The 87,054-nt window shown below is 63.4% G+C and carries 91 protein-coding genes (1 of these 91 cut by a window edge); 53 read left to right on the top strand and 38 right to left on the bottom strand.

The window, feature by feature from the left end; genetic code table 11:
• Positions 1 to 113: 113 nt before the first annotated feature.
• The 5 genes from RA24_RS09850 to trxB all read right to left on the bottom strand — a co-directional run bounded on the left by RA24_RS09850 (position 114) and on the right by trxB (position 5,923).
• Entirely contained in the window at positions 114 to 2,189 is a 2,076-nt protein-coding gene (locus RA24_RS09850; RefSeq protein ID WP_039152443.1) for a bifunctional sulfate adenylyltransferase/adenylylsulfate kinase, read from the bottom strand.
• A gap of 236 nt (positions 2,190 to 2,425) precedes the next feature.
• Positions 2,426 to 4,105 carry an adenylate/guanylate cyclase domain-containing protein gene (locus RA24_RS09845; protein ID WP_039191234.1) on the bottom strand — a complete coding sequence of 560 codons (1,680 nt, stop codon included), beginning with the start codon at positions 4,103 to 4,105 and terminating at the stop codon, positions 2,426 to 2,428.
• Positions 4,106 to 4,161: 56 nt separating this feature from the next.
• The gene (locus tag RA24_RS09840; protein ID WP_082009022.1) at positions 4,162 to 4,599 is read right to left on the bottom strand and encodes an RES family NAD+ phosphorylase; all 438 of its coding nucleotides are present in this window, start codon (positions 4,597 to 4,599) and stop codon (positions 4,162 to 4,164) included.
• 44 nt (positions 4,600 to 4,643) lie between these two features.
• Positions 4,644 to 4,976: a ribonuclease E inhibitor RraB gene (locus RA24_RS09835; protein ID WP_039191232.1), complete on the bottom strand. Its 333-nt coding sequence runs from the start codon at positions 4,974 to 4,976 to the stop codon at positions 4,644 to 4,646.
• Positions 4,977 to 4,981: 5 nt separating this feature from the next.
• Positions 4,982 to 5,923: a thioredoxin-disulfide reductase gene (gene trxB, locus RA24_RS09830; protein ID WP_039152411.1), complete on the bottom strand. Its 942-nt coding sequence runs from the start codon at positions 5,921 to 5,923 to the stop codon at positions 4,982 to 4,984.
• 243 nt (positions 5,924 to 6,166) lie between these two features.
• Between trxB and RA24_RS09825 the strand changes: the two genes are divergently transcribed.
• Positions 6,167 to 6,667, top strand: coding sequence for an Lrp/AsnC family transcriptional regulator (locus tag RA24_RS09825; protein WP_019296031.1), 501 nt, complete (start codon positions 6,167 to 6,169; stop codon positions 6,665 to 6,667).
• Between the two features lie 56 nt (positions 6,668 to 6,723).
• On the opposite strand, the gene RA24_RS09820 is transcribed toward RA24_RS09825, so the two are convergent.
• From RA24_RS09820 to lgt, 5 genes are all read right to left on the bottom strand, one after another.
• Complete coding sequence (locus tag RA24_RS09820) at positions 6,724 to 7,500, bottom strand: Hint domain-containing protein (RefSeq protein ID WP_019296032.1); 777 nt, start codon at positions 7,498 to 7,500, stop codon at positions 6,724 to 6,726.
• 266 nt (positions 7,501 to 7,766) lie between these two features.
• Positions 7,767 to 7,901, bottom strand: a complete 135-nt coding sequence (locus RA24_RS22905; RefSeq protein ID WP_019296033.1) for a hypothetical protein — start codon at positions 7,899 to 7,901, stop codon at positions 7,767 to 7,769.
• Positions 7,902 to 8,199: 298 nt separating this feature from the next.
• Complete coding sequence (gene pgeF / locus RA24_RS09815; RefSeq protein ID WP_039191230.1) at positions 8,200 to 8,955, bottom strand: peptidoglycan editing factor PgeF; 756 nt, start codon at positions 8,953 to 8,955, stop codon at positions 8,200 to 8,202.
• Positions 8,952 to 10,019 (bottom strand): class I SAM-dependent methyltransferase, encoded by a 1,068-nt coding sequence (locus RA24_RS09810; RefSeq protein ID WP_039191228.1) that lies wholly within the window; start codon positions 10,017 to 10,019, stop codon positions 8,952 to 8,954. The genes pgeF and RA24_RS09810 overlap by 4 nt, the downstream gene beginning before the upstream one ends.
• On the bottom strand, positions 10,016 to 10,915 hold the full coding sequence (lgt, locus tag RA24_RS09805) for a prolipoprotein diacylglyceryl transferase (RefSeq protein ID WP_039191226.1): 900 nt from the start codon (positions 10,913 to 10,915) through the stop codon (positions 10,016 to 10,018). The genes RA24_RS09810 and lgt overlap by 4 nt, the downstream gene beginning before the upstream one ends.
• Positions 10,916 to 11,027: 112 nt before the next feature.
• Here lgt and RA24_RS09800 point away from each other — a divergent pair, with 112 nt between their 5' ends.
• The 8 genes from RA24_RS09800 (at position 11,028) to RA24_RS09765 (ending at position 16,577) form a co-directional block, all read left to right on the top strand.
• Complete coding sequence (locus RA24_RS09800; RefSeq protein WP_019296037.1) at positions 11,028 to 11,273, top strand: accessory factor UbiK family protein; 246 nt, start codon at positions 11,028 to 11,030, stop codon at positions 11,271 to 11,273.
• A gap of 130 nt (positions 11,274 to 11,403) precedes the next feature.
• The gene (locus RA24_RS09795) at positions 11,404 to 11,757 is read left to right on the top strand and encodes a hypothetical protein (protein ID WP_019296038.1); all 354 of its coding nucleotides are present in this window, start codon (positions 11,404 to 11,406) and stop codon (positions 11,755 to 11,757) included.
• 118 nt (positions 11,758 to 11,875) lie between these two features.
• Positions 11,876 to 12,427, top strand: coding sequence for a 2OG-Fe(II) oxygenase (locus tag RA24_RS09790; protein ID WP_019296039.1), 552 nt, complete (start codon positions 11,876 to 11,878; stop codon positions 12,425 to 12,427).
• 135 nt (positions 12,428 to 12,562) lie between these two features.
• Positions 12,563 to 13,639, top strand: a complete 1,077-nt coding sequence (locus RA24_RS09785; protein ID WP_039169267.1) for a DUF2652 domain-containing protein — start codon at positions 12,563 to 12,565, stop codon at positions 13,637 to 13,639.
• A 295-nt stretch (positions 13,640 to 13,934) separates the two neighbouring features.
• On the top strand, positions 13,935 to 14,435 hold the full coding sequence (locus tag RA24_RS09780; RefSeq protein WP_019296041.1) for a YbjN domain-containing protein: 501 nt from the start codon (positions 13,935 to 13,937) through the stop codon (positions 14,433 to 14,435).
• Positions 14,436 to 14,475: 40 nt separating this feature from the next.
• Positions 14,476 to 15,291: a pyrroline-5-carboxylate reductase gene (proC, locus tag RA24_RS09775; RefSeq protein WP_039191224.1), complete on the top strand. Its 816-nt coding sequence runs from the start codon at positions 14,476 to 14,478 to the stop codon at positions 15,289 to 15,291.
• Positions 15,284 to 15,622 carry a tRNA-binding protein gene (locus RA24_RS09770; protein ID WP_039191222.1) on the top strand — a complete coding sequence of 113 codons (339 nt, stop codon included), beginning with the start codon at positions 15,284 to 15,286 and terminating at the stop codon, positions 15,620 to 15,622. Before proC ends, RA24_RS09770 begins: the two co-directional genes overlap by 8 nt.
• Position 15,623: 1 nt before the next feature.
• Positions 15,624 to 16,577, top strand: a complete 954-nt coding sequence (locus RA24_RS09765) for a 2-hydroxyacid dehydrogenase (RefSeq protein ID WP_039191220.1) — start codon at positions 15,624 to 15,626, stop codon at positions 16,575 to 16,577.
• Between the two features lie 72 nt (positions 16,578 to 16,649).
• On the opposite strand, the gene RA24_RS09760 is transcribed toward RA24_RS09765, so the two are convergent.
• Positions 16,650 to 17,255, bottom strand: a complete 606-nt coding sequence (locus RA24_RS09760; RefSeq protein WP_039191218.1) for a thymidine kinase — start codon at positions 17,253 to 17,255, stop codon at positions 16,650 to 16,652.
• Between the two features lie 369 nt (positions 17,256 to 17,624).
• Here RA24_RS09760 and RA24_RS09755 point away from each other — a divergent pair, with 369 nt between their 5' ends.
• The 3 genes from RA24_RS09755 (at position 17,625) to RA24_RS09745 (ending at position 20,161) form a co-directional block, all read left to right on the top strand.
• Entirely contained in the window at positions 17,625 to 18,089 is a 465-nt protein-coding gene (locus RA24_RS09755; RefSeq protein ID WP_019296046.1) for a hypothetical protein, read from the top strand.
• Positions 18,082 to 18,810, top strand: a complete 729-nt coding sequence (gene arsH / locus RA24_RS09750; protein WP_039191216.1) for an arsenical resistance protein ArsH — start codon at positions 18,082 to 18,084, stop codon at positions 18,808 to 18,810. Before RA24_RS09755 ends, arsH begins: the two co-directional genes overlap by 8 nt.
• Positions 18,811 to 19,441: 631 nt before the next feature.
• A complete protein-coding gene (locus tag RA24_RS09745) occupies positions 19,442 to 20,161 on the top strand; it encodes a trypsin-like serine peptidase (protein WP_039152432.1) in 720 nt (239 codons plus the stop codon).
• A 187-nt stretch (positions 20,162 to 20,348) separates the two neighbouring features.
• On the opposite strand, the gene carB is transcribed toward RA24_RS09745, so the two are convergent.
• Complete coding sequence (gene carB / locus RA24_RS09740) at positions 20,349 to 23,705, bottom strand: carbamoyl-phosphate synthase large subunit (RefSeq protein ID WP_039191214.1); 3,357 nt, start codon at positions 23,703 to 23,705, stop codon at positions 20,349 to 20,351.
• A 201-nt stretch (positions 23,706 to 23,906) separates the two neighbouring features.
• On the opposite strand from carB, the gene RA24_RS09735 reads away from it, so the two are divergent.
• The 5 genes from RA24_RS09735 (at position 23,907) to RA24_RS09715 (ending at position 30,675) form a co-directional block, all read left to right on the top strand.
• On the top strand, positions 23,907 to 25,058 hold the full coding sequence (locus tag RA24_RS09735) for an aminodeoxychorismate synthase component I (RefSeq protein WP_039191212.1): 1,152 nt from the start codon (positions 23,907 to 23,909) through the stop codon (positions 25,056 to 25,058).
• Positions 25,001 to 25,654 (top strand): aminotransferase class IV family protein, encoded by a 654-nt coding sequence (locus tag RA24_RS09730; RefSeq protein ID WP_039191211.1) that lies wholly within the window; start codon positions 25,001 to 25,003, stop codon positions 25,652 to 25,654. The genes RA24_RS09735 and RA24_RS09730 overlap by 58 nt, the downstream gene beginning before the upstream one ends.
• Positions 25,655 to 26,004: 350 nt before the next feature.
• Positions 26,005 to 27,789: an aspartate--tRNA ligase gene (gene aspS, locus RA24_RS09725; protein WP_039169282.1), complete on the top strand. Its 1,785-nt coding sequence runs from the start codon at positions 26,005 to 26,007 to the stop codon at positions 27,787 to 27,789.
• A 258-nt stretch (positions 27,790 to 28,047) separates the two neighbouring features.
• Positions 28,048 to 29,433: a DUF1800 domain-containing protein gene (locus tag RA24_RS09720; RefSeq protein ID WP_039191209.1), complete on the top strand. Its 1,386-nt coding sequence runs from the start codon at positions 28,048 to 28,050 to the stop codon at positions 29,431 to 29,433.
• Positions 29,434 to 29,448: 15 nt separating this feature from the next.
• Positions 29,449 to 30,675: a DUF1501 domain-containing protein gene (locus RA24_RS09715; RefSeq protein ID WP_039191207.1), complete on the top strand. Its 1,227-nt coding sequence runs from the start codon at positions 29,449 to 29,451 to the stop codon at positions 30,673 to 30,675.
• Between the two features lie 259 nt (positions 30,676 to 30,934).
• Here the strand turns inward: RA24_RS09715 and RA24_RS22490 are convergent, their stop codons facing one another.
• On the bottom strand, positions 30,935 to 31,078 hold the full coding sequence (locus RA24_RS22490) for a hypothetical protein (protein ID WP_019296056.1): 144 nt from the start codon (positions 31,076 to 31,078) through the stop codon (positions 30,935 to 30,937).
• A gap of 1 nt (position 31,079) precedes the next feature.
• Complete coding sequence (locus RA24_RS09710; RefSeq protein ID WP_039191205.1) at positions 31,080 to 31,799, bottom strand: response regulator; 720 nt, start codon at positions 31,797 to 31,799, stop codon at positions 31,080 to 31,082.
• 177 nt (positions 31,800 to 31,976) lie between these two features.
• Here RA24_RS09710 and mce point away from each other — a divergent pair, with 177 nt between their 5' ends.
• The 3 genes from mce to RA24_RS09695 all read left to right on the top strand — a co-directional run bounded on the left by mce (position 31,977) and on the right by RA24_RS09695 (position 33,180).
• Positions 31,977 to 32,381, top strand: a complete 405-nt coding sequence (gene mce, locus RA24_RS09705; RefSeq protein WP_019296058.1) for a methylmalonyl-CoA epimerase — start codon at positions 31,977 to 31,979, stop codon at positions 32,379 to 32,381.
• 56 nt (positions 32,382 to 32,437) lie between these two features.
• Positions 32,438 to 32,713, top strand: a complete 276-nt coding sequence (locus tag RA24_RS09700; RefSeq protein WP_019296059.1) for a DUF1467 family protein — start codon at positions 32,438 to 32,440, stop codon at positions 32,711 to 32,713.
• 272 nt (positions 32,714 to 32,985) lie between these two features.
• Positions 32,986 to 33,180: a hypothetical protein gene (locus tag RA24_RS09695; protein WP_039191204.1), complete on the top strand. Its 195-nt coding sequence runs from the start codon at positions 32,986 to 32,988 to the stop codon at positions 33,178 to 33,180.
• Between the two features lie 220 nt (positions 33,181 to 33,400).
• Here RA24_RS09695 and RA24_RS09690 read toward each other — a convergent pair whose 3' ends face one another.
• Positions 33,401 to 34,090, bottom strand: coding sequence for an EI24 domain-containing protein (locus RA24_RS09690; protein WP_039151469.1), 690 nt, complete (start codon positions 34,088 to 34,090; stop codon positions 33,401 to 33,403).
• Entirely contained in the window at positions 34,087 to 34,665 is a 579-nt protein-coding gene (locus tag RA24_RS09685; RefSeq protein WP_039191203.1) for a nitroreductase family protein, read from the bottom strand. Before RA24_RS09685 ends, RA24_RS09690 begins: the two co-directional genes overlap by 4 nt.
• Positions 34,666 to 34,862: 197 nt before the next feature.
• Here RA24_RS09685 and RA24_RS09680 point away from each other — a divergent pair, with 197 nt between their 5' ends.
• Positions 34,863 to 35,144, top strand: a complete 282-nt coding sequence (locus tag RA24_RS09680; RefSeq protein WP_039191202.1) for a DUF167 domain-containing protein — start codon at positions 34,863 to 34,865, stop codon at positions 35,142 to 35,144.
• Positions 35,145 to 35,161: 17 nt separating this feature from the next.
• On the opposite strand, the gene RA24_RS09675 is transcribed toward RA24_RS09680, so the two are convergent.
• Positions 35,162 to 35,398: a hypothetical protein gene (locus RA24_RS09675; RefSeq protein WP_019296063.1), complete on the bottom strand. Its 237-nt coding sequence runs from the start codon at positions 35,396 to 35,398 to the stop codon at positions 35,162 to 35,164.
• 149 nt (positions 35,399 to 35,547) lie between these two features.
• Between RA24_RS09675 and RA24_RS09670 the strand changes: the two genes are divergently transcribed.
• The 5 genes from RA24_RS09670 (at position 35,548) to RA24_RS09650 (ending at position 37,561) form a co-directional block, all read left to right on the top strand.
• A complete protein-coding gene (locus RA24_RS09670; RefSeq protein ID WP_019296064.1) occupies positions 35,548 to 36,261 on the top strand; it encodes a M48 family metalloprotease in 714 nt (237 codons plus the stop codon).
• 2 nt (positions 36,262 to 36,263) lie between these two features.
• Positions 36,264 to 36,656, top strand: coding sequence for a YigZ family protein (locus RA24_RS09665; RefSeq protein ID WP_193747122.1), 393 nt, complete (start codon positions 36,264 to 36,266; stop codon positions 36,654 to 36,656).
• Between the two features lie 88 nt (positions 36,657 to 36,744).
• Positions 36,745 to 37,008, top strand: a complete 264-nt coding sequence (locus tag RA24_RS09660) for a DUF6455 family protein (RefSeq protein ID WP_019296066.1) — start codon at positions 36,745 to 36,747, stop codon at positions 37,006 to 37,008.
• A 14-nt stretch (positions 37,009 to 37,022) separates the two neighbouring features.
• Entirely contained in the window at positions 37,023 to 37,283 is a 261-nt protein-coding gene (locus RA24_RS09655) for a DUF6455 family protein (RefSeq protein ID WP_039191201.1), read from the top strand.
• Positions 37,280 to 37,561 (top strand): DUF6455 family protein, encoded by a 282-nt coding sequence (locus RA24_RS09650; RefSeq protein WP_039191200.1) that lies wholly within the window; start codon positions 37,280 to 37,282, stop codon positions 37,559 to 37,561. Before RA24_RS09655 ends, RA24_RS09650 begins: the two co-directional genes overlap by 4 nt.
• A gap of 2 nt (positions 37,562 to 37,563) precedes the next feature.
• On the opposite strand, the gene RA24_RS09645 is transcribed toward RA24_RS09650, so the two are convergent.
• The 3 genes from RA24_RS09645 to rimO all read right to left on the bottom strand — a co-directional run bounded on the left by RA24_RS09645 (position 37,564) and on the right by rimO (position 40,351).
• The gene (locus RA24_RS09645) at positions 37,564 to 37,806 is read right to left on the bottom strand and encodes a CDGSH iron-sulfur domain-containing protein (protein WP_039191199.1); all 243 of its coding nucleotides are present in this window, start codon (positions 37,804 to 37,806) and stop codon (positions 37,564 to 37,566) included.
• 125 nt (positions 37,807 to 37,931) lie between these two features.
• The gene (locus tag RA24_RS09640) at positions 37,932 to 38,954 is read right to left on the bottom strand and encodes a hypothetical protein (RefSeq protein ID WP_152612828.1); all 1,023 of its coding nucleotides are present in this window, start codon (positions 38,952 to 38,954) and stop codon (positions 37,932 to 37,934) included.
• Entirely contained in the window at positions 38,936 to 40,351 is a 1,416-nt protein-coding gene (gene rimO / locus RA24_RS09635; RefSeq protein ID WP_039191197.1) for a 30S ribosomal protein S12 methylthiotransferase RimO, read from the bottom strand. The genes RA24_RS09640 and rimO overlap by 19 nt, the downstream gene beginning before the upstream one ends.
• Positions 40,352 to 40,539: 188 nt before the next feature.
• Between rimO and RA24_RS22775 the strand changes: the two genes are divergently transcribed.
• Both RA24_RS22775 and RA24_RS09625 read left to right on the top strand, forming a co-directional pair.
• Positions 40,540 to 42,186 (top strand): hypothetical protein, encoded by a 1,647-nt coding sequence (locus tag RA24_RS22775; protein ID WP_241480928.1) that lies wholly within the window; start codon positions 40,540 to 40,542, stop codon positions 42,184 to 42,186.
• A 128-nt stretch (positions 42,187 to 42,314) separates the two neighbouring features.
• The gene (locus RA24_RS09625) at positions 42,315 to 44,231 is read left to right on the top strand and encodes an AsmA family protein (protein ID WP_039191255.1); all 1,917 of its coding nucleotides are present in this window, start codon (positions 42,315 to 42,317) and stop codon (positions 44,229 to 44,231) included.
• Between the two features lie 214 nt (positions 44,232 to 44,445).
• Here RA24_RS09625 and RA24_RS09620 read toward each other — a convergent pair whose 3' ends face one another.
• Genes RA24_RS09620 through RA24_RS09605 form a run of 4 tightly spaced genes read right to left on the bottom strand, consistent with a single transcriptional unit; the run spans position 44,446 to position 49,107 of the window.
• On the bottom strand, positions 44,446 to 45,942 hold the full coding sequence (locus tag RA24_RS09620; protein ID WP_039191195.1) for a phosphomannomutase/phosphoglucomutase: 1,497 nt from the start codon (positions 45,940 to 45,942) through the stop codon (positions 44,446 to 44,448).
• 20 nt (positions 45,943 to 45,962) lie between these two features.
• Positions 45,963 to 46,796: a 3-deoxy-8-phosphooctulonate synthase gene (gene kdsA, locus RA24_RS09615; protein ID WP_019296075.1), complete on the bottom strand. Its 834-nt coding sequence runs from the start codon at positions 46,794 to 46,796 to the stop codon at positions 45,963 to 45,965.
• A gap of 15 nt (positions 46,797 to 46,811) precedes the next feature.
• The gene (locus RA24_RS09610; RefSeq protein ID WP_039191194.1) at positions 46,812 to 48,470 is read right to left on the bottom strand and encodes a capsule biosynthesis protein; all 1,659 of its coding nucleotides are present in this window, start codon (positions 48,468 to 48,470) and stop codon (positions 46,812 to 46,814) included.
• Positions 48,448 to 49,107, bottom strand: a complete 660-nt coding sequence (locus RA24_RS09605) for an ABC transporter ATP-binding protein (protein ID WP_019296077.1) — start codon at positions 49,105 to 49,107, stop codon at positions 48,448 to 48,450. The genes RA24_RS09610 and RA24_RS09605 overlap by 23 nt, the downstream gene beginning before the upstream one ends.
• A gap of 241 nt (positions 49,108 to 49,348) precedes the next feature.
• Between RA24_RS09605 and RA24_RS09600 the strand changes: the two genes are divergently transcribed.
• The 3 genes from RA24_RS09600 to RA24_RS09590 all read left to right on the top strand — a co-directional run bounded on the left by RA24_RS09600 (position 49,349) and on the right by RA24_RS09590 (position 51,272).
• Positions 49,349 to 49,966, top strand: coding sequence for a uracil-DNA glycosylase family protein (locus RA24_RS09600; RefSeq protein WP_446720211.1), 618 nt, complete (start codon positions 49,349 to 49,351; stop codon positions 49,964 to 49,966).
• A complete protein-coding gene (locus RA24_RS09595) occupies positions 49,963 to 50,766 on the top strand; it encodes an SseB family protein (protein ID WP_039191193.1) in 804 nt (267 codons plus the stop codon). The genes RA24_RS09600 and RA24_RS09595 overlap by 4 nt, the downstream gene beginning before the upstream one ends.
• A gap of 92 nt (positions 50,767 to 50,858) precedes the next feature.
• Positions 50,859 to 51,272, top strand: coding sequence for an ester cyclase (locus tag RA24_RS09590; protein WP_039191192.1), 414 nt, complete (start codon positions 50,859 to 50,861; stop codon positions 51,270 to 51,272).
• A gap of 69 nt (positions 51,273 to 51,341) precedes the next feature.
• Here the strand turns inward: RA24_RS09590 and yghU are convergent, their stop codons facing one another.
• The gene (yghU, locus tag RA24_RS09585) at positions 51,342 to 52,217 is read right to left on the bottom strand and encodes a glutathione-dependent disulfide-bond oxidoreductase (protein ID WP_039151414.1); all 876 of its coding nucleotides are present in this window, start codon (positions 52,215 to 52,217) and stop codon (positions 51,342 to 51,344) included.
• A gap of 273 nt (positions 52,218 to 52,490) precedes the next feature.
• On the opposite strand from yghU, the gene RA24_RS09580 reads away from it, so the two are divergent.
• The gene (locus tag RA24_RS09580) at positions 52,491 to 53,009 is read left to right on the top strand and encodes a YHS domain-containing (seleno)protein (RefSeq protein WP_039151496.1); all 519 of its coding nucleotides are present in this window, start codon (positions 52,491 to 52,493) and stop codon (positions 53,007 to 53,009) included.
• Between the two features lie 397 nt (positions 53,010 to 53,406).
• Here the strand turns inward: RA24_RS09580 and RA24_RS09575 are convergent, their stop codons facing one another.
• Entirely contained in the window at positions 53,407 to 53,973 is a 567-nt protein-coding gene (locus tag RA24_RS09575) for a cupin domain-containing protein (protein ID WP_052254122.1), read from the bottom strand.
• A gap of 144 nt (positions 53,974 to 54,117) precedes the next feature.
• Here RA24_RS09575 and RA24_RS09570 point away from each other — a divergent pair, with 144 nt between their 5' ends.
• From RA24_RS09570 to RA24_RS09540, 7 genes are all read left to right on the top strand, one after another.
• Positions 54,118 to 55,440 carry an aspartate aminotransferase family protein gene (locus tag RA24_RS09570; RefSeq protein ID WP_019296084.1) on the top strand — a complete coding sequence of 441 codons (1,323 nt, stop codon included), beginning with the start codon at positions 54,118 to 54,120 and terminating at the stop codon, positions 55,438 to 55,440.
• Between the two features lie 32 nt (positions 55,441 to 55,472).
• Positions 55,473 to 56,984, top strand: a complete 1,512-nt coding sequence (locus tag RA24_RS09565) for a CoA-acylating methylmalonate-semialdehyde dehydrogenase (protein ID WP_039191191.1) — start codon at positions 55,473 to 55,475, stop codon at positions 56,982 to 56,984.
• 25 nt (positions 56,985 to 57,009) lie between these two features.
• Positions 57,010 to 58,125, top strand: a complete 1,116-nt coding sequence (gene ald / locus RA24_RS09560; protein ID WP_039191190.1) for an alanine dehydrogenase — start codon at positions 57,010 to 57,012, stop codon at positions 58,123 to 58,125.
• Positions 58,126 to 58,194: 69 nt separating this feature from the next.
• Complete coding sequence (gene dctP / locus RA24_RS09555; protein ID WP_039191189.1) at positions 58,195 to 59,202, top strand: TRAP transporter substrate-binding protein DctP; 1,008 nt, start codon at positions 58,195 to 58,197, stop codon at positions 59,200 to 59,202.
• 68 nt (positions 59,203 to 59,270) lie between these two features.
• Entirely contained in the window at positions 59,271 to 59,885 is a 615-nt protein-coding gene (locus RA24_RS09550) for a TRAP transporter small permease (protein ID WP_193747121.1), read from the top strand.
• Positions 59,882 to 61,174 (top strand): TRAP transporter large permease, encoded by a 1,293-nt coding sequence (locus RA24_RS09545; protein WP_019296089.1) that lies wholly within the window; start codon positions 59,882 to 59,884, stop codon positions 61,172 to 61,174. Before RA24_RS09550 ends, RA24_RS09545 begins: the two co-directional genes overlap by 4 nt.
• A 114-nt stretch (positions 61,175 to 61,288) precedes the next feature.
• A complete protein-coding gene (locus RA24_RS09540) occupies positions 61,289 to 61,699 on the top strand; it encodes a universal stress protein (RefSeq protein ID WP_019296090.1) in 411 nt (136 codons plus the stop codon).
• Positions 61,700 to 62,206: 507 nt separating this feature from the next.
• Here RA24_RS09540 and RA24_RS09535 read toward each other — a convergent pair.
• Positions 62,207 to 62,803 (bottom strand): GcrA family cell cycle regulator, encoded by a 597-nt coding sequence (locus RA24_RS09535; RefSeq protein WP_019296091.1) that lies wholly within the window; start codon positions 62,801 to 62,803, stop codon positions 62,207 to 62,209.
• A 160-nt stretch (positions 62,804 to 62,963) separates the two neighbouring features.
• Between RA24_RS09535 and RA24_RS09530 the strand changes: the two genes are divergently transcribed.
• Positions 62,964 to 63,776: an ABC transporter permease gene (locus RA24_RS09530; RefSeq protein WP_019296092.1), complete on the top strand. Its 813-nt coding sequence runs from the start codon at positions 62,964 to 62,966 to the stop codon at positions 63,774 to 63,776.
• Positions 63,777 to 63,781: 5 nt separating this feature from the next.
• On the opposite strand, the gene RA24_RS09525 is transcribed toward RA24_RS09530, so the two are convergent.
• Together RA24_RS09525 and RA24_RS09520 are read right to left on the bottom strand one after the other, a co-directional pair.
• On the bottom strand, positions 63,782 to 65,020 hold the full coding sequence (locus RA24_RS09525; protein ID WP_039191188.1) for an MFS transporter: 1,239 nt from the start codon (positions 65,018 to 65,020) through the stop codon (positions 63,782 to 63,784).
• 131 nt (positions 65,021 to 65,151) lie between these two features.
• A complete protein-coding gene (locus tag RA24_RS09520; protein WP_039191187.1) occupies positions 65,152 to 66,063 on the bottom strand; it encodes a DMT family transporter in 912 nt (303 codons plus the stop codon).
• 429 nt (positions 66,064 to 66,492) lie between these two features.
• Here RA24_RS09520 and RA24_RS09515 point away from each other — a divergent pair, with 429 nt between their 5' ends.
• The 4 genes from RA24_RS09515 (at position 66,493) to RA24_RS09500 (ending at position 70,224) form a co-directional block, all read left to right on the top strand.
• The gene (locus RA24_RS09515; protein ID WP_039191252.1) at positions 66,493 to 67,668 is read left to right on the top strand and encodes an aspartate aminotransferase family protein; all 1,176 of its coding nucleotides are present in this window, start codon (positions 66,493 to 66,495) and stop codon (positions 67,666 to 67,668) included.
• Between the two features lie 79 nt (positions 67,669 to 67,747).
• A complete protein-coding gene (gene argF / locus RA24_RS09510) occupies positions 67,748 to 68,674 on the top strand; it encodes an ornithine carbamoyltransferase (RefSeq protein ID WP_019296096.1) in 927 nt (308 codons plus the stop codon).
• 163 nt (positions 68,675 to 68,837) lie between these two features.
• Positions 68,838 to 69,413, top strand: a complete 576-nt coding sequence (locus RA24_RS09505) for an isochorismatase family protein (RefSeq protein ID WP_039191186.1) — start codon at positions 68,838 to 68,840, stop codon at positions 69,411 to 69,413.
• A gap of 91 nt (positions 69,414 to 69,504) precedes the next feature.
• Positions 69,505 to 70,224: an SDR family NAD(P)-dependent oxidoreductase gene (locus RA24_RS09500; protein ID WP_039191185.1), complete on the top strand. Its 720-nt coding sequence runs from the start codon at positions 69,505 to 69,507 to the stop codon at positions 70,222 to 70,224.
• A 73-nt stretch (positions 70,225 to 70,297) separates the two neighbouring features.
• Here RA24_RS09500 and RA24_RS09495 read toward each other — a convergent pair whose 3' ends face one another.
• The 3 genes from RA24_RS09495 to hrpB form a co-directional block, all read right to left on the bottom strand.
• On the bottom strand, positions 70,298 to 71,779 hold the full coding sequence (locus RA24_RS09495; protein WP_039191184.1) for an inorganic phosphate transporter: 1,482 nt from the start codon (positions 71,777 to 71,779) through the stop codon (positions 70,298 to 70,300).
• Positions 71,780 to 71,869: 90 nt separating this feature from the next.
• Positions 71,870 to 72,328 (bottom strand): NUDIX hydrolase, encoded by a 459-nt coding sequence (locus tag RA24_RS09490; RefSeq protein WP_039191183.1) that lies wholly within the window; start codon positions 72,326 to 72,328, stop codon positions 71,870 to 71,872.
• Between the two features lie 214 nt (positions 72,329 to 72,542).
• The gene (hrpB, locus tag RA24_RS09485; RefSeq protein WP_039191182.1) at positions 72,543 to 74,990 is read right to left on the bottom strand and encodes an ATP-dependent helicase HrpB; all 2,448 of its coding nucleotides are present in this window, start codon (positions 74,988 to 74,990) and stop codon (positions 72,543 to 72,545) included.
• A 197-nt stretch (positions 74,991 to 75,187) separates the two neighbouring features.
• Between hrpB and meaB the strand changes: the two genes are divergently transcribed.
• The 5 genes from meaB (at position 75,188) to RA24_RS09460 (ending at position 78,448) form a co-directional block, all read left to right on the top strand.
• Positions 75,188 to 76,165, top strand: coding sequence for a methylmalonyl Co-A mutase-associated GTPase MeaB (gene meaB / locus RA24_RS09480; RefSeq protein WP_052269572.1), 978 nt, complete (start codon positions 75,188 to 75,190; stop codon positions 76,163 to 76,165).
• A gap of 9 nt (positions 76,166 to 76,174) precedes the next feature.
• Complete coding sequence (locus RA24_RS09475) at positions 76,175 to 76,978, top strand: hypothetical protein (RefSeq protein ID WP_039191181.1); 804 nt, start codon at positions 76,175 to 76,177, stop codon at positions 76,976 to 76,978.
• A 149-nt stretch (positions 76,979 to 77,127) separates the two neighbouring features.
• Complete coding sequence (gene rpmB / locus RA24_RS09470; protein ID WP_019296104.1) at positions 77,128 to 77,418, top strand: 50S ribosomal protein L28; 291 nt, start codon at positions 77,128 to 77,130, stop codon at positions 77,416 to 77,418.
• Positions 77,419 to 77,569: 151 nt separating this feature from the next.
• Entirely contained in the window at positions 77,570 to 77,905 is a 336-nt protein-coding gene (locus RA24_RS09465; RefSeq protein ID WP_241480926.1) for a DUF2946 family protein, read from the top strand.
• Positions 77,906 to 77,959: 54 nt separating this feature from the next.
• Positions 77,960 to 78,448, top strand: a complete 489-nt coding sequence (locus RA24_RS09460) for a copper chaperone PCu(A)C (protein WP_039151371.1) — start codon at positions 77,960 to 77,962, stop codon at positions 78,446 to 78,448.
• Between the two features lie 95 nt (positions 78,449 to 78,543).
• On the opposite strand, the gene RA24_RS09455 is transcribed toward RA24_RS09460, so the two are convergent.
• A complete protein-coding gene (locus RA24_RS09455) occupies positions 78,544 to 79,242 on the bottom strand; it encodes an NAD-dependent deacylase (RefSeq protein ID WP_019296107.1) in 699 nt (232 codons plus the stop codon).
• A gap of 49 nt (positions 79,243 to 79,291) precedes the next feature.
• Here RA24_RS09455 and RA24_RS09450 point away from each other — a divergent pair, with 49 nt between their 5' ends.
• On the top strand, positions 79,292 to 79,729 hold the full coding sequence (locus RA24_RS09450; protein ID WP_019296108.1) for a low molecular weight protein-tyrosine-phosphatase: 438 nt from the start codon (positions 79,292 to 79,294) through the stop codon (positions 79,727 to 79,729).
• 1 nt (position 79,730) lies between these two features.
• Here the strand turns inward: RA24_RS09450 and RA24_RS09445 are convergent, their stop codons facing one another.
• The 4 genes from RA24_RS09445 to RA24_RS22240 form a co-directional block, all read right to left on the bottom strand.
• On the bottom strand, positions 79,731 to 80,696 hold the full coding sequence (locus RA24_RS09445; protein ID WP_019296109.1) for a LysR family transcriptional regulator: 966 nt from the start codon (positions 80,694 to 80,696) through the stop codon (positions 79,731 to 79,733).
• Between the two features lie 166 nt (positions 80,697 to 80,862).
• The gene (locus RA24_RS09440) at positions 80,863 to 81,174 is read right to left on the bottom strand and encodes a hypothetical protein (RefSeq protein ID WP_019296110.1); all 312 of its coding nucleotides are present in this window, start codon (positions 81,172 to 81,174) and stop codon (positions 80,863 to 80,865) included.
• 148 nt (positions 81,175 to 81,322) lie between these two features.
• Complete coding sequence (locus tag RA24_RS09435; RefSeq protein ID WP_039169377.1) at positions 81,323 to 81,505, bottom strand: hypothetical protein; 183 nt, start codon at positions 81,503 to 81,505, stop codon at positions 81,323 to 81,325.
• A gap of 359 nt (positions 81,506 to 81,864) precedes the next feature.
• On the bottom strand, positions 81,865 to 83,022 hold the full coding sequence (locus RA24_RS22240) for a hypothetical protein (protein ID WP_152612827.1): 1,158 nt from the start codon (positions 83,020 to 83,022) through the stop codon (positions 81,865 to 81,867).
• 86 nt (positions 83,023 to 83,108) lie between these two features.
• Between RA24_RS22240 and lepA the strand changes: the two genes are divergently transcribed.
• The 3 genes from lepA (at position 83,109) to RA24_RS09415 (ending at position 86,939) form a co-directional block, all read left to right on the top strand.
• Complete coding sequence (lepA, locus tag RA24_RS09425) at positions 83,109 to 84,923, top strand: translation elongation factor 4 (protein ID WP_039151358.1); 1,815 nt, start codon at positions 83,109 to 83,111, stop codon at positions 84,921 to 84,923.
• Between the two features lie 58 nt (positions 84,924 to 84,981).
• Positions 84,982 to 86,304 (top strand): DUF6161 domain-containing protein, encoded by a 1,323-nt coding sequence (locus RA24_RS09420; protein ID WP_152612826.1) that lies wholly within the window; start codon positions 84,982 to 84,984, stop codon positions 86,302 to 86,304.
• A gap of 395 nt (positions 86,305 to 86,699) precedes the next feature.
• Positions 86,700 to 86,939: a hypothetical protein gene (locus RA24_RS09415; protein ID WP_039191178.1), complete on the top strand. Its 240-nt coding sequence runs from the start codon at positions 86,700 to 86,702 to the stop codon at positions 86,937 to 86,939.
• 73 nt (positions 86,940 to 87,012) lie between these two features.
• On the opposite strand, the gene RA24_RS21965 is transcribed toward RA24_RS09415, so the two are convergent.
• Positions 87,013 to 87,054 carry the 3' end of an entericidin A/B family lipoprotein gene (locus RA24_RS21965; protein ID WP_019296116.1) on the bottom strand. It continues 96 nt past the right edge of the window, so the window shows 42 of its 138 coding nt (coding positions 97-138); its start codon lies off the right edge, out of view; the stop codon is at positions 87,013 to 87,015.

Below are 87,054 nucleotides of genomic sequence, written 5' to 3'. Positions count from 1 at the left end.
GGCGCTGCCGCCGCCCCAGTAAACACGTGTGTTCCGGGCCGTTTCCTGCGCCGGGAAACGGAAGCGGCCCGCCAATTGGCGGGCCGCTCTCATGTCTCGCTGTGCCGTCAGGCTCAGGCCTTGATCAGGCCCATGCTTTCCAGCTTCAGCAGAACCTGGTGAGCGCAGTTGTCGACGTCGACGTTTTCGGTCTCAACCGACAGTTCCGGGTTGGCCGGCACGTCGTAGGGGTCGGAGATGCCGGTGAATTCCTTGATCTTGCCTTCACGGGCCAGTTTGTAGAGGCCCTTGCGGTCGCGGCGCTCGCATTCCTCGATCGAGGTGGCAACGTGCACTTCGACAAAGGCGCCGAACTGCTCCACGTCCTCGCGCACGGCGCGGCGGGTGGTGGCGTAGGGTGCGATCGGGGCGCAGATGGCGATGCCGCCGTTCTTGGTGATCTCGGAGGCCACATAGCCGATGCGGCGGATGTTGAGGTCGCGGTGCTCTTTCGAGAAGCCCAGTTCGCTCGACAGGTTCTTACGCACGATGTCGCCATCGAGCAGGGTCACCGGGCGGCCGCCCATTTCCATCAGCTTGACCATCAGAGCGTTGGCAATGGTGGATTTGCCGGAACCGGAGAAGCCGGTGAAGAACACGGTGAAGCCCTGCTTGGAGCGCGGCGGCTTGGTCTTGCGCAGTTCCTTGACCACCTCGGGGAAGGAGAACCACTCGGGGATTTCCAGGCCCTCAGCCAGGCGGCGGCGCAGTTCGGTGCCGGAGATGTTCAGGATGGTGACGTTGTCGCGGTCGGCGATCTCGTCGTTCGGCTCGTACTGGGCGCGCTCCTGCACATAGACCATGTGTTTGAAGTCGACCATTTCGATGCCCATTTCGCCCTGGAACTCGCGGAACAGGTCCTGCGCGTCATAGGGGCCATAGAAATCGTCGCCGGCGGAGTTCTTGCCGGGGCCTGCGTGGTCGCGGCCGACGATGAAATGGGTGCAGCCGTGGTTCTTGCGGATCAGGCCGTGCCAGACCGCCTCGCGCGGGCCGGCCATGCGCATTGCCAGGTTCAGCAGCGACATGGAGGTGGTGGCGGCCGGGTATTTGTCCAGCACCGCCTCGTAGCAGCGCACGCGGGTGAAGTGGTCGACGTCGCCCGGTTTGGTCATGCCGACCACCGGGTGGATCAGCAGGTTGGCCTGGGCTTCGCGCGCGGCGCGGAAGGTCAGCTCCTGGTGGGCGCGGTGCAGCGGGTTGCGGGTCTGGAAGGCAACAACCTTGGTCCAGCCCAGCTTGCGGAAGTAGGCGCGCAGCTCGTTCGGGGTGTCGCGGCGGCCGCGGAAGTCATAGTGCACGGGCTGCTGGATGCCGGTGACCGGACCGCCCAGGTAGACCTTGCCGGCCTGGTTGTGCAGGTAGTTCACCGCCGGATGCGCGTCGTCATCGGCGCCAAAGACCTTCTCGGCCTCTTTTGCCTTGTTCGGCACCCAGTTGTCGGTGACGGTCATGGTGGCGAGGATCACGCCTTCCTGGTCGCGCAGGGCAATGTCCTGGCCCGCTTCCAGCTTGGCCGCGAAATCTTCGGACACATCCAGGGTGATCGGCATCGGCCACAGCGAGCCGTCGGTCAGGCGCATGGTGTCGACGACGCTGTTGTAGTCGGCTTCGGACAGGAAGCCCTTGAGCGGGTTGAAGCCGCCGTTCATCAGCAGTTCCAGGTCGCAGATCTGGCGCGGGGTCAGATCCCAGCTGACCAGGTCGGCTGCTTCGACTTTCAGTTTCTGGGCGCTTTCGTAGGAAACATAAAGCTCAGGGATGGGAGCCAGATTGCTTTGCATCGGATGGGTCCTGTGTTTGAGAGGGGGGAGGCCGCTAGCGGAGCCGGTGAGTTCCGCATGCAGCGCGTTGTATTCTGCGAGCTTGCGGGCAAGGAATTGATCGGTGAGCCGCACTTTTTCCGCAGCACCCCGGGTGGTCAGCGAATAGGCAAACCGCTGCCGCTTGTCGGGACCGGGGCGGGCGCTGATGGTGATCAGGCCACTTTCGGCCGCAGCGCGCAGCAGGGTGTTGAGCCGCCCCAGCGAGATCCCCACCGCCGCGGCGGTGGCGCGCTGCGAGGCGTCCGGCGCCGTATCGAGCTGGCGCAGGAGGCGGAACAGCAGGTCTTCGCCTTCCGGTGTGGATATGGATGCGGTTTCGGTCACGAGCGACAGCAGTACGGTCAACGGGTTAAAAGTGTGTTCACGCGTGAACGCATTACATGGTTTGCTGCGGAAGCAAAGGGGGAATTGGCCGCAGCTGGCGAAAATCTGCTGCGTTGCAGGGCTGCAACGGGCGCGGGTAGCAGGTCTGCTTGTTCTCCCCCGGCGTGCTGGGATGGATAGCTGGCGCGGGCTGGACCGGCAGGGCAAACACCCGTTTTGCGGTTTGGACGCCGGGCCTAACGCTGTTCTCCGGCCAGGGTGCGGGGCAGGGCGGCGGCGTGGGGCACGGGCAGGGCGTCCAGCGGCCTGGAAACGCCGCGCAGCTGGAAGGTTTCCAGCGGCAGATGGTCCGAATCATAGCCTGCGGCCTCCAGCACCCGGGCGGAGATCAGCAGCTCGACACCGAGTTCCTTGGTCTTGGCCTCGAGCCGGCTGGCAGTGTTGACGCTGCCGCCGATGATGGTGCGCGGGGCATGGGCGGCGCTGCCTATCTCGCCGAGCACCAGTTCGCCCAGATGCACTCCGATCCCGATGCGGACTTCCGGTTCGCCGTCGGCGGCCAGCTGGGCGTTGAAGTCCTGCAGCGCGGTGCCGATGGCGGCGGCGGCCTCCAGCGCGGCGCGGGCCGAGCGGGCAGGGGAGCGCTCCTCGAACAGCGCCAGCAGCCCGTCACCGAGGTATTTGTCCACCGTCCCGCCGGCATTGGTAATGGCGGGGGCGATGGCGTCGAAGAAGCGGTTCAGCAGGAACACCACGTCATAGGGCAGCTGTCCCGCTGTGCGGGCGGTGAAGCCGCGCATGTCGAGGAACAGCACCGCAAGCTGCTGCTCGCTGCCCTGGCTGGCATGGGCGCGGCCCTTGCGGCCGTCAGGGCGGAACAAGCGGGTGACCGTCAGCGGCGTCTGCGGGCGGATCTGGCAGGCCAGCCGCATGTTGGCAGGCGCTTTGACCCGTTCGAGGCTACGGGCCTCGGGCGGTTCCGGGGGCGGCAGATGCTCGCCGCCCTCGTCCACCACCACGCGGCAGGTGGTGCAGCGCCCCTTGCCGCCGCAAAGGGAGGTGTGCTGGACGCCGCCCGCGCGTGACATTTCCAGCAGGGTCATGCCGCGCTCGGCGCGGATCTCCGGACCGAAGGCGTAGCGGATGGTGACCGCCCGGCGGCGGCGCAGCAGCTTGCGCAGGAGATAGGCGGCGGCGGTGACGCCAAGCAGTGCAAAGAAGATCGAAAGCCAGAGCGTCTCTGTCTCGAACATCTGTGCAAAGGCCTGCTGGCTGGGCCAGTTGAAATCCGCCATCAGCGCGGCGCGCTCAGTGCCTTCAACAAACAGATCATAGATGCGGCGGCCCTCTGTCAGCAGGCCGGCAAAGGCGAAGGCGGGGATGAACACGGCCACGCCTGCCATCCAGGGGATCAGCGGGCGCCACCAGCGGGTGAGGCGCAGCCAGTAGTGCAATCCCATGCAGCCGTGGATCCAGACTGCCAGCAGCAGCAGGCTTTGCTGCCAGATCTCGGGCGAGGCCCACATCAGGATGATCTGATAGGGCATCTCGTCATTGGTGCCGTAGACCTCGTGCGAGTAGCGGGTAAAGACGATGTGGGCGATCAGCTGCAGCGGGATCAGGAGGCCAAGCACAGTCTGCAGCGCCTCGCCCCAGCGCATCCGAAGGGTGCGGCGGCGGGCCAGGTTCCACAGCGCGAGGCCTGCGTGCAGGATCAGCGACGCATAGAGGATCAGGCTGCCAATCAGGCTGCGGGTGATCACTTGGCGGGCGTCCTGAAACTCGTCCATCCATTCGGGTGAGATCAGGCCGAGGCCGATGTTGAGGAAGTGAAAGAAGGCATAGGTCAGCAGCACCAGCCCGGTGACGATCCGGGTGCGGGTGATCCAGTTGCCTTGCCAGAGCGCGCTTGCCACCCGGGTCCTCCTGTTCGCGGTTTCCGGGTGCAGACTGCGGGCGCGCGGGGGCGGGGTCAATGCCCGGTTGCAGGCGGTGAGAGCCACGGGGCGGGCGGACCGGCAAGGGAAAGCACGGGCAGGCCGCTGCCGAACAAGACCAAATGGGTTAAGTCCGGGCGAGAGCGGGATGAGTAGAGCAGCCCCTGCGCCCCCTCCGTCCGGGCGGTATCAGAAAAGACCCAGGTCGGTGAAGGAGTGCCTCTGGCACGGATGTCCTGCCAGACCGCGGAGACCTCTGGCCGGCCGCGCAGATCCGCCAGTCGGATGTCTTTCACCTGCAGGGGCAGGATGATGCGCGGCGGGTCATCGGAAGAGACATAGCGGCGGATGGCAATGCCCGCTCCCTCTGCGCTGAGCGAAGTATAAAGCGCCAACTGGCCGCTGTGGTGAAAACGGCCCTCAGGAGCGCGGGCCGGAGCCAAGGGCCGATCCGCCTGAGAGCGGAAAAGAATGCGCCAGACGGTGCCGGAGAAGTTGAGAAGACCAGCTGCCGGGGTCAGCCCTCCAGCCCCCAGCCGTCCGGTGCAAACCCGTGGGAGAGGGCCGCGCGGGTGGCCAGTTCCTCGCCGATCCAGATGCCGGTGGCAGAGATGATCTGGTCCTGCAGGGTGGCGGACAGATAGGCGGGATCCTCGCCGTCAGCCTCGAAGAACTCGCAAGCATAGCCTTCGCGGCTCAGTTCCTCGGCCAGCGGGCGCCAGTCGGCGCCGGTGCGGGCGGGGACGAAGAAATAATCCACGTCCGCCACCTCCGGCAGGCCGTGTTCGGCCTGCAGATCGTTGAATGCCGCAACGGTTTCAGCCCGTTGCGCGGTGAAATCATGCGGCATCCCTGTTACTCCTGCTCGGCCAGGAAGCGTTCAGCGTCGAGCGCCGCCATGCAGCCCATGCCGGCCGAAGTGACCGCCTGGCGGTACTTGTGGTCGGTCAGGTCGCCGGCGGCGTAGATGCCGGGGATCGAGGTCTCGGTGGAGCCGGGCTTCACCTTTACATAGCCGCCGTTGTGCAGCTCCAGCACGTCCTTGACCAGCTCGTTGGCCGGCGCGTGGCCGATGGCGACAAAGACGCCCTTGCAGGGGATTTCCTTGACTTCGCCGGTCTGCACGTTCTTGACCACGACGCCCTCAACCCCCAGCGGATTGTCGGTGCCGACAACCTCTTCGAGGGTGTGGAACCACAGAGTCTCGATCTTTTCGTTCTTGAACAGGCGGTCCTGCAGGATCTTTTCGGCGCGCAGCTCGTCGCGGCGGTGGATCAGGGTCACCTTGGAGGCGAAGTTGGTGAGGAACAGCGCCTCTTCCACGGCGGTGTTGCCGCCGCCGATCACCACGATCTCCTGGCCGCGGTAGAAGAAGCCGTCGCAGGTGGCGCAAGCGGAAACGCCGAAGCCCTTGAACTTCTCTTCGCTCTCCAGGCCGAGCCATTTGGCGCGGGCGCCGGTCGCCAGGATCACCGCGTCGGCGGTGAAGGTGGTGCCGCTGTCAGCCTTGGCCACAAACGGGCGCTTGGTGGTGTCGAGCGAGGTGATGTAGTCGCCAATCACTTCGCATCCCATCGCCTGGGCGTGCTCCTGCATCTTGATCATCAGGTCGGGGCCCTGCACCTCGGTGAAGCCGGGGTAGTTCTCGACCTCGGTAGTGGTGGTCAGCTGGCCGCCGGGTTCAATCCCCTGGACCAGGACCGGTTCCAGCATGGCGCGGGCAGCATAGACCCCCGCAGTATAGCCGGCAGGCCCGGAGCCGATGATCAGAACCTTGGTGTGGCGCGTCTCGCTCATGTGTTGTGTCCCCAACTAATGCAGCCTGGCGGGCGTGCCGCCGTCAGGCAATGCATATAGCGGCAGGGCGGGCAGGCTTAAACCCCCAAGGGGCTGTATGCGGCGGGATGCGGAAATGCGGGGAACGGGAAGATTTCAGTCTTGCGCCCTTGCGCCGCAAAGAATATTGCGCGGCGATGAAACAATATTGCGCAGCCCGGCGGCGGTGCTATAAGAAACGCAAATCTCACAGGAGTTTCCAGCATGGTCACAACCCGTCTTGATCCGATTGATCGCAAGATTTTGTCGGAGCTTCAGGCCGATGGGCGGATGACCAACGTGGAACTGGCCAAGCGGGTCGGGATTTCGGCGCCGCCGTGTCTGCGCCGGGTGCGGGCGCTGGAGGAGGCCGGGCTGATTCACGGCTACCACGCAGATGTGAACTCCCGCGAGCTGGGGTTCGAGGTGCAGGTGTTTGCCATGGTGGGGCTGGAGAGCCAGGCCGAGGCGGAGCTGAGCGCCTTTGAAGAGAAATGCCGCAGCTGGCCGTTGGTGCGCGAGTGCCACATGCTGAACGGCGAGGTGGATTTCATCCTGAAATGCGTGTCGCCGGACCTGAGCACGTTCCAGAGCTTCCTGACCGGCGATCTGCTGACCACGCCGAATGTGGCCAGCGTGAAAACCTCGCTGGTGATCCGCGGCGCCAAGGATGAGCCGGGCGTGCCGTTTGAGGTGCTGGAAGAACGTCTGGCACGCGAGGCCTGAGGCAGTTCTTCAGGTGAGGGCGGCAATGGCGGGCGAGCCCGCCCGCCGCTCCCGGTTCATAGAATGGCAGGCCCCGGCTGGCTGATGCTGTCAGCCCTTGGGTGCGCCAGCGGGCCGAATCCCTGGATGCTGTCGGCATGGGCAAACAGGTTCAAGAACAGCGTCTTGATTGCATAGCTTGCCAGTTTCAGCGCGTCGGGGCCCGGGTGGTAGCTTTCAAATGCGAGGCCGCCGACGGTGATCACCGCATGGCGGGGCAGGCACAGGTGGTAAAGGTCGACCGGCGCCGGCGGCGCGGTTTCAAAGATGCTCATGCCGTCCTGGAATTCCGAGGCCAGGGTCAAGAGCTGGCCGTCGCCTGATCCTTGCATGTGCGGCGGCGTGCGCAGCAGGCGCGCCGCGGGGCCTGCCACCAGGCTGGCAGAGGGTTTCTGCAGGCCCAGGCTGTCGGCCATGAAGCTGGTCAGGGTGCAGCTGCGGCTGCCGGAGCGGCCGGGCAGCACGCTGGTGCGGCCGATCCACAGCAGCGGCTGGCTGCCGCCGTCGCGGGTCAGGAGTTCATCGCCGGGCAGCAGATCCTCGACCGCGATCGGGCCTTGCGCCGTTTCCACCAGCGAACCGCGGGAGAAGGCGCTGAAGGCGTCCTCGAACAGCGGCAGGGCCGGGGCGATATGGCGGGTTTCCGAGATGCCGCCGCCGGGCAGCAGGCAGCTGACCTCATAGCGGCGCAGCTGCGGCTTGTTCGCGCTGCGCAGCGCAGCGGGGTCCTGCAGGATTGCAGTGGCTTCGACGGCATTGGCTGCAGCCCTGTGCAGCGAGTGCGGGATGGTCATGACAGCAGACCTCTCCTTTCAAACTGCCCGCTTGCATCGGCCCCCACCGGCAACGCAGACGTGCTTGAACGATATGATGCGCCCAAATTGGCAGCAATTAATTCGAATTGTCAAAAAATCTGAATCAAACTGGTTAACGGCGGGCGGCGGGGCTGCGGCAGTTTCAGCGGGCCGCGCCTTCAGGCCGGTTGGATGCCCCGTTGGCGGCTGGCCGGGCTGGCGCAGCTGCACCAGGGGTGCCGCTGCCGGGGCATCCGTCCCCGGCGTTAACCCAGTTTCCGTGCTGCAGGCTGAAGCTGCGCCTGGCCGCGGCGGCGGCGGGCGGCAACCCAGGGCAGGGTCACGGTTTCGCTCTTGGCGGAGCGGGTGATCGAGGCAATGAAACGCTTGTTCATCTTCATGGTCAGTCTGTCCTTCGCCCTGCAGCTGCACCCGTGTCGCCGGGCGGCTGCGGTTTTGTTTGTTCTGACCTGTTTATGGGTAATCTTTGCGCCCGGATTATGACCCGCCGGGGGCATTTTCGGCCAAGCCGCAGGCCGGGGGGCGGCTGGCGTGCGGCTTTACCTGCGATTGCAGGAGGCTGATTTCAAAGGGAAATGCCAGCGCGGCATGGCGGGTTTCCGTAGCGGAAACAGTGAATGCGGCGGAATTTAATAAAATCCGCCACAATTGCGCAGATCCGCATTGGTTAACGCGGGCTTAAAGCCGGATGCAGGAGATCAGACGGCCGTAGTCGGCCTCTTTCGCGTGGGTGGCGCGGCGGAAGGAGAAAAACTTCTCCGCATCCGAATAGGTGCAGTGGCGGCTCCACTCAGCCGCGCCGATCCCCGCCTGGCGCAGTTTGTGCAACCCAAGGCCGGGCAGATCGAACAGGTAGCGGTCGCCTTCGCCATTGGCAAAGAAGCGGGCGTAGGCGTCGTCCTGCATCATGAAGTCGTCAAAGAACTCCGGTCCGACCTCATAAGCGCGCTGGGAAATGGTCGGGCCGATCACCGCCGCGGTGTTTTCGCGCCGCGCGCCGAGGCCTTCCATCGCTTCCAAAGTGGCTTCCAGCACCCCGTCCAGGGTGCCGCGCCAGCCCGCATGGGCGGCTCCGATGACGCTGGCCTTCGGGTCGGAGAACAGTACCGGCTGGCAGTCGGCGGTCAGGATCGACAGGGCAAGACCCGGCACATTGGTGACCATCGCGTCTGCCTGCGGCCGGTCCTGCGAGGGTTCCGTCACCACCTGGACATCGGCGCTGTGGACCTGATGCACGGCGCTGAGGTGTTCCGGCGGCACATCCATCGCGGCGGCGACGCGGTTGCGGTTGATCTGCACCGCCTCGCGCTGGTCGGTGGAGCCGAGGCCGCAGTTCAGGCCGCGGTAGATACCGGATGACGCGCCGCCCCTGCGGGTGAAAAACCCGTGCCGCACCGGGCCAAGCAGATCGGACGTGAGAATTTCAAGCGTCATGGGTTCAATCCTGGCAATGGGGCGGCCTGGGGCGGGTAGAGGCCGAGCACTTTGAACAGGTTTCCCATTTCCTCCGGGTGCGTCAACCGCCGATGTGCGGCGATCAGGGAGTCCAGCGCCGCACCCTGCAGCGGCGCGGCCAGGGCACGGGCGCGGTCTGTGATGCCAAGCCGTTCCAGGAACACGCCCTGCGGGGTGAGGGGGGTAAAGGCGCAACCTGCGGTTTTTGCAGCCATTGCCAGCGCCTCAAAATCCACATGCGCTGTTAGATCGGCCTCTCCCGGCGTCTGCAGCGGATCGGCGGGTTCATGCGCGCGCAGGGCCTGCAGGGTATCCCCCAGAGCGCGCCAGTCGCCGTAGTCCACGATCAGCGCCGCACCGCCGTGGGCAGCGATTCGGGCCGCGATGGACTGGGTGATGGGGGCGGCGGCCTCGCAAAGTTCGACAAGATCGCCGTTCTTTGTGTCTTCCAGCCGGTGCGCCAGCACGGGCTGTGGCGCGGCGGGGCTGAGGCCGAAGGCAAGCGCGCCGTCCTGCAGGCCGATACGCTTTTCGCTCCAGCCGTCGCCTGCGCGGATGAACTGGCGGATGGGCAGGGCGTCGAAAAACTCGTTTGCCACCAGGAACAGCGGCTGATCGGGCAGGGCACCCACGCTGTCCTGCCACCGGGGCGCGTGGTCCTCCAGCGCCTTGGCTTGCACGCCGCGCAAGGCGGGCGAGGCCTCGACCAGGTGGATCTGCATGGCGGCGTGAAAACCCGGCACGCCGCGGGTGGCGCGCAGGAGGTCGGCCATCAGGGTGCCGCGGCCGGGGCCGAGTTCGGCGAGAGTGAAGGGCGCAGGCGCGCCTTGATCCAGCCAGGCCTGGGCTAGGGAGAGGCCGAGGAGTTCGCCGAACATCTGGCTGATCTCAGGCGCGGTGGTGAAATCGCCCTGGGCGCCCAGCGGGTCGCGGGTGGTGTAATAGCCGAACTGCGGGTGCAGCAGGCAGTCGGCCATGTAATCCGCCACCGACATCGGGCCATCGGCGCGGATGCGGGCGGCAAGGTGGTCCCCCAGGCTCATGCGGTGCTCCGGGCCGCGCGGCGGGCGCGGATCAGGAACCAGAGGCCGATGGCGATCATCGGCAGCGACAGCGCCTGGCCCTGGGTGAGGCCGATGCCGTCAATGTGCCAGGCCAGACCCAGCGGGTTGCCGGGGGTGACGAACTGGGCGTCCGGCTGGCGGAAGAACTCGACAATGAAGCGGGCAAGGCCATAGCCGGCGAGAAACACGCCCATGAGGCGGCCCGGGGTGTGGAAGGCGCCGCGGCGCCAGGCAAGGTACAAGAGCAGGGCGCCAAGGATCAGCCCCTCCATCAGCGCCTCATATAGCTGCGAAGGGTGGCGGGCGCAGAGCTCTCCCAGCGCCTGGCCGCAGTCCTGTGCCGCCTGCCCGGGGAAGGCAACACCCCAGGGCAGATCGGTCGGGCGGCCCCAGAGTTCCGCGTTGATGAAGTTTGCCAGCCGCCCCAGCAGCAGGCCCGGCGCGACGGTATGGGCGACCAGATCGGCGATCTGCAGTTTCGGGATGTTGTGGCGTGCAGCATAGATCAGGGTTGCCACGATCACGCCGATGAGGCCGCCGTGAAAGGCCATGCCGCCCTGCCAAATCTTCAGGATCTCCGCAGGGTTCGCCAGGTAATAAGCCGGCTGGTAGAACAGCACGAAACCGAGCCGCCCGCCCGCAATCACGCCGAGGATGATCCAGGTCAGCAGATCCTCGACCTGCTGCGGTTTCATCGGCGGCTGGTTTGCGGGCCAGAGGCCGGGGCGGCGCAGGGCGGCCACGGCGAGGCGCCAGGCGATGACGATGCCCGCGATATAGGCCAGCGCATACCAGCGCAGGGCAAACTCGAGCGAGCCGAGGGAGATCGAGAAAATCTCGGGCGAGAGGTCGGGGAAATGGATCATGGCCTGCATGGGCGTCTGAATGCCTTTGGTCCTTGGGGGAAGTCAACGGGGGGAAAGTCAACGGCTTGCAGCCGCGCGCGTGCTTCCCCATATAGGGATCAACCCCGAGACGGAGAAGAACATGCAGACCCGCAACAAGATCCTGGACGATATTTCGCAGCTGATGACCAACGCGATGGGCGTGGCCCAGGGCGCCAAGGATGAGGCGGACACCGCGCTGAAAAGCATGATCGACCGCTGGCTGGCCGACCGCGATTTCGTCACCCGCGAGGAATTCGACGCAGTGCGCGCAATGGCCCAGAAAGCACGCGAGGAAAATGAGGCGCTGAAGGCCCGTCTGGACGCGCTGGAAGCCGCACAGAAGTAAGTCAGGGCGCGGGCAGATTGCCCGCCGTATGGTGTTATAAGGCTTGCTGCAGGGAAACCTGTGGCGGGCTTTTTTGTTTTCGCATTAAGCTTTAGCGTGCGGGAGGACACGGAGGCTAAAAGTAAGCAAAATGCGCATCACCGTTGCAATCGAAGAGCTTAGCGGAAACGAGTTGCCGCCATGCGGCGAAGCGTTCTGGCTAGCCGACCTTCCAGCTCACCGAGCCTTTGCCAAAAGCCTCTGGAAGCGGAATGCAGCGGTGCCGAATAGCGCATTGTTTGCCATAAAGCCGCACGAGGCGCTTTCTGACAGGCTTTTGGATCAGTTCGAGCAGGTAGAGCTTCACTTCTCCGAGTGGAGCGAAGTTATGTTTGTAAGAACTGAACTCGCACGCGAGCTGTCCGCGTATTTCGCAGCCCGCGGCTTTGCCACCGAAATCGTCAAAAACGGGTTTGTGGTGCGGCGGTCTGTCTCCCGCGCATAGCTGCCCTGCGGGCCTGTGGATAAAAACTGGTCGCTTTCCGCCTGCGGGGTCGAAAACTGCGCAGCGGTTTGCAGGCCGGGCGGTACATGCTGCCTCAGTTTCATCAGAGGATCACAGCATGGTTTCTGTCTATACGGTGCCGGGGGCGTTCAGCACGCAGGAATGCGCCGAAATCATCCGCAAATCAGAGGAGGCGCCGGACAGCGAAGCGCTGCTGGTCGGCCAGACCCGCGATCACAACCTGCGCCGCGGCAGCGTGGTGTGGCTGGACGATGTGCCGGGCACCGGCTGGGTGATGGACCGGCTGATCTCTGTGGTGCGCCGCGCCAACAAGGAGCGCTTCGGCTTTGATCTTCGCGAGTTTGCCGAAAGCCCGCAGGCGGCCAGTTACAAGGCTGACGATGCGGGCCATTTCGCCTGGCATTCCGACATCGGCGACGGGCCGGTGGCGGGCAAGCGCAAGCTGAGCCTGGTGGTGCAACTGAGCAAGCCCGGATCTTATGACGGCGGCGATCTGGAAATCATGCCGGGCGCCCATGTGGTGGCCGCCAGCCGGGTGCAGGGCAGCGCCACGGTGTTCCCGAGTTTCCTGCTGCATCAGGTGACGCCGGTCACCCGCGGCACCCGCAAGTCGCTGACCGTCTGGGCGCATGGCCCGGCCTTCCGCTGAAGGGCTGACAGACCTGTCGCGCGGCCTATGGCACGCGCGGACCGTCATTCATGCGCAAATTGCGATGTGTTCTGCTATACTGGTCCCGGGCTGCCCTGGCGGCGCCCGGGGTTTGTTCAGCGGGGGACTGGTACAATGACGGCACAAAACGGCTATATGCTGATTGCGGATATTTCCGGCTACACGCAATTTCTGACCTCATCGGAGCTGGACCACGCCAATCCGATCCTGCAGTCGCTGCTGCAGGCGGTGGCGGAGCAGGTCGGGGAGCCGCTGCACTTCTGGAAGCTGGAAGGCGACGCGGTGCTTGCCTATTCATCCCGAGCAGAGCTGGTCTCCGGCGATCTGATGCTCACGTTTTGCGAGAACCTCTATAACGCCTTTGCCGCCCGGCGGCAGGATATCGTGGCCAATACCACATGCCCCTGCCGCGCCTGCGCCAATGCCGGCGGGCTGGATCTGAAGGTGATCGTCCACTACGGCGCCTTTGACGAGATGCAGGTGGGTCCGGTCAAGGATCTGTCCGGCGCCGACGTGATCCTGGTGCACCGGATGACCAAGACCGAGGCCGCGGCGGAAACCGGCGTGCGCAGCTATGCGCTGTTCAGCGATGCGGCGGTAGAGGCGATGCAGCTGCAGGCAGCGATGCAGCCCTATTCGCAAGCCATCGAGCATTTCGGCGATGTCTCCATGCAGGTCTATGACCTGGCCCGCGCCTGGGAGCACTTCCGGGCCGGGCAGGCGCGGGATTTCCTGGAAGAGTCAGACGGGGTCTGGACCTACCGGCGCCGGTTCGACGCCTCGCCGCAGCTGGTCTGGGAGGCGCTGACCGCGCCGGAGTTCAAGCTGCGGTGGATGGATCAGGTCAGCGCCATGCGGATGGAGAACCCGCAAGGCCGCCTGGGGCCGGGATCGGTCTATCACTGCGCCCATTCGCTGGCGGAGTTTGTGTACAGGATCACGGACTGGCAGCCCTTCGACTATTTCTCGACCCGGATCAAGGACCCGGCCCGGGACGGCGTTGAGCTGCCCGAGACCTACCAGCTGACGCCGGACGGGGACGGGACTGCGCTGCGCTATACGATGGGCCGGGCCTATGACCGCGCGGGCAACCGCTCTGAGGCCTCTGAGCAGGAGGCCGCCGGGTTCCTTTCGGAATTCTGGCCGGTATCCTTTGACGCGATGGACCCGCAGGTGTCGCGGCTGTCCTGAACCGGCAATTCACAAGGGGTAGATCAAGGCACAAAATACAGGGCCCGGGCGGCTGTCCGGGCTTTACCTTTGCAGCCGCCCGTTTCATAGTCGCGTAGCCGGCATTTAGGGGGCTGTGGATAGTTCATCCACAAGTTATTGCAGATATCCCCAAAATAAAGGGTTGCCAGATCACCTTTTCGGCTCCACCATATCTAGTATGGGAGCGGGGATGCCTCCCCGGCCCATAGCACAAAAACCTAGCTATAGGGTGCCTATGTGCCCTGATGTGCTAGGCAAAAAGAGAGGTGGCATCATGGCACTATCCGAGCTTCACCTGGAAGAAGACGTCCATCCGATCGACATTGTTGAGCATCTGGCGTCGCACCACGACTGGGACTTTGACCGGGTCGGGGACGATCAGATTGCGATGTCGGTGGAAGGGCAGTGGCGCACCTATTCGCTGACGCTGGCCTGGTCGGGCTATGAAGAATGCCTGCGGCTGGTCTGCAGCTTTGAGATGGAGCCGCCGGAGGCAGAACTGCCGCGGCTTTATGAGCTGATCAACTGCATGAACGACCAGTGCTGGGAAGGCTCCTTTACCTATTGGGCAGACCACAAGCTGATGCTGTTCCGTTACGGGCTGATGCTGTCCGGCGGCCAGATGGCCAGCCCGCAGCAGATCGACGCGATGCTGAATGCAGCCGTCGCCAATGCGGAGCGCTACTATCCGGCGATCCAGCTAGCGGTCTGGGGCCAGCGCAGCCCGCAGGAGGCGATGCAGGTCGCCATTGCAGAGGCCTACGGCCGGGCGTAAACCTGTGCCCTGAACCTGACACCAAGGGGAGGGGCTTAAGATGGATATGCAGGATATTGCTGCACGCGGCCTGGTGCTGCTGGGCTGCGGCAAGATGGGATCGGCGATGCTGGCCGGATGGCTGGAGGGCGGATTGCCCGCATCCTCGGTCTGGGTGATCGACCCGCACCCGTCGGACTGGCTGAAGGGCACCGGGGTTCACATCAACGCAGAACTGCCCGCGGCGCCGGGCATCGTGCTGATCGCGGTGAAGCCGCAGATGATGGGCGAGGCGCTGCCCACGCTGCAGAGCTACGGCAACGGCACCACCCTGTTTATCTCGGTGGCGGCAGGCACCTCGATCGCAACCTTCGAGGATGTGCTGGGTGCGCAGTCGCCGATCGTGCGGGCGATGCCGAACACGCCGGCCGCCGTCGGGCGCGGCATTACCGCGATTATCGGCAACAGCCACACCAGCGACGCCGACCTCGACCGGGCCGAAGGGCTGCTGAAGGCCGTGGGTCAGGTTGTACGGCTGGACAACGAGGGCCAGATGGATGCCGTCACCGGCGTCAGCGGCTCCGGTCCCGCCTATGTGTTCCACCTGATCGAAACCCTGGCAGTTGCGGGCGAGGCGCAGGGGCTGCCGGCGGAGCTGGCGATGCAGCTGGCCAAGGCAACCGTCGCAGGCGCCGGCGTGCTGGCAGAGGCGGCAGAGGAAAGCCCCAGCCAGCTGCGCGTCAATGTGACCAGCCCCAATGGCACCACCCAGGCGGCGCTGGAAGTTCTGATGGATGATGACGACGGTTTCCCGGCGCTGCTGAACCGTGCGGTGGCGGCGGCCACCAACCGCTCCAAGGAGCTTTCTCGTGGCTGAGATCAACTTTGATGACTTCCTGAAGGTCGACATCCGCGTGGGCGAAGTGGTCCGTGCGGAGCCGTATCCCGAGGCGCGCAAGCCGGCAATCAAGCTCTGGGTCGATTTCGGGGAAGAAATCGGCGTAAAAAAGAGCTCAGCGCAGATTACGGCGCATTACATGCCGGAAACGCTGGTGGGCAAGCAGGTTCTGGCCGTCGTAAACTTCCCGCCGCGGCAGATCGGCACGTTCATGTCAGAGATCCTGGTTCTGGGCCTGCCGGATGAAAACGGAGAGATATTCCTGGCCGGGCCTGATGGACAGGTCCCGCTGGGCGGGAGGATGCACTGAGATGAAAATCTGGATTGCGCGGCCGATGACGGCAGCGGTCACGGCACGGGCGCGGGAGGCGTTTGCTGATCTGGAAATCCGTGAGACCAACGCGGTGATGAGCGAGGCGGAGATGCTGCGCGCGCTTAGCGAGTTCGACATCGTGGTGCCGACGCTGGGCGACAAGTTCACCGCGGAGATCTTTGCCAAGGCGGGCACGCCCCGCTGCAAGCTGCTGGCAAACTTCGGCGTCGGCTACAACCACATCGACGTGGAGGCCGCGCGGGCGGCGGGTGTCGAGGTGACCAACACGCCGGGCGCGGTCACTGATGCCACCGCCGATATCGCGATGACGCTGATCCTGATGTCGGCGCGCCGCGCTTCCGAGGGCGAGCGGATGCTGCGCAAGGGCGATTGGGAGGGCTGGCACCCGACCCAGATGCTGGGCCTGCACGCCACCGGCAAACGCGTCGGCATCGCCGGCATGGGCCGGATCGGCCAGGCGATTGCGCGGCGCTGCCATTTCGGCTTTGGCATGGATGTGTCCTATGTGGCGCGCTCCCCCAAGGAACTGGACTTCCCGGCCGACCGCGCCGAGAGCCTGATTGCCATGGCGGGCGAGGTGGATTTCCTGGTGGTGGCGGTGCCGGGCGGGGCCGAGACCACGCATCTGATCAACGCGGAGGTGCTGAACGCGATGCAGGGCCATGCGCATCTGATCAACATCGCCCGCGGCGAAGTGGTGGAAGAGGCGGCGCTGATCGAGGCGCTGCAGAACCGCAGTATCGGCGGTGCGGGTCTGGATGTTTATGAGTTCGAACCCAAAGTGCCGCAAGCTCTGATTGATCTCGACAACGCCACCCTGCTGCCGCATCTGGGCACCGCGACGGAGGAAGTGCGCAGCAACATGGGCCATATGGCGCTGGACAATGTTGCGGCCTATCTGGCTGGCGAGGCCCTGCCGAACCGGGTCTGAGGCCGGTTTTTGGAACCGGGGCTCCGCCCCGGACCCCGGGAGTATTTTGAACCAGAAAGAAGCGGCAGCGGGTTATTCCGCTGCTGTTTTTCTTTTAGGCAGGTCTCCCACCGCCTCGCGCCAGTGGCGGCGGCAGAGCGAGACATAGGTCTCATTGCCGCCGATCTGCACCTGGTCACCTTCGGTCATCACCCGGCCCTGATCGTCCTGACGGACCACCATGGTGGCCTTCTTGCCGCAATGGCAGATGGTGCGCACCTCGCGCATTTCATCTGCCAGCGCCAAAAGGGTGGCGGAGCCGGGAAAAAGGTTGCCCTGGAAATCCACCCGCAATCCGTAGGCCAGCACCGGCACCCGCAGATCATCGACCACGCGGGCCAGCTGCCAGACCTGCGCAGGCTCCAGGAACTGGGCTTCATCCACGAAAATCGCGGCCAGCGGACCGCGGGCCAGGCGCGCCTTGATGCGGGCAAAAAGGTCGTCACCGGCGGCGAACATGTCCGCCTCCTCGCCGATGCCGATGCGGGAGGCGATTCTGCCCATACCTGCGCGGTCGTCCAGGCGGGCGGTGAGCAAGTAGGTCTCCATATGGTTTTCGCGGTAATTGTGCGACGCCTGCAACAGTACCGTCGACTTGCCCGCGTTCATGGTGGAGTAGTTGAAATAGAGCTTGGCCATGGCGGCGGGTTTACCCGCATGGCGGCGCCGGGGAAACCGGTTTCTTGGCGGAAACAGTGCAGGACTTGCGGCCTGAGAAGGCTCACCGGGGCAGACGCGGCCGGGGTGGAACAAAACCCCTGTTAGCGGCCAACGCCATTTGCCCCGGAGAGCGCAAGTTCCGGGCAGACCAATTACCCTGAAGGCAGGCCGTCACTCACTCCGTCCTGCTTTGCACTGGACAACAGATGCCAATTGCACCATGTCACTTGCTAAATCCCTGAAAACCTGAGGGATGGATAAGGTATCGCAATTCCTCTACAACTCAGAAATGGGAAAACAATCAGTTCGTTCCCCTAAGGGGCGGCGGGCAAGCCAGGTAGGACGTATATGGCTGAAATCGGGACGTATCTGAAGAAGCACACAGAAGCGCTGGTGAAGGATGTCGGCATCGAAGCCGCCTGCCAGATCACCGGCAAGTCGAAGGCGACGCTGGGGCGCTATTATTCGGACAATGCAGAGCACGCCGACCGGTTTATGCCAGTGGATGCGGTGGCCAAGCTGGAAAGTGCGGCGTCCTTTCCGCATGTGACCTCGGCGCTGGCGGATCTGAAGAACATCACGCTGTCCTACAACGGCAACGGCAGTGCTGAGGAAACCGGCCGCAGCGGCGGTGTGAACTCGGACGTGATTGCCCTCAGCCAGCGGTTTGCCCAGCTGATGTGCGAATACCAGGCTGCAATGGAAGACGGCATCATCACCGTGAACGAGGCCAAGCGCCTGCTGCGCGAGACGGTGCTGCTGCAGCAGGTGCTGCTGGACATGAAGCTGCATCTGGAAGAAGAAAGTGCCTGACACACCGGATCTGAGCGACCTGCCCGGCATTGCGGAAGGGCAGCTGCATGGAATCGACGTGGAGACGCTGGCAGCACCGGATGATCCGCGCCATCCGCCGCGCATCCTGCTGCTGTATGGTTCCCTGCGCGAGGTGAGCTATTCCCGCAAGGCGGCAGAGGAGGCGGCACGGGTGCTGCGTGCGCTTGGCTGCGAGACGCGGATCTTCGACCCCTCAGGCCTGCCTTTGCCCGATGATGCGGGCGCGGCGGAGCATCCCAAGGTGGCGGAGCTGCGCGAGCTGGCGGTCTGGTCCGAGGGCATGGTCTGGTCCAGCCCGGAGCGCCACGGCGCGATGACCGGCATCATGAAGCTGCAGATCGACTGGCTGCCCCTGTCCCTGCAGGGCGGCATCCGCACCACTCAAGGCAAGACGCTGGCGGTGATGCAGGTGTCGGGCGGCTCGCAAAGCTTCAATGCGGTCAACCAGATGCGCATCCTGGGCCGCTGGATGCGGATGCTGACAATCCCGAACCAAAGCTCGATCCCCAAGGCCTGGCTGGAGTTCGAGGAGGGCGAGCGCCTGCCCGACGGCCCGTTCTACCGCCGCCTGGTGGATGTGATGGAAGAACTGGTCAAATTCACCTGGCTGGTGCGCGGCCGCAAGGCGTACCTGGTGGACCGCTACTCTGAGCGGGTCGAAAGCGCCGAAGAGGTGCACAAGCGGGTGTCGCAGAAATAACCCGGGGCAGGGTGCCCGCGGCCAGATGAACAAAGCCCCGGCAGCGCCGGGGCTTTGTTGTTCAGATCAGCGGGATCAGCGGCACATCGCAGGCGGCCAAGGCCAGGAGGGCGGACAGCAGCAGGGTCAGGCGCATTCGGGGGCTCCTTTGAAAGGTGGATTTCCCATCCTTGCCGCAGGCAAACCCGCGGCGCAAGCGCGGCGGCGGTGAAGTGCCGGGCGATAGGCTGCGGGCCGGTTCCCCTTATGGGTGTGCCTTGCGGTTAAGTAATTGGGCGCTGCTGTTTCCGGCCATTAGCCGGTTGTTAAGGCTCATTTGCGCCGCAATTGGGCCGCGAAGTTACCAGCGGCGCCGGAACTTGCGTAAAACCAGCGAAAACCGCAGATTTTCCTCCTAACGAAACGGATAGGATTTTCCTGTGTTTTTAAGGGAATTTTCCAAAATTTGACGGCGCCCGTTAAGTAAATAAGGAGTTTACAGGCGCAAGTTCCGGCAAAACGAGCACCTGTTAAGATCCTGTTAACCTTGTCATATTCTGCGCATCTTTCTGCCAGCGCGGCACCGCAGCAGGCCCCATTCCAGCCTCACAGCTCACCGACATTGGAGATGTGGGAACATGGAGTGAAAGTCATGAAACGACTACTGGGAATAGCCGCCGCCTTAGCCATCGCAACCGTTTGCAGCGCCGGCAGCGCGGCCGCAGGAGGGAAGGGGACCGCAGTGCAGACGGTGCCGGGGTGGCAGGCGGTGGGCCGTCTGAACATCGGCGGCCGAGCGATGTGCACGGCGACGCTGATTGCGCCGGATCTGGTGGTGACAGCGGCCCATTGCATGTTTGATGTCCGCCATGGCCGCCAGGTTAACCCGCGCAGCATCCGGTTCGAGGCTGGCCTTAACGGCCGCCAGTCCAAGGCCGCCCGCAAGGTGGCCAAGGCAGTGATCCACCCCGGCTACCGCCACGGCCAGACCAGCCAGTTCCAGACCGGCACCGATATTGCCGTGCTGCGCCTGGACCGTGCGATCAGCGGCGATGTTGTCCGCCCGCTGTCGCTGGCGGCTGCACCGCAGAAGGGCGCGCATGTGGACGTAATGTCCTATTCGCACAGCCACGCCACGTCTCCCCGGCTGCAAAGCGCCTGCCAGGTGCTGTCGGCGCGCCAGAGCTCGGTCATTACCTCCTGCCGGGTGGATTACGGCGCGTCCGGCTCTCCGGTGCTGCAGACGCGGCCCGGGCGGCTGCCGCAGCTGGTATCGGTGATTTCCTCCAAGGCCCGGATGAGCGGCCGCGGTGTGTCGCTGGCGGCGCCGCTGGGGCATGAGCTGCAGGCGCTGATCCGCCAGGCGGGCTGAGGCAGGCCCGCGCACAGATACTGTTGCTGCCGGAGCGCGGCATCAGAATGCGAAACAGCCCCGCTTGGTTCCCCCGGGGCTGTTTCCATGTCCGGCGGCAAGGCCGCACCGCAAAGCAAAAAGCCCCGGGAAATCCCGGGGCCTTTCTGTTTAAATCCGTGACGGCAGGGCGTCTGCGGAAGCGTGTTCACCCCTGCAGCGACTTCACCTCGACATCCCCTTCGGCCTGCGCCTTGATCGCACGCGCAGCGGCGTTGGAACCGGCCGCGGTGGTGAAGTAAGGGATCTTGTCGTAAAGCGCGACGGAGCGCATTTCCTTGCTGTCTTCAACGGCTTGCGCGCCCTCGGTGGTGTTCATCAGCAGCTGGACGTCGCCGTCCTTCAGCATGTCGATGACGTGCGGGCGGCCCTCATAGACCTTGTTGACCAGATCACAGGCGACACCCTGGCTGTCCAGCCAGGACTGGGTGCCGCGGGTGGCGACCAGGGTGAAGCCCTGCTCGACCAGGATCTGCGCGGCTTCCAGCATCAGCTTGCCCTTGTCGGCGTCCTTGATCGAGATGAAGGCGCGGCCCTTGGACGGCAGCACCATGCCGGCGCCCATCTGCGCCTTCAGGAAGGCGCGGGCAAAGGAGCGGTCCCAGCCCATCACTTCGCCGGTGGAGCGCATTTCCGGGCCGAGGATGGTGTCGACGCCCGGGAAGCGGGCAAAGGGCAGCACCGCTTCCTTGACCGAGAACCAGGGCATGTCCGGGTCCGCAAGCGTCATCGGGTCGGCGATCGGGGTGTTGACGTCATAGCCTGCGTCCGGGCCGTAGGGCGGGCGCATCGGGAAGTTCGACAGCGGCTCCCCGGCCATCACCCGGGCGGCGATGGAGGCGATGGCGCTGTCGGTGGCCTTGGCGACAAACGGCACGGTGCGCGAGGCGCGCGGGTTCACCTCGATCAGGTAGATCTCATCGTCCTTGATCGCGAACTGCACGTTCATCAGGCCGACCACGTTCAGCGCCAGCGCCAGGGCGTTGGTCTGGACCTTGATCTGCTCGATCATGTCCTTTTCAAGCGAGTAGGGCGGCAGCGAGCAGGCACTGTCGCCGGAGTGCACGCCGGCCTCCTCGATGTGCTGCATGATGCCGGTGACGTGCACGTCCTTGCCGTCGCACAGCGCATCGACGTCCAGTTCGACCGCGCCGGCCAGGTAGCTGTCCAAGAGCACCGGGCTGTCGCCGGAGACCACGACGGCCTCGGCGATGTAGCGTTTCAGCTGGTCCATGTCGCGAACGATTTCCATCGCCCGGCCGCCCAGAACATAGGACGGTCGGATCACCAGCGGGAAGCCGATTTCGCCTGCGATTTCCAGTGCTTGCTCGTCGGTGGAGGCGATGCCGTTCTTCGGCTGCTTCAGGCCCAGCTGGTTGACCAGCGCCTGGAAGCGCTCGCGGTCTTCGGCCAGGTCGATGGCGTCGGGGGAGGTGCCCAGGATCGGGATGCCTTCCTCTTCCAGCGCGTTTGCCAGTTTCAGCGGGGTCTGGCCACCGAACTGCACGATAACGCCGTGCAGGGTGCCGTTGTCCTGCTCGACCCGCAGGATTTCCATCACATGCTCAAACGTCAGCGGTTCAAAATACAGCCGGTCTGAGGTGTCATAGTCGGTCGACACCGTTTCCGGGTTGCAGTTGATCATGATGGTCTCATAGCCCGCATCGGTCAGCGCAAAGCAGGCGTGGCAGCAGCAGTAGTCGAACTCGATGCCCTGGCCGATCCGGTTGGGGCCGCCGCCGAGGATGACAACTTTCTTCTTGTCCGAGGGGCGCGCCTCGCATTCGACGTCGCCGAATGCCGGTGCCTCGTAGGTCGAATACATGTAGGGCGTCTGCGCCTCGAACTCGGCGGCGCAGGTGTCGATCCGCTTGAACACGGCGTTGACGCCCGCGGCGCGGCGGGCCTTGCGGACGTCGGTTTCTTTCTGGCCGGTCAGCTTGGCGAGGCGGGCGTCGGTGAAGCCAAGCATCTTGAGCGCGCGCAGGCCGGCTTCGTCAGACGGCAGGCCGTTGGTGCGGATTTCCGCTTCGGCCTCGACGATCTCGCGGATGCGGGCCAGGAACCAGGGGTCGAATTTGGTGACCGCCTGGATTTCGTCATCAGACAACCCGTGGCGCATCGCCTGGGCGATGGTGCGCATACGGTCGGGGGTCTGCTGGCCGATCGCCTTGATCACCGCGGCGGTGTCGCCTGCCGGTTCCCACGGGCCTGCGCCGACGCCGTCTATAGCGACTTCATCAAAGCCGGTGAGGCCCGATTCCATCGAGGCCAGCGCCTTTTGCAGCGATTCATGGATGGTGCGGCCGATGGCCATCGCCTCACCCACGGATTTCATCGCAGTGGTGAGGTAGGGCTCGGAGCCCGGGAACTTCTCGAAGGCGAATTTCGGGATTTTGGTGACGACATAGTCGATGGTCGGCTCAAACGAGGCAGGCGTCACCTTGGTGATGTCGTTGTCCAGCTCATCCAGGGTGTAGCCCACCGCCAGCTTGGCTGCGATCTTGGCAATCGGGAAGCCGGTCGCCTTGGAGGCCAGCGCGGACGAACGCGAGACCCGCGGGTTCATCTCGATCACCACCATGCGGCCGTCGGCCGGGTTCACCGCCCACTGCACGTTGGAGCCGCCGGTTTCCACACCAATCTCGCGCAGCACGTTGATCGAGTGGGTGCGCATGATCTGGTATTCTTTGTCGGTCAGCGTCAGCGCCGGAGCGACGGTGATCGAGTCGCCGGTGTGCACGCCCATCGGGTCGACGTTTTCGATGGAGCAGACGATGATCGCGTTGTCCGCCTTGTCGCGGACCACTTCCATCTCATACTCTTTCCAGCCCAGGAGGCTTTCGTCGACCAGGATCTGGTTCACCGGCGAGGCATCCATGCCGGAGCGGCAGAAGTGGATGTAATCGTCGCGGTTGTAGGCGACGCCGCCGCCGGTGCCGCCGAGGGTGAAGGCCGGGCGGATGATCGCGGGCAGGCCGATTTCATCGAGGGCTTCCAGCGCGATGCGGACGCCTTCGTCCAGGTCGGCGGTGCCGTTTTCACGCTTGGGCGCGGTGACGATGGTGGCCTTGGGGTTCTCAATACCGAGCCGGTCCATCGCTTCGCGGAACAGCTTGCGGTCTTCGGCCATCTCGATGGCGTCGCGCTTGGCGCCGATCATCTCAACGCCGAATTTCTCCAGCACGCCCATCTCTTCCAGCGCCAGCGAGGTGTTGAGGCCGGTCTGACCGCCCATGGTTGGCAGCAGCGCGTCGGGGCGCTCTTTCTCGATGATTTTGGCGACAACCTCAGGCGTGATCGGCTCGATATAGGTGGCGTCAGCCAGGCCCGGGTCGGTCATGATGGTGGCCGGGTTGGAGTTCACCAGGATGACCCGGTAGCCTTCTTCGCGCAGCGCTTTACAGGCCTGGGCGCCGGAGTAGTCAAACTCGCAGGCCTGCCCGATGACAATGGGGCCTGCCCCGATGATCATGATCGACTGGATGTCGGTTCTTTTGGGCATGGCAGGCTTCCTCTGGTTTTTCGCGCGGGCAGGCTTTGAATCACGGGCGCTGGCGTGCGCCCAAATTGTCCTGCGTTATAGGGACCGCGCCGAAAGGTTCAAGGGGTATCGGAAACGGAATTGGAAATGCCGCATCCACCCCTTTTGTTCGCATAGCGAACAGATATATGTGGGGGCAAGAAACTCGCGGAGATTTTTTCAGTGCGGATTCGCTTTGACCGGGGCCCCAAGGGGGCTGGCACATGCTTTGACCAGCCGCTGCGCATGATCCGCGCGGACGGGCCGGAAGAGGTGCCTGCCGCACTGGCTGCGCTGGATGCGGCGCGGGACGCCGGGCTCTGGCTGGCGGGCTATGCGTCCTATGAGCTGGGTTATGCGCTGGAGCCGAAACTGGCTGTGCGGATGCCAAAGGAGCGGCGGCTGCCGCTGATCTGCTTTGGGGTTTATAATGAGCCGCTGCCGCAAAACACCGAGAGCAACGCCCGGCCGCGGGGGAGCGATGCGGGTCTCGAGGGTATTACCCCTCGTTGGGGCCAGGAGCGTTACACCGAGGCCTTCGCCGAAGTGAAGCGCAATATCGGCAAGGGTGACATCTACCAGGCCAACCTGACCTTCCCGATTGATGCAGAGGCCTATGGCTCTTCCGAGGAGCTCTATGCGGCCTTGCAGGCGAAACAGGCAGTTGGCCACGGCGTTCTAGTCGAACAGGACGGGCTGCCGGACCTGTTGTCGCGCTCGCCGGAGCTGTTCTTCCGCACCGATGCGGAGGGCGTGATTGAGACCCGCCCGATGAAAGGCACTCAGCCGCGTAGCGACGATCCCGTCGAGGACGCCCGCCGCCGCGACTTCCTGCGCCAGGACGAGAAGAACCGCGCCGAGAACCTGATGATTGTCGACCTCTTGCGCAATGACATCAGCCGCGTGGCGCAGACCGGGTCCGTGCATGTGCCGGAGCTGTTTGCGGTGGAAAGCTACGCCACCGTGCATCAGATGGTGTCGCTGGTGCGGGCAAAATTGCGGCGTGATGCCGGGCTGGCAGAGATCTTTGCCGCTCTGTTCCCCTGCGGGTCCATCACCGGCGCGCCCAAGATCCGGTCGATGGAGATCCTGGCGGAGCTGGAGCCCTGGGCGCGCGACATCTATTGCGGCACCATTGGCTGGGCAGCGCCAGACGGGTCGTCCGAGTTCAACGTGGCGATCCGCACCCTGATGCTGGAGGACGGCCGCGCGACGCTCAATGTGGGTGGCGGCGTGGTTTGGGACAGCACCGCGGAATCGGAATATGAGGAAGCGCTATGGAAAGCCCGGTTCGCCCGCGTGACGCCGTCCAGAACGATCCCGCTTTCCGCCTGATCGAGACGCTGGGCTGGCATCCGGGCGAGGGGTTCCGGCACCTGCAGCCGCATCTGGCCCGGATAGGGCGCAGCGCGGCGGCGTTTGGCATTGCCTTTGATCCTGATGAGGCGCGGGCGGTTCTGGCCGGGGCCGCCGGAGATGCATCGCTGCGCTGCCGGCTGACGCTGGATGCGTCTGGCCAATTGGAACTGACCTCAGCGCCGCTGGGAAGCAGCCCCTCTGAATGGTGCTTCGGCATCGCGGACACCCGGCTGGACGCGGACGACATGTGGCTGCAGCACAAGACGACCCGGCGCGCGCTCTATGATACTGCACGCGCTGCGCTGCCAACGGGCGTGGATGAACTGCTGTTCCTGAACCAGCGCGGCGAGCTCTGCGAGGGGACAATCACGAACCTCTTTGTGACCTGTGCTGATGGCCGGATGGTGACGCCACGGCTTTCCTGCGGCCTGCTGCCGGGCATCCTGCGGCAGGTGCTGCTGGAGCGGGGGGAGTGCCAGGAGGCGGTTCTGGATCTGCAGGACCTGAAGCGTGCGCAAGCCATCCACATGGGCAACTCGCTGCGCGGGCTGATCCCGGTACGGCTGGTCTGACAGGCAGTGCTCCCGCGCACAACAGGCCCCCTGGCCGGCGCCAGCGGGCCGTTGACCTTGGGCCCTGCAGCGCACCTGACGGTGCGCTGCACGCCGCGCCGCAGGCGCGGCGCCTGGCCCAACGCTGAAGGTCCCGTCGCGGCAGCGGCGGGGTTGGGGGGGGCGGGAGATCCCCGATAGCGTGCGGAACCGCCGATTTCAGGTGTTCGTCCGCGCCGAAATGCCCCTGTTTGCTTGACAAGCGCGCTGCAACCTTGTGTACCACCCCGGACGAATTTAAGCGCCCGAATGCGCATTTCCCGAATGACGGTCCCCAAGGACCCGCGACCCGCATAACGAAAGGCCGAGCCATGCACGCCTACCGCAGCCACACCTGCGCCGAACTGAACAAATCCAACGTCGGTGAAACCGTCCGCCTGTCCGGCTGGGTTCACCGCGTCCGCGACCACGGCGGGTTGCTGTTCATCGACCTGCGCGACCACTACGGCGTGACCCAGGTGATGGCCGACCCGGACAGCCCGGTGTTTTCCGAGATCGAGAAGGTGCGCAGCGAATGGTGCATCCGGATCGACGGCAATGTCATGGCCCGCGACGAGAGCCTGGTGAACCCGAAAATCTCCACCGGTGAGATCGAAGTCTTCATCCGCGACATCGAAATCCTGGGCAAATCCGAGGAACTGCCGCTGATGGTGTTCGGCGAGCAGGAATACCCGGAGGAAACCCGCCTGCGCTACCGCTACCTGGACCTGCGCCGCGAGAAGATGCAGAAGAACATGGTGCTGCGCGCCAACATGATCCAGTCGATCCGCAAGCGCATGTGGGACATCGGCTTCAACGAATACCAGACCCCGATCATCACCGCCTCCTCCCCCGAAGGTGCGCGCGACTTCCTGGTGCCGTCGCGCCTGCATCCGGGCAAATTCTACGCGCTGCCGCAGGCGCCGCAGCAGTTCAAGCAGCTGATGATGGTGTCGGGCTTTGACAAGTATTTCCAGATCGCGCCCTGCTTCCGTGACGAGGACCCGCGCGCTGACCGTTCGCCCGCAGACTTCTACCAGCTGGACATGGAAATGTCGTTTGTGACCCAGCAGGACGTTTTTGACACCATCGCGCCGGTGATGGCGGGCGTGTTCGAGGAATTCGGGCAGGGCCGCAAGGTGGACGCCGCCGCCGACTGGCCGCAGATCTCCTACAAGGATGCTGCCAAATGGTATGGCACCGACAAGCCGGACCTGCGCAACCCGATCAAGATGCAGGACTGCTCCGAGCATTTCCGCGGGTCTGGTTTTGCGATCTTCGCAAACCTGCTGGAAAACGAAGGCACCGAAATCCGCGCCATCCCGGCGCCGACCGGCGGCTCCCGCAAGTTCTGCGACCGGATGAATAAGTTCGCCCAGGGCGAAGGCCTGCCGGGCATGGGCTATATCTTCTGGCGCGACCAGGGCGAGGGCATCGAGGCCGCAGGCCCGCTGGCCAAGAACATCGGCCCCGAGCGCACCGAGGCGATCCGGCAGCAGCTGGGCCTGGGCGTCGGCGACGCGGCCTTCTTCCTGGGCGGCAAGCCGAAAGCGTTTGAAGGCGTCGCAGGCAAGGCCCGCACCGTGATCGGCGAGGAACTGGGCCTGATCGACAAGGACCGTTTTGCCTTTGCCTGGATCGTCGACTTCCCGATCTACGAGAAGGACGAGGAAACCGGCAAGATCGATTTCGAGCACAACCCGTTCTCGATGCCGCAGGGCGGCATGGACGCGCTGCTGAGCGATCCGCTGGCCGTGAAGGGTTACCAGTACGATCTCGCCTGCAACGGTTATGAGCTGGTGTCCGGCGCGATCCGGAACCACAAGCCGGAGATCATGTTCAAGGCCTTCGAAATTGCCGGTTACGGCGAAGACGAGGTGAAGAAGCGCTTTGGCGGTATGGTCAACGCCTTCCAGTACGGCGCCCCGCCGCACGGCGGCTGCGCGGCCGGCATCGACCGCATGGTGATGCTGCTGGCCGATGAGGCCAACATCCGCGAGGTCATCATGTTCCCGATGAACCAGCGCGCCGAGGACCTGATGATGTCGGCACCGTCGGAGCCGCTGAGCGAGCAGCTGATGGAGCTGGGGCTGCGGGTGATTCCGCAGGATCAGTAACTGCCGCGAGGATTTTGTTGAGGCCCGGGTATTTGCCCGGGCCTTTTCCTTTGCCGCCGGGGCGCAGCCGGAATTCTGCGAAAATTCCGGCCAGCAACACAGGTGTTTTCCTGGCCGTTTTCCGCGCCGGAAATCGGTTTTCCGATAAGTTATATGGCAAACCGCGGAAACTTGCGTATCACTTGAAATTCACCTGTGGGCGGGGACGGTGATGCTCTAACCTGCAGGTGTACTGACAGTCCGGGGGCAAGCAGGGCCATGCAATTCGACGGCGATTTGGCTGAAATCCGTTTTGGTGCAGGGCTGTCGCCGCTGCTGCCGCCGCCGGCGTCGGCCGCAGACATGCTGGAGCGGCTGCAGGAAACAGATGTCATTGCACAGCGGTTTCCGGTGAGCAGGTTTGAAGACGTCGCTGCCGGTGTCCAGGAATACCGCCAGCTGCGGCGTGCGCGCAAAGAGCAGCAGGATGCAGCCGGGGCCGGGGCGGCTCAGCAAGCGTTCAAAAGCTCCCGCCGCTCCCAGAACCGCCTGCGTTTCGAATGGCATGGCCAGCGGCTGCTGCGCATGGTCCATTCCAGGGATGGCTTTCGGGAGAGACTGGCCCTGTTCTGGGCTGACCATTTCACCGCGCAGGGCAAGACCGGCGCCTGGCGGCATCTGGCTGCTCCTTATGCCGAGAGTGTGATCCGTCCTCATGTGGTGGGCCGGTTCGAGGACATGCTGATTGCCGCGGCTACCAGCCCGCTGATGCTGCAATACTTGGATCAGAGCCGCTCCTCCGGCCCCGGCAGCCGCGCAGCAGCGCGGCGCAAGCGGCTGAACGGGCTGAACGAAAACCTGGCCCGCGAGGTGCTGGAACTGCACACACTGGGAGTGGACGGGCCCTACAGCCAGGCAGATGTGCGGCAGCTGGCGGAACTGTTCACGGGGCTGAGCATCTCGAAAGAGGCAAGCTTCGTGTTCCGGCCGGGAATGACTGAGCCGGGGTCCGAAGCCGTTCTGGGGGGGACCTATGGCGGCGGCAAACCAAAGCTGGAACAGGTGCTGGAGGTCTTGCGCGACCTGGCGCGCCATCCCGCCACCGCGCGCCATCTCGCGCGGAAACTGGCGGTGCATTTTGTGTCTGACACGCCGGAGACGGCGCTGGTTGATCATATGGCTGCCCGCTACCTGGAATCGGACGGGGCGTTGCTGGCGGTTTACGAGGCGCTGCTGGAGCATCCGCAGGCCTGGGCGCCTGAACTGAAAAACGTGAAACCGCCGTTTGATTTTGTTGCCTCTGCCTGCCGGGCACTGGCCGTGCCAGCAGCCCGAATTGAGACATTCAAGCCCGGGCAGAAGAACCGCCTGCTGCTCGCGCCGCTGACGCCGATGGGGCAGCGATGGGAGTTTTCCAGCGGCCCGGACGGCTGGCCGGAGGCAGACACCGCCTGGATCACCCCGCAGGCGCTGGCCGCCCGGCTGCGCTGGACGATGGCAGCGCCGCGGCGGCTGCTGCAAGAGCTGCCGGATCCGCGGGACTTTGCGCAGAACGCCTTGGGCGGATACGCCAATGAGAGAGTCCGCTTTGCTGCCCGAGCGGCGGAAACCCAAGCCGAGGGGATCGGCCTGATCCTCTCTTCTCCCGCATTCCAGCGCCGCTGACAGGAGGATTTCCAGATGCAGATGACCCGACGTTCGCTTCTGGCCCGTTCCGCCGCCCTGGGCTGCTCGCTGGCGGCCAGCCCGCTGCTGACCCCGGTCACCTTTGCCGCTGCGCCCTGGGACACACGGCTGGTGGTGGTCATCCTGCGCGGCGGCATGGATGCGCTGGATGTGGTGCAGCCCTATGGCGACCCGGACTACGCCGGGCTGCGGCAGAGCTTGGCGGGCGGCCCGGCGGCGGGGGCTGCGGACCTGGACGGGTTCTACGCTTTGCACCCGGCGCTGGCACCGCTGCTGCCGCTGTGGCGGGCGGGCCAGCTGGGCTTTGTGCAGGCGGTTTCCACCCCCTACCGCGACCGGCGCAGCCATTTTGACGGCCAGGACCTGCTGGAGGCCGGTACCGCCGGGCCGGGCGAAGCGGAGGGGGGCTGGCTGAACCGGCTGTTGCAGCAGTTGCCGGGGGTGGAGGCGCGCACCGCCTTTGCCATCGGTCAGGAGCGGATGCTGCTGATGGAAGGCGGCGCGCCGGTCTCGCAATGGGCGCCGGGGGCCGGATTGGCGATGAGCCCGCAGGCGGAGCGGCTGGCCGGCCTCTTGATGGAGGAGGACCCGTTGTTCCATGCGGCCCTGAACGAGGCGCTGGAGCTGACCCGTCAGGATCTTTCACTGGACTTGGGTCAGGAGGATGGCAGCGGCGATGAGGGCGAGGATATGATGATGTCCATGATGACCGCGCCGAAGGGCAAGGCGCATCAGGAAGTTGCCGCCTATGCAGCGCAGCAGCTGCGCGGCGAGACCCGGATTGCGGCGTTCTCCATCAACGGCTGGGATACCCATCAGCGGCAGGCCAATGGCTTGAAAAATGCGCTGGGGCGGCTGTCGGAGGCCATTCTGACCCTGCAAAGCGGCTTGGGGCCGCAAGCCTGGGGGAAGACGGCGGTTGTGGCTGTCAGCGAGTTCGGACGCACCGTGCGGGAAAACGGCACCGGCGGCACCGACCATGGCACCGGCGGCGCGATGCTGCTGGCTGGCGGTGCCATCCGCGGCGGCCGGGTGCTGGGGCGCTGGCCGGGATTGGCGGAGACGGATCTCTATGACCGCCGCGACCTGATGCCGACCGCGGATGTGCGCGGCCAGCTGGCCTGGCTGCTGCACGGGCTGACAGGTGCTGGCAGGAGCGGTTTGCAGGCCAATGTTTTCCCCGGTCTGGACATGGGCGCAGACCCGGGCCTGCTGCTGTAGCAGTTAAAGTTCCTGACAGGGGGTGGTGCTCCCGCCGGTCCGGGCCCGAGGCCGCCAAGCGGCCCGGCGCAAGACGGGAGGCTGCGGGCGCGGGAAAACTGCGGATGCGAGTGATTTGGGGGAGCGCGGGAGTTGGGCCGGCGGTTACGGCGCCGCGGAGTGGCGGGTGCAGGCAGAAACCGGTGACAGATGTGCAGGCCGCGGGGCGTTTCCCGGCGGCTGCCGGAAAGAGCTGGACCTGCGGAGCGCCCGCTGGCGCCTAGCGCTTGCCGGTCTGCAGGATCAGGGTGCGGTCATGGGCCTTGCTGCTGCGGTTGCGGCGGATGGCGCGGGCCTCCAGCCGGACCTGGCCGTAAAGGACGATGATCAGCGTGGCGAGGGCGATAAGGCAGGCTTCGGCCATGTCAGATCGCCGCGCGGCGCTGCAGCCGCTCCTGCACCAGGCCGGCCAGCGTGGCGGCGTCCTGTGACAGCGGCTTGCCCTTCTGCCGTGACCGCGCCAAGCGGTCGGCGGCATCAGCCAGCGGCCTGTCGCCGGCACTGCGGGCAACACCTCCCAGGAATTGCGCCAGATAGGCCAGGGTCTTTTCCTCTTGCCCCATGTTCAGCACATCGGCGGCGTGGGCCATGTCGTCGCGGAAGGCGATCAGGTCCGGGATTACCGTTTCGTCGTCCAGCAGCCGTGGGCCGGAGGGCTGGCGGTCAGCGGGCATGCTGGACAGCACCGCCTGCTGGAAGGCCGCCAGCGAGGTGATCGGCTTTTCCAGGAAACCTGCAGCGCCGGCCTCAATCGCGGCCTCTGCCAGGCTGGGGTCGCCGGAGGTGGCAAGGATCACGCTGGGGCGCGGGCTGGCATCCGCCAGTTCGCGGATCAGGTCGAGGCCGGAGCCGTCCGGCAGCCCAACATCGGCGATCAGCACCGACGGGCGGTAGACCTGCAGATGGCGGCGGGCGGATTTCAGGCAATCGGCGCGGCGGATCCGTGCGCCGCTGCGCAGGCACAGTAGGCGCAGCGCCTCACAAGCAAAGCGGCTGTCCTCGACCACCAGGATGGTCAGCCCCAGAAGCGGGCGCCGGGTGGTGGGCAGGCGCTGGGCGGCAGCAAACAGTTCCGAATCGTCCATAACGTATCCTCCTTGCGGGATATGTTCTGACGCTAGGGATTCGAGGCTAATTACTCGTTAACGCAGCGCGCGCCGGTGCCCGCAGGCCTCTGCCGTGCGGATTGGCGCACTTGCCGCGGCGCAGCAAAGCCCCCATAACCGCAGCGTAGGAATGTTTGTGAGAGGAGCACAACAGAGATGATCGGCCGCTTGAACCATGTTGCCATTGCTGTCCCCGACCTGGAGGCCGCCTCGGCGCAATACCGCAACGCGCTGGGCGCCAAGGTGGGCGACCCGCAGGATGAGCCGGATCACGGCGTCACCGTGGTGTTCATCGAACTGCCCAACACCAAGATCGAGCTGTTGTATCCGCTGGGAGAGAACTCCCCCATCAACGGCTTTCTGGAAAAGAACCCGGCCGGCGGCATCCACCATGTCTGTTACGAGGTCGAGGATATCCTGGCGGCCCGCGACCACCTGCAGGCCGAAGGCGCGCGGGTGCTGGGCTCTGGCGAGCCGAAGATCGGCGCCCATGGCAAGCCGGTTCTGTTCCTGCATCCCAAGGATTTCAACGGCTGCCTGGTGGAACTCGAAGAAGTTTGACGCTATGAGCACCCTGTCCCGGCTGCGGGGCAGGGCAATTCCGGGAGATCAGGGAAATGGGCATTACATCCGCAATCGTGCTTTATGCGGTGATCTGGTTCATGACCTTCCTGGTGATCATCCCAATCCGGCTGGAGACCCAGGGCGACAAGGGTGAAGTGGTGCCCGGCACCCATGCAGGCGCCCCGGAAAAGCACTTCCTGAAGCAGAAGGCCTGGATCACCACCGGCGTCGCCGCAGTGCTGTGGGCTGTCATCTGCGCGATCATCATCTCCGGCGTGATCTCTGTGCATGATTTCGACTGGATGGGGATGATGCCGGAACAGCAGTGATCTGCGCCAGCACCTGATAAAAGGCAAGACAGCAGACCCTCCCAACCAGTCCGGGAGGCATTGATATGCCTCAGGACCGGTTGGGCATGGCGCCGCGCTGGCTCGCGGCGCGGTTGCGGCCAGCCCGGCGGGCTGGAGCGGGCCGGGGTGCCAGTACCAGGTGAGAAGACTTAGCAGTGTCCGCAAGCCGTGTTGATCAGTTAATCGGGGCTATGTTGCTACTGCTCACATTTGGTGTGAAAAATACTCGGGAATGCAAAGCCGGGGGTTCCATGGAGATCGTATTGGGCGCGCTGATGGATTACATCCATCAGAAAATGAAAAGGCAGCGAATTCTGAAGTTCTCTCTTCTGGCGCTAATCTTTTTTGCGGGATGCGGTTTCGCTTACATTGGCTGGGCAGCACGTTGCGTCCCTGAGGTTGATCCGATTTTTAAGCAGAAACCTTTGATGTGCCTCGGCAAATGAAGCGCCATCAATGCGCTCCGGGAGCCGTTGAATCAGCCAGCAAGATTTGCGGACACAACAAAAGCTTTTCTGCTGAGAAGCGCTTGAGGGGCAGGGCTGCCCCTCAAGGCGCTATCGCAAGTGTATTGCGGCCTCTACCGCGTCAAGGCTGAACCGCGCGTGCCGCGCGGCGGCTGGCGCCGGCCTTGACCCGGCGCAGGCCGGAGAGGGCGGCGCTGGCCTAGCGGCGGGCCAGCGCGTGGTAGATGTGGGTGAAGGTGGCAGCGCCCAGGATCGGGATCACCAGGTTCACCAGCGGCACCGACAGCGGCACCGCCATCAGAGTCCCGGCAGCCCAGATGGTGGTGGAATGGCGGCGGCGCAACTTCTTGGCCTCAGCAGTGCCGACGCGGCGCGCGGCAGCGAGGGTGAAGTATTCACGGCCCAAGAGGAAGCCATTGAGGCCCCAGAAGATGAACAGCGCCGCGGGCGGGAACATCACATAGAGGAACAGCGCAAGGATGTTGGCCGCGATCAGCAGGCCAAGGAAATTCACCGTGTCCTTGACCGCGTCCCAGAACGGCACCTTGGCCGCCGGGGGCAGGGCCGGGTAGTGCTTGTCCTCCACCGCCTGGGCGACTTCCTCCAGGAACATCGAGGTGATGGCGGAGGCCACCGGCACCATCAGGAAGACCGACAAGAACAGCATGAAAAACAGCGAGCCGAACGACAGGAGGTCGTCGAGCCAGGTGACTTCGCCCAGGACCGGCAGCGTGGCCTCAGGGCCGACAAGCCATTGGATCAGCATCAGGAAGCCCGCGTAGGCCGCGATCAGCAGGGCAATGGTCAGCCCCAGCCCCAGGAACAGCACCTTGCGGAAGCGCGGGTCGCCGGTCTGGCCGAGGGTCTTGAAAAAGGCGGTGAAGATCATGCGCTCATCCAGGTTGTGATGGCCTCAAGGTCCGGGCGCGGGCGCTCCGGCGGGGCGGAGCTTTCGGTGGCGATGTGGATGATGCCGGCGATGCGCTCGTTCTCTGCGAGGCCAAAGGCGGCTTCGCAGAAGCCCCTGTCATGGCTGGCCCAGCCGGTCAGCCAGTTGGCACCCCAGCCGGCAGCCAGCGCTGCGTTCAGCAATGCCAGGCAGACGGCGCCGGCAGAATAGGTCTGCTCAATGGCGGGCACCTTGGGGCTGTCCTTCTGCACCTCGACCACCACCACCGCCAGCTGGCCTTGGTCGAACTGGCTGCGGCCCTTGGCGGTATCCTCCGGGCTTTTGCCAAGGCGCTGGCCGCATTCCTCTGTCAGCTCCGCTAGCCGCGCCATCGCGGGCTGCTCTACCACGACAAAGCGCCAGGGCTCCAGCTTGCCATGATCGGGGGAGCGGGCGGCGGCGGTCAGGATCGGCAGCAGCTCTTCGCGCGAAGGTGCTGGCGCTACCAGCGTCTTGGCCGGGCGGGAGCGGCGCGACAGCAGAAAATCAAGGGCTGCGTCATTGCGTGCAGGCATATGTGAAACCTTTTTACATCTGTTGCTGCCTATCTCGGCAGCTGGGGGTGTTTTTTCAAGAGCCAACGGGCCTTGCGAACCATCTGTGCCGGAAATGCAGCAGGCGGCGGGGCTTGGGTTTCGCTGTGCGGGTGATAGCTGCGGGAGGGCAGCAAAGTCTATGGCTTTTGCCGCCGGCACAGGGCATGTGTTGCTGCATGGGGAAGCCAAGAAAGAAAGACCTGCCGGATCTGAGCCATATGTGCGTTACGGGTGCAGAGATAGCATTGCGCGCGACGCCCAAGGCGGCGCGCAATGCCATCGTGGAGGCAGAGGGCGCACTGAAGGCCTCTGTCACCGCGGCGCCGGAAAACGGCAAGGCAACCGAAGCCATCCGCAGCCTGCTGGCCGCGGCGATGGGCACCGCGGCGTCGAACCTGGAATTGCGCCGCGGCGCAACTTCCCGGGACAAGGTGTTCGTCTACACCGGGCCAGGCTGAGGATCAGAGCCTGAGCGTTAGTCTTCGCCCACCAGCCGGTAGACCCCTTCTGGCAGGTCAAGGGCGGCGGCCAGGTCCCGCACCATCAGGTGCGAGAGGGTGATTTTCTGCACGCTGTCGGTGCGCGGGTCGTATTGCTCGACCGTGACGCATTCGGCGAAGGAATTGATGGTTACATCCTCGTTGAGCGGAGTGTTGTTCTCGTCAACAAGGGTGATGACCGTCGAGTCGAATTCATGTTCGATGGTAAACATGCCCCCAGCCTGCACTGCGCGCGACCTGCTGGCAAGGCCTTGCAATTGCTGGCGATCATTCCAATGTAACGGCGAACTTCCGCCGCCGGGCAATTGCCATCCCCGGGGCTTGCGCGATAATGTGCGGACGACTGTCAAAAGGATGTGCCATGCGCCGTTTTCTGTGTCTGATTGCCCTGACTGCCAGCGCCTGCAACATGGTGGTGGAACCGGGTCCCCAACCTGTCGGGACCGCGCCGCAGCAGCCGGTGCAGGGGCTGGCGCCGGGTGAGGCCAGCAGTGCCTTTGCCGCTGTCACCCGCCGGGTGGAGCCGGTGGCAGAACGCGAATGCCGCAGCCGCACCCAGGGCCTGAACTGCGATTTCCTGATCCGCATCGATCCGAACCCGAACGCCGCCCCCAACGCCTACCAGAGCCTCGACCGCAACGGCCGCCCTGTGATCACCTTCACCCGGCGGATGCTGGGGCAGATTGCCAATCATGACGAGCTGGCCTTTGTGATGTCGCATGAGGCAGCCCACCACATCCGCGGCCACCTGGCGCGGCAGGCGCAGAACTCTGCGCTGGTCAGCGTCGGCGCCGGGCTGATCACCGCGCTGGCGGGGGGCGGGTCTGCCAGCGTGTCAACCGCGCAGGATATCGGCGGCTTTGTCGGCGCCCGCACCTATTCCAAGGATTTTGAGCTGGAGGCGGATGAGCTGGGCACCATCATCACCCACAAGTCCGGCTACCGGCCCAGCGTCGGCGTGCGCTTCTTCAACCGCTTGCCGGATCCGGGCGACCGGTTCCTCGGCACCCACCCGGCCAACCCGGACCGGGTGCGGGTGGTGCAGGCGACAATCGACCGCAACAACCTGAACTGACCGTGGCTGCCAGGGACACCTCCGCCCCCGCGCTGGAAAAGCTCGGCGTGGTGCTGACGGACCGCGGCTCAAAATACGCGGTCACCGGCGCGCGGGTGACCTCGCGCGAGGAGGTGGATGCGGTGCTGGCGGAGCTCAAGACGGACCGCGCCTATGCCAAGGCCACCCACAACACCTGGGCGGCGATGCTGCCCGCGGGCGGGCTCAAGGCCGACGACGGCGAAAGCGGCGCCGGCATGGTGATCCTGCGGATGATGGAGCGCGAGAGGCTGCAGGACCACGTCATCATCGTTACCCGCTGGTATGGCGGCAAGAAGCTGGGCGGCGACCGTTTCCGCCGTGTGCAGGACGCGGTGCGCGCCTACCTCGACCACCGCAGCGGCAAACCTGCGTGAAAATTCCCTCCGGTTGACCTGAGTCAAATCCGCGCCCGGCCCCGGCCGCTAAGCTGCCCCGGCAATGCATGATTACGGGGTATGCGCGATGACCGCCGAAGCTGACCTGAAAACCCACGCCGAACTGTTCGACCGGATGGCCTGCTCCGTCGGGCTGGACCTGGAGGAGGAGGCCGTTTCCGGCACCCTGCGCTTTGACGAGATTGCCGAGGCGGTGCTGCGCTGCACCCGCTGCGGCGGTGTCGGCGCCTGCCGCAAATGGCTGGCAGAGGGCCAGCGCCCGGGCGCTGATGCCCCGGATTTCTGCCGCAACCGCGATCTGCTCGGCTATCTGAACGAAAGCCACGCGTAACAGGAGCTGATGCCATGCAGCCGCTGGGCGATCCCCTTTACCATCTGCGCCTGATGGCCCGGATGGGCCAGGCCACGGGCGTTGACCTGTCCGCCGCCTTTGCCTCCGGCGCCATCAGCCACGAGGACTGGGCGGCGATGATCACCCGCTGCCGCGGATGCGATGCGCCCGCGCAGTGCGAGGCCTTTCTGGATGCCAATACCCGCGCCGATGCGCCGATGCCCGGCTGCCGCAATGCGGACCAGCTGATGCAGCTGAAGGGCCGCGGCGCATGAAGGACATGGCAGCGGAGGCAGAGGGCCTCGGCAATATCTTCCGCCACCTGTGGCTGCTGCGCGCCGTGTCAGAGGCCGCAGGAGTCGATCTGGACGCGGCGGTGAAAGCTGGCCGCCTCAGCGGGCTGGACTATGCCCGAATGGTCACCAGCTGCCGCAGCGCCGGCTGCAGCAAGTCCTGTGCCCTGTGGCTGTCCGCCCGCCGCGATGACGCGCCCGCAGTGCCGGAGTTCTGCCCCAGCGCCGGTGTCTTCAAGCGGCTGATGCCCGCCTCCTGACCCTAGAGCTTGGAATGGCTGCCGTCGCAGAGCGGCTTCTTGCCCGAGTGCTTGCAGCCGCAGAAGAACACTTTGCCGTCCTTCTCGGCCTTATACTTCACCGGCTCGAAATCCGTGCCCTTGTGCGAGCCATCGCAGAACGGCTGCCGCGAGGACTTGCCGCAGGCGCACCAGAAATAGGTCTTTCCCTCTGTCACCTCGACGGGGAAGGGGGCTTTCTGGGCGATGTCCGGAGTGTCTGACATGGCTGGGCGTTCTCCCTGGCTGGTTGCGGTTGGGGGAGAGCGTAGCAGGGAATTGGCGCGAGGGGAGGGGGGATTGCCTGTGGCTCCGAGAGACAGTGCGCTTAGACAGGAATTTCGCAAATCAACTATACTTTGGTCGCTACAAAAACGTCGGATGAGTGATCGATCTTTGAGGAGACGTAATTGCGGTCAGCATTTTTAAGAGAAGTATAAGTGTTGAAATCCTTCAAGACCGTTGCTGCCAAGTCTCGCCGCATAGGAAGTGAGTTTCCGTCTCCCCGCAAGCTGAGAAACTTTGCTTCTTCGCCCTTTTCTATACTGGCGGTTTCGTATGCGGCGCTAATGTCGTGTTGCGCTGAAATGATTTTTGGTTTCAGGCTCTCGCGGAGAGTTGCATGCCGATCGTAAACAGCGGCGATGAAAGAGCGAATAAGCCATTTCATGTCTATTTTTTCTTCAGTGACTTTTTCAAGCTCAACTCTCAAGCCTTTTTTTACCTGGCTTGACTGTCTGAATTTTTGAAGGTCTAGCCATGGAGAAACACCATATCCAAAGCCATCTTTAGTTAGGTTGCCTTCGTCATTTTGGCCGAAGTCAGTCTTGGCTCCGATTGAAAAACCTCCGAGCGGTAGGTCACGGTGCTGAGCGTAGTTCCGAAGCGCAGCGCAAATCCGGTAACTAAAGTTATTATCAAAGGCTGAGGTGCGAGCTTGGTTGTTGACTTGCGAAACGCTCGAAAGGCTTGAGGCGTGAGACAGGATCCTGTTCGCCTGGTCATCGTAACTTTGGTATGCAGTCAGGATCGTTATAATGCGAACATTAAAACGGCGTCTTACCTTGCTGAAGAATTTACTCAACTCTACTTCACCGTGAAGATCAGTGTATGCATATTCCAAGCTTGACTTTAAGAGGTCTTCTTCAAAGTCAAGGAAGGACTGTGCTAACACCTGAAACAATTCTTCCAGTTCCAATGCAGCGACAACTGCGGTAATGGAATCATTCAGCTTTTGGTACTGCTGCGTATCAATAGAAAAACTTCCTCCACCGTAGAATTCCTCAGCTAAACAGAGAGGTTGTTGTTCAAGGATAACGGGGCGCGCAGTTTTTCTCGCTTTTCTCCGTGACCTTTTCAACGTGTCGTTCCCCACAGGTCATACTCTCCCGCCTCGTCAACTTCAACGGTCACCAGATCCCCCACCTGCAACCCGCCCGTTCCCTCATCAATGAACAGGTTGCCGTCGATCTCCGGCGCATCGGCCTTGGTGCGGCAGGTGGCGATGCCGTCTTCGTCAATGTCGTCCACGATAACCTGCATCGTTTGGCCAACCTTGGCCGCCAGCTTGGCCTCGGAGATCGCCTGGGCCTTCTCCATGAAGCGTTCCCAGCGCTCCTGCTTCACCTCTTCCGGCACGTGGTCCGGCAGGTCGTTGGAACGCGCGCCGTCGACGTTTTCGTATTTGAAGCAGCCAACCCGGTCCAGCTGCGCCTCGTCCATCCAGTCGAGCAGGTGCTGGAACTCCGCCTCTGTCTCACCCGGGAAGCCGACGATGAAGGTGGAGCGCAGGGTGATATCGGGGCAGGTCGCGCGCCAGGCGTTGATCTCGTCCAGCGTCTTGGCGGCGGCGGCGGGGCGGGCCATGCGGCGCAGCACGTCCGGGTGGGCGTGCTGGAAGGGGATGTCCAGGTACGGCAGCAGCGCGTTGTCCGGGTCCGCCATCAGCGGGATCAGCTCACGCACATGCGGGTAGGGGTAGACATAGTGCAGCCGCACCCACAGGTCCTCTGCCGGGGCCAGCTTGCCCAGCTCTCGGGACAGGTCGAGGATATGGCTGCGCACCTCTTCCCCCTTCCAGAGGTGGCTTGAGTACTTGCGGTCCAGCCCGTAGGCAGAGGTGTCCTGCGAAATCACCAGGAGTTCGCGCACCCCGGCCTCAACCAGCTTCTCCGCCTCGCGCAGCACCGCGTGGACCGGGCGCGACGCCAGTTTGCCGCGCATGTCCGGGATGATGCAGAACTTGCACTTGTGGTTGCAACCCTCTGAAATCTTTAGGTAGCTGAAGTGCCGCGGGGTGAGTTTCACACCGGCTGCGGGCAGCAGATCCACGTATGGGTTCGGGCTGGGCGGCACCGCGGAATGCACCGCGTCCAGCACCTGTTCATACTGGTGCGGGCCGGTGACCGCGTGGATACGCGGGTGATGCTCGCGGATGTAGTCCGGCTCGGCGCCGAGGCAGCCGGTCACGATCACCTTGCCGTTCTCCTTCAGCGCTTCGCCAATGGCTTCCAGGCTTTCGGCCTTGGCGCTGTCGAGGAAGCCGCAGGTGTTGACGATCACCGCATCGGCGCCGGCGTAATCGGCCGAGATGCCATACCCTTCCGCGCGCAGCCTTGTCAGGATCCGCTCGCTGTCCACCAGCGCCTTGGGGCAGCCGAGCGACACCATGCCGAGGGTCGGCTGGCCGTCACGGGGCGCCTCACGGAACTGCGGTTCCGGGGCAAGGTCAGGGCGGAGGCTGGGCGGGTTGCTGGACGGGGTACTGGTCATGCGCGCGCATATATCAGGAATGCGGCAGGAGGCAAGGAAAACGGAGGGTGCCGGCCGTGCACCGCCTGTACACCCCCTGTGCACCGGGGAGGTGCATTTTCGCCGGATGTGCCGGGGTTCGGTGTTGAAGGCGGGGCGCCAAAGCCCGTAGCCTGCACCAAAGCGGATTTGAATGACGAGAGCAATTGATGCGTGACGAGACCCAAACGCCGGAGGCCCCGGCCGCCCCGCAGCGCAAGCTGACCCCCGCCAACGAGAACCCCTGGTATGTGCTGATGACGCTTTATGGGGAGCAGGAGGGAGAGAAGGTTGATTGGGACTTGCACGACCGCAACGCCGGTTTGTGGAACGCTTACTTATCAAACTCCGTCTCTTCGAAAGCCCGTGATCAGGCTGCATTTCTTTTTCCCAAAGTGCCTCCGAGAGATGCTCATCATCTGGCGCGGAAAGAGGTTAGAAAACTGTTCACTCGTGAATACATTTTGAGAAACGGTCGAGAATACCGTTCACACGAGCCACCCGATCCGGGTGAACCGATCGATTTAAGAGGCGTTCACTTCAGGAGAACATTCTGCGCTTCGCAGATGTTTCTGCCAAAAGTGTGCGAATTTGGTAAATCACAGTTTGAGCGCGGACTAGAAGCGGAAAGGTCGGTTTTTGAGAAGGGTTTAATTTGTGACGAAATTGTTTCCAATGGTACTTCAAGCTTCTCGAACTCGTACTTTGGTGGGGATGTATCTCTTGATGACTGCGTTTTCGAAGAGGGGCTTTCTTTAGAAGGTGCTGATGTGACCGGTCTTTTCTCAGCGCGCAGAATCTCTGTTTGCAAGTCGTTTTCGGCAGAGGGAGTAAAATTTCGTGGCAAGGCTGATTTTGATCGAGCTGAGTTCTTTCAAGCAAGCTTTTGGAACGCACAATTTTTGAGCGAGAGTGAGTTTGTAGCTGTTAAGTTTATGGGGCATAGCGAATTTGGACGATCCAAGTTTGAAATGAATGCCGACTTTCAACAATGTGAATTTGAGCTTGGAGCAGCATTCTCAGCAACGGAGTTCTTAGGTGAGGCTTGCTTTAGAGCGGCAGTGTTTGAAAATGCGGTGAGCTTCACAACTGGAAAGTTTTGTAGCCGAGCCGAATTTGGGGAAGTCAAGTTTCTGGGGGCATCTCCTCAAAATACTCTCCCAGGAACCGTACTAGGGGAAGTGCGATTTGAATCAGTCGATTTCCAGGCACCAGTAAATTTTGGCTATGCACAGTTCGTCCACGAGTATCCCCAATTCGTTGGTGCAACATTCGAACAGCAAGTTAGCTTTTCTGCTGACGCAGAGAATTGGCCGCGGCGAACAACGCAGTGTTTTTTACAGGCCAAAGAGTCTTGCGCCACCATCCGCCACCTCCTCGCCAAACAAGGCCTCCCCGAAGACGAACACTTCTTCTTCCGCCGCGAAATGCACTTTGCCGGCAAGATCGGCCCCATCTGGCAGCGGCTGCCCTATCTGCTGTTTGGCCTGTTCTCGGAATACGGCTATTCCATCCTGCGGCCCACGCTGTGGCTACTGGGTGTCTGGGCCTTGGGCTTTGCCGCTTTTTGGGGCTATTTCTCCGGCTGCTGCGTGCCGGCGCCGGACAGCGTGATCGAACGCCCGATGGGATCGGCGATGGCGCTCAGCTTCTCCAACCTGTTTCCGCTGTTCGGGTTCGGGCGGACGTTCCTGCTGGAGGAATTGAAGGCGCTGCCCGCAGTCCTGCAGTTCTTCTCCGGCGTCCAGACTGTCGCCAGCCTGCCGCTTTTGTTCTTCCTCGGCTTGGGCCTGCGGCAGCGGTTCCGGTTGCGCTGACCAACAGCCGCAAACGCGCAAAGCTTTGATGCCGTGCGGGGGCTTCGTGCATTGCACCCGCACGCCCACGCGGTAAGCTGCGCAAAACCCATTGGGGAACATGGGGCAAGGCATAAAGGAGCGGGATGATGAAGCTGATATTCCGGGTGGTGACGGCGCTGGTGCTGACGGTGGTCTTGCTGGCGGCGCTGGTGCTCTTGCTGCCGGGCGAGAAGATCGCGCGGCTGGCAGCGGATCAGCTGGAGACACAGACCGGGCGCAAGCTGGATTTTGGCGGCAAGGTGCGCTTCACCTTCTGGCCCACGCTGGGCGTCAAGGCCGATGCGGTGACGCTCTCCAATGCGGATTGGGCCGGGCCGGAGCCGCTGCTGCGGGCGGAGCGGCTGACCATCGGGGTTTCCGCCGCCGAGCTGATCCAGGGCGATGTGCGGGTCACCGAGGTCTCTGCCATCCTGCCGCATCTCAATCTGGCAACCAATGCCGAGGGTGTTGGCAACTGGGTGATGGGCGGCAGCGGCGCGGCGGCGGGCGGCTCGGGCACTGCAAGCGGTGGTGCGCTGCCGTTGCGGATCGAGGCGGTGGAGCTGACCGGGGCCTCGCTGCGCTATGCGGCCTACGGCGAAGCGCCGGTGGAGATGAAGAACATCGACCTCAGCCTGTTGTGGCCGGACCCGGCGGGCACCGTGAACGCCAAGGCCACCCTGCGCCCGGCGGGGGAACCGGTGGAGGTGAACGCGGAGATCGGCACCTTTGCAGCCTTCCTGGCGGGGGAGGTTTCGTCGGTTGGCGCAACCATCACGGCACCGGGCGGCAAGGGGCGGTTTGACGGCCACGCCGGTATCAATGGCGAGGCCAGCGGGCGGCTGACCTTTGGGGCAGAGGATGCGCTGAAGACCGGCGTGGCGCTGGGGGTGTTCCTGCCGGATGCGCTGGCGCAGAAGGCGGTGTTTGGCGCCGATGTGACCTATACCGCCGACGGGCGGCTGTCGATGCGGGACCTGGCGCTGGAGCTGGGCGCCAACCGGCTGACCGGTGCCGCGGATGTGGAATTCAGGGACCGCCCCAATATAACCGCGCAGCTGCGGGGCGGGGCGCTGGATTTCACGGCCTTTGCGGGCAGCGCTGGCGGCGCGGGCAGCGGCACCTCCGGCAGCAGCGGCTGGCCGGAGGACGTGATTGACGCCTCGGCGCTGGGGCTGGCGGATGCGGTGGTGGACCTGACGTTTGACAGCCTGCGCACTGGCGGGGTGAACCTTGGGGCCAGCAAACTGAACCTGACGGTGGAGCGCAGCCGCGCGGTGCTGAAATTTCTGCCGGCGGCGATGTTCGGCGGCCAGGTGCAGGGGCAGCTGGTGGCCAACAACCGAAACGGCCTGTCGGTGGCGGGCAAGATGACCTTCACCGGTATCCGGCTGGAACGCGCGCTGGGTGAAACCGCGGGCTATGACCGGCTGAATGGCGAGGCGCTTGGCGAACTGGAATTCCTCGGCTCCGGCAACTCGGTGGCGGCCATCATGCGCTCGCTGAGCGGCAAGGGCTGGCTGGAGGCGGGCAAGGGCTTCTTCACCGGGTTCGACCTGGAGCAGCTGATGCGCTCCGGCGGCAATGGCGGCAGCACCGTGTTCGACCAGCTGACCGCGAGCTACACGATCGAAGGCGGCAACCTGCGCAACGAAGACTTGCTGGTGCTGCTCAAGGGGTTCCGGGCCGAAGGTAAGGGCCGGATCGGGCTGGGGGCGCGCGACATCGACTACTTGTTCACACCGCAGCTGGTGCGGGCGGGCCGCGATCAGGTGCTGACCATTCCGGTGCGCATCCGCGGCAGCTGGGACAATCCGGACATCCGCCCGGATTTCAGCCAGGCGCTGCAGCCGAAGATCGAAGAGATCGAGCAGGAAGCCAAAGACCGGGTGCGCCAGAAACTGGCTGAGGAGCTGGACCTGGAAACCGAAATCGCGCCCGAGCAGGACCTGAACGATGTGCTGAAACAGCGGATCGAACAGGAAGCCCGCGACCAGCTGCTGCGCCTGCTTGGCGGCGATTGACCCATTGGGCCGGCGGCCGGGTCAAGGAAGGCCGCGCGGCCTCCGGGCGCAGCCCGGCGCGTCCTTGACGCGGTTGCAGGCGTCTTAAACTGGGGAACGCGCATCTAAGGGCAGAGCTGCCCTTAGGTCGCTTCTCAGCCAAAAGAAAAGCGCCCGCCAAAGGCGGGCGCGGATCGCCTGCGAAAGCAGGCGAAATCCCTCATGTGAACCGGGATCAGATGGTCTGGTCGTAGTCGCCCACCAGCGGTTCAGTGCGGATCACCGCGTCGATATCGGCAAAGATCGCCCGCATCTCCGCCTCGCTTTCGGAGCTTTCGCAGACCACCACCAGGTTCGGCGTGTTGGACGATGCCCGCACCAGCCCCCAGGAGCCGTTGTCCAGGATCACCCGGGCGCCGTTCACGGTGACAACTTCCTTGATCGCCCGGCCTGCGAATTGCTCGCCCGCCTCATGCTTGGCAACCAGCTTCTGCACCAGCCGCTCCAGCACGGCGTATTTCTCGGTGTCGGCGCAGTAGGGTGACATGGTCGGGGTGGACCAGGTCTTGGGTAGCGCCTTGCGCAGATCGGACATCGACATATCCGGGTTGCGGTCCAGCATCTTGCAGACCTCAACCGCGACCCGCATGCCGCAGTCGTAGCCGCGGCCAACGGGCTCAGCCAGGAAGTAGTGGCCGGACTTTTCGAAACCGGCCAGCGCGCCGATTTCCTTCACCCGCCGCTTCATGTGGCTGTGGCCGGTCTTCCAGTAGTCCGCCGTCACACCGTTCTTCTGCAGTTCCGGGTCGGAGGCGAACAGGCCGGTGGATTTCACATCCGCCACAAAGGTGGAGTTCGGATAGAGCTTGCTGAGATCGCGGGCCATGATCACGCCCACCTTGTCGGCAAAGATCTCCTCGCCCTCGTCATCAACCACGCCGCAGCGGTCGCCGTCGCCGTCAAAGCCAAGCGCCAGATCGGCGCCGGAAGCTTTCACGGATGCCGACATGTCGTGCAGCATCTCCATGGCTTCAGGGTTGGGGTTGTAATGCGGGAAGGTGTAATCGAGCTCGTTGTGGCTCTCGACCACCTCGACGCCGATGCGTTTGAACAGCTCCGGCGCAAAGGCCGAGGCGGTGCCGTTGCCGGTGGCGCAGACCACCTTGAGCGGGCGGGACATTTTGAAACCGCCTGCCAGGTCGTCCAGGTAAGCTTCCTTGACGCCCTCCACGAACTCATAGGAGCCGCAGGGGGCAGGCTGGCCTTCGCCGTTCAGCACGATGTCGCGCAGTTCGCCCATTTCGTCCGGGCCATGGGTCAGCGGGCGGTCAAAGCCCATCTTGACGCCGGTCCAGCCGTTGGGGTTGTGGCTGGCGGTGACCATGGCAACCGCGGGCACATCCAGGTGGAACTGGGCGAAATAGGCCATCGGCGACAGTGCCGGACCGATGTCCTTCACCTGGATGCCGGCCTGCATCAGGCCCAGGATCAGCGCGTTTTTGATCGCCAGCGAATAGTCGCGGTAGTCGTTGCCGACCGCGATCACCGGGTCGATCCCGCGCTTGCGCATCTGGGTGCCGAGGCCCAGGCCCAGGGCGGTCATGCCGGGCAGGTTGATCTCTTCCGGGTATTTCCAGCGCGCATCATATTCGCGGAAGCCCGTCGGCTTGATCATCGCGTCGCGCAGAAAGCTCCAGGTGTTCGGGGTCACCTCGGACAGCGGTTTGGTCATGTTGAAAATCTCTTTTTAGGTCAAATACGGATCGGGTCGGCCTTGGCCAGCGCGTCAAAGCGCATCAGGCTATCGATCAGCTGCGGCATCTGGTCGAGGTAGATCATGTTCGGCCCGTCGGACGGTGCATTGTCCGGGTCCTGATGGGTCTCGATGAAGACCGAGGCGATGCCCAGCGAGACCGCTGCGCGGGCCATCAGCGGGGCAAACTCGCGCTGGCCGCCGGTGGAGCCGCCCTTGCCGCCGGGCTGCTGCACCGAATGGGTGGCGTCCATCACCACCGGATAGCCGCCCTGTGCCATCTGCGGCAGCGAGCGCATGTCGGCCACGAGTGTGTTGTAGCCAAAGGAAGTGCCGCGCTCGGTCAGCAGGATGTTGGTGTTCCCGGTGCTTTCGACTTTGGCGACCACATTGGCCATGTCCCAGGGCGCCAGGAACTGGCCTTTCTTGATGTTCACCGCCTTGCCGGTGTTGCCCGCAGCCAGCAGCATGTCGGTCTGGCGGCACAGGAAGGCCGGGATCTGGAGGATGTCGACGGCCTCAGCCGCCACAGCGCATTGTTCCTCTGTGTGGACATCGGTCAGCACCGGCACGCCGAATTCGCGGCGGATGGTGTCCAGCACCTTCAGCCCCTCGTCAATGCCAAGGCCGCGCTTGCCCGACAGCGAGGTGCGGTTGGCCTTGTCGTAGGAGGCCTTGAACACGAACTGGGCGCCTGCCTTGTCGCAGGCTTCCTTGAGCTGCCCGGCAATCATCCGGGCGTGGTCTTCGGTTTCCAGCTGGCAGGGACCGGCGATGAAGGTCAGCGGACGGTCATTGCCAACGGTGAGGCCGGCGATATCGATGTTTTTCATGGGTACCCGATGGCTTTACGATGAGACCTGCTCCCGCAGGATGGACGCGGTGAGCGAACACATCAGGTAAATACCGGAAAAGATCAGGAATGCCAAAACGGTATTCTCGAACTTGCGCGGATAGGAGGGCTCGTCGCTGGCAACCGGTTCCACCGCGGTGGTCAGGTAACGGACCTGGCGGTTGGCCTCCAGCCGGGTGGTTTCCACTTGCTGCAAGGCCGATTGCAGCATCAGGTCGCGGGTGGCGAGGTCGGCCTGCGCCATCTGGATCTGGATGCGCAGGTTGGCAAGCGAGTTTTCGCCGGCCGAGGCATCGACCATCCGGTTGTTGAGGCTGGAAATGACCGCCTCCAGCCGCCGGATGTCGGCCTCTGCGCCGCTGACCTTGGCCCGGTTGGGGCGGGCGTTGTCCTGAAGCGCGGCCAGCTCCAGCCGTTTTTCCTCCAGCTGGATTTCAAAGGTGCTGATCTGGGTGCGCAGCGAGGCCACTACGCCCTCGGGATCGAGGACGGCGCCCTGCTGCTGCAGCACCACCAGCCGTTCCTGCGCCGCGCGGCGCTGGGCCTCGGCGTCAAGCAGGGCCTGCTCCGCTTCGGACATCTGGTCGGCGCGCTTCTGCTGCGAGAGGTTGTTTACCTTCTCCTGTGCATAGGAAATCAGCTTGCGCGAGAACTCCGCCGCCACTTCGGGGTCCGCGGCAGACACCTCCATCCGCACCACGCCCTCGGTCGGGTCGTAGCCAATCTTCACATTGCGGTTGTAGGTGGCATAAGCCTCCTCGTTGGTCGGATTGCTCTCCAGCCGCTGGATCGGGTCCAGCCATTCCTGGGTGAAATGCGCCTTGAAGCCGACTTCGTCGTCGAGCCGCAGCATCGCCTCTTTCGACATCAGGTAGCTTTGCACCGCGATTGAATCCTGGCTGGTGGCAAACTGGGTGCCGCTGAGCAGCCCGCCGACGCCGCTGGCCGCGCTGTCGGCCTTCAGCACCAGGAATTCGGATTTGGAGGAGAACATCGGTGTGGCCACCGAATAGAAGTAATAGCCCGCGGCCAGGGTCGGCAGCATCACGAAGAACGCCAGCCGCGCCGCCAGCAGCGACAGTTTGCGGCGGCGGCGGCGGGCAATGTCGCGCTGGATGTCCTGGATTTCGCGGGCACGCCGCTCTGCCGGGCTCAGCTCTGTCGAGGGCAGGTTGGTTTTGCCGGCCGGAACCGTTTGCGGCAGCTGGACAGAGCCGGGGGCGGGCGGGGTGCCTGCAGGCTGCGCCTTGTTCTGGGGCACCACCAGCTCCAGCATGTTGGCGCGTTTGAACGGGTCGATGCCGCGCTCGCGCAGCATCCGCACCGCTTCGAAATCCGAAGTGGCGGGCAGGTTGTGCTTCTGCGCCATCCGCCGTGCCAGGCGCAGCTGGCGGCCGGTGAGACCCTCCTGGCGGATCGCGTCGATATCGGTTTCCATCCTGGTTTCGCGGGGCGAGCTGACCATGCCGGACATCGGCGCGCCGCCATCCCCGGCGCCAGCCGTTGCAGCCCCCGAAGGCGCTGCCGCCGGGGCTGCCGACTGCGCAGCGGCGGCAGCGCGCGGCTGCTCCGGCGCTTGCGGCTGGGCCTCGGCGCCGGCAACAGAGGCGCTGCGGCGGATGCGGAACTTCTTAGCTCTCGGTTTCGTAGTCATAGAGCTGTTTCGCTTCTTCCAGAGTGTCAAACATGTGCAGCTGCCCCTGCAAGAGGACGGCAGCTGAACGGGCAAATTTTTCCAGCGTCTTGGCCTGGTGCGAGACGATGATGATCGTGGTGGTCTGCAGCCGTTCCTGCAGGATCTCGCCGGCCTTGCGGTTGAATTCCACATCGGTGGTGGAGGGCATGCCTTCGTCGATCAGGTAGATGTCGAAATCCAGCGCCAGCATCAGCGAGAAACTGAACCGCGCCCGCATGCCTGAGGAATAGGTGCCCACCGGCTGGTCGAAATATTCCTTGAGCCCGCAGAGCCAGCGGCAGTAGGCCTCCACATAATCCGGGTCGAGGCCGTAAAGCTTGGCAATGTAGCGGCAGTTCTCCATCGCCGACAGGCGGCTGATGACGCCGCCCATGAACCCGAGCGGGAAGGACACCTTGCAGTTGCGGCGGATCTCGCCCTCGTCGGGTTTTTCGAGGCCTGCCATCATGTTGATCAGGGTGGTTTTGCCGGTGCCGTTCGGAGCCAGCACGCCCAGCGATTTGCCGGGCTCGATGCGGAACGACACGCGGTCAAGGATCACCTTGCGCTGGGTTCCTGTCCAAAAGGACTTGCTGACGTTTTCAAACTCAAGCATCGCTTGTTCCGGTACTGCCCTTGCGGCCCAGTGGCGGGCTCTGTTGTGCCTCATTGCCCAGGCGCTTACAGCGCGCCCATGGCCCTTTCTTATCAAAAGAGTGTTAATGGCCTACGGGGTGAATTTGGCCTTATTATGTCGAATTGTGACATAAATCATCAACCAAGTCTTAACCAATTTGCCGCCTGTCCTGACCGCAGGTGCCGGAAATTGCAGGCAGAACGGACTTACGGGGCGCAAGATGGCTGTTTCCAAAGCTGAAACAATGAAGGCCAGCCAGCGGCTGAAGGCGCAGATTCGCAACTGCCGGATCTGCGCGGACCGCTTTGCAGCGACCGCCACCGCGCATGCGCCTCGCCCTGTGGTGTGGTTCCGCCCTACAGCGCGCATCCTGATTGCAGGCCAGGCGCCGGGGCTGCGGGTGCACGAAAGCGGCCGGCCCTTTACCGATCCTTCCGGCGACCGGCTGCGGGCCTGGCTGGGGCTGAGCGAGGCGGAGTTTTACGACAAGGACCGCGTCGCGGTGGTGCCGATGGGGTTCTGCTTTCCCGGCTACAACGACAAGAAAGCTGACCTGCCGCCGCCTGCGGTCTGCGGCAAAACCTGGCATCATCAGGTGATGGACCACTTGCCGGAGGTGCAGCTGAAGGTGCTGGTGGGCGCCCATGCGCAGCGTTATCACCTGGGGCTGAAGGGGCCGGTGACGGATGTTGTCCGCGGCTGGCGGGATCATGCGCCGCAGGTCTTCCCCTTGCCGCATCCGTCCTGGCGTAATACCGGATGGCTGAAGAAAAACCCCTGGTTCGAGGCGGAGCTGCTGCCGGTTTTGCAGGCCCGGGTGAAGGAGCTGATGCGATGACAGATGAAACCCCGCTGGATCTGGCCCACGCCGCGATGGAGGCTGCGCCCGAGGATGATGCCGCCCGGCTGCGGTTCTATGAACGGCTGGCGGATGCGGAGCTGTTCCTGATGCTGGAGGAAGAAGCCGTGGGGGAGCAGATCTCACCAGCGCTGTTCGAGACGCCGGACGGCGCCTTCGTTCTGGTGTTCGACCGGGAGGAGCGGCTGGCGCAATTTGCCGGCCAAGCGGTGCCTTACGCAGCGCTGTCAGGCCGGGTGATTTGCCAGATGCTGGCCGGGCAGGGGATTGGCCAGGAAATTGGACTGGGGTTGAACCTGGAGGTGGCGCCCTCCGCCTTCCTGATCCCGGCAGAGGCGATCAACTGGCTGCACCAGACCCTGGGCCATGCACCGCAGGAGGTCGAGGCCGGCGTCACCGAATTCACCGCCCCCAAGGGCCTGCCGGAGGCGCTGCTGACGGCGCTGGACGCCAAGCTTGCCACCTCAGGCGGGCTGGCGGCGGCGGCCTATCTGGCCGGTGTGCGCTATGCTGGCGGCGGGCAAGGGCACCTGTTAGGCTTCGTCGGTGCCAAGGAGGCCGCGCAGGCCTCGCTTGCCAAGGCCGCCAGCGAAGCGCTGACCTTCTCCGGCATTGAGGCCGGTGCGATGGATGTGGGCTTCTTCGCCGCCGAGGACCCGGTGGCGGCCAGCCTGGCCCGCGTCGGCCTGCGTTTTGACCTGCCGCAGCCTAAGGCGCCGCAGGAATTGAAACCGGTGAAACCCGGCAGCGACCCGGAAAAGCCGCCGCGGCTCAAATAGGCATTTCTCGCCCACCGCCGTTTTCGCCTTATCTGCTGCTGCAAGGGCAGGGCTGCGGCCCGCGTCCGGCAACCCAGCAGGGAGGGGAAACGATGTCCATCAAACAAACCGCACATGATTTCTGCGAGGCCTGCGATGCGGGCAAAGGATGGGAGGTGTGCCAGGAATGGTGCACGCCGGACGCCACCTTCTCGGTCCAGGCGGATGCGCTGGCAGAGATCAAGACGCTTGCGGAATATACCGAATGGGCCAAGGGGCTGCTGACACCGATGCCGGATGCCCATGCGGAGTTCAAATCCCTCACGGTGGATGAGGACGCCGGCCGTGCGGTCCTGTTTGCAGTCTTCCATGGCACCCATACGGTGGACGCCGGCAACGGCGCGCCGACGGGCAAGACGGTCGCTTCGGACTATGTCTACGTGCTGGACTTTGACGGCGGCAAAATCCGCCACATGACCAAGGTCTGGAACGATGTGCATGCCCTGACGCAGGTGGGCTGGATGTAGCCGGAAAAAAAGCGCCCGCGGCGAGGCGGGCGCTTGGCAATCCTTGAACCTGAGCCTTGAAGGCGGGGGTTATTCTGCCGGTTCCAGCTTATCCTGGGTGCGGGTCTCGAAATCGCTGGCGTTGTGGCGTTCATGCAGCTGCGTTTCCGGATCTCCGGAGGTGCGGTTCACCATGCGGCCGCGCTGCACCGCCGGGCGAGCGTCGATGGCCTTGGCCCAGCGGACCACGTTGGTGTAGCTCGCCGCATCCAGAAACTCTGCCGCATCGCCATAGTTGCGGCCCAGTACCAGCTGGCCGTACCAGGGCCAGATGGCGATATCGGCGATGGTGTATTCGTCACCCGCAATAAACTCACGCTCGGCCAGCTGCCGGTCCAGCACATCCAGCTGACGCTTGGTTTCCATGGTGAAACGGTCGATCGGATACTGCCACTTTTCCGGCGCATAGGCATAGAAATGGCCAAAGCCGCCGCCCAGGTAGGGCGCGCTGCCCATCTGCCAGAACAGCCAGTTCAGGGTCTCGGTACGTGCCGCGCCCGCCTTGGGCAGGAACGCCCCGAACTTCTCCGCCAGATGCAGCAGGATCGAGCCGCTTTCGAACACCCGCACTGGCTCCGCGCCGCTGCGGTCCAGCAGGGCCGGGATCTTGGAGTTCGGGTTCACCTCGACAAAGCCGGAGCCGAACTGGTCGCCGTCGCCGATTTTGATCAGCCAGGCGTCATACTCGGCATCTGTGTGGCCCGCGGCCAGCAGCTCCTCGAACATCACGGTGACCTTCACCCCGTTCGGGGTCGCCAGCGAATAGAGCTGGAAGGGATGCTTGCCCGCGGGCAGCGTCTTGTCGTGGGTCGCGCCTGCAATCGGGCGGTTGATCGAGGCAAATTCGCCGCCGTTCGCCTGTTCCCATTTCCAGACTTTCGGCGGGGTGTAGGGGGTGTCGCTCATCTGTCGGCCTTGCTCTCAATTGTTTCCTGTTGCGTCTCAATCGCACGCGCTGCGGCGACCGGCTCAGCCAGAGATAAGGGGTGTTCCGGAAATTCCAATGACTGGAAGGTCTGCACGCGGAAATTTTACAATGTGCTCACATCCTCTCGTTCCCGGACACAGAGCCGTGAGCCCCCCTTCGCATTTGCTGCCGGGGCGGTAATGTCAGTGCCAAGGCCGGTGCGTTGGACCGGTGCCCGAATTGAAGCGATCACCGATGAAAGGGATGATTTCATGAAGCGTCTTGTTTTTGCTGCTGCGGCAGCGCTCTCCTTTGCCCTGCCGGCCTTTGCCGGGGAGCAGTATGTCGATGGCACCGGCTATGCGGTGTCCGGCTACGACGTGGTGGCCTACCGCAGCCTTGAGATGAACCCGGTCGGCACCCCGCAGACCGCCCCGGTGCGCGGCAGCACCGAGTTCACCGCCGAGTATAACGGTGCCACCTGGGCGTTCGCTTCGGCAGAGAACCGCGACATGTTCTCCGCCAACCCGGCCTATTATGCGCCGCAGTATGACGGCCACTGCGCCTATGGCGTCTCCAAGGGCGGCAAGGTACCGGCCAACCCGAACCTCTGGCGCATCGTCGACGACAAGCTCTATCTGAACATCACCGACGTGGTGGTTGGCTTCTGGGAAGAGGACATCCCCGGCAACATCAACCTGGCCGAAGGCAACTGGCCGGGCATTGAGGGTAAGGCGGCCTCGGACAGCGTGATCCCGAAGTTCACATCTGAGGGCCCGGTCGCGAACTGATTTGCGTTTGCAGGCAAGGCGAGGGCTTTGCCTACATGCTCCATTCAAAGCTGCTATTGGGCCAAGGCCCAGCGATCGGCGGCTCTGAGCCCGCATCGCCAAATGCTGCACTAGGCAGTTAGCGGCAAGGAAACGCGTAAAGCCGCCATTGGCCGAAGCATGTTCGGAGCCAAGCTGCCGTTGGTCCCGCCTATGGCCGCCGCAGTGCAGCTTGGTCAAACCTTCCGGTCAGGTGCAACACAGCATCCTCAGAGAGCCGGGACCCGGGTTGCAGGACATTAGTGAACATTCGGCACAATTCTATGTACTGTCTGGCACCAATGCTTTGGGCAAATCGGCCGGAACCACCAGGAAAATACCATCTTGGAACATCGTTAGCCCGGACATCCGACCCGGCCTAGAACGATGATGGCGTGCACGCGCTGATGACTTTGCACACCTTGTCTCCGGCGTTGCGGAACCGGTGTGGCAGGATGCTGGAAAAGTAATAAGCGTCTCCTGGGCCTAGAATTCGGGATTGCCCATCTACTGTGACTTCCAGACGCCCCTCAATTACGACTGCACATTCCTCGCCCTCATGCGACAGGGCTCCACGGCCCGAGTCTGCACCGACACCGTACTCTTCAATCAGCATCTGCAGCTTTCGATTCCGCCGCTCACCTGCGACCAGCAGGTAGGACACGCCCGGCGACCCCAGGTCCCGCATACCGCTGTGAGGAAAGAAAAAGTTGTCCTCGTTCTTCAGTTCGAAGCTGAAGAAAAAACCCAGGTTAACATCAACACCTGCGAGAATTTTCTTGAGCAGAGCCACTGAAGGCTGGGTTGATCCGCTCTCGATCTGGGAAATCGTACCGCTTCCCACCCCCGCGCGCTTGGCCATCTCGCGTTGGCTGAGACCTTTTGAGGTTCGAATCAATCGCAGGCGTCTTGCGGTTTCCAGATCGGGTGCCGAAGAGTCGCCCATTGTGATTTCCTGCTTCTGATCGAAAGCACCTTAAGGCGGCCCGATCTGTTTTTCAATGACTTACACATTCCTACAAAGCCGGGTGTGCGAAAGGGTGAAACTTTGCAAGTATCTCTCATCAAATAATAATCTGCCTTGCAAGGAATGGATATGCCCGTTCAGTCAAATACCATGTCGTCTTTCTGGATGCCGTTTTCGGCCAATCGTGATTTCCTTCGCGAGCCCCGCATGATCCAGTCTGCCGAAGGGATGTATTACACCAGCTCGGACGGCCGCCGGATTATGGACGGCACCGCGGGGTTGTGGTGCGTTAATGCAGGCCATCGTGATCCGCTGATTGTAGAGGCGGTGCAGAAGCAGGTTCACGAGCTGGACTACGCTCCGAATTTCCAGTTTGCCCACCCGCAGGCGTTCGAGCTGGCGGGCAAGCTGACGGCGATGATGCCCGAGGGGATGAGCCATGCGTTCTTTACCAACTCGGGGTCCGAGTCGGTCGACACCGCGCTCAAGATTGCGCTGCATTACCACCGGATGCGCGGCGACAGCGCCCGCACACGTCTGATCGGGCGCGAACGCGGTTACCATGGCACCGGCTTCGGCGGCATCTCGGTCGGGGGCATCGTGAAAAACCGCATGCACTTCGGCACGCTCCTGACCGGAACCGATCACCTGCGTCATACTCATGATCTGGAAAAGAACGCATTCACCCGCGGCTGCCCCGCGCATGGCGCCGAACTGGCCGATGATCTGGAGCGCATCGTTGCGCTGCATGATGCCTCGACCATCGCGGCCGTCATCGTCGAGCCGATGGCAGGGTCCACCGGAGTGCTGCTGCCGCCCAAGGGGTATCTGCAACGGCTGCGCGAGATCTGTGACCGGCACGGCATCCTGCTGATCTTTGACGAGGTCATCACCGCGTTCGGCCGTCTGGGTGCGGCAACCGCGTCGGAATATTTCGGCGTTACGCCGGACATCATCACCACCGCCAAAGGGCTGACAAACGGCGTCATCCCGATGGGCGCGGTCATCGTGTCCGACGCGATCTACAATTCCGCCATGGAAAACGCCGACGCGCCGATCGAATTGTTCCACGGCTACACCTACTCGGCCAACCCGGTGTCCTGCGCAGCCGCACTGGCGGCGCTGGAAAGCTACGAACAGAACGACCTGTTCCGCCGCGCGGCGCTGCTGTCGCAACCGTGGGAGGATCAGCTCCACAGCCTGAGGGATCTGCCCAATGTCATCGACATCCGCAACCTTGGGCTGGTTGGTGCCATCGAGCTGGCCCCACGCGAAGGCGCGCCGGGTGAGCGAGCCTATGAGGCGATGAAACGCGCCTGGGACGCTGGGATCATGATCCGGGTAACCGGCGACATCATCGCACTTTCTCCGCCGCTGATCATCTCGGAACCTGAAATCAACACGCTTGTTCAGACGCTTGGCGAAGTTCTGGCTGAGCTTCCGTGACCTTTCCCCTCTAAATCCAAAGGACTGCAATCATGAAAGATGCTGCCCCGATCGCTTCGATCGGCCACTATATCTGTGGCCAAAACACAGCTCCCGACGGCGAAACCACCCAGGCCGTCTACAACCCCGCAACCGGTGAACATACCGGCGATGTGTCCCTGGCAACCGTCGAAACCGTGAACGCTGCGGTCGCCGCGGCCAAGGCGGCCTTTCCTGCGTGGTCGAACACGCCGCCGATCCGCCGGGCCCGGCTGATGAACAATTTCCTGGCGCTGGTGCGTCAGCACAAGGACGACCTGGCCCGCGCCATCACTGTCGAACACGGCAAGGTCTTCACCGATGCCCAGGGCGAGGTCGAGCGCGGCATTGATATCATCGAGTTTGCCTGCGGCATCCCGCAGCTCCTTAAGGGTGATTACACGGAGCAGGTGTCCACCGGCATGGACAACTGGACCACACGCCAGGCCCTGGGCGTCGTGGCCGGGATCACGCCCTTCAATTTCCCGGTCATGGTGCCGATGTGGATGTTCCCGATCGCCATCGCCGCAGGCAATACCTTCATTCTGAAACCGTCGCCGACCGATCCTTCGGCTTCTCTGCTTTATGCGGATCTGATGAAGCAGGCAGGCTTCCCCGATGGCGTGTTCAACGTCGTTCAGGGCGACAAGGTTGCCGTGGATGCACTTTTGGAAAACGAAGACGTCAAGGCTGTGTCCTTTGTCGGCTCGACCCCGATTGCCAACTACATCTACGAAGTCGGCGCCCGCCACGGCAAGCGCGTCCAGGCCCTGGGCGGGGCCAAGAACCACATGCTGGTGATGCCTGATGCCGACATGAACAAGGCCGCCGACGCGTTGATCGGTGCAGCCTACGGTTCAGCCGGAGAGCGCTGCATGGCGATCTCGGTTGCGCTGCTGGTTGGCGATGCCGCGGACAAGCTGATGCCGGTGCTGAAAGAACGCGCCGAGACCCTGAAGATCAAAAACGGTCTCGAACTGGACGCAGAAATGGGGCCGATCGTCACCGCCGCCGCGCGCGACCGGATCAAGGGCTATATCGATAGCGGCGTCAAAGAAGGTGCTGACCTGCTGGTCGATGGCCGCGGCTACACCGTCGAAGGGCACGAAGGCGGCTATTTCCTGGGCGGCACCCTGTTCGACAACGTTACCCCGGAAATGAAGATCTACCGCGAAGAGATCTTTGGCCCGGTTCTGGCCTGTGTCCGCGTGCCGAACTTTGCCGAAGGCCTGCAGTTGATCAACGACCACGAGTTCGGCAACGGCGTGTCGCTGTTCACCCGGGACGGCAACGTCGCGCGTGAGTTCGGCAAACAGGTTCAGGTCGGCATGGTCGGCGTCAACGTTCCGATCCCGGTGCCGATGGCGTGGCATGGCTTCGGCGGCTGGAAAAAGAGCCTGTTCGGCGACATGCACGCCTATGGCGAAGAGGGCGTCCGTTTCTACACCAAGCAGAAATCCATCATGCAGCGCTGGCCTGAAAGCATCTCGGAAGGTGCTGAATTCGTCATGCCAACGGCCAAGTGAGCCTCTCTTTCCTGGAGTGAAGACAATGTACATTGGTGTACCCAAGGAAATCAAAAACCACGAATACCGCGTCGGGCTAACGCCCGAGAGCGTGGCTGAGCTGATTACGAACGGTCATGCGGTGCTGGTCGAAACCGGTGCGGGCCTGGGCATTGGCGCCGATGACGATGCTTATCGTGCTGCTGGTGCGGAGATCGCAACAAACGCAGCCGAGGTGTTTGCCCACGCCGAAATGATCGTAAAGGTGAAGGAGCCGCAAGCAGCGGAGCGTGCGATGCTGCGCGAGGGGCAGATCCTCTATACCTATCTGCACCTGGCTCCAGATCCGGAGCAGACCAAAGATCTGGTGAACTCTGGCGCGGTCTGCATCGCTTATGAAACGGTAACGGACGATAGCGGCGGTCTGCCGCTCCTGAAGCCGATGAGCCAGGTTGCAGGCCGGATGTCGATCCAGGCCGGTGCCGGTGCCCTGGAAAAGGCCCAGGGCGGGCGCGGGGTTCTCCTGGGCGGTGTGCCTGGGGTGAAGCCCGGCAAGGTTGTTGTCATCGGCGGCGGTGTTGTCGGTTTCAATGCCGCGCAGATGGCCGTTGGCCTGCACGCTGACGTCACCATTCTGGACCGTAACCCGGCCGTTCTGGAAAAGCTCGAAAACCACTTTGAGGCATCCGCCAAGGTGGTTTACTCAACCCAGGCCGCGCTGGAGGAAGAGGTTTCCAATGCCGACCTCGTGATCGGGGCGGTTCTGATCCCCGGCGCCGCCGCACCCAAGCTTGTTTCGCGTGATCTGATTGCGAAAATGAAACCCGGTGCAGTGGTCGTGGATGTTGCCATTGACCAGGGCGGATGCTTTGCGACCTCCAAGGCAACGACACACGCAGACCCGACCTATGTCGTTGATGATGTTGTGCATTACTGCGTCGCCAATATGCCCGGCGCGGTGGCCCGGACTTCGACCTATGCGCTGAACAACGTGACCCTGCCGCATGCCATCGCCATTGCGAACAAGGGCTGGCAGCAAGCGCTGGCCGACAACCATCACCTGCTGAACGGCCTGAACGTGGCCTACGGCGAGGTGACCTGCAAGGCTGTGGCCGATGACCTCGGATACGGCTTCGAGGATCCCCGAAATTTGCTGACTTAAGCAAATCCGCGCCCGCAACAGCATGCCGCTGTGCGGGCGTTATTCGTCAAACAGGAGGAGAACTACCCGATGAGTTTCAACAAGATTACCAAAGGTCTGGCCGCTGGCGCGCTGAGCACTCTGATGTCGACCGCGGCTTTCGCCGAAGACATGACCCTGCGTTTCGCAGGCGTGTTCCCGATCGACCACCAGGGCACAAAAATGATGGAACAGGTTGCCGCAGATGTTGCAGCAGCCAACGTCGGCCTGAAAATCGACGTGTTCCCTGCAAACCAGCTCGGTTCCGGCGAAGCGCTGTTCGAAGATGTCGCCCGCGGCAACATCGATCTGGCGTCTGCTTTCATCTACGCCGACACCGATCCGCGCCTTGAGTTTCTGTCCATGCCGTTCCTGCTTGGAGGATGGGATGACATGGAAAATACGCTGCTCAACATGGATTCCGAGTTCAACACCATCCTGCAGGAGATCACCGACGAATACGGTGTCCGGGTGATGGCTCAGAACCCTGAAGGGTTCATCGGCATCGTTGCTTCGCAGGAGCCCCAGAACTGGAGCAGCTTTGAAGACAAAGGCATGAACATTCGTGTCTGGTCGTCCAGCGTTGTGAAGTCGATGGTTGAAGAACTGGGCTACCAGGCAACAACCATGGCATGGGGGGACATCTTCCCGGCGCTTCAAGCCGGTATCGTCGATGGTGCGATCTGCTGCACCAAAACCGCGACCTACTCCATCTTCGCCAAGTCGGATGTCGGTACCCACTTCGTCGAGTACAACTCGATCTCCGAACTGACAACGTTCTATGCATCGCAGCGGACGCTGGACAAGCTGAACGACGCACAGCGTGAAGCGTTGCAGGCGGCCCTGACCAAAGCGTCGAATGATTTCTTCAGCTACAACCGAGAGAATGACGAGGTTTTCGGTCAGAAGCTGCTTGATAAGGGCTACACCATCCTTCGCCTGAGCGATGAAGAACAGGCTGCGATGGCCGCACATGTTCAGGAAACGGTCTGGCCGCAGATGGCAAAAAGCGTTGGTCAGGACATCATCGACCGCCTGCTGGCAGCCAAGAACAACTGATCAGGAAAAGGGCCGGCAGACCAGCTGGCCCTTTTTTGTTCTTGAGCAAAACAATGGGAGGGAGAAAGATGTCCGTTTCGGTAAGCGAACAACCACCAGCCGCCGGGAACGAAGTTCACGGCATTCGGAACAAAATAACCGACGAATTGCCGGCCATCATTGGCTACCCGATGAAGGCGATCGCATTTCTCATGAGACAGATTGTAATGGTGTCAGGGTTCCTGATGGCATTCACCTTTGGCGCGGTTGTTGTCATCAGATACGGCTTTGGCGGCGATCTTTTCGCCTACGAAGAATGGCTGTTGGGCATTAGCATCGTGGGCTTCTTTGCAGGCGCTGTTCTGGCCTCTGCGCGCAATCTGCATATCAACGCGGATATTCTGGGCATCGTCATCCAAAACCCGCGGATGATCTGGTGGCGCGGGTTCATCGTGCTGACGGTCGAGCTGCTGGTGATCCTGTTTCTCATGTACGCGTGCTATGTCTCGCTGCTTGACGACTTCTCGTTCCCGCGGCTGCGCGCAACCCCTGTGCTGCGCATCCCCTTTGTCACCTGGCGGATCGGGATCATGGTCGCCTTTGGCTTCATGGCGATGTTCACCACTGCCTATCTCTACGTGCATATCCGTCAGGGTCTCGGTCTCCCTCTCAAATCAGCTGCTGCCAAGGAGGCCGCAAAATGATCATCACCGGTAGTCTTCTTATCGTCTGCGCCATGCTGCTACTTGGGGTCAGCGTTTTTGTGGCCTTCGGGGCGGTCCTGATTTTCATTGCCATGGTCGGTGATCAGTCGATCACAGGGTATTTGCCGACGGGGTCCACGGGAATCCGGTCACTGGTTCTGCTGGCCATCCCGCTCTTCATGATTGCGGGTGGCATCATGGAAAAAGGGCGGATCGCGGCGCCTCTGGTTTCACTCGCCGAAATGTTCATTGGCCATATCAAGGGCGGGCTGAGCGCTGCGGGCGTCCTGGCCTGCGGGGTCTTTGGCTCGATTTCCGGCAGCGCCAACGCCACCCTGACCTGCATCGGCGGCATCATGATGCCGCACCTGAAAAAGGCCAACTATCCCGGCGGGCAGTCCGCCGCTCTGATCGTGGCGGCAAGCCCTCTGGGCCTCCTGATCCCGCCAAGCTCGTCGCACATCCTGTATGGCTGGGTGGCACAGCAGCACGTGCTGAAATGTTTTCTGTCCACCGTGATCCCCGCGTTCATCCTGATCACCCTGCTGATCGTCGTGAACCAGTTCATGCTGCGGAAATACGATGGCATTAACTTGACAGAACGCCCCAGGCCATTTCTGCCCACCTTTGGCCGCCAAGCGCGCCTGGCGGGACCTGCGCTGATGATGCCGCTGATCATTCTGGGAGGGATCTACGGCGGTATCATGACCCCGACCGAAGCCGCCGGCATCGCCGTGGTCTATTCGATCCCGATTGCGATCTACTTCTACCGCGGCCTGACCTGGAAAACGCTGGCCCAGACCATCCAGAATTCCGGCGTCACAATCGGCGTGGTGATGGTCATGATCTTCATGGTTCTGATCGTGTCGGACAACCTGATCTCGCAGGGCGCACCGCAACTGGCCAAAGATCTTGTTTATTCCGTATCTGACAACCCGATTGTGATCCTGCTGATGATCAACATCGTGATGATCCTGATCGGGATGCTGATGGATGATATCTCTGGCCTGCTTCTGGCGACCCCGATCCTGTTGCCCATCGCGCAGAGCACCGGAATGGACCCGATCCATTTTGCTGCCGTGATCGGCGTGAACCTGGGCATGGCGAACATCACACCACCCACGGCGCCGCTTCTCTATCTTGGTGCCCAGGTCTGTGACGAACCGGTCTCGCGCATGCTGTGGCCGACGCTGATCTTTATCATCTTCGCCTGGCTGCCGACGCTGATGCTGACGACCTTTGTCCCGGAACTGGCGCTCTTCCTGCCCGACCTCCTGCTCAGCAAATAAGGGGGCCACCTATTCCTGCGCCCCCCGGACCGGGGGCGTTCCCCTGCCGGCGGCGGATGCCGGACAGGCAGCCGCGAACCTTCAGCCCCAGAAACTGAACACAAGAGGAACACCATGTATAGCAACATACTCGTAGCGCTGTCCCTGGAACATGGCATCAGCGAACAGGCACTCTCCACAGCACGTGCCCTCCTGTCCGAGGGTGGAAAGATCACCGCAGCCCATATTCACGAGCCGCCGAACAAGCAGATCATGTATTACATGGAGCAAAATGTTGTCGAAAAATCCTACCAGAAAGCCCAGGCAAGCCTGGCTGACCGGTTGCAGGGTGAAGCGGGTGTGAACTCCGTCATTCTGGAAAGCCAGTCAGCGGGCCGAGCGATAACGGAATATGCCAACAAACACAAAATCGACTGTATCGTCCTTGCCTCGCACAAACCGGGGATGAAGGAGTTCTTTTTGGGCTCGACCGCCGCGCTGGTCGTCCGCCACGCTCATTGTTCGGTTCATGTCCTCCGCCTGTAACGGCTTATAACGGCCGCTGATCGAACAGCCAGCCCTGTGCAAATGGTTTGCAGTCAAAGCAGGGTTGGAGCATTTCTTAATTATGCCGATTGGACTAATTGGCTGCCACCTGACTTGGGACAGCTAGATAGACGGCGTGTTTGCGACGCCCTCCAGCGCGCATTCCGGAACCCTTGCATGGCGGGTTCGCAATGTTCTGCCCATTCTTTAAGGATTGGCCGTAATGAGAGCACCTGATCCGGCCATAAGCGTATGAGCAGCGAATTCAGCCTCCGCGCCGCATAAGTGTTATCCAACCCGATGAATTGACATACCTGCTCTCTAAGCAACGCGGACACAGCCCGATGTTTGGCTGATGTTTGGGTTGCGTGGGGGATATCTGCCGCTAGATGCTCTTGCGACAGCTGAACGCCTTTTGCCACGTAGCACTAATTGCCAAAAGGCGGGCCTCAAAAGGAAAAGCCCCGGACGCAATGCCGGGGCCAAATTCACTAAAGCGGCCAAGCCTCAGCGGCGGCGGTCGCGGCGCGAGGACATCGGTTGGAAAGCCACGCCCACATGCGCCTCGCAGTAGGGCTTGCCCTGCTGCGCGGGCAGGCCGCAGAACCAGAAGTCCTCGGTTGCCGGGTCGCCCACCGGCCATTTGCAGGTGCGCTCGGTCAGCTCCATCAGGCCCAGCTTTTTGGCCTTCTTCTCGATCTCATTGACCTTGGCCAGCGCCTCGGGGCTGATTTCATTAGCGGAGGGCTGCGGCGGCAGCGGCTGGCCGGCCGGGATGATCTGGCGGCGGGCCGGGGTTGCGGGCTTGGCGTCCGCAGACGGCTGGGCCGCGGCCGGGCGGGCCGGTTCGGTCTTGGGTTGCGGCTTGGGCTTGGCGGCAGCCGCAGGTTTCGGTGCGGCGGCTGCAGGGGCGGCTGCCGGCTTTTCCTTCGGCTCTGCCGCTTTGGATCCGCCGCTGTTGCGGTTGGACAGGCCGAGGCGGTGCACCTTGCCAATGACGGCGTTGCGGGTGACGCCGCCCAGTTCCTTGGCGATCTGGCTGGCCGATTGGCCCTCGCCCCACATTTTCTTGAGCAGTTCGACGCGCTCGTCTGTCCAGGACATCTGTTGCCTTTCCAAGCTAATAGCGGCCCCAGGGGTTCTGCGGCCGCCATCATATTCCGTGTGATCCCCTATTCTAATCACTGCGGGCGGAGTTACAAGGCATCTTGCGCCCATTGGCCCAGCCGTTATGCAGTCGGGCAAGCGAAACGCGAGGGGCAGCATGGCAGAGCAGGGCTATCAGGTGGAATTGGGCGCGCGCCGGTTCGGGCGGGTGAACTGGCTGGGGCTCAAGGCGCTGGCATGGCGCGAGGTGAAGCGGTTCCTGGCGGTCTGGACCCAGACTCTGCTGGCGCCGCTGGTGACCGCGGCGCTGTTCCTGATGATCTTCAACATCGCCATCGGGCCGAAGCGCGGCGATGTGATGGGGGTGCCGTTCCTGACCTTCCTGGCACCGGGCATCATGATGATGACGGTGATCCAGAATGCCTTTGCAAACACCTCATCCTCCATCGTTATTGCCAAGGTGCAGGGCAATATCGTCGACACGCTGATGCCGCCCCTGTCGGGGCTGGAGATCCTGCTAGGCTATCTGGCGGGCGCCGTTGCACGCGGCACTCTGGTGGCGCTGGGCATCGGGCTGGGGCTGATGGCGGTGCTGCAAATCGTACCTGCGCATCCGCTGACCGCACTGGTCTTCATCGTGCTGGGCGCGGCGTTTCTGGGCGGCCTCGGGATCGTTGCCGGGGTTTTTGCCGACAAGTTCGACCAGATGGCGGCAATCACCAATTTCATCGTCACACCCTTGGCTTTCCTCTCCGGCACTTTTTATTCGGTCGAGGCGCTGCCGCCGGTGCTGAAAGTCATCTCGCATCTGAACCCGGTGTTCTACCTGATCGACGGAGTGCGATTCGGGGTGATCGGCACCTCGGACAGCCCGCCCTTGCTGGGGCTGGCGGTCTGCAGCGGTGCCACCTTTGCGGTCTGCCTGCTGGCCTGGGTGATGCTGCGCACTGGTTACCGCCTGAAACCCTGACGCCGCTACTCCGCGGGCAGGGGGTCTTCCGCTGGCGGAGGCGCCGCCTTTCTGCGTCCCAGCCGCGGATGCAGCTTGCCAGCCAGCAGCGCGGCATAAGCCGCAGCCGCGGCGCCAGCGGCAAAGATCCCAGCCAGCGGCGACACCATCAGCACCAGCCAGGCGGCCCCCGGCGTCAGGATGCCGGAGATATCCCGGTAGCTGGAGTAGACCGCCGACATCTCGGTCCGTTCGGAGGGTTTCACCGCCATCAGGAACGGCAGCCCGCCGCAGATGTCCAGCAGGATCAGCGCGGCGGACCCCGCCATCAGCAGGCCGACCGCAACATCTGGCCAGCCCTGCAACGCTGCGGCACCGCCGAAACACAGGGCGACGATCAGAAAACCGGTGCGCACCGCCAGCCGGATCGAATGCTGCTGCACCCAGCGCTGCAGCAGCGGCGCGCCGAACAGGCAGGCGTTGGTCACGGACAAGAGGATGCCGCCCAGTTCCTGTCCCAGCCCTTTTTCAATGGCAAAGATCGGCAGGTAGACCACGTAGATCCACCAGCCAGCCGACCGGATCACCGCAAACAGGAAGCCGGTGATCAGCCGCGGCTGCTCCAGAAAGCGCGGCAGGTATTTCAACGGGTTGGAGGCCGGGCCGCGGGCGCGGGCGATCTGTTTGCCGTTGCCCATGCGCATCCACCAGAAGGCGGCCAGCATCAGGAGCGCGGCGGCGGCGGAAATCAGGAACGGGGCAGGCGGCCACCAATCCAGCAGCAGCACCCCCGCCATTGGCCCGGCCGTCCAGCCCAGGGCTGAATAGAACATCCGTGAGGTCTCGCATTTGCCCAGTTCGACCCGGGAAATGTAGTCGAGTACATAGGCGTTGAAGCAGATGAACGTGGTGACCGCCGCCACGGTGTTGAGCGCCAGCGCCGCCAGCACCGAACCCGGGCTGCCTTCGATCGCCAGCGCTGCCGAGGCCACGAACATCGCCGCGCCCAGGGAATAGGCCCAGCGGCGCGGCACCAGCCGCACCAGTGCGGGCACCATCAGCCCCGCGAGCAGCGAAAGGATACCCACCGCGAAATAGGAGGCCGAGACCAGCCCGGCATCCCCCAGCGCCCGGTACATAATCAGCGGAAAGACTGAGATCAGCGTGCCGCGCACCACCGCCTCCAGCCCCGCCAGGATGCCGAAATCCCGGACCGAGGGCACCGGCGCGTGGCGCAGCCATTCTGGGATTCGCCGCTCGTGCATGGGTATTCTCCTGTCCTGTTACAGAGCAGGGTGCCGTGCCGGGCAGGCGGAAATTGCCGGTTTTCGACCTCGGCGTCGCCATGGGGCTATTGAATGGAAATAACTTTTTGTGAGGCCGGTTCAGGTGCGGGTTACTTCCCTGCCGCAGCTGCGCGGCCTGCAGGCGGGCGCACCCGGCCCTCGCGCCAGGCCAGAATGGCGGCCCCCGCCAGGATGATGCAGGCGCCAAGGAAGGAAATCGCATCCGGCACCACGCCAAAGCCGAGGAAGTCGTAAAGCGCCGCAAACACCAGCGTGGCATAGCTGAACGGCGCCACAAAGGACGCATCCGCCCGCGCCATCCCGTTGATGAAACAAGCCTGCGCGCAGGCCATCAAGAGCCCCAGCGCCGCAAGCGCTCCCCATTGGCCCGCGCTTGGCATCTGCCAGACCGGCAGCACCGCGCAGCTGGCAATCATCATCCCCAAAAGGTTGTTGAACCACAGCACCTGCAGCGGCCCTTCGCGGCCCGCGAGTTTCTTGATGAAAATCAGCTCCAGCCCCATCACCGCCGCCGCGCCCAGGGCCAGCAGCGCCGCGGGCTGGAAGCTGGCGGGCGTGGGGCGCAACAGAATCATCGCGCCGATCATCGCAACCAGCGCCGCGCCCCAGCGCCAGGGTCCGACCCGTTCCCCCAAGAGCGGGATCGCCAGCAGCATGCCGAAAACCGGGTTCAGGAAGGTGATCGCGGTGGCATCGGCCAGCGGGATATAGGCAACCGAGGCAAACATTAGCGTGACCCCGGCCCAGCCGAAGGAGGTGCGTCCGATGTGATAGCCCCAATGCGGGCGGATGAAGCGCGGGCGCAGGATCAGCACCGCAGTGGAGATCCCCATGAAGGCAAACAGAAAGCGCCCGTGGCTGATCTGCAGCGGGTGCAGCGGCGCGCCCAGCACATCTGTCCCCAATGACTTGGCCAGCAAAGTGGTGCCCGCAATGAAGGTGGTTGCCGCCAGGATCAGGGCGGCGGCCAGGGCCGGGTTCTGCGGGGTGTTGCGCGTCATGGCACCAGCGGTGCGGCAAGCCGCCGCGGGATGCAAGGGGAAAGGCTGCGGCGGCCATCGTAATTTACCATCAGGGCAGGGGCGCTGCCCCGCGGGCTTGGAGAAGGAGGGGCGCTGCCCCTCTTGGCCTGCGGCCAATTCACCCCGGAGTATTTCGCCAAAGGTGAAGGGGCCGGGCGGCGCATTGGCAGGGCGGGCTGCACAAAAGGGGTTTTCTTTCGCCAAAACCTCCACTATGGAACCCATCCATGATCAAACGCGCACATACCACCATTTCGCGACGCCGACGCCGCTTGGCGTAACCGGCCCTTGATCCCTTGTGCCTGCCGTGCAGCACATCCTCCATTTGAAATCCAATGATCCACCGTTGACCCAAGGCCCTTGCTGATGCACTGCTTTGGCTTCCGACCTTTGAAAAGGATGATCCCGATGATCCCGTCCGTTCTGCCGACCTACAACCGTGCCCCGCTTGAGTTCGTCAAAGGCGAAGGCGCCTGGCTGACCACGGCGGACGGGCGACGCTTTCTGGATCTGGGCTCCGGCATCGCGGTCAACGCGCTGGGCCATGCCCATCCGGCGCTGGTGGAGGCACTGACCACCCAGGCGCAAGCCTTGTGGCATGTGTCCAACCTCTACCACATTCCCCAGCAGCAGGCGCTGGCGGACAAGCTGGTGGAGCATACCTTTGCCGACACCGTGTTCTTCACCAACTCCGGCACCGAGGCCTGCGAGCTGGCGGTGAAGATGGCGCGTAAGTATTTCTATGACAAAGGCCAGCCGGAGCGGGTCGAAATCATCACCTTTGACGGCTCCTTCCATGGCCGGTCCTCGGCCGGCATCGCCGCCGCTGGCTCCGAGAAGATGGTCAAGGGCTTCGGCCCGCTGCTGCCCGGTTTCGTGCATCTGACCTTTGGCGATCTGGATGGCGTCACCAATGCCATCTCGGACAGCACTGCTGCCATCATGATCGAGCCGGTGCAGGGCGAGGGCGGCATCCGCCCGGTCCCGGATGCAGAGCTGAAGGCGCTGCGCCGGATCTGTGACGAGCATGGCCTGTTGCTGATCCTGGATGAGGTGCAATGCGGCGTCGGGCGCACCGGCAAGCTGTTTGCCCATGAATGGGCGGGCATCACCCCGGACATCATGATGGTGGCCAAGGGCATCGGTGGCGGCTTCCCGCTGGGTGCGGTGCTGGCCACCGAGGATGCCGCCAGCGGCATGACCGCAGGCACCCACGGCTCCACATACGGCGGCAACCCGCTGGGCTGCGCAGTGGGCTGCGCGGTGATGGATCATGTGGCTGACCCGGACTTCCTGGCAGAGGTGAACCGCAAGGCGGGTCTCTTGCGGCAGAAGCTGGAGGGGCTGGTGGCCGACCATCCAGAAGTCTTCGAGGAAGTGCGCGGCGCCGGCCTGATGCTGGGCCTCAAGTGCACGGCAGCCAACATAGATGTGGTCAACGCGGGCTACGCCAACGAGCTGATCACCGTCCCGGCTGCCGACAACGTGATCCGCCTGCTGCCGCCGCTGACCCTGAGTGATGAGGACATCGCCGAGGCCGTCAGCCGCCTTGATAAAACTGCCGCCCAGGTCGCAGCCTCCTGATCTTCACCTTTGCAGAAATACTCCCGGGGGTCCGGGGGCAGGCAGCCCCCGGCCTTCGCCAGAACAAAGCGATACGACTATGAACCATTTCCTCGATATCCACAAAACCGACCCTGCCGACCTGCGCGCCATCATCGACCAGGCCAAAGCCACCAAGCAGGCGCGCCTCGGCCGCCCCAAGGCGGCGCTGGATGATGAGCTGCCGCTGAAGGACCGGATGGTGGCACTGATATTTGAGAAACCCTCAACCCGGACCCGGGTGTCCTTTGATGTCGGCGTGCGCCAGATGGGCGGCCAGACCATGGTTCTGTCGGGCAAGGACATGCAGCTGGGCCATGGCGAGACCATCGCCGACACCGCCCGCGTGCTCAGCCGCTATGTCGACATGATCATGATCCGCACCTTCGATGAGACCGTGCTGACCGAGATGGCGGAGTACTCCGATGTGCCGGTGATCAACGGCCTGACCGACCGCACTCACCCCTGCCAGATCATGGCCGATGTGCAGACCTACGAGGAGCACCGCGGCTCCATCAAGGGCAAGAAGGTGGTGTGGTGCGGCGATGGCAACAACGTCTGCGCCTCCTTCATCCATGCGGCCGGGCAGTTCGGCTTCGACCTGACCTTCACCGGCCCCTCGCAGCTGGACCCGGAAGAGGAGTTCATGGGACTGGCGCGCAAGGCTGGATCGAAGATCGTGGTCGAGCGCGACGCCGTGAAGGCGGTGGAGGGTGCCGATCTGGTGGTCGCAGACACCTGGGTGTCGATGCATGACAGCCAGTCTTCCAAGGAGCGCCGCCACAACATGCTGCGCCCCTATCAGGTGAACGACGCGCTGATGGCGCATGCCAAGCCCGATGCGCTGTTCATGCACTGCCTGCCGGCCCACCGCGAGGAAGAGGTGACCTCCGCCGTCATGGACGGCCCGCAGTCGGTGATCTTTGACGAAGCCGAAAACCGCCTGCACGCACAGAAGGCAATCATGCGCTGGTGCCTGGGCGGCTGAACCGCAGGCGACATTTGATTTGGAAGGGCGCGCGCAGCCGGGGCTGCTGCGCGCCTTTTTCGTGCGCTATGCGCCCATGACGCAGGGGCATGGGAGTTTGCACTGGCCGCTGGGCACGGTTTCGGCAAACCTCCTGCCAAGAATTTCACCGCGAGGATTTCCCATGGACCGCAGCACAGCCCTGTTGATCGTCGACATGCAGCAGGAGATGGCCAACGTGGCCGCCTCTGGCCGCCCGCAGGCTAATCCGGATGCGGAGGAGACGGTGGCCGAGCTGGCCGCAGCCTTCCGCACCGCGGATCTGCCGGTGGTGCATGTAATGCATGACGATCCGCGGCCCGAGAGCAAGTTCCGCCGCGATCTGCCCAGCGGCCAGCCGTTGCCCTGCGCGGTGCCGCAGGAGGGCGAGGCGGTGTTCTGGAAAATCGGCTCATCCGGGTTCTACGGCACCGGGCTGGAGCAGCATCTGCGGGACGCCGGGATCACCCGGCTGGTGATTGCGGGTGGGGTGGCAGCCTTCTGCGTCAACTCAACCACCCGCTCTGCCGCCAACCTCGGGTTTGAAATCGAGGTGGTAGAAGATGCGCTGATCGCCTTTGACATGCCCGCGCGCAACGGCGGGATGCTGGATGCCGGGACCGTTCTGGAGGTCACGCTGTCCGCCCTGCACGCAGGTTTTGGAAAGGTGGTGACCGCGGCAGATGTTCTTGCGCAGCTGCCTGCCGCGGCAGAGGCCTGATTCAGCCTTCGGCCAAGGCGCTGCCCGATAAACCTTGTGTCATGAGTGGATTGCCGTCAGCATTTCACTCAAGGACAGGGGAGGGCTGGCAATGGCAGGCACATCATCCAAACCGCAGGCGCTGATCGTCGGGGCCGGGACCGGTCTGTCGGCGGCTTTCGCCCGGCAGCTCTCTGCTGCGGGCTATGCGGTGCATCTGGCTGCCCGCAATACGGACAAGCTGGAGACGCTGGCAGCAGAGACCGGGGCCGTGCTGCACGTGCTCGATGGCACCGACACCAACGGGACCTCGGCACTGATCGACGGTTTGCCCGGGGAACTGCGGGTGGCCTGCTACAACCCCTCGGCCCGGCTGCGCGGTCCTGTTGCAGAACTGGAGCCGGAAACGGTGCGCAAGGCAGTGGAGATCACTGCCTATGGCGCCTTTGTGCTGGGGCAGGCGGCGGCCAAGAGGATGCTGATGCAGCAGGCCTTGGACGGGCGGCGCGGCACCATCCTGTTCACCGGCGCCTCCGCCGGGGTGAAGGGCTTTGCCCAGTCCGCGCCCTTTGCGATGGGCAAGTTTGCGCAGCGCGGCCTGGCGCAATCGATGGCGCGGGAGCTGCACCCAAAGGGCATCCATGTCGCCTGGGTCAATATCGACGGCGGCATCCGCAATGCCGCCCGGCCAGAGCGGACAGAGGCCGCGGATAGCCCCGACAGCATGCTGGACCCCGATGCCATTGCCGCGGAGTACATGCATCTGATTAACCAGCACCGCTCCGCCTGGAGCGACGAGCTGGTGCTGCGGCCTTGGGTGGAGCGGTTCTAGGGGCTGAAACCAAGGCAAAGAAAACCCCCGCAGCCGGATGGTGCGGGGGTTCCTAATGTGAATGTGGTGCGGCTCAGCTGACGAAGGTATTGAGCAGCAGGTAGATCACCGCGGACAGAAGTGCTGCGGCAGGGACGGTGATCACCCAAGCGGCCACAATTGTCATGAAGTGGCTGCGGCGCACCAGCTTGCGGCGGCGGCGTTCCTCCGGCGCGATGCGTTTCTCCACCGGGCGGCCTGCGGCGGATTTCTTCAGGCGGCGCTCCATGTGCCACTCGCGGAAGAAGCCGACACCGAACACCGCGCCCACCGCGATATGGGTGGAGGAGACCGGCAGGCCCAGCCAGCTGGCCACGATCACGGTGATGGCGGCGGACAGCGACACGCAGTAGGCGCGCATTGGGTTCAGCTTGGTGATCTGGCTGCCGACCATGCGGATCAGCTTGGGGCCGAACAGGAACAGGCCAAAGGAGATGCCGAAGGCGCCGATCACCATCACCCAGGTCGGGATTGCGACCTTGGCGGCAAAGTCGCCGAACTCGGTGGCGTGCACGATGGCGGCAAGCGGGCCAACCGCGTTGGCAACGTCATTGGCGCCATGGGCAAAGGACAACAGGCCCGCGGAAATCACCAGCGGCAGGCCGAACAGCGCCTTCAGCGACTTGTTGCGGTTCTCCATGCCCTCGGACTGGCGCTTGATCAGCGGCGCGGTGATCACATAGGAAACCGCGCCGATGCCGGCACCGATCAGCAGCGCGGTCTGCAGGTCAATCTTGACGATCTTCTTCAGGCCTTTGAGGGCCAGATAGGCACCAAAGGCGGCGGCCATGACGGCGACCAGAACCGGCACCCAGCGCCGTGCGGCGGCGATTTTGTCGTCCTGATAGATGATCTTGGCCTTGATGAAGGCAAGGAACAGCGCGGCGATGATGCCGCCCAGCACCGGAGAGATGACCCAGCTGGCAGCGATCTTGCCCATGGTGGGCCAGTTCACTGCGGCGGTGCCCGCGGCAGCCACACCAGCGCCCAGCACGCCGCCTACGACCGAATGGGTGGTGGACACAGGCGCGCCGACCCAGGTGGCCAGGTTCACCCACAGCGCCGAGGAAATCAGCGCCGCCATCATCGCCCAGATGAACACGCTGCTGCTGCTTACTGCGGTGGGGTCGACAATGCCCTTGGAAATGGTCGACACCACATCGCCGCCTGCCAGCAGGGCGCCTGCGCTTTCACAGATGGCGGCAATCACGATGGCGCCGCCCATGGTCAGCGCGTTTGCGCCCACCGCCGGACCCATGTTGTTGGCCACGTCATTGGCGCCGATGTTGATCGCCATATAGGCGCCGAACGCCGCGGCGGCGATCACCACCATGCTCATGGCGGAACCGCCGAAGAACACGCCGGCTGCAAGGCCTGCCAGCACGATGAAGGCGAGCGCAATGCCCGGCGCCACCAGCGGGCGGGAGGCATAGCTGGTCGCGAGCTCCAGCTGGGAGATCCTGTTCAGATCCTTATCCAGCGTGTTCCATTGCGGGCGCTGATCTTCGTGGCTCATCGTCGCGTTCCTGATTCCGGGGTCTGGGCACGCGCCTACCCCCGCTCATGGAACGGATCAAGCTTCTGACATGAAAATGTCACATAACTTTTACAAACGGTGCAGAATGTCCCGCAGTTCCGGCTCATCCACCAGCCCGGCAGCCTTTGCGGGCTTCATCCACTGGCGGGTGCGCTCGCTGGATTCCGGGTAATCATCCTCCAGCTGCTCCACTTCGACCTCGAAGATCAGCGTTGTGACGGGCTCTTCGGTGCCGTTGTCGTGGCGCTTGGTGAAATGGTATTCGCCGATCGGCTGCGGGGTGATGCGGGCCGGTTTGACGCCGGCTTCCTCCCAGGCTTCCTGCAGGGCGGAGTCGGGGCCATCCTTGCCCTCAACCGGCCAGCCCTTGGGCAGGATCCAGCGCCCGGTGCCGCGGCTGGTGATCATCAGCACTTCCTTGCCGTCCGCATCCATGCGGTAGCACAGGGCGGCGACCTGCACGCGGGCAGGGCGCTGCAGCATCGGTTTGATGATCTCGTTCCAGGCGCGGGTCAGGGGGCTTGTCATTTGTGCTCAGCCTTTTGTTGTTGGGGAATATCCCGTGTCGTGTGTGTAACTGCAGGAATCTACGCCTGATTGACCGGGGTTGCAAGATGATGCGCGGGTTTGCCGTGCAGCAGACCGCAGGCCTCAGGCGGGGCTCCCGTCCGCTGATCCGTGCATCACAGATGCACCGCCAGCCGTTGGGCCGGGCAGCGCGGCTCAGCCGCGCTGCGTTTCGCTACTTGCGCCGTTTCGCCCTGAGCGTCGGGTCTTCTTGGGTCGGGTCTTCGGGCCAGGGGTGCTTGGGGTACTGGGCGCGCATGTCTTTTCTCACATCTGCATAGGAGCCGGCCCAGAAGCCCGGCAGGTCGCGGGTGATCTGGATCGGGCGCTGGGCGGGCGACAGCAGCGAGACCTTCAACGGCACGCCGCCCACCGAAGGGTGCCGGGTGACGCCGAACATCTCCTGCAGGCGGACCGAGATTTCCGGGATCTCGCCGTCATAGCTGATCGGAATCTTGCGCCCAAGCGGGGTTGTGAAACTGCCCGGCGCCTCGCGGTCCAGCATCTGCGTCTGTTCCCAGCTGAGCGCCGCCTTGAGCGCGGGCAGCAGATCGAAGCGTTTCCAGTCCTCGGCCGATTTCACCCCGTCCAGCATCGGCAGCAGCCAGTCTTCCAGGTTCTCCGTCAGACCGTGCAGTGAGAAATCCGGCAAGTCATGGCCTTCCGCCCTGACCAGTTCCACCCGCGCCGCCAGCCGCGCGGCAGCCCCGGTGAGCCGCAGGCCGAGGTCGCGCACCCCGTCCAGCATCGCCCGCGCCACCGCGTCCGGCGGCACGTCCTTCCAGATCCGGTCATCGAGAACCATGGCGCCGAACCGCTCCTGCTGGCGCGCCACCACCCGCCGGTCGCGCTTGGACCACTCGCATGTGTCCTCCCAAGTGATCTGATCCGCAAACAGCTCGCGGATCTCGGCCAGCGAGATTTGCGCCGCCATGCGGATCTTCGCCTCGCGCGGGTTACCGTCGGTATCCAGCGCCACGATGAACGGTGCCCCCGCCAGCGTATCGCCGCCATCCAATATGGCGCCCTTGCCTCCGGACAGCACGAACCGTGGATTGTCGCCCTTGCGGCGCTGGCCGACGCGGTCCGGATAGGCGAGGGCGGCCATCATCGCGGCAGACAGGCCCGCATCCCGGTGGCCTGCCTGTTTCTCCAGCCGCCGCGCCTCGCTCCTGATCCGCTCCACCACCGGGCGGTTCAGCTGGTAGGGGTGATTGCGCGCAAACCCCTTGGGGTCCCTCAGCGCCTTCAGCCGCAGCGACAGGTCCGCAGGGCCGCCGCGTAGCGGATCGCGTTCACCCAGCAGGGCCGCCAGGGGCACAGCGGCAGGGCCTGCCTGCAGCAGCATATGGCCAAGCCGCGGATGCAAGGGCAGGGCGGCCAGTGCCTTACCGTGCTCAGTGATGCGCCCCTGCGTGTCCAGCGCCCCCAGCATGTTCAAAAGCGCCTGCGCCTCTGCCAGCGCGCCGGTAGGCGGCTGGGTCAGGAACGAGAGGTCCTCCGGCGCGGCGCCCCACAGCGCCAATTCCAGCGCCAGTGCGGTCAGGTCAGCGCTTTCGATTTCGGCCGGCGGAAACGCCATCAGCGCGCCTTCCTCGCCCTTGGTCCACAGCCGGTAGCAGATGCCCTCCGCCACCCGGCCCGCGCGGCCCTGCCGCTGGGTCGCCTCGGCGCGGGTGACTTTCTCGGTCACCAGCCGGGACATGCCGGATCCTGGATCAAAGCGTGCGCGGCGCGCCTGGCCCATATCCACCACCACCCTTATGTCCTGAATGGTCAGCGAGGTCTCGGCGATCGAGGTCGCCAGAACCACCTTGCGCCCCAGCGGTTCCGGCTGGATCGCCGCGCGCTGCTCGGCAAAGGGCAGGGCGCCGAACAGCGGGCGGATATGGCAATGACCGGGCAGGCGCTTCTCCAGCGCGCCGGCGGCGCGGCGGATCTCGCTCTCGCCGGGCAGGAATACCAGGATGCCGCCGCCGGTGGCCTTTGTTTCCCTTTCAGCCTGAACCACCAGATCCGCCAGCGCATCGACGCGGTGCGCCTGCGCGGGCAGGGGGCGCTCCAGCCAGCGTGTCTCAACCGGATAGCTGCGCCCCTCAGACGTCACCATCGGCGCATCCATCAGCGCCGCCACCGGCCCGGCGTCCAATGTTGCCGACATTGGCAGCAGGATCAGGTCATCGCGCAGTGCGCCCGCGACCTCCAGGCACAAGGCCAGCCCCAGATCGGCGTTCAGGGAGCGTTCGTGGAATTCGTCAAAGATCACCGCGCCGATGCCGGGCAGGTCAGGGTCCGATTGCAGCATCCGGGTCAGGATGCCCTCGGTCACCACCTCGATGCGGGTGGATGTCGAAACCTTGGCGTCACCGCGCACCCTGTAGCCGACGGTCTGGCCGGGCTTCTCGCCCAGCGTTTCCGCCATCCGCTCGGCAGCGGCGCGGGCGGCGAGGCGGCGGGGTTCCAGCATCACGATGCGGCCCTTCGTCAGCCCGGCCTCCAGCATCGCCAGCGGCACCCGGGTGGTCTTGCCCGCACCGGGCGGCGCCTGCAGCACGGCACGGCCGCGGGCGCGCAGCGCGTCCAGGAGGTCGGGGAGGGCGTCTTCGATCGGCAATCTGGTCATTCCGCCTTATCGCCAAAGGGGCGGGGGAGGTCCAGCGGCCTTGCAGCGCCCGGCAATCCGCAAACCGCCTCAGGCACGGCGGATTTGCCGCCTTTTCTGGGCCGCCCTCTGATGTAGGGTGCGCGCCAGACGGCAGGGGCTGGACTTTGCCGCACGGCTTGCGCCAAGGTCCCGCCCAACACATCAGGAAGACGCGCATGGACACCGAACAGCTCACACAAAAGATCCTCGATGGCGACCGCCGGGCGCTGGCCCGTGCCATCACCCTGGTGGAAAGCGGCCGCGAGGATCACCGCGCCAGGGCGCAGGAGCTGCTGTCGGAGCTGGCCAAGCACAAGCGCCAGTCGCTGCGCATCGGCCTGTCGGGCACGCCGGGCGTTGGCAAATCCACCTTCATCGAAAGCTTCGGCATGATGCTGACGGGCCTCGGCCTGCGGGTCGCGGTGCTGGCGGTTGATCCCAGCTCCGCCCGCTCCGGCGGGTCGATCCTGGGCGACAAGACCCGGATGGAACGGCTCAGCCGCGAGAAGAACGCTTTCATCCGCCCGTCCCCCAGCCAAAGCCACCTGGGCGGCGTCGCCCGCCGCTCCCGCGAAGCTGTCGCCCTGTGCGAGGCCGCAGGCTTTGACGTGGTGCTGATCGAAACCGTCGGCGTCGGCCAGTCGGAAACCGTGGTGGCAGAAATGTCGGACCTGTTCCTGCTGCTGCTGGCGCCTGCCGGCGGCGATGAGCTGCAGGGGGTGAAGCGCGGCATCATGGAAATGGCCGACCTCATCCTGGTGAACAAGGCCGACGGACCCTTGAAGCCAGTGGCGACCCGCACCTGCGCCGATTACGCCGGCGCCCTGCGCCTGTTGCGCAAGCGGCCGCAGGACCCCGAAGGTTTCCCCAAGGCGCTGATGGTCTCCGCGGTAGAGGAGCACGGGCTGGACAAGGCCTGGGAAGAGATGCAAACGCTCACCGCCTGGCGCCGCGAAAACGGCCACTGGGGCCGCCGCCGCGCCGATCAGTCCTGCTACTGGTTCGACCAGGAGGTGCGCCAGGCGCTCTTGGCGCGGCTGCACACCGCCAGCGCCCAGGCGGCGATGGCAAAGCTGTCGGGGCAGGTGGCCGAGGGCGCGCTGACCCCGGCGGCGGCGGCGCAGCAGATGCTGCAGGACCATTTGAAGGGCTGAGCCGCGCAGATGCAGGAAATCCGGGTCTTCGACGGCGAATGCCTGCGCGCCTCGCTGTTCAACGCAGGCGCAGAACGGCTGTTCGTGACCTTCCGCCAGCGGGTTGCCGTGGCCGGGGAGTTCGAGGACCGCGGCCCGGTCAGGAACATGACCAGGCACGGCTATGCCCATCTGCACATCCAGCCTCGCCACAACGATTGGTACATCAACAGCGAGACCAAGGCGCTGTCGCGCAGCCTGAAGGAACTGTCCAAGGGCTATGGCGACGTCTCTGCCATGGGGTTTTCCATGGGCGGCTACGGGGCGCTGCGGTTCTCCGGGGCGCTGCGCCTGAACCGCCTAGTTGCCGTCTCACCGCAATACACAATTGCGCCGGGCGTGGTGCCGCATGACCGGCGCCGCAAGGAGGCAGAGGCCTTTGATGCGGCGCTGGGCGACCTGGTGCGCTATGGCCGCCATGATCTACAGGGGGTGGTGCTGTTTGATCCGTTCCGCAAGATGGACCTCAGTCACGCGCTGTTCATCCAGGCGGTGTTTCCGGACCTGCAGCTGTGCCGGCTGTCCTGCGGCGGCCATCCGGCCAGCCAGGTGATCCGCGAGGGTGGCAGCTTCTGGGACCTGCAATCGCTGCTGCGCGACGGCCCGCTGAACGCGGCGCGGGTATTGGAGCTGCACCGCAGCCGGCGCAGGCTGTCGCGGACCTATTGGCAGAAGCTGGCACGGGTGGCCCGGCAGCGCGGCCGGCCGGGGCTCGGGGCGGCGGCAGAAGCCGGTCTGGAGAGGCTTGAAGCGGCGCAGGAAAAGGTGCAGTAAGCGCGGCAAGAAAGCTGAGTTGAATCACTTGACGCTGTTGCCGGTTGAGCGTAAGAGCAGCGGACCAGTTTTCGGGCGCAGCCAATGGCCGCGCCCCTTGTGATTTGGCGCCGGACTGCCGGAGCCTCCAAAAAACGAAGGATGAAGATATGTCGCGCCGTTGCGAACTGACCGGAAAAGGCCCGATGACTGGCAACAATGTCAGCCACGCCAACAACAAAACCAAGCGCCGCTTTCTGCCCAACCTGAACGACGTGACCCTGCAGTCCGAAGTTCTGGGCCGTGGCGTCAAGCTGCGCATCTCCGCAGCTGCCCTGCGCTCTGTCGACCACCGCGGCGGCCTGGACGCGTTCCTGGCCAAAGCCAAGGACGAAGAGCTGTCGGCAAACGCGCTGAAAGTGAAGAAAGAGATCGCCAAGGCACAAGCCGCACAGGCTTAATTCCCTGGCCTGATCCCTTCACCGGATCGGATTAAGAGACACCGCGCAGGGCTGCCCCTGCGCGGTGTTTGCGTTTGCGCAATCTGCCGCAGGATTGCGCCTTGCAGACGGTTTGCCTTGGGGGCATATCTGCCTGCAGATGATACCTGCCTTGCGCATATTCCTTGGGCTGTTCCTGGCCCTGACCGTTGCCCTGACGGCGCACAGCGCCGCCGCCCGGCAGGGGGAGCGTAACGCCGCGGGCCAGATGGTGATCTGCACCGGCACCGGCCCGGTCGCAATCTACGTCGACAGCGACGGCCAGCCGGCCAAACCGCCGCACAATTGCCCCGACTGCGTGATGCATGTGCTGGACGCGGTGATGCAGCCTGCGGGGCTGGTACTGCCGGTTGTGGTCTGCAGTGAAGCCTCGGCGGGCCGGCAGGCCGCACTGGCCTCGGTGCAGCATATTCTGAATGCCAGCGCCCGCGCGCCGCCAGCCGCCTGACGTTCACACACAGCCTATCTGAAATTTGAAAATCCAACTATGAGGAGACAGAACATGTCCCTGAAGTCTGTTGTTTTTGCAGCCGCGGCTGCTGCTGCCTTTGCCACCTCCGCCTTTGCAGGCGATGCCATGATCATGGTGCACGACCAATACGCGCGGGTATCTTCCCCGACAGCCAAGGCCGGTGCCGCCTTCATGGAGATCATGAACAAGGGTGAGGCCGACGATCAGCTGATCGACGTGCGTTCCGACGTGGCCGCCAAGGTGCAGCTGCACACCCACAAGGAAGGCGATGACGGCGTCATGAAGATGATGCATGTGGAGGAAGGCTTTGCCGTGCCGGCCGGTGAAACCCATATGCTGATGCGCGGCGGCGACCACATCATGTTCATGGGCCTGAAGCAGGCGCTGAACCACGGCGATGTGGTGAAGGTCACGCTGGTGTTCGAAAAGGCCGGCGAGGTCGAGATCGAGGTGCCGGTGGATCTGGAGCGCAAGGCCGAGGGCCACGGCCATTCGGATCACTCCGGCCACTCGAACTAAGCGCCACAGGGCAGGGCCGGCGCGGCGTCAGGCCGCGCTTCGGCCCTCCTTCGCGCCCAAAGCCCGCTCTTTGGCGGGCTTTTTGCCGCCTGGGCTCAGCCCAGCAGCTCAGCCACCCAGTCCGGAACAATCCCGCTGGCCGGGCCAAAGCGGCGCTCTGCAAAGCGGGAAGCGGTGGCCGACGGCTCCAGGTTCAGTTCCACCGTATGGGCGCCTGCCAGATACGCCTCATCGACAAAGGCCGCGGCTGGGTAAACCTCGCCCGATGTGCCGATGGCGGCAAACAGATCCGCCCCGGCCAGATGGGCATAGATCTCCTCCATGAAATACGGCATTTCACCGAACCAGACCACATCGGGTCGCCCGGCAGGCGCCGCGCAGGCAGGGCAGGGCTGGCCGGTCTGCATCTCCATTGGTGCAGGCCAACGGTGGCTGCAGGCCGCACACAGCGCGCCTGCCAGCGTGCCATGCATATGCAGCACCCCGTCTGCGCCGCCGGCCTCATGCAGCCCGTCGACGTTCTGGGTCACAATCACCACTTCTCCCGGATGCTCCCGCTGCAGCCGCGCCAGCGCCTGATGGCCCGGGTTGGGCGCTGCTTCCGCCGCCTGCCTGCGCCGCGCATTGTAGAAGCCATGAACCAGGTCCGGATTGCGCGCAAAGCCTTCGGGCGTTGCCACATCCTCGATCCGGTGCTGCGCCCAGAGACCGCCCTCATCGCGGAAGGTGCCCAGCCCGCTCTCGGCGGAAATCCCGGCGCCGGTTAGGATCACGATCTTCGCGCTCTTTTCCATCGCTGCAGAACCTCCTATCACTACTCCCGTTCAAAGGAGCCATTTGCCCATGCCTACCCGTATTCTGTTTGTCTGCCTAGGAAACATCTGCCGCTCCCCGGCGGCGGAGGGCGTGTTCCGCGCGCTTTGCCCGGAGGCTGAGACCGACAGCGCCGGCACCGCGTCCTACCACGCAGGCGAGCCGCCCTACGGCCCGATGCAGGCGGCGGCGCGGGCGCGGGGGCTGGATATCTCCGACCTGCGCGCCCGGCAGTTCCGGCGCGGCGATTTCGAGAGCTTCGACCTGATCATCGCCATGGATGACAGTAACCTGAAAAACATCGAAGCCCTGCGCCCGGCTGGCAGCGAAACCCCGGTGCGCCTGTTCACGGACTATGCGCCGGAGACCGGTGCCGGCCACGTGCCGGATCCCTATTACACCCGCGACTTCGACGGCTGCCTCGACCTGATCGAACAGGCCGCCAAGGGCCTTAGGGCGGCGCTGTAAATTACTCCGCAATCACCCGGAAACCGCCTGCCAGGAACGGCAGCTGCTGCACCGCCGGATCGATCATCTGGGTCTGCACCAGTCGGCGCACGGTCTCGGCCACATCGCGCGGCACCCGGTCGGCCCAGTCGGCGGCGGTGAACAGTGAGATTGTCCGCGACATTTCCCCGAACGGCAGCGGGAAGGCGTCGATCTGGTCGTGGAACCGGCCCGCGCGCATATACCCTAGCGGCGTGGTGATGGCCCAGCCGATCCGCCGTGCCACCATTGCCATCAGCGCCAGATGCGAGCCGACCTCAAACCGGTTCTCGAACTCCAGCTTCTGGCGCCCTAGGAGACCCTCGATCTGCTGTGAAATCAGCTGTTCGCGGGCATAGCGCAGGAAGGGCAGGCCGCTCAGCTGCTCTGCCGCCTGCGCCGCATCCGAGACCGCGCCGCGCGGCGCCACCAGGATGAAGGGATCGCGCACCAGCGGGTATTCCACCAGCCCCTCGTGCAGGCCGCCGGCAGTGGCGGCAATGGCGATATGCAGTTCCCGCGCTTCCATCGCCCGCACCACGTCGTGGCTGGAGGCGGTGATCATCTTGAACCGGCACTGGGTGAGGCTGTCGGCCAGGATGGTGGCCAGCCGAGGCGTCAGGTCATTGTCGAAGTCGTCGATCAGCCCGATCGACAGCGCCTGCAGGTGGGTGAGGTCCATCACCGTCAGCTCGCTCTGGGCCAGCCGCAGCTCGCCCAGCACCGCCTCTGTCCGGGCCAGAAAACTGCGCCCTGCGGCAGTCAGCACCATCGGGCGGCGGCCATGGTCGATCAGTTCGCTGTCCAGCGCCTTTTCCAGGTTGCGCATCTGCTGGCTGACCGCTGGCTGGCTCAGCCCGGTCATCTCGGCGGCTTGCGCCACGGATCCGGTCTTGGCCAAAGCCTCAAACACTTCCAGCCCGCGCAAGGAAACGCCCTTGATCAACATATCAACTGCTCCAATACCTTAGGCCGTTCTTTGCGGTTTGAGGCTGCGCGGGTCAAGGGTGGCAATGCCGCAGTCTTTCCCCCTTGCGAAAATGCCGCAGCGCGGATGCATCAATAGAAAAGGCGCCCCGAAGGGCGCCCCCAGCAATCGTGAATGTGCCGCCGCCTCAGCCGCAGCTGCGTGCCGCGTGGTCGCCAAAGGCCTTGTAGCGCAGCCACAGCCGCTCGTCGCTGCGGTTGGAGGACTGGCGCACCACCTGGGCCTGGTGCGGATCGGCAAACCACTTGGAGACTTTCTTGCGCTCCGACGCTGTCAGGCTGCGGTTGGCGACCTTCTGGATGCAGTTGCAAAGGCTGGGCGAGGCCGCGGTGCGGTCCGACTGGCGGCAGGCGCGTTCAATGGCGCCGGCCTCAGCGCCCGCAGGCGCCAGCGCGGCCAGAAAGCCGGCGCAGAGCGCGGTTGTCAGGAAAGTTTTCATCTGCTCATGCCCCGTGTTTGGCAAGCGGGTCTGATGCCCGCAGTTCTGGCCGCAGTATGGCAAATGCGGGGCTGCGTTTCAATCGTGGTAAACGGGGAATGAAGGGGCTGGAGCGCCACGGTCCACGGCCCTCCAGCGCTGGTTTCGCTCAGGTCTGGTTCGGCCCGCGCAGGGCGCGGACGGCCTGGCGCACGGCTTTCCAGTCTGCCGCCTCATCGTCCTTGCCGGCCTCTTCGCAGGCGCGCATCTTCTGCGCGGCCTCAGCCTCGGCCTTGTCGCCATGCGCGCTGTAGAGCGCGCGGGCGTATTCAGCGGCTTTGATTGCATCCATGCGGATCGTCCTCCTTTGCTTGTCACTCGCATCACAGGGGCGCGCGTCTCGCGGTACGGGAGCAGTATAGCGCATTTTGGCGAGCCATGCAGGGAACGGCGCGAATTTGCGGGGTTTTGGCGGCGCGGCGCGGAGGGCAGGGGGCAAAGGCCGCGTCGTAAACCTGAGGGCAGCGCCCGGTCCGAGGGTTGAAACGAAGCGCGATATTGGACAACGGGTGCGTTTGAACACCGAGGAACGCACCTGACCTTAGGGGAGGCGTAACACGCCTTCCCGTTTTGCCGGAGGCAAACCTTTGGTTTGACGGGGAAGGTCAGGCGTGTTCCGGCCTGCCGGCCGGGGGTGAGCTAACTGCAAGCCTATTGGAGCGTTTTGACGAATGCCCAAATGGCCTTGACAACGGACTGGACGCCTTCGGTTTGCGCCGTGACGGTGACGGCTGTTGCCCTTGCGGTCCACTTTGCACCGGCCTTCGCCAATTCCTTAGTTCCCTCGCGGATCATGCCATCCGCAACAGACCCGCAGTAGGCCGCCATGCGCAGGGAAATCTCCCAAAGAGTCTTGGCGATCTTTTCCAGCAGCGACGGGGAGGGCGACGGTTTCGCAATCTCCTCCTCCAGTTCCTCAACCTGTTTCCAGATCAGCGAAAGGTCAGTTTGCAAAGCGCGCGCCGCAGCATCCTCCAGCGGCGGCCCGCCATTGTCGCCGAAAAGAGCAGCTTTAGGAGTGCGTTCGGCTGCGCCAAGCTGTGCCTTGAGGCGGGCGACTTCCTGTTCCAGCTCAAAGAGAGCGCGGATGCGTTCGATTTCGGCAGCGACGGCCTTCGGGCCAGCGTCCCAGATTGGCTCGTCAATCAAAGCAATTCGCTGTTGTAGCTTCCAGTCGAGTGGTTTCCCCTCTAGGAAGCCTTGGTACCATTCGCGCCAGAAACTGTATTCTTCAGCTGTTAGATAGTCCGAAAAAATTCGCTCTTCTCGATAACTTGTTTGTGGTTGTTCGCTATTTAGCCAAAGCGGAGCGGAAAACATGTCCTGAGATGCACCGACACAATCCTTCCAACTCAGATCAAGAAGGCGATTTTGCTCTACCCAATATGCGTTGTCCATTTCGCGATTGCGACGGAAACTGTGAAAGGAGGTTTTTCTATGCTCGTGGCTTCCAAATTCTGAAGCTACATCATGAATGATTTTTTGGGCCAAGTCCTTGTCTGGTGCCGAAGCTAACTTTGCAGCATAGAAAACCGAAGATTTTCGATGCAAAATGGATTTCTCTTGTCGCTTGGCGGAGGCCTCCAAGGCAGACATCAGTTCCGCAGACGGGTCTCTGTAGTGGGCCAGGGCTCTCAGAATTACCTGGAACCTTGGCAGCAGGAACACTCCACTCTGATCTTTGTATGATGAAAAATTCACATCGATCAGGTTTCTCAAGATCGCGCGCAAAGCAACGCCAGTGCTTACCGTTACGTCTCTGTATGCTAGTTCGCTTCGAAGGCGCGAAGGGTAGTCGATGTCTGTCACAGGAATATGCCGTCACACTAATATGCGGCCTGATCAGCGTACGCACCACCTTGACCAAACCCCGAATCCAAATCATATGCCTCAGCATGACTGACCTCGCTCACATCCGCAATTTCTCCATCGTCGCCCATATCGACCATGGCAAATCCACCCTCGCTGACCGGCTCATCCAGGAGACCGGAACGGTGAAGGACCGCGATATGAAGGAACAGCTGCTCGACGCCATGGACATCGAGCGCGAGCGCGGGATCACCATCAAGGCCAACACCGTGCGCATCGACTACAAAGCGCAGAACGGTGAGACCTATGTGCTGAACCTGATCGACACCCCCGGCCACGTCGACTTTGCCTATGAGGTCTCCCGCTCCATGCGCGCGGTTGAGGGCTCGCTGCTGGTCGTCGACTCGACCCAAGGGGTGGAGGCGCAGACGCTGGCCAACGTCTATCAGGCCATCGACGCGGATCATGAGATCGTCCCGGTGCTGAACAAGATCGACCTGCCGGCGTCGGACTGCGACCGGGTGGCGGAGCAGATCGAGGATGTGATCGGCATCGACGCCACCGGCGCCATCCAGGTCTCTGCCAAGACCGGCCAGGGCATCCGCGAAACGCTGGAAAGCATCGTGCAGCACCTGCCTGCACCCGAAGGCACCCGCGACGCGCCGCTGAAGGCCATGCTGGTGGACTCATGGTACGACAGCTACCTCGGCGTGATCGTCCTGGTCCGCATCATGGACGGCGTCCTGAAAAAGGGCATGCGGGTCAAGTTCATGTCGAACAACACCCTGCACCATGTCGACCGCATCGGCGTGTTCCGCCCCGCCATGCAGGTGGTGGATGAGCTGGGCCCGGGTGAGATCGGCTTCCTCACTGCCTCGATCAAGCAGGTGCGCGACACCCGCGTCGGCGACACCATCACCAACGACCGCAACGGCACCGAAAAGGCCCTGCCGGGCTTCAAACCGGCCCAGCCGGTGGTGTTCTGCGGTCTATTCCCGGTGGATTCGGCCGAATTCGAGGACCTGCGCGACGCCATCGACAAGCTCGCGCTGAACGACGCCTCCTTCAGCTTTGAAATGGAAACCTCCGCCGCCCTCGGCTTCGGCTTCCGCTGCGGCTTCCTGGGCCTGCTGCACCTGGAGGTGATCCGCGACCGGATCGAACGCGAATACAACATCGAGCTGATCACCACCGCACCAAGCGTGATCTACCACGTCTACATGAAGGGCAAGGACAATGTGCCCGGCGAGATGATCGAGCTGCACAACCCTGCCGACATGCCCGACCCCTCCAAGGTCGACCACATCCAGGAGCCGCGGATCAAGGCGACCATCCTGGTGCCGGACGAATACCTGGGCGACGTGCTGAAGCTCTGCCAGGACCGCCGCGGCATCCAGATGGACCTGTCCTACGCCGGCTCCCGCGCCATGGTGGTCTATGACCTGCCCTTGAACGAGGTGGTGTTCGACTTCTACGACCGCCTGAAATCGGTGACCAAGGGCTATGCCTCCTTCGACTACCAGATGACCGGCTACCGCCAGGACAACCTGGTCAAGATGTCGGTGCTGGTGAATGACGAGCCGGTCGATGCGCTCTCCACCATGGTGCACCGCGACCGGGCCGAGATGCGCGGCCGCGCGATGTGCGAAAAGCTCAAGGAGCTGATCCCGCGCCACATGTTCAAGATCCCGATCCAGGCCGCCATCGGCGGCAAGGTGATCGCCCGCGAGACCCTGTCTGCCCTGCGCAAGGACGTGACCGCCAAATGCTACGGCGGCGACGCCACCCGGAAGCGCAAGCTCCTGGACAAGCAGAAAGCGGGCAAGAAGAAGATGCGCCAGTTCGGCAAGGTGGATATTCCTCAGGAGGCCTTCATCTCGGCGCTGAAGATGGACAGCTGACCTTTTGGCCGCCTCAAGGCGGCCTTTTTTTTGTTGATTTCAATATTGGAACTTTGTTTTGGGAAAGTATGTTATTTCGGTGCCGTATGGACGAATTGAGGCAAAGTCCTTTCGCTCTCTTATCGCTCGTTGCAGAGAGGAGCGCGACCATTGGGTAGCCTTTGATTTCGTCCAGCCAATCGACTTTTCCAGAGAGGCGGGAACGCAAACATTCGCAGGGGCGCAAGCCAATTTTTGCAAGAGGATGTCATGTGTCTGGGAGAATGTCTTCGAAAACCTAAACCAATATGATGCTCAGTCATTTGCACAGATCAGTGGTGAGATTATCAGTGAAATTGAGGCGACCCCAGAGCTGCCACCGTATTCACAGTCGCATTTAGGTCGAACGATCAAATCTTGGTTTGATGGGGAGAACAAAGAGGGGGCAATGGCTTTGCTCTACGCTTTTGCCACCAAAAGAAGTAACAACGCGAATTTTGCCTCTGTTGGCCATCGAAACCATGAGTTCTACAACGCATTTTCGCTTTCATTGTTCCACTCAATTATTGCCCAAGGTGATGTGCTTGTGGTGCCGACAGAGGCTGCACTTAGAGATGAAAAAATTGCTGAAGAAGTTTCGGAAGAGCTAGGGGTGCTCTCTGACAAAGTTAAATACGAGATTAGTAAACGCGAGCGTGAAACTGCTGCCTTCGAAAAGAAAGTTGCGGCAAAGGTTAAGCAGCTTCACTCAAAGTACCTGCAAGATTGCAAACGTGCCAAGGACTTAGAAAGAAGTGCTTTCAATGCGCGTGAGAAAAAGGAAGAAGAGGCACTTGAAAGCCGAAAGGAAAGCTTTGAGAACTTGCGACAACTCTACGAAGCGCAACTTCGATTAAAGCACCCTGCCACAATGTGGGAGGAGCGGCGTAGAGAACATCAGGGAAATTCAGCTAACGCATGGAAGTTGTTCATTGGGGGAGCTCTCACTTTCTTTGCGCTTTGTGTATTGTTTGTCTACTATGCGGGTGATTGGGTGGCGGCGAGTTTTGTTAGGAGCGGATGTAATCTAGGTAGTGAAGCGGTGTGCAGTGGGATTTCGGCTAAAGGACCATTGGTCATAGCTGTCGTTCTAACTGTTCTGACACTAGCACTCTGGTTTCTTAGATTGCAGATGAAACTCTTTCTGAGCGAACGGCACTTAGCCCTGGATGCCCGCGAAAGAAGTGCATTTGCGGAAACGTATCTTTCGTTGGTCCAGCAAGAGGCAATTTCCGGAGAACGAGAAGTCGTTGTCCTGCAGTCATTGTTTCGCCCCACGCAGGATGGCATCATACAAGATGATAATGGCCCTGATTTCGCTGTTGCCGGAATTTTGGCGAAGGCACTGGAGCGAGGCAAGTAGACTGGATTTCTTGGGTATTTGAGCGCTGTTAGCATGAATTGAGCTCAACAGAAGAATACCATTGCTGATTTTGACTTCCAAGCGTTGCAAATAAAGCGTGCCTATCCAATCTCCCGCCCGGTCGCCAGACCGGGCGGCGCCCGGCCCGCCCCCCACGGGGCGGGCGCTTCGCTTCCCACCCCGCCGGGCCGGGCGCTGCCCTCCGCGTGCTGATCTGATGTCAGGCAAACTCCATTAAGCGGGCAGGCTTGCACTACGCTGTCGGCCAACCGCCGCTCCTCTCTAAACCTATGTGCGCCACTCTCCGCCCATCCGCCACGTCTCCGCACCAACCCGCTGAAAACGCACCTGTTCCGTGTTATCCTCAATCCCGTTCATCTGGGGAGGATAACACCATGAAACACCTGACTTTGGCCGCCGCGATCACCTTCCTGGCGTCGCCGCTTCTGGCCGGGCAGTGCCCCGCCGATATTGCTGCCATCGACGCCGCGCTGGCCGCAGGCACCGAACTGTCGGAGGAAGACCTGGCAACCGTCCAGGAACTGCGCGACGAGGGGCAGAGCCTGCATGACGCGGGCGATCATGACGCCTCGGTCGCAACCCTGGCCGAAGCCAAGGCAATGCTGGGGATCTGAGGCCCGACCCCGAAACAGAAAACGCCCGGCGCAACACCGGGCGTTTTGCATCTCCTCGCGCAGGCAGCTGCGCTTACAGCGCGTCCTGCACGTCCTGCGCCGCGCCGCTGATTGC

The sequence above is a fragment of the Leisingera sp. ANG-M6 genome, assembly GCF_000813905.1.
GTDB lineage: Bacteria > Pseudomonadota > Alphaproteobacteria > Rhodobacterales > Rhodobacteraceae > Leisingera.
This window is presented reverse-complemented; position numbering and strand designations above follow the sequence as displayed.

Coding starts and splice junctions, on each gene's coding strand:
- RA24_RS09835 (WP_039191232.1), bottom strand. CDS start 4,976: ATGCCGCATGATTTCACCGCGCAACGGGCTGAAACCGTTGCGGCATTC.
- trxB (WP_039152411.1), bottom strand. CDS start 5,923: ATGAGCGAGACGCGCCACACCAAGGTTCTGATCATCGGCTCCGGGCCT.
- RA24_RS09825 (WP_019296031.1), top strand. CDS start 6,167: ATGGTCACAACCCGTCTTGATCCGATTGATCGCAAGATTTTGTCGGAG.
- RA24_RS09820 (WP_019296032.1), bottom strand. CDS start 7,500: ATGACCATCCCGCACTCGCTGCACAGGGCTGCAGCCAATGCCGTCGAA.
- RA24_RS22905 (WP_019296033.1), bottom strand. CDS start 7,901: ATGAAGATGAACAAGCGTTTCATTGCCTCGATCACCCGCTCCGCCAAG.
- pgeF (WP_039191230.1), bottom strand. CDS start 8,955: ATGACGCTTGAAATTCTCACGTCCGATCTGCTTGGCCCGGTGCGGCAC.
- RA24_RS09810 (WP_039191228.1), bottom strand. CDS start 10,019: ATGAGCCTGGGGGACCACCTTGCCGCCCGCATCCGCGCCGATGGCCCG.
- lgt (WP_039191226.1), bottom strand. CDS start 10,915: ATGCAGGCCATGATCCATTTCCCCGACCTCTCGCCCGAGATTTTCTCG.
- RA24_RS09800 (WP_019296037.1), top strand. CDS start 11,028: ATGCAGACCCGCAACAAGATCCTGGACGATATTTCGCAGCTGATGACC.
- RA24_RS09795 (WP_019296038.1), top strand. CDS start 11,404: ATGCGCATCACCGTTGCAATCGAAGAGCTTAGCGGAAACGAGTTGCCG.
- RA24_RS09790 (WP_019296039.1), top strand. CDS start 11,876: ATGGTTTCTGTCTATACGGTGCCGGGGGCGTTCAGCACGCAGGAATGC.
- RA24_RS09785 (WP_039169267.1), top strand. CDS start 12,563: ATGACGGCACAAAACGGCTATATGCTGATTGCGGATATTTCCGGCTAC.
- RA24_RS09780 (WP_019296041.1), top strand. CDS start 13,935: ATGGCACTATCCGAGCTTCACCTGGAAGAAGACGTCCATCCGATCGAC.
- proC (WP_039191224.1), top strand. CDS start 14,476: ATGGATATGCAGGATATTGCTGCACGCGGCCTGGTGCTGCTGGGCTGC.
- RA24_RS09765 (WP_039191220.1), top strand. CDS start 15,624: ATGAAAATCTGGATTGCGCGGCCGATGACGGCAGCGGTCACGGCACGG.
- RA24_RS09760 (WP_039191218.1), bottom strand. CDS start 17,255: ATGGCCAAGCTCTATTTCAACTACTCCACCATGAACGCGGGCAAGTCG.
- RA24_RS09755 (WP_019296046.1), top strand. CDS start 17,625: ATGGCTGAAATCGGGACGTATCTGAAGAAGCACACAGAAGCGCTGGTG.
- RA24_RS09745 (WP_039152432.1), top strand. CDS start 19,442: ATGAAACGACTACTGGGAATAGCCGCCGCCTTAGCCATCGCAACCGTT.
- carB (WP_039191214.1), bottom strand. CDS start 23,705: ATGCCCAAAAGAACCGACATCCAGTCGATCATGATCATCGGGGCAGGC.
- RA24_RS09730 (WP_039191211.1), top strand. CDS start 25,001: ATGGAAAGCCCGGTTCGCCCGCGTGACGCCGTCCAGAACGATCCCGCT.
- aspS (WP_039169282.1), top strand. CDS start 26,005: ATGCACGCCTACCGCAGCCACACCTGCGCCGAACTGAACAAATCCAAC.
- RA24_RS09720 (WP_039191209.1), top strand. CDS start 28,048: ATGCAATTCGACGGCGATTTGGCTGAAATCCGTTTTGGTGCAGGGCTG.
- RA24_RS09715 (WP_039191207.1), top strand. CDS start 29,449: ATGCAGATGACCCGACGTTCGCTTCTGGCCCGTTCCGCCGCCCTGGGC.
- RA24_RS22490 (WP_019296056.1), bottom strand. CDS start 31,078: ATGGCCGAAGCCTGCCTTATCGCCCTCGCCACGCTGATCATCGTCCTT.
- RA24_RS09710 (WP_039191205.1), bottom strand. CDS start 31,799: ATGGACGATTCGGAACTGTTTGCTGCCGCCCAGCGCCTGCCCACCACC.
- mce (WP_019296058.1), top strand. CDS start 31,977: ATGATCGGCCGCTTGAACCATGTTGCCATTGCTGTCCCCGACCTGGAG.
- RA24_RS09700 (WP_019296059.1), top strand. CDS start 32,438: ATGGGCATTACATCCGCAATCGTGCTTTATGCGGTGATCTGGTTCATG.
- RA24_RS09695 (WP_039191204.1), top strand. CDS start 32,986: ATGGAGATCGTATTGGGCGCGCTGATGGATTACATCCATCAGAAAATG.
- RA24_RS09690 (WP_039151469.1), bottom strand. CDS start 34,090: ATGATCTTCACCGCCTTTTTCAAGACCCTCGGCCAGACCGGCGACCCG.
- RA24_RS09685 (WP_039191203.1), bottom strand. CDS start 34,665: ATGCCTGCACGCAATGACGCAGCCCTTGATTTTCTGCTGTCGCGCCGC.
- RA24_RS09680 (WP_039191202.1), top strand. CDS start 34,863: ATGGGGAAGCCAAGAAAGAAAGACCTGCCGGATCTGAGCCATATGTGC.
- RA24_RS09675 (WP_019296063.1), bottom strand. CDS start 35,398: ATGTTTACCATCGAACATGAATTCGACTCGACGGTCATCACCCTTGTT.
- RA24_RS09670 (WP_019296064.1), top strand. CDS start 35,548: ATGCGCCGTTTTCTGTGTCTGATTGCCCTGACTGCCAGCGCCTGCAAC.
- RA24_RS09660 (WP_019296066.1), top strand. CDS start 36,745: ATGACCGCCGAAGCTGACCTGAAAACCCACGCCGAACTGTTCGACCGG.
- RA24_RS09655 (WP_039191201.1), top strand. CDS start 37,023: ATGCAGCCGCTGGGCGATCCCCTTTACCATCTGCGCCTGATGGCCCGG.
- RA24_RS09650 (WP_039191200.1), top strand. CDS start 37,280: ATGAAGGACATGGCAGCGGAGGCAGAGGGCCTCGGCAATATCTTCCGC.
- RA24_RS09645 (WP_039191199.1), bottom strand. CDS start 37,806: ATGTCAGACACTCCGGACATCGCCCAGAAAGCCCCCTTCCCCGTCGAG.
- rimO (WP_039191197.1), bottom strand. CDS start 40,351: ATGACCAGTACCCCGTCCAGCAACCCGCCCAGCCTCCGCCCTGACCTT.
- RA24_RS22775 (WP_241480928.1), top strand. CDS start 40,540: ATGCGTGACGAGACCCAAACGCCGGAGGCCCCGGCCGCCCCGCAGCGC.
- RA24_RS09625 (WP_039191255.1), top strand. CDS start 42,315: ATGAAGCTGATATTCCGGGTGGTGACGGCGCTGGTGCTGACGGTGGTC.
- RA24_RS09620 (WP_039191195.1), bottom strand. CDS start 45,942: ATGACCAAACCGCTGTCCGAGGTGACCCCGAACACCTGGAGCTTTCTG.
- kdsA (WP_019296075.1), bottom strand. CDS start 46,796: ATGAAAAACATCGATATCGCCGGCCTCACCGTTGGCAATGACCGTCCG.
- RA24_RS09610 (WP_039191194.1), bottom strand. CDS start 48,470: ATGACTACGAAACCGAGAGCTAAGAAGTTCCGCATCCGCCGCAGCGCC.
- RA24_RS09605 (WP_019296077.1), bottom strand. CDS start 49,107: ATGCTTGAGTTTGAAAACGTCAGCAAGTCCTTTTGGACAGGAACCCAG.
- RA24_RS09600 (WP_446720211.1), top strand. CDS start 49,349: ATGGCTGTTTCCAAAGCTGAAACAATGAAGGCCAGCCAGCGGCTGAAG.
- RA24_RS09595 (WP_039191193.1), top strand. CDS start 49,963: ATGACAGATGAAACCCCGCTGGATCTGGCCCACGCCGCGATGGAGGCT.
- RA24_RS09590 (WP_039191192.1), top strand. CDS start 50,859: ATGTCCATCAAACAAACCGCACATGATTTCTGCGAGGCCTGCGATGCG.
- yghU (WP_039151414.1), bottom strand. CDS start 52,217: ATGAGCGACACCCCCTACACCCCGCCGAAAGTCTGGAAATGGGAACAG.
- RA24_RS09580 (WP_039151496.1), top strand. CDS start 52,491: ATGAAGCGTCTTGTTTTTGCTGCTGCGGCAGCGCTCTCCTTTGCCCTG.
- RA24_RS09575 (WP_052254122.1), bottom strand. CDS start 53,973: ATGGGCGACTCTTCGGCACCCGATCTGGAAACCGCAAGACGCCTGCGA.
- RA24_RS09570 (WP_019296084.1), top strand. CDS start 54,118: ATGGATATGCCCGTTCAGTCAAATACCATGTCGTCTTTCTGGATGCCG.
- RA24_RS09565 (WP_039191191.1), top strand. CDS start 55,473: ATGAAAGATGCTGCCCCGATCGCTTCGATCGGCCACTATATCTGTGGC.
- ald (WP_039191190.1), top strand. CDS start 57,010: ATGTACATTGGTGTACCCAAGGAAATCAAAAACCACGAATACCGCGTC.
- dctP (WP_039191189.1), top strand. CDS start 58,195: ATGAGTTTCAACAAGATTACCAAAGGTCTGGCCGCTGGCGCGCTGAGC.
- RA24_RS09550 (WP_193747121.1), top strand. CDS start 59,271: ATGTCCGTTTCGGTAAGCGAACAACCACCAGCCGCCGGGAACGAAGTT.
- RA24_RS09545 (WP_019296089.1), top strand. CDS start 59,882: ATGATCATCACCGGTAGTCTTCTTATCGTCTGCGCCATGCTGCTACTT.
- RA24_RS09540 (WP_019296090.1), top strand. CDS start 61,289: ATGTATAGCAACATACTCGTAGCGCTGTCCCTGGAACATGGCATCAGC.
- RA24_RS09535 (WP_019296091.1), bottom strand. CDS start 62,803: ATGTCCTGGACAGACGAGCGCGTCGAACTGCTCAAGAAAATGTGGGGC.
- RA24_RS09530 (WP_019296092.1), top strand. CDS start 62,964: ATGGCAGAGCAGGGCTATCAGGTGGAATTGGGCGCGCGCCGGTTCGGG.
- RA24_RS09525 (WP_039191188.1), bottom strand. CDS start 65,020: ATGCACGAGCGGCGAATCCCAGAATGGCTGCGCCACGCGCCGGTGCCC.
- RA24_RS09520 (WP_039191187.1), bottom strand. CDS start 66,063: ATGACGCGCAACACCCCGCAGAACCCGGCCCTGGCCGCCGCCCTGATC.
- RA24_RS09515 (WP_039191252.1), top strand. CDS start 66,493: ATGATCCCGTCCGTTCTGCCGACCTACAACCGTGCCCCGCTTGAGTTC.
- argF (WP_019296096.1), top strand. CDS start 67,748: ATGAACCATTTCCTCGATATCCACAAAACCGACCCTGCCGACCTGCGC.
- RA24_RS09505 (WP_039191186.1), top strand. CDS start 68,838: ATGGACCGCAGCACAGCCCTGTTGATCGTCGACATGCAGCAGGAGATG.
- RA24_RS09500 (WP_039191185.1), top strand. CDS start 69,505: ATGGCAGGCACATCATCCAAACCGCAGGCGCTGATCGTCGGGGCCGGG.
- RA24_RS09495 (WP_039191184.1), bottom strand. CDS start 71,779: ATGAGCCACGAAGATCAGCGCCCGCAATGGAACACGCTGGATAAGGAT.
- RA24_RS09490 (WP_039191183.1), bottom strand. CDS start 72,328: ATGACAAGCCCCCTGACCCGCGCCTGGAACGAGATCATCAAACCGATG.
- hrpB (WP_039191182.1), bottom strand. CDS start 74,990: ATGACCAGATTGCCGATCGAAGACGCCCTCCCCGACCTCCTGGACGCG.
- meaB (WP_052269572.1), top strand. CDS start 75,188: ATGGACACCGAACAGCTCACACAAAAGATCCTCGATGGCGACCGCCGG.
- RA24_RS09475 (WP_039191181.1), top strand. CDS start 76,175: ATGCAGGAAATCCGGGTCTTCGACGGCGAATGCCTGCGCGCCTCGCTG.
- rpmB (WP_019296104.1), top strand. CDS start 77,128: ATGTCGCGCCGTTGCGAACTGACCGGAAAAGGCCCGATGACTGGCAAC.
- RA24_RS09460 (WP_039151371.1), top strand. CDS start 77,960: ATGTCCCTGAAGTCTGTTGTTTTTGCAGCCGCGGCTGCTGCTGCCTTT.
- RA24_RS09455 (WP_019296107.1), bottom strand. CDS start 79,242: ATGGAAAAGAGCGCGAAGATCGTGATCCTAACCGGCGCCGGGATTTCC.
- RA24_RS09450 (WP_019296108.1), top strand. CDS start 79,292: ATGCCTACCCGTATTCTGTTTGTCTGCCTAGGAAACATCTGCCGCTCC.
- RA24_RS09445 (WP_019296109.1), bottom strand. CDS start 80,696: ATGTTGATCAAGGGCGTTTCCTTGCGCGGGCTGGAAGTGTTTGAGGCT.
- RA24_RS09440 (WP_019296110.1), bottom strand. CDS start 81,174: ATGAAAACTTTCCTGACAACCGCGCTCTGCGCCGGCTTTCTGGCCGCG.
- RA24_RS09435 (WP_039169377.1), bottom strand. CDS start 81,505: ATGGATGCAATCAAAGCCGCTGAATACGCCCGCGCGCTCTACAGCGCG.
- lepA (WP_039151358.1), top strand. CDS start 83,109: ATGACTGACCTCGCTCACATCCGCAATTTCTCCATCGTCGCCCATATC.
- RA24_RS09415 (WP_039191178.1), top strand. CDS start 86,700: ATGAAACACCTGACTTTGGCCGCCGCGATCACCTTCCTGGCGTCGCCG.